Raw genomic sequence first — 115,343 nt, forward strand, 5'->3', positions numbered from 1 at the left:
GCCGCCCGAAGGGGTAAGGCGAGAAACGAAGCACTCGCCGCCCGAAGGGGTAAGGCGAGAAACGAAGCACTCGCCGCCCGAAGGGGTAAGGCGAGAAACGAAGCACTCGCCGCCCGAAGGGGTAAGGCGAGAAAGTTTACTGGAGCCGACCCGAAGAGGGGTAAGGCGAGAAAGTTTACTGGAGCCGACCCGAAGAGGGGTAAGGCGAGAAAATCTACCAGGTTGGGGGTGCTGTTTGAAGCTATTTGCTGACGGTCAGTACATCACATTGAGCGTGGTTCAATACGCTGGTAGTGGTTGACCCAATCAGCTTTTCCAAGAAAGAATGTCCGTGACGCCCCATGACAATCAAGTCAACATTCAGTTCATCGGCACGTTCGGCGATATCAACTTTTGAGAAGCCGGAAAACACTTCGCAGCGTTCTTCGGCCACCCCATTTTCTTCCGCCAAAGCGTAAAGTCGGCTCTTGGCCGCATCAATCATCGCATCGGCTATTTCCGGTATCCAAATGCCGGAAGCCCCACTTAAACTGATGTCTTCAAATACCGGGTAAGTCGGTTCTTCAACCAAGTGCAACAACATGAGTTCGGCCTGGTAGATCTCGGCCAACTGTTTGCCGCGGGCAATCGCCTTTTCGCTGTCTGGCGAGAAGTCGACCGCGACGAGAATGGTTTGGTAGTTGTGCATGCGTACCTCCTTATTGAGAGCTTTGCACGAGGTGGATGCACACATAAAAAAGGTTAAAATTGTGCTGTTCTGTGTTAAAAACCTTGCGAATAGCTAGCTATTCACTGCGCTTTCTGCCTTGAACAGCAAAATTTTTCCACTTTTTTCTAATGCGTCCCACTCATGCAAAGCTCTCTTTATTTTGCGCGAATGGAAAAAGTATCGGTTGCTTTCAATTTGATTGGAGTTGGGTTCGGGGTGTTGTTGTCGATCAGCCAAGCCAATTCGCTTTCCTGCTGACTGGCATCAATGACTTTTTGCCAGACACGTTCGGAAACATTCCAGCGATAACCTCGAGAGCGTAAATCGTCTTTCAAATCAAACGGCGCGCCAGTGGCTTTCATCATGACCTTTTGCTGACGAACAACATTCAATAAAAAGTGGAATGCAGGGCGTTGCTGCTCGGAAATCTGACGAGTCAAAAGGTGCGTCAGCGCCTGAACATCATCCAACGCGCGGTGGGCGTGGTAGAAAAACTGACCAACTTTCCAGCAGAGGAATTCCTGGCTTCGTGAACTGACTTTGGCAAGATTGAACCAATCAATCTGCGAGGCGGAACAGCCCCAGACTTTGTCGATAAACACCTCGTTGTAGCGCTCGACGACAGGGCGGTCAAAGCCCGCATTGTGGGCGACAATAAGCTGGACTTCTTGCATGTCGGCAACCACTTCATCCCAAGGAATTTGATGACCTTTGACATCGTCAATCGTCAGCCCTGTAACTTGAGTGACTTCCGGGGTGATGACCCCTTTAGGTTCGTTGAGGAAATTTTTGGCACACAAGACTTCATAAAACTGACCGTGAGAATCGAAGCTGAGGATTTGATAACCCAGTTCGATGATTTCACAACGCTCGGTATCCAGCCCAGTGGTTTCGGTGTCGATAATGCAGACCTTGTGCAGTGTCTCGCCACGGTCAGGGTGGTAACAGGATACGGGTTGGAAACGTCGCAGTACCTGATAGTCTTCTGACTGATCCAGTTGTTGTGCGATAAGTTCCAAGTCTGAAGCGGCGTGATTTTGTTGCATAATTCGATAGGATATTTGATTCAATTAGCGACATTCTAGCATGCATTGTCTTGTATTGCTTAGAGGCGATGGATTGCTGAAATCAAAAACGCAGCAAGCTCAGCCAGTAGTCAAGGCGTAACTTCCATGGCAGTGCGTAATCCACTCGCAGTTGTAGTTTTAAGCGCTGATTGCGGTAGCGGATGTAATGAAGTGCCGGGTTTTGTATCAAGTCGTGTTCGAGCAGGTAGCCGATAAAACGGGCTTTACGGCGTGGCACATAACCAATCAGCCAGCAGGGAAAATGGTGCGTCCAGATTTGGACGGCATGTTTGTCTTGCAGGTTCTTTGGTTCTGGAGTCAAGGTAATAGGCGTTTCTGGGCGAAGCAGTCCAATATCATAGGCTTGCTGTGCCGAGTAGTAATAGTGCCCCTTTACCGGGAAGACAAGCGATTTGGTTTTCAAATGACCTCACTTTGATAGTAATGGTATTGAAAATAATTTTTGTTTTTAACAACTAAAATATCGATAATAGTTGCTTCATGTTAACTTACCAAGTTCATTGATTGAACAGAAAAACGGATTTTTTCCGTGTCGAAACAGGACGGCCTCCATGGAAAATCACACACCACACGCACACACTCACGACCACGATCATAGCCATCATGATCATCATCACGACCATGCACACGGTCATGCGCACGGGCATCATCACCATCATGGTGATTTGACCGGCTCGAAACTGTTGTGGACGGTCATCCTGAATGTGATTATCACCGTCTCGCAAATTATCGGAGGGTTGGTTTCCGGGAGTTTGGCGCTGTTGTCGGATGCCTTGCACAACTTCAGCGATGTGGTGGCCTTGGTGATTGCTTATGTTGCCAACCGTTTGGTGAAACAGCCTTCTACCCAGGAAAAGACTTTCGGCTACAAGCGCGCGGAGATGTTCGCGGCGTTGTTCAATGCCTCTGTGTTGATCGGTGTGGGGCTGTTGCTGTTTATCGAAGCCATTGAGCGTTTGATGAACCCTGAACCGATTGCCGGCGGTTGGGTGATTGGGCTGGCGCTACTGTCTGTGGTGTTGAATTGGGTCAGCGTGATGTTGATTGCCAAAGACTCCGAACATAATTCCAATATCCGTGCCGCCTATCTGCACTTGTTGACCGATACGCTGACGTCTGTTGGGGTGTTAATCAGTGGGGTGTTGGTGCTCTGGTTCAATATCTATTGGGTCGATGCGGTCATGACGATTTTGATTGCGTTGTACCTGATGACTTCCGCGTGGGGTTTGCTGAAACACACCACAGGCGTTTTGCTGTTGTTTGCCCCTAGTCATATCGATTTGGATGCATTGGTGAAGGCAATCGAGAGTGAAGCGAGCATCGACAATGTGCATCATCTGCATTTGTGGCAGTTGGACGACCACCGCGTGCACCTTGAAGCCCATCTGGATTTCAAAGAAGATGTGAGTTTAAGCGAAGCGACTCAAGTCACGCAGCGCATCGAGTCCCGTTTGGCGGAAGTTTTTGGCATCACCCATTGTAATTTCCAAGCGGAATTCAACCGAGACGATGATAAACACTTGATTGCTCAATGCTAAAGCATGCGGTTAAAGCGTGTGAAAATCGTTGAGTGTTTGGTTAAGGTCGGCTGGTAAAGTGAACTCATAGGGTTTGTCCTCAAACCCGAGATGCAGAAAAACCGCTGTCAGCATCATGTCCAGCGTTGGCAGGGTTGCGTTGAGTTTGGCATCGCCATGCAGTCGGTCGCCGACAATCGGGAAACCCGCGCCGGATAAATGACGGCGGATTTGGTGTTTTCTGCCGGTTTCGATATGCACTTCCAATAGCGAGATATTCTTTTCCGCGTTGTAATCCAAGCGTTTGGTGTGACTGATGGCAGCTCTGCCTTCAATCGGCTGGCTATAGGTTTGCTCAGTTTCAGGAAACGCTCCCCATACCCCAACCTGGTAGATTTTAGTGGTTTCTCTGCCCATGAAAGCTTCAGTCAGCAGCTTCGCTGCCTGATGGGTATGTGCCAGTAAGATCAAGCCATCGGTTGCGCGATCCAAACGGTGTACCACCAAAGCTTGACGTTGCTTGCCATTAAAAAGGTGGTGCATTTCCACCCAGCGGGCAATGGTACTGTGATCTCCCCATTTGGAACCTTGTGACAACAACCCTTTCGGTTTGTACCAAACACTGAAATTATGACAGTCATCGATTAGCTTCGGTTTCGGTATGCTGGCGTTGAGCACGGCTTCGTCATAGTAGATGGAGATTTCATCGCCAGGGGTGACTTCTTTTTTGACACGCCGCACCCGTGTGACTTTCTGGGTTTTACCCTTTGCTTTGAACCAAACACAGCCTTTGGCGAGCGCGCCTTTCAGTTGTTGCTTGGAAATCTCAGTTTGCTGAGCCAAAACATCGATTAAAGTCGAGGCGTGTTCGACTTCAAACTGAAGTTCAAAACGAGCCTTATCCACATGACTTTTTGAAATCGAATTTTGTTGTCGGTTAGTTGTGTCCATAAGGCGTATTCTAAGCTATTATGTTCTCCGCCTGAAAAGGAAAAAGAGATAAGAAAAAGACAAAGCAAAGACGTTAGAGATATGCACTTTACCCTCGGTAATCATGAATTAGAAATTATCAAAACCACACGTAGAGGCTCGATAGGCCTGAGAGTAGAACCCAACCGCATTGCACTCATGGTGCCGAAGCAATTGGCGGATGCTGCCATTACCGCCTTTGTGGAAAGTGAGCAGGGCTGGTTGTTACAGCAAATAGAAGCGCATCAGTCGCAAATGCCGAAACAGTTGGTGATGAAATCAGGTCATGAATTGTTGTTGTTCGGTGATAAGGTGATGTTCAAGGAAGATCACCATACACCGGTGAAAAAAATGCATCTGACGCACGACGATACCTGTATTACGGTGTTCTGCAAGCAATCGCGTGCATTGAAGAACGAACGTCACCATATCTATCGACACCTGGTTGATTTTTACCATCAACAACTTATTGATTATCTTACGCCGAAAGTTGCAGACTGGGAAAAGCGTATCGGTGTGAAAACGCAATCCGTACAAATCAAAAACTACCGTTCCCGTTGGGGAAGCTGTTATTCAGACGGTCGCGTGCAATTCAACTGGAAGTTGGTGATGGCTCCGAAAGCGGTCATCGATTATGTTGTGGTACATGAACTTTGTCATCTGGTGCATGCCAACCACTCAGCCGCATTCTGGAATTTGGTCGAACAGCATTGCCCGGATTTTGAATCCCATAAAGCCTGGTTGAAAGAAAACGGCACAGCGCTGATCTCGTTTCAGGCAGTATAATCTTCGGATTTCGTCTGGCGAAAGCCCCGTCTTTGGGATCGAAGAAGAATGTGTTTGAGTGCGGTTGTAGTGGTTTTAGACTTTGATTTGATGAGCGTATTTCAAATAGGATAAAACGGCAGTGTCTGGGTCTAACATATTGGTCGACATGGTTTTGATGCCGCTGTCGTGAAGTTTGGTATTCAGTCCATCTCCCAGGTTTCTACTGATGACACAACCGATGTCTGATAACGCATGGTCTTGCTGTTGGGAAAGGTTGCCTTTGATTTTGCCTAACAGTTCTTTTTCATCCAAGTGGATGAGCTTCTTTGAAAGGATTTTGGATTGATCTGTGTCGTAAACCCAAAAGTTGGGACACAAGGTCGCGGGACCAGAAACCTGCCTCTGGTTGGCGCAACTAACTGCAATTTTCACATTCACCTCTTTTTGAATATTTTTTATCTTATATTTAATGCTCGGTATTGAAACTTTTGGTCTCAATACCGAGCAGATTTATCACGTGGCATCAATCAGGTTGACACTACCGTAATTAAGCTGAGTAGATAAATCAGAGCCACTGAACCGAAGGTCAGAATGAAGCCCCATAAAATCGCTTTTAAACCAGTCATGATCTACTCCTTTCCAGCAGGATGAGAAGGGTGCTTAGGCATCAAGTTCGCATAGTATTCTGCCAAGCCTTGGATTTCGGCATCGGTCAGATCTTGTGTGAATTGCGCCATACCCTCATGGATATCATTGGTACGTTTACCATGCTTGTAAGCTTCCATCGTGCGGATGAAATAAGCCGGAACCTGTCCCGCCAATGCCGGTGTGATATCTCTACCTTCACCATGAACACCGTGGCAAGAGGCACAAGGGGTAATCATGCGTGACACATCACCCTTGGTGACCAATTTCTTGATATTCGCAGGCGGCGTGTAGTGACCCGTTGGTGCCGGTAGCTTTTGCGCTGCATAGTAAACCGCCAGATCCGCCATGTCTTGTTTCGACATAGGCGTGGTGGCTGCGTGCATGACGCTCGCTTTACCGTTACCTTCATTGCGTAGACCGGATTGATAATCCATCAATGCCTTGTAGGTGTACAGTGCGGTATTTCCTGCCAGGTTGGGGGCGTTGCGTGTAGGCGCAATACCTTGCTCACCATGGCAAGTGATACACAAACCATAACTCTCTAGTTTTTCACCACGGGCATAATCGCCTTTAGGCATATCTTTTGCGGTCTTATCCCACGTGATGTTACTCCAAGCGTCAGCGACAGGCATGCTGTGACCACTAGCCAAAGCGGCTGTGCTGGCGGTTGAAGTGATGGAAACAAGGCCAATTAATAGTAAGTTTTTCATTCTTTTTCTCCCTTGAATCCCTATCAACTAAAGATGTCTTTACGGAACGTACGCTGCCAGTTTTTAGCAACTTCAGCACGAATATGGCGGTAGTACGGGTTATCCGTTGGGTCTGACATGACGTAGCTTTCTTCATAAGGGTGGTGGTTGCCCGCGTAACGGAAAGTTTCCGCAACGGTCATCCCCCAGTCTTCTGCTGCCATGGCGACACAGTTGTTAGTGATAAAAGGCGTACCGATTTCCTTGCCGGTCAATTCGGCTTGAATCGCTTTAGTCACGACTTTTGCCTGATTACTGGCGATATAACCGGTTTTCGGCATAGGGTCCGCCGCCGCCGAATCCCCGATGATATAAACGTCTTTGTCACGTTTGGTCGAGAAGTCCTGCGAGTTGAACGGTGCCCAGTCACCTTCCGCTAGACCGTTCATGCGCACGAATGAACCTGCCATTTCAGGTGGGATGATGTTGATGACATCCCCTTTGTGAACCTGGCCGTTGGCAGTAGTCAAGGTGCGGTTTTTGGTGTCCAGCTTGGTGACGTGACCGCCAGCTTTTTTCGGAACCCATTCAATACGCGCATCAGGTGTTCCCAAGCCGTGCTCTTTTTTCCAGAAATCCAGATAGACGTCATGGAAAATGAAGTCGTCTTTTGAATCCAGAATAATGACCTTAGCTGTTGGGTTGGTGTCTTTCAATTTGTTGGCAATGAAAGAAGCACGCTCATAAGGTGCCGGTGGGCAGCGATATGGGTCGACCGGAGAAGAAATCAACACGGTACCGCCTTGAGGTAGTGCGTTGATTTGATCTCTTAATACCAGTGTTTGTGGGCCAGCATGCCAAGCGGCAGGGAAGTTGCCTTCCGCTAGTTGTTTACTGTAGCCTTCAACCGCACCATATTTGAAATCTGGGCCAGGAGAGACAATCAGTTTGTCGTAAGACAAAACATCGCCTTTCGCCAGCTTCAATTTCTTGGCAGCGTAATCGATTTCGGTAGCACGGTCTTGAATGATATTGACGGCATAGCGTGACTTCAAGGTATTGTAGTCAACCGTTAGCGTTTCTAGCGTGTCAAAACCGGCAACCACTTCATTACTGCCAGGGCAGAAAATGTATTTTGGCTCAGGCTCGACAATGGTGATGCGAACATCGGCATTCAGCAAACGCATATATTTTGCAGAAGCCGCGCCACCGACACCGCCACCAACGATAACGATGTGTGCGCTCTTGCTGGCAAACGCTAAGCTGGAAGCGCCCATCAGTCCAGTACCTAATGCACTTGCACCGAAAAGTTTGATCAGATCGCGACGTGTAATCTTATTCATGGCTGTTCTCCTTAGCATTCCCTTTGATTGAAGCGTTCCAATTAGGAAGCGTCCATTCTTCAGGTTTTTGTTTTGCAAAGAAATCCGCCATTGCCTCGATTTCCTCATCGGAAAAAACACGTGCAACATCGTACATCACGATGGATGGAAATTTATTAGCACGATAGATTTTCATTTGCTTAATGAACTTTTGTTTATCCATTCCTGCCAAAGGAGGCATAGCTTCGTTGAATTCCGCTCCTTTGGTGCCGTGGCATGCTGAGCAGTTGTCGCCCAGCATTGCGCCTGAAGGCATAGGATATTCGGAGCGAACTTTTGCTTCCTGTTCAAGAGTTAAACCTCCTGTAAGAGCAAAGCTGGCAGGTGCTTGCAATAGGCAAGTCAAACCTGTCATGGCACTTATCAATAGTAATTTTTTCATAATCCGTTCCTTTCCTATCTTGCCCAAACATAGAAGCCGACAACAAAGAACTGCACTACCCAAAGGACAACGATCCAGATAGATAGGGTTCCCAGTCTGTTGACGAACGCGCTTGGCGTGTAAACACCGACGGTCTGACCGGCTTTCCATGCGATTGTCAGGAAGTAGGACAATACAATCCCACCGACGATGGCAAACGTCAGGAAGAACAAGCCTGTGGAGTACCAATCGAACTCGATTTTGTAATCCCAGAAGTTGTAGTGGAAGAAGCCGTTCAGGATATCGTAGCGCAACATTTCACGAGAAATTGCGACAACCAAACCGATCACCAGCGCCATTGGCAATGCCATATAGCTACAGAACTTGGCTTCACCATTTAGGCGAATTTGTGCCCAAAGAGCATAGAACAACACCATAACTCCCCCTAGAATTCCCCAGAAAGAGGTCGCGAAGTTACCTGCCGTTTCCGGTAGTGTCATCATCCAGCCGACATAAAGTACGGTAGAAATGATAGAACCGACTTTGATCCATTTTTTACCAACTTCTGCCGCCCAGTTCAGGTAAGCATGGTCTGCATCGGAACGTACCGATTTGAAGCGACGGTAAGTCACCAACATGCCACCGGCAACCGGAATCGACAAGCTGATAAAGAATGCATAACGCCATAGGTTCCACTCATGCAGTTTGTCACCTGTGTAGTCCACCATGCCGTTTTTTTGCATGTACCAAGACTTCCACAACTCAGGGTGTAGGATTTGCGAGGTCAAGCTGTGCATGATGAAACCAACCAACAACATCAGTGCCAAGCTTAATAGCATTGACCAACGGGCTTTAGGCGTTGCTGATTTATCTTGGTTAGCGTTATTGACGAAGTAGTAGTAATACATCGCCCAATAGCCCAAAATCAAGAAGATGATAAAGCCGATAACCCAGTCTGCCGACAAGACATTGGAGGTATACCAATGCGGGTCATACACGACTTGTACGAACAGCAGCGGAGCAACCCCAATCACGATGGCGACGGATACCGATACTTTGGCGACTTCCAACATCGCAGCACCCAGTCTGCGCCAGTAGGTATTTTGGCTAAAAGCACCGATTAAGGTAATGACGGAGGTTCCCAACATCAGTTGCACGAATAGAATGTGCAAAGCAAAGGTCAGTACGCTCAGTCCAATGAAAATGATTGGATAGCTTGGTAGCCCGGCAGGGTTACGCAACGCATACATCATGTCTGTAATTTGAGAGACTTGTGAAGCATCCATTAGTTATTCTCCTGTGTCAAAGCGGCAATTTTATTTTTCGCTTTTTCAGCAAGCTTGGCTTGTTGACGTGCTTCAATTTCTTGACGAATGGCAGCATCAACCGCTTTTTCACCACCTTTTCTGTTCATAACTAAGAAGGTAGACAAAGCTTTTACTTCTGAATCCAGCATCGGCATTTTTGGCATATAAGCGATATTGCCTGTTGTCAAAACACCTTTGACGTATTTTTCCATACGCGCTTCGGTAATATTGTCAGGAATATAGCGATGCAATGGACGAATACCGGTTTTGCTAGGTGAGTGACAGTTAGAGCAATACACCATGGCAATGAACTTACCGGCCTGAACCACGTTGCCATCATTCACAGTTCGCAAATCTTTAGGGGTGAATGGGTGCGCTTTCAAAATCCCTTCTTTTTCCAGTAGTGGAATTTGAGACTTAATACCCATGCCAGGGACATCACGACCAATGACTTGGTTTGAGTAAACATACTGTCCTGCAACCCAAGGTTTACGCATGGATTCACGAGCGGTTTCTTCAGGCCACAAACCGGCAACTAGAATCACAACCGCCATGCCACCTGCAAACGCTTGTACCAGCACTTGAGGGCGAAGCATCGTCAAGATGAAGTAAGCCAAAGTCCCTGCCAACACTGCAATAATGCTTGGCTCGAAATAGCTTGGTAAACGGTTTTCCATGACCAAAAGTGCTTGATCTGGCACTGCTTTCAAATAAAGTTGGAACATAGCCGCACCGATAATGGTAGAGATAATCCCCAACCAACCGAGTTTGCGTGCCATTTCTTTTTTGAACGCTGGGTCTTTGATGCCGGCAACAACGATACCACCCACCACGGCTGTCATGGTGAACATGAATGCCATGCGCATTGCCAATTGGATAAAGGTGTTTTCACCGTAGAAACCATTTAGGTAACCACCCTGCTGGAACCAAGCTTCTTTCCCTGGCACCATCATGAAAGACAGGATACCAACGATAATCAACATGGTTGCCAAGGACGCAACCCCGAAAATCACCGAGATCTTCATATGAGTTCTCTTATCGACCTTGCCGACCAAGTAAACGATCATGTAGACCCCGACCACTTCGATCACGAAGAACACCCATTCGGTTGCCCACTTCCAAACGAAGGAGTGGATCAAAGCACCGATACCGTTCGGGCTGGCGACCGTTGTCGAATACCAGATACCCGGACCAGTGATAGACCCAGCAACATAGGTGAATACCAAAAGAAATAAGCCGTACTTCTTGATAAAGTCGAGCAAATCTTCACGGTCTTCGCGATAAGCCTTATGAGAGAGATAGGCGAAGAGGAGTGCAGCACCAACAGAGGTATGGGATGCAAGAACGTGGAAAGTTGCGATAAAGGCAACTACCCAGCCGGATCCCACTGTTGGTTCGTACCATGTAGGATACAAACTGATTAAGTCCATAATATAACTTCCTTCTTATATTAATACGTACTAATACGTTATATTGATCGGCATTTCTTATTATGCTTGCAACGGATTGTAGTGACTATTACTATTAGTTGGTATTCAAAAGATTTTATTTATTTAGGCATAAAATATTTTATGAGTACTTGGCGTTAGATGTCGGTTTTTGCGTATATTGTTGTTTTTGAATAATATTTCAGGTTTTTGATGACAGTGGTTTTTTGGGGGTTACGCTAAAATGCGCGCTATTAGCCATAAAATAAATGATGTATTTTGCAAATAAATGTTTGAGTTTGGCTCAAATCGGCAAAATTCTGGAGGTTGAACTCGCTTGTAATTAACAGAAATTGTCGCTAGTCTAGCGATTAATTTATAGCCTTCAATCGTTGGGTTTGAGGAGAGCATTTGAGTACCCAGAGAAAGACATCAACAGCCACTTTGCATCTCACCGTCAACAGTCGTTTGACACAGTTCCTGAAGTCAGAGTTTATGTTGCAACAAGCCAAGCAGCAAACCGCTCAAGTTATTGTGACGCCTCAGGTGATGACTTGGGGGCAGTGGTGGGAAAGTTGGCAACAGGCGCAATTGCTTCGCGGGGTGCTTCCGCTTGAAAGTCTGCCGGAAAAGATTCTCTCGGATTTCGAGGCGCAATCCATTTGGCAAGCACTGCTTGACGAAGCCTGTGAGGCAGATGATTTGCTGTTATTAAATCCTGCACAAACCGCAAAACAGCTCTACCAAGCTTGGCAGTATGACTGCGAATACTTGACTGGACAGTTTGGTGACGACATTTTACAAGGCCAGTATCTCACCGAAGAAACACAACTCTATCTACGCTTGAAATCACGCTATCAGCAGTTGATGGGCAAGGCGAACCTATGGGATGCCTCTTTGCTCATGCAACAACGCCTGCAATGGTTCAAAGACTTGGATGATGGTGTGTTGGCGGTGCAGCTGCATGGTTTTGACGACCTGACGCCTTATATGAAAAGCTGGATTCAAATGGTGAAAGTCAAAGGCGGGCAAGTTGCATTGGCGCAGCCAGAGACTTCAAGTGACTCTGTTCAGCAATGGTATGTTGCATCCGATGAATCGGATGAAGCCAAGCAAGCGGCATTCTGGGCATATCAATGCTATAAAACATTGTCGGCACAAACCAAGATTCCGCCACGAATTGCGATTGTAGCACCGGATATTGCCGAGGTTGAAGCGTCACTGATTTGGGCGCTGGACGAGCAGTTGTTTGTGCATGAGTCGCAACCGCTTAAACTGTTTCAAACTCAAGCAAAGCCGTCTCCTTTTTATAACGTGTCCCTAGGAAAACCTTTGGCGGAAGTGCCATTGGTTAAAAATGCTTTGTCAGTATTAGAGTTTGCCATCAGTCATGCCAATAAGGGCGGTGAGGCGGCTAAGTTTAGCTATAACCAAGTGTCAGAGTGGTTGGTTTCGCCTTATACCCCCGGTGATTTTATTCGACGGCAGGCGCTTGATTTCGGCTTGAGAAGTTGGCAGTGGGCAGAGTTGTCAATTGCCGGATTGTTAGCAGCGTTCAAAAGAGTCAGGGACGAGGTTGATGCAGAAAGCGGACTTAGATTATCAGCAAAACCACCGAGAGCCTTGATGGATAGCTTGTATGCTCTGACCCAACCTGGCAGATTTTTGAATGAAAAAGGCGGTAAAAGCTTAACGGTTCATGCCTTTTACCAAGCCGCATTGAATGTGTTGGATAGCAGTGGCTGGGCAAATTCTGGTGTTGGCGGATCTTTAAATAGTGTTGAGTTCCAGCAGAAGCAGGCGTTGTTAAAAGCCTTGCACCAATTTTCTCAGCAATGGCTTGTCACCGGTAGCGTTCAAGCAGGCCATGAAGCCTTGCAGATGAAGTCGCTCACGGCGGTGGAATGGTTGAGCAAGCTTCGTCAGTTTGTTGCCGAGCAATTGCATCAGCCGGAATCTGTCAGTGGTGCGCCGATTCAAATTATGGGGATGCTGGAAGCCGGAGGGCAAAGCTTTGATGCGCTTTGGGTGATGGGCATGACTGCCAGCGCTTGGCCAAGAGAAGCCAGACCGAATCCTTTTTTACCAATGGGGCTGCAGCGCGAGCACCAGCTGCCGCGTGCCGATGTCGGTCGAGAGTTGCACTATGCGCAAGCGCTGACTCAACGTTTATCCGGTTCCGCACGACAAGTGGTTTGGTCTTATGCAAAACAGACAAAAGGGCAATTGAACCTGATCAGTCCGTTGATTGATAAAAAAGCACAAGTCGCGGCAAACGTTTATGCTCCGCAACTCTATCAGACTTTGGCGGAAAGCCTGTTTAATCAAAAGCAATCGTTGGAGTGGGTTGAGGATGCCAAAGCACCGAAAGTGCCGCTGGGCGAAAAAGTGCCGGGTGGTTCCGCTATCCTCACTGCGCAGAGCAAATGCCCGTTGATGGCGTTTTTCGATTATCGCCTGGGTGCCAAATATCAACTGGAAACCGTCGAGCCGGGATTGCGCAGCAATCACCTCGGAACGCTGGTGCATTTGGTGTTGGAAAACTTCTGGCAAGAAGTGAAAACACAAAAACGTCTATTGGCGATGGATGAATCCGCGCTCCAGCAAAAAATAGACTTGCTGCTGGATGATGCCATGTCAGCGATGAGCCAACATTTCAATGCGCACTATCTGTCACTGGAGAAAAAGCGCATTGGTTTGTTGTTGCAAGATTGGTTGGCGCTTGAAAAGCAACGACCGGCATTTGAATTGTTAGCATCCGAGCAGGATATTGAGTTGGACTTGGCGGGCCTTAAACTATCCATCAAAATCGACCGAATTGATCGCATGGCGGATGACGAGCAGGCACTTATCGTACTCGACTATAAAACCGGTAAGGCCAGTTTGGGCGATTTGATGAAAATGCCGCTTAAGGCTCCGCAACTCGCAGTTTATCTGCATGCATTCGAGGGGAAAACGTCCACGGTGAAAGGCTTGGGTTACGGCATGATTCACAGCGATACCGGTATAGATTTTTCCGTGGTAGCGGAAAGCGAGGACTTTCTTCCCAATGCTTACAAAAACAAACAGGTCAACAACTTTGCCAAATTGTCCGCGAAAGAGGGAAGTGATTATGACGGGGCGAGTTGGAATGATTTTATCGACCATTTAAAACAGGCTGTTTGGCAGTTGGCAGAAGAAGTTCAGCAGGGTCGAGCCGATTTGCATTATGAAAAGGTTGATGACTTACAGTACGCCGCCAGTTTGCTAGCGTTGCGATTACCGGAAGCCAAACGTTTTCTGGTAGACACATCGGAAGAGTCTGAGGCGGTTTCTTAAGTGCCGCTGCCATCGCCTTTAAACGCTAGGTTTTTGAATAATCAGTAAAAATGGCAGTCATTTTTATCAATGATGACTATAATAAAACGCTAAGAGATGACTCCAATGTTTAAACGATGTGAGTCCTCAGTCTGGGTTTTAAACAAAAGAGAATGCTTTGAGTTCACAAAACGCCGCCCTTTACGAAGTGTATTACCAAGACTCACCGGACAGTCCGGTTGATAAGGATATTGTCTTTTCGATTGAAGAGGCGCAAGAGTCGGTATTGGGTTTCTATAATGACTGCATCCAAAAATACCTGGCGGATGACGTTGAGCCTCTTGAGTCTTATGATGAGGTCGCTTTGTTGCAAAACCAATATGCCAGACAGCTAAAAGGTAAGGCTTGGTTTGTTGCCGTGCAAGAAGACAAGATGCTGGAAATCGAGTCGGACGGCATGGATGATTTTTACGATGAAGCACTGGATTTCAGTGAAAAACTCCCTTCGGCCGATGAATTGGATACCCTCTTTGACACCGTCAGCGATCAATTCTTTACCAGATTGACGACGAACCTCAAGCGTAATTTGGAAAATCGGCGCGTCTTTTTGAAGGACAGTGAAATTCACCAGATTGTTTCCGATGCCTTGTGGCAGGAAGTGACGGATGCCTTCCTTATTTCTCGTCAGGATAAAGACATTCAGGCGGATGCGGGCGCGGTGCCGGAAGTGTTTTTGGTGATGGTCAAAAACAACGATGTCGCAGTCTATTTTGGTACGGAGTACATTGACGCTGCCGACCAGTCCAATGACGATGACTTACAAGTGATTGTTGATACCGCGCAAATGTTGGCGGAGAAGTATGAAACCACCATCCATACTCACCAGTTTGAAGCGATGGAAGACGGCTGGAACTGGACGAAGATCGAAAACATCTTGAAAGCTGCCGGTATCATGCCAGCAGAAAAGCCCAATCTACTCAGAGTGTTGCAGGATATCGAATCTTTACGTTTGTCCGTCAACGCACATGCGACAGTAAATGGTTTCGAGTATCATTTGGATGCGTTCAACGCTTATGTGTTCTGCGGGGACGATACGAAAGAAGTGTTGACCATTGATATCAATCATCAGTTCCAACAGGATCAGATTCATTTGACCGTGGAAGACGTAGTCAAAGCCATTGAAATCGAACCGAATCGTTGGGTTTGTGGGGATTTGTTATCGACAGAAGTAATCGTCAACCCCCGCAAGTATTTCAACACCTCCATTCAAAACTTGGTGCGTTAGTCGGTCACCAGAAGCTTTTTAGTTGGGGGTGTCTAGTCTAGCTTAGGTAGTAGTTAGGCAAGACTTTGACGCAGCTCGCTCATTTGCTCGTCGCTGAGCTCCAGCACCAGTTGTGTGCGCTCAATCATATCCTTCAGTTCCGGCGTCATGTAAACCTTAAATACTTGTTCACTTACCAGTCCATTGGCCAGTTGCACCAATGCCACCAGTTTTTTCAACTCCAGGTTGCGGATGGTTTCAAGGTTTGGCTCATGATGCAGAATCATGGTCTTTTTGAAAGGCGTATCCAGTTCCCACTCCTCAGCGACAAGAACCCCAACCAAACCATGTGAGGTGCGGTAGGTTTCCAACTCTGCACTGTTGCTTGAGAATGGCGAGGATAGGCTTTTGGCAAAAATGGTTTCGTAGTGGCTATCCAATTTCGTCATCATGATTGCGCCGATATTGTGGAACAAACCGAGCAAATAAGCCTCATCCCCCGTGGTGATGGTGGTTGCCTTAGCGATTTCCGCGCAGGCTTCAGCGACTCTAACACTGTGTTTGATCAGTTGAGGGTGGCCGAAGTTTTCCATACCGAGTTTTAATGAAATCGCCGTTACAAGGTTTCTTAGGCGGCGGATACCTAGGATATCGATAGCATCGTGAATGGTGTGGATGACGCGAAAATTATTGCCATGCATCGAAGGCAGGTTGGCAGCCTGTACGATTTCACCCGCTAAAATCGCATTTTGACCAATGATATTTGCCATTTCTTGTGGGTTTGGAAATTCTTGAGCGGCAAGCAGTTGTCTGAGCTTAAGGACTTCACGCGGAATAGAAATTTTCTCAGTCTTGTTCAAGAGTACGCGTGCTTGAGTCAGTTGGTCTTTTAATTCCATTGATTTCCTTTCCCTCTTCGGTCAAGTGGCTGATGTTTTTACTATCATGTTCTCGTGCCGAGTTTGTTATGATGTTTGTCGGTCATCGGTGCTCGAAATCTTACGGGCAAAATTTGCCAATTTGTCGGTCATTTAGCTTTGAAATGCTTGGGTTAATGAAAACGACACAGCAACCGATTATAGTCAAATTTGTTCAAAATGGGTATTTTTACGATAGAGATGGCGGTTTTCCAAGAGTTACAGCAAAGTTTGCAGGTTGATGCCAGTCTGGAAGACGGTCAGGCGCGTTTTGACGCCATTCATCCTCATCAATCTTTTATCGTTCAGGCGCCGGCGGGTTCCGGTAAAACCGCTTTGTTGACCCAACGCTTTCTTTCACTCTTGACGCAGGTCGAGTTCCCAGAACAGATCGTCGCCATGACCTTTACCAAGAAAGCGCAGTCTGAAATGCAGGAACGTATTTACCATGCGTTGACTTCGGCACTTACGCCTCTCAAACCTGATGCCGGCATTTACGAAACCAATACTTGGCTGCTGGCACAAGCCGCACTCGACAATAGTGGCAGGCAAGGCTGGCAGTTGCTTGACAACCCACAGCGCTTACGTATTCGGACGCTGGACTCTATGAATTCCTCGCTGGTGCAACAGATGCCATTGCTTTCACGGTTTGGCGCCAGTGCTTCGGTGATTGAAAATCCAGAACCTTTGTATCGTGAAGCGGTTCGTGAAGCGTTGAATAATCCTGATATCGCTTATAGTAGTGCGACCCTGTTGGAAAAGGTCAATGGCAATTTATCACGTGCCGAAAATCTACTGATTTCCATGTTGAGAAAGCGCGACCAGTGGATGCCACTGTTGAGCCGATTGTCGGGTGCTACGGATAAGGACGTGTTCGATAAAGGGTTGGAACAGTTGGTCAATGCCGAGTTTGCAACCTGTCATCAGCAATTAAAACCTGTCTTTCCATCTTTGGAAAAAGCCCGTTCAATTTTATTGTCGATCGCGCCAGAAAATCGTCCCGAAGGCTCGGATTGGTCATTGTTGCAAGCATTGAAAATCGATCAAAATCTACCAGGTTGGGGTGGTTATGCCGGTTGGAAACAGCTGGCAAATGCTCTGCTGACCCAAAAGGACGAAATTCGTTCCGGCAAAGGTCTGAATAAAAACAATGGATTTCCGTCGAGCAAAATTGCGGAAGAAAAACAGCTCAAAGACGATATGTCGGAAGTGCTGTCAGAGTTGTCGGCGCGTAATGGCAATGGCAGTATTTCTGCTGCACTGGGTTTGATTCGCAGCCTGCCGGATGCGCGTTATACCGATGAACAATGGTTGGGTGTTGTCAACCTGATGTCGTTGTTGAAAACCTGTGCTGCCTATCTGAAGCTAGCATTTGCCCGTGCCGGACAGACGGATTTTATCGAAGTCGCACAGGCGGCGTCCGATGCTTTGGGGGAGGAAGATCAACCGACCGACTTGGCGCAACGCTTGGATTACCAAATCAAACACCTGCTGATTGATGAGTTTCAGGATACCTCGGTCAGCCAATTCAGTTTATTGAAAAAACTGGTGGCGGGCTGGCAGCCTGATGAGGATCGAACGTTATTTATCGTGGGTGACCCGATGCAGTCCATCTACCGATTCCGGGAAGCGGAAGTCGGTAACTTTCTTGAGGTGTGGCAAGGCTCTTTGGGCGCGGTGACGCTGTCATGCAAAAATCTGACGGTCAACTTCCGCTCTGATGCAGCGGTTGTTGAATGGGTGAATGAAACTTTTCCGCAAGTGTTGCCGCCGCAAAATGAAATCGAACGCGGCGCGGTGACCTATAGCGCCTCTACCGCCAAGAAAGCGTCGGATGCCGATAGTCAGGTTCAGACGCATTGGGCACTTAACCGAACACCTGCCGAAGAAGTCGAGCAGATTGTTGCGTTGATTCAACAGCGTTTACCTCAAATGAAACCGGGCGAAACTATTGGTGTTTTGGGCCGTTCGCGTGGTCACTTGATGCCGATTGCCAATGCTTTGAAACAGCAAGCGATCGCTTTCAGAGCGGTAGAGTTGGAAGCGCTGAACGAGCGTCAGGAAATTCAGGATGCGCAAGCACTGACCCGTGCATTGCTACACTTGTCGGATCGCCCCGCCTGGCTAGCGTTGATGCGCACGGCAGCCATTGGGTTGAGTTTGGCGGATTTGTATGTCTTATTCGGTAATCCGAAAACCTTCAGAAAACCTGTCTTGCAACAGCTTGCAGAGGGCGTACCTAAGAACTTATCTCCCGAAGGAAAGGCTAGATTGGAAGCGGCATTGCCGGTTTTAAATCGAGCGGTTTCACAGATAGGGCATTTGCCTTGGTCGCGGTTGATTAAGGAAACCTGGCTGGCGTTGGGGTTGGCAGAGACGATTGAGTCTGCGGTGGCGCTGGAAAACCTTGAGGCCTACTGGCAAATGTTGGAAGGGTTGGTACAAGACAGAACCGATGTTTTGGACTTTGCCAAACTGGAAGAAACGATGGTGAAGCTGTTTGCGCTGCCGGATGCTTCGGTTGAAAGCCTGCAAATCGAATTGATGACCATGCATAAATCCAAAGGGCTGGAGTTCGATACCGTGATTTTGCCGGGGCTAGGTAAGAAACCGCGGGGGGATGATAAGCCGCTGCTAAGCTGGTTGAACTTCAAGAGTGAACGTGCTGATTATCTGGTAATGGCGCCGTTGGATCAGAAGGGACAGGGTTCGTCAGAGTTGGTGAGCTTTATCCAGAAATTTGAAGCGGAAAAACAGGAATATGAATCGGGTCGCTTGCTTTATGTGGCGACCACACGAGCCAAAAAGCAACTGCACCTGTTCGGTAGCGTGACCGTCACCGAAAAAAACTTGGATGCCATTGCCGAAGGCAAAAAAGCTTTGGAAGCGACCAAGAAATCGTTGCTGGAAACACTATGGAAGAGTGAAGCAAAGGCGTTTGAAACGCTCCTTAAAGATTATGAGTTCAATCCAGATGAAGAGGGCATTGAGCAGCCTGTGCCGCGGGTCAGCCGACTGTCGCTTGAGGCGGTTCAGCTTCAAAGGCATTGGTGGAATGCACGACTTGAGTCGGAAGTGTCACTCAAGCAGCTGGAGAAGGCGTCAGACATTAAAGCCGATAATCCATATGAAGCGATGTCTGAAGAAGATGCTTTGATGATTACCTTAATTGGTAATCTGGTGCATGGTGTATTGGAGCAGTGGGTGGAAACCGGTTTTTTGCAAGAAGATAATGCGGTGTCCAAACTGCAACAGCAAAGTGGTTATTTTCGCTATTGGTTGCGTCAGCAGGGTTTGAGTGGTTCCGGTTTAGATGCGGCATTGGGTCGAGTGATGCATTCGTTGGAAAATGCAGCAAGTAACCCGGAGTTACGGTGGGCGTTGAATAAGAATCTGACAGCGTCCGCTACTGAGTTGGCCTTAAGTTCATTTGGTATGCACTTCAACGATCCAGTGTCTGATGACTTGGTTCGAATGGAAAGTCATAGCATGACGCAACATCATATCGTTGACCGTACCTTTGTGGATGATGCCGGTGTGCGTTGGATTGTCGATTACAAAACCAGTTATTGGCATGAAGGTTCCGGTACAAGCAAGGCCACATTTGTGAGCAGCAAGGTGGAGGAATATCGTCCGCAATTGCAGAGATATGGCACGTTGTTTGCCCAGTTGGAACAACGTCCGCAAAAGTATGTTTTGTATTTCACTTATTTGGATGAATGGGTCGAGTTGAATTAGACCGACTAGACTTTTAAGGAGAGTTTTGCACGAGTGGGGCACGAGGTAAAAATGAGATAAAATTTCTCTGAATTAGGCGAAAAACGCAGCTAATAGCTGGCTATTGGCAAGTTTTTTAACAACATTCAGGGGGATTTGAGCCATTTTTAGCCATGCATCCATCTCGTGCAAAGCTCTCTTATAGATGGATAAACCGCACGATGAAAGATTTAGCGAAAACACAGGAACAAATTTTAAGACATCACGGTGGTGATGGCGCATTTGCGCGTGAGCGAATTACCGAAACCTACCAGCGTCGACATGACGAAACTTTCTGGCAATACTGGGACGAAAAAGTCGCCAAAAACTACCAGGTTGGGGATGGTGTACTGGATATGGGGGCAGGCATCGGCCAGTTTGTGGAAGATTGCGCCAAGCGTTATCCGGATTCTCCAGTTTACGGTATTGAAGCCGCGCCCTATATGTTGGAAAATCCGTTGCCTTTGCCAGCGAATGCCAAGATTCTGATGGATGACTTAAACAATCCTCAAGCCAATATTGCCGATAACTCCTTGGCAATGGTGATGGCGAATATGGTGGTGCATGAATTGACGCAGCCCATCAAAATGTTTCGTGCCGCATACCAATGGTTGAAGCCGGGCGGGCGCTTGTGCATTATCGATTTAGTGCGCCAACCGCTGGCGGATTATCTGCAGCGCCGTTATGAAGGTACGGCATTGTGGGCGGGGGACACCACGGTTGCGGATTTGGAAGATGCCTTTGAGCATTTTTTGGAGCACAACCGTTATCATGCGGATGATATAGAGTTCATGTTGACCGCCGGTGGTTTCAAGGTGGTGGAAAAGTCTTTGGAACGCAACGGGCGTTTTGCCTGGATAGTGGTTGAAAAGTAAGTTTGTCAAACTCAGGAACCCAACCTGGTAGATTTTATGCAATCAATTCGATTTAAAAGTGGAATGAGCTATGGCTGTTATCGGTAATTATTTTGAAGTGAAAAAATTCTTTAAGAACAACGACAAACTAGGCGTTGTGTTCGATTATTTGGAGGAAGCATTAGACCCTACCTCGCAAGTGCACCAGCGAATGTTCTCGAGCATTGAGCCTAGAGCGCAAAAAATTGATATTGGCGGTGGTTGTTTTGTGGTGGAGCAGGTTTACATGACAAAAGACCGCGCGGACTGCTTTTTTGAGTCACACAAGCAATATGTCGATTTCCAGTTGATTCTTTCCGGCAATGAGCAGATGGAAGTGATTGATATTCGTCACCTGACGTTTAAGCGTTTTGAGGAAGATAAGGATTTTATCGCCTACGAAGATACCGATAAGGCTTCAAAAATAGTGATGCAACCTGAAGATCTATCGGTGTACTTTACAAATGATGCACACCTTGGACTGGCGTCTTTTGAAAGCAAGCAGCTCGTTTATAAAGCGGTGGTTAAAGTGCCAGTCGAGTTTTTTGAATAGTCGTTATATAGAACGCTATTCATAATGCGTCCAAAGTCTTAAAATTTTGACTATTTTTTGATCTTCAATCACTTGATAAACAATGCGATGCTGGATGTTAATTCTTCTGGAAAATGCACCAGATAAATCCCCCACCAAGCGTTCATATCTCGGTGGGTTTTGAAAAGGATTTTCTTTGAGTAGGTCTAAAAGTTCTGCCGCTTTTGGTTTCAAACCGCTCACAGCGAGTTTTTTCGCGTCTTTTTGAGCTTGTTTGGTATAAATCAACTGCCAGGCCATTTACTGTTACCAGTTAAGTTCAGTTTCACAATTCTCAACAGGTTCTTTCATACCGGAAATAATCGACTCTCTCATGCCTTTTATATTTAGAAGATTTAAGGTTTCATTAATCGCATTCCAATCATCTTCGGAAATTAAAACAGCATTGCCTTTTTTTCCGGTAATGGTGATGTGCTCGTGTGAATCATTGACCTGTGCAATTAATCCATAAAAGTTTGAGCGCGCCTCTGTGGAATTAAGTGTTGTCATAATGATTTTTGTAACCTCTGAAAAAGAAATAGAGAAGATTATCGTACGTAATAGCGTACTTTTTGTCAAGTTTTATGGTCCGTTATCATAAGGTCCAGGCTTACCTGGCAGATTTTTGCCGGGTTATCTTTTCTTTATTCAAGCCAAAAAGCGTTTTGTATCCAATTAGGTGCGGACTGATCGCCTGTAAAGCTCAGCGAGTCAAAACGCATAGCGTGATGCTGATAGTTTGGATGCTTTTGTAAAAAGGTTTGTGCGCAAAGTATGATTTTGCGTTGTTTGGCGGCATTTATGGCTTCTTCTGGTTCGCCAAAGGTTGTTGATTGGCGATGTTTGACTTCGACAAAAACCAAGGTGGTTTCTTGTGGAGAAGTCTGCTCTAGGCAGATCAAATCAATCTCGCCGCCTTTGCAGCGGTAGTTTTTGTGCAGAACTTCTAAGCGTTGCGACTGAAGAAAGCTTGCGGCGTCGGCTTCTTTTTGTTGACCAATGAGCTTGCTGAAAAGTCCGATGCTATTAATTCCAAGAAAAGTGTTTAGGGTGTCGTTGAATCAGGGGTGGTTTCCCCGGGCAAGACTTTTGCAGGTTGAACTGCATCAGAAGGCGCTTGAGGAATATCTATGTAGTGGCTTTCATCGGCATTATTGGTTTCTGTCAGTGGAACCACTTCACCTCTGGCGTTGTATCTTGCCCATGACATTTTGTAATCAAACTCATTGTCTTGTTTGCTGAGCTTGCCGAGCATCCCCGTGTTTAAACAGATGTTTGGACCAAGGCGGTATTTTTGCGTTGCAAGCGTAAAGCTGTCCCAGCCATAAGCTTCAAGGGTGGAAGCGAGATTGGTTTTCTTTAATGCCGCTTTAAAGGTCGGGAAGATAACATTTGCCAAGTCTTTGTTTGGTTCGGTTTTATCCAGATTAATCGGCGTTAGCTTTGACGAACCATACACCGGGAGTTGTAGTTCAAAGAAAGCAAATTGCGGTTTAAATACCGCAACCTGTCTTGCATTGCCTAAAAGTACGATGGCGTCCAGATCCTTACGTGTGCGAGGGGTAAAGGATAGGTTTTCTTTAAATAGCCATTGCAGGTTGTTTTTGCGAGCTTGGCTGTAAGTTTCATTGATGACGCTTCCCAAAGCTTCCCGAAGTTTTGGGTGGGTTGCCGGGTAGCTTTTGAGTGTCAACTTGTGGTCTGGTACTTGCTGCCAGTAGTCTGCAATTTGCACCGCCAGGTTACTGTCAGCAGGCGTTGTACTCGTTAGAATGGCGATGTTTTTATAGTGTTTTTGGCAAAGCTTAGTGGCGATTTGCAGGGCTTCACTATTTGAGATGAAATTGAAGTGCTGAATGCCAAAGGCATCATTAAGTGTGATGACAGAATTATCGCCCCCTATTGCATTGAGTTTTTTGGTCAGGATATCAATATTTTCTTTTTGCAGAGGCCCTAAAATGACGTCTGCACCGTTTTGTTTTGCAGTCTGATAGGTAGACAAAATCTGGTTGGGTTCACTGGGGTTGAAATTGGTATTGTAAAAGGCCAATTTAACATTTGGCGCGTGCGCTAACTGGTTGCGGATAATGCCGTCACGAATTTGCATGGCGATGTTTTTGTAAGGGCCGGTTAGGGGTAGAAATACCGCAACTTGCTGCACTTTGTTGGTGTTCAAAAGCTGTTGGCTCAATGCTTGGTTGAGGTGTTGATTGAAAAGCGCAGATGGGTTGAAGCGCTTTAAGTCCGCCAAAGCTGGCTTCTGCCAAATAGGATGCAGTTCGGTCGCTTTGACAAAATCCAGCCAGGACATTAAATCAGGAGATGTGTCAGGGTCTGATGTGAGTTTGTCTTTTTCTGCTTGCGGCAGGTCTTTTAACGTTTGCCAGATTTGGTACTCAATTGCCAACTGGTTTTCAGGAGAGGCTTTAGACCAAAGTAATTGGGTCAACTCCAAGTAATTGTTCCAAGATTTTGCCTGTTGCGCTTCTCTGATCTCTTCCTGCAAGACTTGGTTGGAAGTTTTTTTTGTGATGGCTCCAGACGAAGGCATTCCAACAATTGGTTTTTGTTGTGAAACCGGTGTAGTACTACAAGATGTCAGAATGGCTGCCGTCATTCCAATCGCAGCTGCTAACGCGAGTGCTTTTCCGGACTGGGCAATAAAACGATTCTGCGGGGTAGGAAGTGATAAAATTCGCTGGAACATGTGGCGGTAGATGACCAATTAAAATTAATGAGATTTATTATACATAAATGCAAATCAGAAGTGCGACCAGAAGTGCAATAGGAATCCTTGCAAAATGAGCGGAAAATTATTTATTGTTGCAACGCCGATAGGGAATTTGAAAGACATTACCTTGAGAGCGTTGGAAATACTTGAGTCTGTTGACTGGATTGCCTGTGAAGATACGCGACACTCTAAGAAACTGTTGCAACATTTCGGTATTAGTAAGCCGTTAATCAGTTTGCATGATCATAATGAACAGGCCAAGAAAACCGAGTTATTGGCGAAGTTGCAAGCGGGTGAGAATGGTGCTTTGGTGTCGGATGCAGGTACCCCGTTGATTAGTGATCCAGGCTATCACTTGGTTTCTTATTTGCGTGAAAATGGTTTGAGTGTTGAACCTATTCCAGGGCCATCAGCCGTTATTACCGCCCTAAGCGCTGCAGGTATGCCGACAGATCGTTTTACTTTTGAAGGTTTTTTACCAGCCAAAGAACAGAAGCGTTTGACTGCTTTGGAAGTGTTGTCAGCTGAAACGCGAACAATGGTTTTTTACGAGTCGCCGCACAGACTAATGGAGTCTCTAAGATCAATGATGGTTGTTTTCGGAGAAGAGAGACAGATTGCTGTAGCCAAAGAAATCACCAAGCAGTTTGAAAGATTCGTTTTCGGAAGTATTCCTCAGGTGATCGAGCAGTTTGAATCGAATGAAGATTGGCAGAGAGGCGAATTTGTCATTATGGTTTCAGGTGTAGAAGAGAAAGATTCTCAACAAGAAGATTATGATGATTTGATTAAAGTATTGTTGACTCAATCACTGCACGTTAAACAAATATCTGAAATTGTTGGTGAATTTTACAACGTGCCGAAAAAGGCCGTGTATCAGCGCGTGTTGACGTTGAAATAATAGTGTCATTGAACTAAGGTATAGTTCGTCTTTTTAAATAATTGAGAGCCTGTTTGCTACTTAATATGCAAAAGGCGACACAAAGAAAAAGATAAATGGTTAAGCATTTGATAAAATGTGTAGTCAAAAAATAACAATAACATCTGTCGGGTTACTAGTTAAATGTGTGGAATTGTTGGCGGCGTCGCTGAGAGGAACGTTGTTCCGATCTTATTGGAAGGTTTAAGAAGGCTTGAATATCGAGGTTACGATTCATCAGGAATCGCGCTCCTAAATTCTGCAGAAAGTCCAGAAAGAGCAAGTTTTCAAATTCAGCGCCTACGCGCCGTAGGCAAAATCAAAGAGCTTGACTCGAAGATTCAGCAAAATTCTTTTTTTGATGGAAATATCGGGATTGCGCATACCCGTTGGGCGACGCATGGCGTTCCATCCGAAAATAACGCTCACCCGCATATCTGTAATAATGAAGTTGCCGTTGTTCATAATGGCATTATCGAAAATTATCATATCTTGAAAGAAGCTCAATTGGCAGAGGGGTATCGTTTTACTTCTGAAACCGATACCGAAGTGGTTGCGCACGCCGTTCATTATGAGCTTAAAACTTCGACTTCACTATTGTCCGCTGTTCAACAGGCAATTACGCATTTTGAAGGTGCTTATGCGCTGGGAGTGATTAGTCCAAAATTTCCGGATACACTTATTGCGGCAAGAAAAGGTAGTCCATTAGTGATTGGTGTGGGGATTGGCGAGTTTTTCATTGCTTCTGATGTATCTGCATTGCTACCTGTTACACAAAATTTCATTTTTTTGGAAGAAGGTGATGTCGCCGAGTTAACCCGCCAAGGTGTAACGATTTTTAATGGTGATGGTGAACAGGTAGAAAGAGAGGTAAAACAATCTTCTTTGAATATGCACTCGGTGGAGTTGGGGGATCATCGCCACTATATGCACAAAGAGATTTTTGAGCAGCCACAAGCCGTTATTGATACTTTGGAAGGTCGTATTTCGCAAGAGCATGTTTTACCATCCGCTTTTGGTTATCAAGCCGAATCCATTTTTAAAGCCGTTAAGCAGGTTCAGATTATTGCTTGCGGTACCAGTTACCATGCAGGTTTGGTTTCAAAGTACTGGTTTGAAGATATTATCGGCTTGCCATGTTCTGTTGAAGTGGCGAGTGAATATCGTTACCGAAATCCAGTGGTGCAAGACAATACGCTGTTTGTCACCATTAGCCAGTCTGGCGAAACAGCAGATACGCTAGCTGCCCTGCAACAAATCAAGCAAGTTGCTAATGAGAAGAATGTTTCAACGCTGACTATCTGTAACGTTCCTGAGTCTAGTTTGACAAGGGAGTCTGATCTTACTTTCCTAACGCATGCTGGGCCCGAAATCGGGGTGGCGTCAACCAAAGCCTTTACGACACAATTAGTTGCTTTGTCATTGTTGGTGACGGTGATTGGTAAATTGCAAAAGCGTATTTCAGAAAGAAGAGAAACGATTATTGTCAAAGGCTTGCAAAAACTTCCTGGTTTGATTCAAAGCGCGTTGGCTCATGAAGAAGTTGTGAAAGAAATCGCCAAAAACTTCTCCGATAAGGACAATGCTCTCTTCCTTGGTAGAGGTACCATGTATCCTATCGCAATGGAGGGAGCGCTTAAGCTAAAAGAAATTAGCTATATTCATGCTGAAGCCTATCCGGCGGGTGAACTTAAGCACGGTCCGCTGGCTCTCATAGATGAAAATATTCCAGTCATTGCAATTGCGCCTCATAACGACTTGTTGGAAAAGCTCAAGTCAAACCTCCAAGAGGTTAAGGCCAGAGGCGGACAAATGATTGTGTTTGAAGATGAACAGTCAAATGTCGGTTCCGAGGAGGGTATGAAGGTTGTTAAAACAACCACAAATGTAGGACGAATTACTGCACCAATCACTTTTAATATTCCGTTGCAGTTGTTGGCCTATCATGTTGCTTTGATTAAGGGAACAGATGTTGATCAGCCGAGAAATTTAGCAAAATCAGTAACAGTAGAGTAGGATGTAAATGAAGATATTAATCACGGGTACAGCAGGATTTATTGGTTTCCACTTGGCTAAGAAGCTTGTTGCTCGTGGCGATGATGTGGTGGGTTTAGACTCTATTAATGATTATTATGACCAGGGTGTAAAATATGGTCGATTAGAGTATGCAGGGATAGAGCGAAATCAAATTGAATACAATAAAATAGTTCAGTCTACAAAAAGTTTAAACTACCGTTTTATACAGCTACAGCTTGAAGATAAAAAGAATCTTGATAAGTTATTTGAAGCTGAAAACTTCGACGCAGTATGTAATTTAGCGGCCCAAGCAGGGGTGCGTTATTCAATTGAGAACCCGATAGCATATATTGATGCTAATATTGTTGGTTTTATTAATATCTTAGAAGCTTGTCGTCACTATCAAGTAGACAACCTTTCTTATGCATCTAGCTCTTCTGTATATGGTTTAAATGAGTCCTATCCATTTTCAACTTCAAGCAATGTTGATCACCCAATGAGTTTGTATGCAGCTTCTAAGAAATCTAATGAGCTGATGGCACACACTTACTCGCATTTGTATGGAATATCTACAACAGGGCTACGTTTTTTTACCGTTTATGGCCCTTGGGGTCGCCCGGATATGGCGTTGTTCTTATTCACTAAAGCAGCGTTGGAAGGCAGGTCGATAAAAGTATTTAATAATGGTGAAATGTTGCGTGACTTCACTTATGTGGATGATATTGTTGAGGGTATTACCCGTGTGATTGATAATCCTGCTCAACCTAATCTTGAATGGTCAGGGAAGTCGCCAGAACCATCTTCTTCTTCGGCACCTTATAAAGTGTATAACATTGGCAATAACAATCCAGTGAAGCTAATGGATTTTATTCAAGCGATTGAAAACACCTTAGGAAAAACCATTGAAAAAGAATTATTGCCTTTGCAAGCGGGGGATGTACCTGCTACCTATGCCAATGTAGATGATTTAGTTAGAGATATGAATTATCAACCTGCAACGCCAGTGCAACAAGGAATTGATAATTTTATCGCTTGGTATCGCGAATTTTTTAAAGTTTAAGTTTTGTAAGTTTATTGGAAGGGATGTTGAAAATGTCTGAATACAAAATTGCCGTGATTGGTTTGGGGTATGTAGGTTTGCCGTTAGCAGTGGAGTTTGCTCGGAAGTATCCGACTATTGGCTTTGATATTGCGCAATGGCGTGTAGATGAGTTGAATGCAGGGCATGATCGCACTTTAGAAGTGGAAGATGAATATTTAGCTCGCATGAATAAAGAATTTGGCTTTCGGTCAACGGCGAATTTAGATGATATTCGCGATTGTAATGTGTATGTGGTGACGGTTCCTACCCCGATTGATAAAAACAAACGCCCGGATTTAACGCCTTTGATTAAAGCGTCTGAGTCGGTTGGTAGGGTGTTAAAAAAAGGCGATATTGTGATTTATGAATCGACGGTTTATCCGGGGGCGACCGAAGAAGATTGTGTGCCTGTGTTGGAGAAGTTTTCTGGCTTGAAGTTTAATGCTGATTTCTTCTGTGGGTATTCGCCGGAGCGCATTAACCCGGGTGATAAAGTTCATACTGTGACTAAAATTAAAAAGGTTACTTCAGGATCAACACCTGAGATTGGTTTAAAAGTGGATGCATTGTATCGTGAGGTGATCACTGCTGGTACGCATTTGGCACCGACGATGAAAGTGGCAGAAGCAGCGAAAGTTATTGAGAACTCGCAGAGAGATTTAAATATCGCGTTTGTAAATGAGTTGGCAGTTATCTTTAATAAAATGGGTATCGACACAGCTGCTGTACTGGAGGCAGCGGCAACAAAATGGAATTTTTTGCCGTTCAAGCCAGGTTTAGTAGGGGGTCATTGCATTGGAGTTGATCCATATTACCTAACACATAAGGCGCAAGAAATTGGCTATAATCCAGAAATTATTTTGGCTGGACGTAGATTAAATGACAGTATGGGAGTTTATGTAGCAAATCAAGTTGTTAAGCTGATGATTAAAAAGGGGCAAAAAGTTGAAGGGGCCAAGGTCTTAGTTTTAGGTATTACTTTTAAAGAAGATTGTCCTGATATAAGAAATTCTAAGGTTATTGATGTAATTGTTGAGTTGGAGGATTTTGGCATTGAAGTTGATGTTTACGATCCTTGGGCTGATTCAGAGGAAGTAAGGTGTGAGTACGGAATAGAACTCTTGAATCAAGGAATGGATGTCAATTGTGAAGATTATCAGGCAGTTGTTCTTTCGGTAGCTCATGCCGCATTTAAAAATATTTCATTTGATAAAACTAATAACCAAGTAGTTTATGATGTTAAAGGGATTGTCGATAATCCTGATGCTCGTTTGTAATTGTTCTTTTTTATGATACAAGATATATATCAAATTTTCAGTGTACTGTCTGTAAAACAAAGGAAGACATTTTACATTCTCCAGTTCTTTGTGGTTATTATGGCTGTGTCGGAAATAGTAGGGGTTGCTTCCATAGCGCCCTTTATGGCATTGGTTTCTAATGCAAGCTTGATCAACGACAACAAAATTTTGTTTTCAATTTACACCTATATAGGTTTCTCTTCAACCAATGCGTTTATCATCTCTATGGGTGTGTTGGTTTTGCTCATTTTGTCAATTTCGACGCTTTTGTCAATCATAACCACATGGAAGCTTTCAATGTTCGCTACTCAAGTTGGTGCGGAGTTTTCGGAGAGGCTTTATGGTTACTATTTAAGGGAGTCATGGCAGTTTCATAAGCAGACAACTAGTGCCCAGCTGAGCAAGCAAATCGCGACAGAGGTTCAGCGCTTTACTAATTCAGTTTTGCTTCCTTTGATGAACGTAAATGCAAAATTTTTTGTTGCCTTGTTAATGTCTATGTTGCTTTTTGCGCTTAATCCATTAGTAGCGCTTACAGGGGTGATGGTTTTTGGGCTTTCATACTTTGCAATATACTCATTTATTAGATACAAGTTGATACTCAATGGGGAGTGTACATCAAGTTATGCTGGAAAGTATTATCGGCTGTTAGGTGAGGGGTTTAGAGGTATAAAAGATATTATTCTTTTAGGGAAACAATCAGAATTTGAAGCCAAATTTATTGAGGCTTCAAGAGAAATGGCGCGAAGTCATGGTGAGACGACAGCTCTCTCGCAAATTCCTAGGTACTTCTTAGAGCTGGTGGCATTTGGCGTTTTGATAGTTTTGGTTATTTATCTGGTGATATTTGAGAATAATAAGTTGGACGAGTTTCTTCCAATCCTGTCGTTATACGCATTTGCAGGCTTTAAGCTTTTGCCCGCTTTTCAACAAATTTATGCAGGTGTTGCTCAAATAAAAGGAAATATTTCAGCGTTCGATTCAATAAAAAATGACCTAGATAAAGCAATGAATATAGCGAAGGATGAGATTGCAGTCCACAAAAAAAACAAAGCATTAAAAATAACGCAGTCTGTTGCATTGTGTAACGTTGATTTCAGTTACCAAGATTCTGAAAGTGTGATCTTGAATAGGATTAATTTAAGTATTTCTGCAAATAAAATGGTTGGCCTTGTTGGACCTTCAGGGTCAGGCAAAAGTACCATAGTTGATATTCTCCTAGGATTGATAGCACCAAACTCAGGTTGTCTGGCTGTTGATGGTAAGAAGGTAGATGACTCAAATGTTCGTGATTGGCAGAATTTGATTGGATTTGTTCCTCAAAGTATATTTCTTACAGAGGGCTCAATTGTTGAAAACGTTGCTTTTGGCGTGGATCTAAACAGAATTGATTTAGTAAAAGTTAATAAAGTATTAGAACTGGCACACTTGTTAAGTTTTGTAAATAGTCTTCCGAAAGGTGTGTATACAAAAGTTGGTGAAGGAGGCGCTAAACTTTCAGGAGGTCAGAAGCAGCGTATAGCTATTGCCCGAGCCTTATATCATGATGCTGATGTACTGATTTTTGATGAGGCTACTAGTGCACTGGATTCACTTACTGAAAAGAATGTCATGGACGCAATTTTCGATTTTTACGGTAAAAAAACTATAGTGATTGTTGCACATCGCTTAGCGACATTAAAAAAATGTGATGAGATTTTTATGATCGAAGATGGAGCTGTAGTTGCTTCAGGGAATTTTAATGATCTCAATGAAAAAAATGAGGACTTCAAAAAAATGGTATTTCATAGCCATGTTTGATTTGGAAATAAAAAAAGGAGTGAAGGGGTGATTGTTACAAGAACACCATTTAGGATTTCATTTTTTGGTGGCGGGACAGATTATCCTGGATGGTTTGCCAATCATGGAGGAGCGGTGCTATCGACTACCATTGACAAGTATTGTTATATTTCTTGTCGGCGTTTACCTCCATTTTTTGAGCATAAGCATCGCTTGGTATATTCATCTATTGAAAATGTTGAATCAACAGATCAAATTAAACACCCTGCTGTAAAAGGGATTTTTAACTGGCTGAATGTGAAAGAAGGGCTAGAAGTGCATCATGATGGTGACTTGCCTGCTAGATCAGGGTTGGGCTCAAGTTCGGCATTTACGGTTGGTTTGATTAAGGCGTTGCAAGGGCTTGAGGGTAAGCTTATCAGCAAAGAGCAGTTGGCGAAAGATGCAATTTATGTAGAGCAATGTGTCATAAAAGAAAATGTTGGCTCACAAGATCAGGTTGCAGCAGCTTTTGGTGGGTTCAACAGAATTGACTTTAATCGGAATGGCTCATTTGATGTCCAGCCTATTCTTACTTCCCCTGATACCGTAAATTCACTTAACAATCACTTAATGTTGTTTTTTACTGGATTTTCTCGAATAGCATCTGAAATTGCGGATTCAAAGATTAAGAACTTAAAAAATCGTGAGCAGGAATTGATGAAGATGTATTCGATGGTTGACGAGTCAATCAATATTCTTCAAAAAGGAGTGGGTTCTATAGAAGATTTTGGGATGCTCCTTGACGAAAGTTGGCAATACAAAAAGAGTCTTTCCAGTAAGGTTTCAACTCCTGAAATAGATGAGATTTACGATATCGCCATGAAGGCTGGTGCGCTAGGCGGTAAAATTTTGGGTGCTGGTGGAGGGGGCTTTATTCTCTTTTTTGCAAAACCTGAAGTTCAGCCATATATAAAAAATAAATTAAGTCACTTAATTCACGTACCTTTTAAGTTCGAGGATGCGGGTAGTCGAGTGGTTTTGTATCAGCCAAATGGGTTTTAAGTGATGGAAGCAAGTTCAAAAATTTTTGTTGCAGGGCATAAGGGGTTGATTGGTTCTGCAATTGTTGAGAACCTTCGACTTAGAGGGTTCAATAACATTGTGACTGTGGATCGCAGTCAACTGGATTTAACCGATAAAAAAATGGTTGATCAGTTTTTTGATCAACAGAAGCCGGAATATGTGATATTAGCAGCTGGAAAAGTTGGGGGTATTGTTGAAAACAAAACTTATCCAGCTGATTTCATGAATGTCAATTTAGCGATTCAGTTAAATTGTTTGCAAGCGGCAAATCGAAATGATGTGAAAAAATTAATTTTCTTTGCGTCATCTTGCATGTACCCAAAAGTTTGCCCACAACCTATGTCTGAACAAGCGCTGTTTTCGGGTTACCCTGAGCCAACAAGCATGGCGTATGCTGTGTCTAAGATGGCAGGTATGCAAATGTGTTTGTCATATAATGTTCAATACAATTGTTCTAAGTTTATTCCCATAATTCCTAACAGTGTATATGGGCCTAATGATAACTTTAATCCTGAGTCTGGTCATGTAATGTCTGCGCTTATTAGGAGGTTTCATGAGGCTAAAGCAAAGAGAATTCCACATGTCGAGTTATGGGGTACAGGAACCCCTCGGCGAGAGTTTATACACTCTGATGATGTAGCTAAATTTTGCCTGCATGTTCTTGAAACAGAGGAGCTCGCAATTGATTTGCCAATCAATATAGGGACAGGAACGGATTACAGTATTGCTGAGTTAGCTAAAGAGATTGCCAGTGTAATTGGTTATTCTGGAGATATTAGGTGGGATGCGTCTAAACCCGATGGTGCGCCGAGAAAGTTACTTAATAGTTCTAGGGCATTTAGTATGGGATGGAGGCCTGAAATTACATTGGAAACAGGTTTGTATTCAACATATCAATGGTATTTGGAAAATATAGCGGATTGATTACTATGAAGAAAGAAATGCAGACCTCAGAAATGTTAAAAGACAAAGCAGAGTGGGTGTGGAAAGAAACTTTAGCAATTCACAGAAGAGCGCCAGAAACAAGGATTGCATCTTCTCTTTCGTGTGTGGAAATTTTTGTTGCCCTTTATTATGGAGGGATTCTTGAAATATTTCCTGAACAGCCGCTATCAGAAGGTCGTGACCGATGCATTATCAGTAAGGGGCATGGCTCTATATGTATGTATCCTATTCTTGCTGACTTGGGTTTTTTTGCGATGGATGAGCTTAATAAAGTATGTGAAAGTGGAGGGTTTCTCGGAGGAATTCCTGATCCGGTGATTCCAGGTTATGAAACTGTTAATGGTTCTCTAGGTCATGGTCTTGGCGTTGGAACTGGGGTGGCTCTAGGCTTAAAGAACAAGAATTCACCTAACCAAGTCTATGTTGTTACTGGTGATGGGGAACTGCATGAGGGATCCAACTGGGAGGCAATTATGTTCGCATCGCACCATAAGTTGGATAATTTACATCTGATTGTTGATAACAACAAAATAAGTATGCTTGACCACACGGATAACATTGTTTCTCATGATGCGTTAGCAAAAAGGCTTTCTGCCTTTGGCTGGCATTGTGAGGAAGTAGATGGTCATGATGTTGAGGCGGTTCAATTGGCATTACAAAAAATGTCAAAACTACATGAAGGGAAGCCAAAAGCAATTATTGCGAATACAGTAAAAGGCAAAGGTGTTCCAGGTTTAGCTAATGAATCACTAGCACATATTTTAAATCCAAAGCCAGAATTGATAGATCAAATACTTGGAGATAATCGTGGAAATTAAACCTAGAGCGATGAGGGATGCTTTTCTTGAGCAGATATGGATTGCTATGCAGAGTAATGAAAAAATTTTCTTTCTTTCTGCAGATTTTGGTTCTCCTGTGTTAGATAAAATTAGAAAAGATTTTCCTAACAGGTTTGCAAACGTTGGCATTGCGGAGCAAAACCTTATAAATGTTGCGGCTGGTTTGGCAACAGAAGGTTTTACAGTTTTTGCATATGCGATAGCACCTTTTATTACTATGCGTTGTTATGAGCAATCCCGTGTGAACTTGGCGTTATTGTCTGAAGTAAGAGATATGAATGTTAACTTAATAGGTGTTGGAGCAGGTTATAGCTATGTCGTTTCCGGGCCAACACATCAATGTTATGAAGATATTACTCTAATGCGTGCTATGCCTAATTTCAGAGTTCTTTCTCCTAGTGATCATGTGGTCGCAGAATCTTTGATTGATGAGTGTTTAAATAACACGGGGCCAAAATACTTAAGGTTTGATGCTCAAATTTTGCCGCCAATTTATGAGCAAGGAAGTGTTAATACAGAAGCTGGCTTTTCTGAAATAAGAGAAGGTGACAATGTTTGTTTGATTGCAACAGGGTATATGGTTCATACCGCAATGCAAGTTGCAGAAGAGTTAGAGAAAGAAGGTGTTAAAGTCGGGTTAATTGATCTTTTCGATTTGTCTGGTTTTGATTCTGCTTTATTGTCAGAAAAAATTAAAAATTACAAAGGTTTAGTGTCTTTAGAGGAAGCGTTTAAGGGTAGAGGGGGGCTTGATGCCCTCTTGTTTAATTTTATTCAAGAATTAGCTTCAAAGCCAAAGTTTTGCAATATAGGTGTTCATTCGCAATATGAGTTTGAGTTAGGGACTCGGCAAGAATTACACGAAAAGGCGGGGATTGGACCTGTTTCTGTGATGTCCACCGTAAAAGACTTTATGTCTTCCCATGATATTTGATTTTAGAAATTTCCACGGAGAGAAAATAGATGAAATTCCCGCTAATGCGCAACAATATTCAAAGAGAAGATCTTGATGCGGTGATTGAGCACCTTAAGCAAGATGATCCAATTCTAACAAACGGGGCAAATGTAAGAGCGTTTGAGGCAGAATGGTCAGATTGGCTGGGCGTGAAACATAGTGTTTTTGTCAACTCAGGTGCTTCTGCAAACCTTTTAACGATGGCGATTTTGAAACTTCGTTATCCTGAAGGTGGGGAAGTTATTGTTCCTCCTTTAACGTGGATATCCGATGTTTCCTCTGTACTTCAGCATGGGTTTACCCCGGTTTTTGTTGATATAGATCCTGAGTCATTAGCGATGGATGGTGACAAAATTATTGAAAGTCTTTCTGATAAGACCAGAGCAGTTTTTTTGACACATGTACAGGGCTTTGATGGATTAACAGATGAGTTGATTAGTGAACTAGAAAAAAGAAATGTTCTTTTAATTGAGGATGTGTGTGAGTCTCATGGTGCGACGCACGGCGGGAAAAAATTGGGAAGTATTGGTTGGATTTCAAACTTTTCTTTTTACTATGCTCACCACATGAGTACTATCGAGGGTGGGATGATTTGTACCAATGACCCAGAAGTATATCAGCAAGCTAGAATGCTTAGATCTCATGGTATGTTAAGGGAGTCAAATGACGAAGCTTTACGCCAAGATTATTTAGCTAAAAACCCCGAGTTAAACCCTGACTTCATTTTTGCTTTTACTGCCTACAATGTTCGCAATACCGAGATTGGCGGGATTATGGGACGTAAACAGCTAAAAAGGCTAGATTATAACGTCAAGCGTAGAACAGAAAACCTTCACCGTTTTTTGAATCAGCTTGATAGTAAGAAGTATAGAACTAACTTTAAGTTAGAAGGCTCAAGTAACTATGCATTTAACTTGGTGTTGAATGAGCCAAATGATGCGTTCGTTGAAAAGCTGATGAAAAAAATGAATGAGTCTGGTGTTGAGTACAGAAGAGGAAGTGCTGGTGGCGGGAACCAGTTGCGCCAGCCATATTTGCAAGGAATAGTTCCTGATGGCTACTATAAACAATTCCCAGAAACAGACCACATTCATTTTTACGGATTCTATATCGGAAACTTTCCAGATTTAAAAGATGAAGAAATTGATGAAATCTGCCAAATCCTAAATTCTGTGGAGTGAGACGTTGGTAAAGATAGCTATTATCTTAGCGGGTGGACAAGGAACAAGGCTTAGAAGTGTTGTTTCCGATGTTCCTAAACCGATGGCTCCAATTAATAATCGGCCGTTTCTTGAATACCAAATGGATTATTGGATTAACCAAGGTGTTGAGCAGTTTGTTATTTCCGTCGGATATAAAAAAGAAGTGATTATTGACTATTTCGGCGAAAACTACAAAACTGCAAAAATTCATTATGTTGTTGAAGATACCCCTCTGGGAACAGGTGGAGGCTTTCTATTGGCGATTAAAGACATAAATGAAAGTTGTTTGCTTCTGAATGGCGATACCTTTTTCGAAGTTGACCTGCCACACCTAGAAAAGTTTCATAATGAGCATGCATCAGACTGGACAATGTCATTATTTCGGACTAATGAGTCTGGTCGGTATATGGGGTTAGATGTTGATGATGATGATGGGAAAATTGTATCTTTAGAATCTGGTACGGACAAGGTAGGGCGTCTTGCCAATGGAGGGGTATACTTGTGCAACCCTTCATTTATAAAAGCAATAGGGCAAAAATTTGTCGGCAAAGTTTCGCTTGAAGATGATTTGATGCCAAAATTTATAGAGGAAAAAGGGCGATTGTTTGGTGAAGAGTTTTCAGGGTGTTTTATTGATATTGGCGTTCCTGATGACTACTACCGTGCAAGCTCAATTTTGTAGGAAAGAGTGAATGGTAAGAGCAATTAATGCCCTTGAGCAGAATCTAAATGCTTCAATTGACGCGAAAAAAACCTTTCTTCTTAACAAAGAACAGTTAGAAGTATTCAATCAAGCAGTTCAAGAGGCTATTAAGCGATATAAATCCGGAGGAAGACTGTATATTGCCGGTAACGGTGGCTCGGCAGCTGATGCGCAGCACCTAGCAGCAGAATTCGTAAGTAAACTTGCAAGAGATCGCGCACCACTTCCGGCAGAAGCACTTACTGTTGATGCATCAATTTTGACTGCAATTGGCAATGATTACGGTTTCGACCAGGTTTTTTCCCGACAGCTTCAGTGCAAAGCAGGTAAAAATGATATTTTTCTAGGGATTACTACTTCTGGTAATTCGGAGAATATTTTAAAAGCTGTTGAAGCCTGCAAAGAGTTATCAATTCCTAGCATTATTTTTACCGGTTGCTATGGTGGAAAAGTAGCAAGTAAGGCGGATTTTTGTATTGTTGCACCAGGAGCTGCAACGAGCACAATTCAAGAAATTCATATAGTTTTGGCTCACACTCTTTGTCAGTGTGTAGAGGCAGAAATTTTTAACTTTATAGATTAAACGGAGAAGTTTGATGTCATTTAATATATTAGTAACTGGTGGTGCGGGGTATTTAGGTTCAACAATGGTTCCTGACTTATTGGCAGCTGGGCATAATGTTACGGTTTTAGATAACTTTATGTTTAAGCAAGCTAGCCTAAATCATTGTTGTTATCACCCAAACTTTTCTGTTGTAAAGGGCGATATTCGCATTGAAAGTGTTATTAAGCCCTTACTAAAGGAAGCAGATATTATTATCCCTCTTGCAGCACTTGTTGGGGCGCCGATTTGTAGCCAAGATCCAATTGGAGCTAAGACGACGAACCATGATGCAGTTACATTAATGCTGAAAAACATCTCTAAAGAACAAAGAATTCTTATGCCAACAACAAATAGCGCATACGGAACAGGAGATGAAAATAACTACTGTACGGAAGAGTCTCCGTTGCGACCTATTTCACAATATGCAATAGATAAAGTTGAAGTGGAAAAAGAGCTAATGCAGCACGAAAATGCCATTAGTTTCAGGCTGGCTACTGTATTTGGTATGTCTCCAAGAATGAGACTTGATCTGCTTGTAAATGATTTTACATACCGTGCTGTATATGACAGATTTGTTGTGTTGTTTGAGAGTCAATTTAAGAGAAACTACGTTCATGTAAGAGATGTTTCAAGAGCGTTCCAACACGGGATCAATAACTTTGATTCGATGAAAGGTGAAATTTTCAATGTTGGTCTATCTGATGCGAATGTTTCTAAAAAAGAGCTTTGTGAAAGAATTCAACAGTTCGTTCCTGACTTCACATTTTTGGAAGCTCCTGTAGGTAAGGATCCAGATCAACGTAACTACATCGTGTCCAATGACAAAATCGAAGCGACAGGATTCTCTTCTGAGTTTTCCTTGGATCGTGGTCTTCAGGAGTTAATCAAAGGCTATACTATGATTAAAAACACTCGATACGGAAATGTATGAAAACTATCGAATGCGATGCTTTGATTGTTGGAGGAGGGGTTGTTGGACTTTCTGTGGCATATGAGCTGATTCAGGAAAAGCCTGATCTTAACATAATTATTTTAGAAAAGGAGATGGAGGTAGGGGTACATGCAAGTGGTAGGAATAGTGGTGTGCTCCATTCAGGTCTTTACTACGGACAAGACTCTTTGAGAGCGAAGGCTTGTTCTATAGGCTCAAGGAAAATGATGGAATTTTCCTTGAAGCATTCAATCAGGTTTGTAGATAGCGGTAAAGTGATTGTCCCTACAAGTGAAAAAGAAGATGAAGATCTAGATAAACTAATAGAAAAAGCGCATGCAAATAAAGTTGATGTTGATGTTCTAGATAGGGGGCAATTGAATGAAATTGAACCTTTTGCATTTGAGGCGAAAAGAGCTCTGTATTCACCAACAACAAAGACCATAGATTCTGTAGGTGTTTTGAAGGCGCTCGTTTCTGAATTGCAAGAAGGAGGGGTTCAAATATTGTTTGACTCAAAATTTATAGGTCCTTGTGGTCAGAATAGAGTCAAAACTAGTGTTGGAGAAATAGCTTTCGAGAGTTTAATAAATTGTGCGGGAATGTATGCTGACGATGTTGCGAAAAGCTTTGGAGTGGGAGAAGAATATTTTTGTTTACCTTTCAAAGGGGTTTATAGAAAATTAATTAAAGAGAGTTCTTATAAGGTTAATGGAAACATTTATCCTGTGCCTGACCCTAGAATGCCGTTTTTAGGGGTTCATTATACAAAGTCTATATTTGGCGATGTTTATGTAGGTCCAACAGCTATTCCCGCGTTGGGGCGAGAGAATTATTCCATACTATCTAATATTGAGTATAAGAGGCTTCTGGACTATATGAGCGTTATATTAAAACAGTATGTTGGAGATGAAGGTTTTAGGCTGAACGCCAATTCAGAAATATTGAAGTATTCGAAAACTTTTTTTTACAGGAGTGCAAAAAAGTTGATGCCATCGCTGAGCGATTATGAACTTGGAGGTGTTTCAAAGGTAGGTATCAGACCCCAGCTCTATGATAGAAAAAAAGATGAGCTGGTAATGGATTATTTAATCATAAATCAGGATGGAAATGTTCATTTGCTGAACGCCATTTCACCAGCGTTCACCAGTGCATTTGCAATTGCTGAGTTGATTGTAAAGGAACTGGACTTGTTGAAAAAGAAATGAAGTATTTGAATGATACTAGTAATGTACTAGTTTTAACCCACCTATTTGAAAACAACCAGGTTTTTGAAGATTACGTCGAAGGTATTAAAGAAAATGCAGATCATACAGTCGTTTTAGATTATGTTGAGTTTTTATATTTAAACTCTCTAAAACAGCTATATGTAAAAATTGATGATTTAATTGAAAGAAATCAAATAACAATGATTTTCTTTGTAATGCCTTCAGCAGATTTAACATTTGGGATTGATTACCTGTACAAACTAAAGAAAAAGCACTCCTTAAAATATGTGTTTAACTTTTTTGACACAGAGTATTTTTTTGAAGCAGTTGATAAGTACTATTCCCAGTTAGCCGACTTGGTGATTCTACCGGATTACTACTCTCAATATAAATTTAGGCTTCTCGGCATCAATGTCATAACAACATTTGCACTATATTCTGCTGAAAAAATAAAAAAAACATTGTCGGTAAAAGATCAGAATAAATATGAGTATGATGTTTCATTTGTAGGAAATATAAAACAATCCAATAGACAGGAAATAATTAATGCGTTGGCTTTAAAAGGTATAAAGGTAAATACATGGGGGGTTGGCTCAATTAACGGATTTGTGGATCGAGAAGACATGTTCAGGGTGTTTAATAGTTCTAAGATCAATTTAAATTTTACAGGGACTATGAATAGAGATAACTTTGTTGTTGATTTGTCTTCCGTTGATAAGAGGATTAGGCAAGTCAAGGGTAGGCCTGTAGAAATCGCGATGGCGCAAGGATTTATTTTATCTGAATACGCTCCTGGGATAGAGCAATTATTTATTCCAGGAGAAGAAATTGCAATATTCAGGAATGTAGAAGAATGTGTTAAAAAAATAGAGCACTATTTATCCAAAGAAGGGGAAAAAGAGAGGGAGTTGATGGCAGAAAGGGCAAGTGTCCGAGCCCTTAAAGAATACGATTCAAGGAAAGGCATTAGCAAAGTGTTCAAGCAAATTTCGTTGAATACTGATGTATATAATACATGTTGTACAGATGAAAAATTTAACAAGCAGCAATATTCCTATATTTACTATTATTATGGCGCTAAACTTTTGGATGGAAGCGTCAGGGAAGCTTTAGTAGGGGCATTAGTAAGTGTTTTTTCAAGAAATTTTTCATTCCATTATTCATATAGGTTTTTTATTAAGGGACTTGTATTTCGGCTTTTTCAAAATCCTCAGTTATACAAAAAAGTCAAACGGATAAAAGATGCTTTAGGATTAAGGGTTAGGTGGTAATGTTAGTATGCTTGTCAGTGTAATTTTACCTAGTTTAAGAAAACAAGAGGCGGAAGAAGTCGTTCATTTGATTGATAATGAACTTTCAGTCTGTTCTGATGAGTATGAAATTATTCTTGTTTCGCCTTTTCCTATCCATGGTGATCGAATAGTAAATGTAGTTGAAACTACGCCTAAAGGCGTGTTGAATGCAATGCAATTAGGATATTTAAAGTCAAAGGGCGACTATATTATTCCTTGGTCCGATGACGCAAAACCAGTTAAAGGTAGTTTTTTCCAAATGTTTGAATGCATTTCAAATGTTCATCAAGAAAATACAGTTTTCGCCTTTCGTCGATTTGACTCTAGCGGGAGAAGATTATACGAATGGCAGGTTTTTGGTGTGCATTATGCCGGATGGTTTTGCGCTAGTAGGAAGACTATAAACAATGCAGGAGGATTTTTTTCTGCCGATTTTGTAAACTTTTGGGCAGATCCCGATTTTTGTTTAAGGGTAAATGAAATTGGGGGGGGGGTTCATCTCTGCAAATCAGCTGTTATTCTTGTCGATCAGAAAGATGATGATGTAAAGAGCTCTAATCTCAGTTTGTCGTTTTTCGACGATTACAGAACTTTTTTGAGAAAGTGGCAAGGTTTAGCAAGCGCTTATGATGTTTCCGATTGGGAAAATATAAATACTGTAATTCCCGAGACTTTTAGTGAAAAGGTTCGATTCATTTTTTCTAGAATTAAACCTTTAAAAAAGTTGTGGAGGAGCATGTTCTGAAATTTTTTGTCAAAAAGGAGTTTTCACTATTATTTATAGTGACAATATTTTTTTCTCCATATTTTTTTTTAAGGCCGGGAGGGTTTGACTACCCTTCAGGGATTTCGTTTACCTTTGGAGACTTTTTATTATCGCTTCTTTTTCTAATGGTTGCCATAAATAGAGGGCAGATTAGGTATAACTTTTTGTTTCTCGTGCTGTTTTTCATGCTCATACTTTTTTTGTCATTTCTGAGCGAAGCTCTTTTTGGGTATATATATGAGGCGAAAAGCTTTTTTTCAGCATCGTTGCAGTACTTTTATATTTTGATAGTGATGTCTTTTATTGCGAACCATTTTATTAAGTTTGAAAACTTACATTCATTTTTTAAAATAGTTGGTATTGCTTATTTGATTCCTTTACTGATGTCGTTAAGCGCGTTAGCCTTTAATTTTCCTCATCACGATTTGTTTTTTTCGGCAAGCAGGGCAATAGGAACATTTGGAAATGCGAATTCTTTTGCTTACATAACCTTGCTTATGCTCCCAATCATTTTATTTTTGGTTTTGAAGTCAGGAGGATGCTATGCGCGAGTCGCATGGATAGTAGTTTTGACAGTATTGCTGTTCAACTTGCTTTTGACGATGTCTTTCAGTGCGTTCCTCATTCTTTTATTTTTAATTTTTGTTAACTCAGTTTTGTTTTATAAATACAGGAAAAGATTACCTAGGCATTTTTTAAAAAAATATTTAATGTGGATTGTTGGAATAGGATTTGTAATGGGAGCTAGTCTTTTTCTGATAACCCTTTTTAATAGCAGTTTTCATAACACCTTACTATTAAGGCTAAATATTGGTCATTCAGGATTGGGAAGTTCGGCAGATCGTATCTCCTTGATGGAAAATGCCTTGGAAATTTTATTGAAAACCCCGCAAAATTTTCTTTTAGGTATAGGTCTGCAACAAGCCAGTTTTTACGAGCTTTCGCCATCGGGTGTTGCTGAAACAGTTCATAATACATATATATTGATGTTGTTAGAGACCGGAGCTTTCGGTTTGCTAGCCTTTTTAATGATATGGTTTCAATTATACAAAAATATCAATAGTTTGAAGTATCTAGACTTAAGTGTTTATATTTTGTTACTTAACCTTTTTTTGATTTTTTTGTTAATTATGTTTTTTAACCCTCATACTTATTTAAGGTATTTTTTTATTCCTGTGATGCCAATTTTTGTATCAGGCTGGATAAGGGAGAGCACTCAAGACTGTTGTAAGTCCAATTCTATTTCTGGAGGGGTGGATGGAAGTCATTGACAACGCTTTCATGAGAAAAATTACAGTAGTGCATATTATATCTAGTTTGGAAATGGGAGGGGCTGAAACCACCTTGTTTCGCCTTTGTTCCAACGATACGACCATAAAGCACGTGGTAATTTCTTTAACTTCGGAGGGAGTTTATGGAAAAAAGTTTAGAAAGATGGGGGTGGATGTTTATTCTTTAAACCTTTCAAAAAGTGTTTTTGGGATTTTAAGGTGTTGGAATTTGTATGGGATACTTCGACAAATTGACCCTCAGATTGTGCAGACATGGATGTACCATGCGGACTTTTTAGGTGGAATAATGGCAAAAATAGCTAAAGTCAAGCATGTGGTCTGGGGGGTAAGAACAACTGAACTAAAAGAAAAGTCTTATTCTACGGCAGTTATAAGAAGGGTTTGTGCGTTACTGTCTCATGTACTCCCTAGTAAAATTGTTGTTGTGGCTGAAGCTTCAAGGGCGCGGCATCATCAGCTTGGTTATGATGCCGCAAAAATGATATTAATCCCGAATGGATTTTTAGTTGCAGATTTTAGTGTTGAAAACATGCAAAAGGAAGCTTTGAGAAAGGAGTTTTCGATAACGGGTGAAGACACTGTCGTTGGGTGCGTTGGCAGACTTTCTCAAGATAAGGGGCAGGATGTTCTAATTGAGGCATCAAGATTTGTACTGGATAAATACCCTTATGTTAAATTCTTGATGATAGGTAGAGGAATTGATAACTCTAATTTAGATTTACGCTCTAAAATTGAAAAAGAATCAAATTTACAGGCATTTATTCTTGCAGGAGAGCGTAATGATATACCAGTATGCATGAGTGTGATGTCTATTTTTTGCTTGCCGTCGAGAACGGAGGGGTTTCCCAATGTCCTGGTTGAGGCTATGATTTCAGAGGTTTGTTGTGTGTCAACAGATGTTGGTGATGCTAGGTTACTTGGAGGCGATGATGTTATTCTTGCCGAACCTAACAGTCCAGAAGATTTATCGAGAAAGATTTTACTTTTAGTTGAAAAGTCGAAGGATGAGCGGCGACAACTCGGAGAGAGGCTAAAAAACAGAGCTATAAGTGAGTTTTCAATAGAAAAAATGGTTCACAGGTATCAGATTTTGTATCAAGGTTTAATAAGAAGTTAACTACTAATGTGCGGTATAGCAGGTTTTATTGGTCAATATCCTCAGCCTATTGAGCAATTAAAAAATATGGCTGAAGCCATTCTGCATCGAGGTCCGGATGATCAAGGTGTATGGTTTGATAAAGAACATAAAGTAGGATTGTCGCATGCGCGGTTATCAATATTAGATTTAAGTTCAGCTGGCCATCAGCCAATGAGTTCAGCGTCAGAACGGTTTGTAATAGTATTTAATGGCGAAATTTATAATCATAATCAATTGCGTACTGAGCTTGACGTGCTAGAGACGCGTCAATGGAACGGTCATTCCGATACTGAAACGCTGTTGGCTGCCATTGAGCAATGGGGATTAGAAGCAACGCTCAAAAAGGCGACGGGGATGTTTGCAGTTGCATTGTGGGATAAACAAAAAAAAGTTTTGTCCATTGCTCGAGATCGAATGGGCGAGAAACCCCTCTATTATGGTTGGATAGATGGAAAGTTTGTATTTGCTTCGGAGCTAAAAGCTATTAAAAAAGTGCCGGGCTTTACTCATGCTGTTGACAGGAATTCTTTAGCCGTTTTCTTACGTTATAATTCAATACCAGCTCCGTATTCAATCTACAAAGACATTTATAAGCTAGAACCTGGCTGTATTGCATCTATATGTCATGGCGAAAGGAGTGTTGAAAAAAGCTATTACTGGTCCTTAAGTAATGTTGTTGAATCTGGGAAGAGCGCTATGTTTATGGGGTCTTCTAAAGAAGCCGTGGATCAATTAGAGCTTGTTTTGATGAATGCGGTGGCTTTGCAGATGGATGCAGATGTGCCTTTGGGTGCATTTTTGTCTGGAGGCGTTGATTCAAGTACTATTGTTGCTCTAATGCAGTCTCAATCTGAGACAAAGGTGAAAACTTTTTCTATTGGCTTTGACGTGGAGCTATTTAATGAGGCTGAATATGCTAAAGCAGTTGCAAAACACTTAGGTACGGAACACTATGAGATGTATGCATCCTCTCATGATGCTCTGAATGTCATACCTAGCTTGCCTGAGATTTATGATGAACCATTCGCGGATTCATCACAAATTCCTACGTACTTAGTATCTAAAATTGCTAAGGAGAAGGTAACGGTTTCTCTATCAGGCGATGCTGGTGACGAGCTTTTTGCCGGTTATAATCGGTATTCCTTCTCTAATGAACTTTGGAATAAGATTTCTTGGCTACCTATTCCTATGCGCAATTTGGCAAAGAAAGCAATTACTTCTGCTTCTCCAGAAGCCTGGTCTAAGGCAGCATCTTTTTTTATAAAAAGTAAGGGCGGGCACTGGGGTGATAAGCTTTATAAAGGTGCGTCAATTTTGGATTGTAAAAATTTAGATGAGCTTTATCTAAGGTTGGTCTCTCAAATAGACCACCCTGAGGAGTGGTTAGTTGAGGCAACTGAATACCCAACAGCGTTAACTCAAAATAAAAGTGCGTTTAATTATTTGTCTCCTATTGAAAGAATGATGGTTTATGACATGCTGGGCTATTTGCCTACAGATATTCTTACTAAGGTTGATCGAGCTGCAATGTCCGTATCATTAGAAACTAGGGTTCCTTTACTTGATCCAAATGTTATCCAGTATGCAGTTTCATTGCCCATGGATTTTAAAATACGTGAAGGTGTTAGTAAGTGGGTTTTGCGTGAAGTGCTTTATAAACATGTTCCCAAAGAACTGATTGAACGTCCTAAAATGGGGTTTGGCGTACCTTTAGCAGAATGGTTGCGTGGCCCGTTAAGAGATTGGGGAGAGTGTCTTTTGGATGAACAAAGGTTATCAAATGAAGGATATTTTAATGTGTCAATAGTTAGGGATAAATGGATGGAGCACTTGTCAGGTAGGAGAAATTGGCATCACCAACTATGGAATGTTCTGATGTTTCAGGCTTGGTTGGAACAAAATAAATGAAACAATCGGTAACGGTTTTATTTGTAGTTAACTGCCCAAAATTTTTTGTTTCCCATCGTTTGCCTGTTGCAAAAGCCATGTTGGATGCAGGGTGCGAAATTCATGTTGCATCTTCTGGCGGTTCGTTACCTGTTTTTCAGGAGCTTGGAATACATTTCCATCAAATAAACTTTTCGCGCAAGGGGGGGGACCCACTGAGTGAGCTGAAAGTTGTTTGGAAGTTGCTTAGTGTGTTTAAGGCATTGCAGCCGGACCTTGTGCACTTGGTCACAATAAAACCTTATTTGTATGGTGGTATTGCAGCTAAGCTGGCAAAAGTTCCCTCAGTAGTTTCTGCTGTTTCTGGTCTTGGAGCAGTTTTTATTTCTTCTAGAGCAAAAGCAAGGCTTTTAAGGTTGTTTCTGTGGCCACTATTTAAGCTGGCATTTAGTCATAAAAATCAATCTATTATTTTTCAAAATGAAGATGATGCAAGGCTGTTAGAGGCTTGGGGAGTGGTTTCTCCAGGAAAAATCAAGTTTATTCGTGGTTCTGGAGTTGATTTGAAAGATTATTCATATATTACAGAGCCAGAGGGTAAGATTGTTGTTACTTTTGCTGCAAGGCTGTTACTTGATAAGGGAATCAGGGAATTCGTGGAAGCAAGTAAGCTAATTTATGAAAAAGGAATCGAAGCTGAATTTTGGGTGGTTGGTAAAGTTGACCATGGAAACCCTGCTTCAATAAAGCAGTTAGAAGTCAATTCTTGGAGAGGGTTACCTAATATAAAGGTGCTAGGCTTTAGAAAAGATATAGTTCAATTATACCAACAATCCAACATAATATGCTTGCCGTCATATCGAGAGGGCTTGCCAAAATCATTGATTGAGGCAGCTGCATGTGGCCGAGCGGTGGTAACGACGGATGTTCCAGGTTGTCGAGATGCTATTATTCCGGGTTTGACGGGGGTTTTGGTTCCTGTAAATGATGCTAAGGCTTTAGATAATGCTATTTCTGATTTAATTCAACACCCTGAAAAAAGGAAAATGATGGGATATGCGGGTCGAAAATTCGCCGAGAGAGAGTTCACAATTGAAAAAGTTGTAGCGGCTCATATAGCGATTTATGATGAACTTTTGAAAGCGAGAAAATAACTTGAAAGTTTTTTTAACTGGAGCTACGGGGTTCGTTGGTTCAGCTTTATTGAACCGTTTTGTTGTTGATGGTGTTGAGATTACAGCTTTGGTGCGTAGAGAATCATTGTTTCCGGCTGGTGTAAAGCAGCTTGTTGGAGATATTTCTATTGTTATGGGTAAAGAGAACCTAAGCTTTTCACTCTCTAACCGTGATGAGTTTGAGAGTATTTTGCGTGGTATGGATTCGGTAGTACATGTCGCTGCACGGATACAAGGCTTGAACGATAAATCACTTAATTCTATGGCAGAGTACCGAAAGATAAATAGAGATGCGACTTTAGCGTTGGCAAGTTTAGCTTCAGATGCAGGGGTAAAGCGTTTTGTTTTTTTAAGCACTATTAAAGTGAATGGTGAGAGTAGTGGTGATTGCCCGTTTGAACCTGAAACTCACTTCATTCCAGACGACCCTTATGCACTTTCAAAATATGAAGCGGAACAAGGATTAATGCAAATAGCGGAAAAAACAGGCATGGAGGTTGTAATTATCCGCCCGCCACTCGTTTATGGTCCAGGTGTAAAAGGCAACTTTGCTTCAATGGTTGCTTGGGTCAAAAAAGGTATTCCATTGCCATTGGCGGCTGTAAATAATCGCAGATCTCTGATTGCTTTAGATAATTTGGTAGATTTTATCGCTTTATGTAGTGAACGTAAGCATTCCCCAATGGCTGCAAATGAAGTATTTTTGATATCTGATGATGAAGACGTCTCAACCGCTGAATTACTGAGTAAAATCGCTTTCGCTTACAAGAGGAAAAGTCGTTTATTTTCCATTCCTGTATGGCTAATGAAGTTAGTTGCAAAATTGCTAGGTAAAGAGTCTAAAGCTGAACGTGTGTTAGGCAATTTACAGGTAAACAGTTCCAAGGTTCAAGCTAAGCTAGGTTGGAAGCCAATAGTGACAATGGATGAACAGCTGATGAAGATGGCTTCTCTTGAAAAGGTTGAGTAGTTTTATGCTTCGATTTTTAGATATTTTGCTTTCATTATTCGGACTAATCGTGGGGTTCCCTGTATTCTTAGTTCTTTATATTACAGGGCTTTTTGACACTGGCTCCCCACTTTTTTTTCAGGAGAGAGTTGGTCGTAACCAAAAGCCATTTACTTTGGTGAAGTTTCGCACTATGAGTAAGGATACTGCTTCTGTAGCAACCCATTTAGCGTCTTCAGCGTCAGTCACGAAGTTTGGTTCTTTTTTGCGAAAAACTAAACTGGATGAATTACCTCAGCTTTGGAATGTGTTGAAGGGAGAAATGAGCTTGGTTGGACCTAGGCCAGGGCTTTTTAATCAAAGGGAGCTGGTACTAGCTCGCCAGCGTCTTGATGTTTTTATTGTTAGACCTGGAATTACAGGTTTGTCACAGGTTAACAATATTGATATGTCTACTCCTGAATTGTTGGCAGAGATCGACGCCCAAATGATTCAAAATATGAGTATACTGAATTATTTTAGATATATATTTTTAACGATTACTGGTAAAGGTTCAGGAGATGCGATAAACAAGGGTGGAAAAAGTGAAGTTTAAAGAGGCTTTGTTATCGCTTTCACGTTTCCAAAAGCGTTTAATTTTTTTTGTTGTTGATTTATTTGGTTTATATGCGGTGGCCATTGTCGCCACTTGGATTAGGTTGGGATATATTGATGCCTCAATAGAGCCATTTCTTCCCGCTATTGCAATACTTCCGTTTTTGGCAATACCTATTTTTGTCACTCAAGGTTTATATCGAGCAGTTATTCGTTACTTAGGTAGTAAGTTTGCTACGACGGTTTTCTATTCAGTTTCTTTTGCGTTTGTGTTATGGGCCACTGCAATTTTTATGTTGCAATGGCCTTACCCTCGTTCTGCCATTCTGATCGCATGGCTATTGACTTTGCTTTATATTTCTGCCACTAGACTCTTTGCACGCTGGTTGTTGCTGGAAGGGCTTCACAAGGACTTGTCTATTCTTAAGTCTGTTGTCATCTTTGGTGCTGGCACATCAGGAAAGCAATTGGCTAGTGCTATTGAAAAAATACCTAATATGCGAGTGATTGGGTTTATTGACGATGATGAAACTTTGTATAAGCATCAGATTGCATCTATTACTGTTTACAAGCGGGAAAACTTAGAGCGCTTAATTGAAAAACACAAGGTTTCGGAGGTTTTGATGGCATTGCCTTCTATTACGGCCAGTGAAAGAAAAAAGATTTTGGATTGGCTAGAGCCATTTGCTTTGAAAGTTTCTACTTTGCCAAGTATTGATGAAATTGTTTCAGGGAAAGTTTCTTTTTCGGATGTTCGTGAAGTCAATATTGAAGATTTATTGGGAAGAGATCCGGTTCCTCCGAGAGCTGAGCTATTGTCGAAATGTATTGAAGGGCAAGCGGTTCTTGTTACTGGTGCAGGAGGCTCAATTGGCTCTGAATTATGTAGGCAGGTAATTAAGCAAAATCCTAAGGTGCTGATTTTATATGAGTTAAGTGAGTTTGCTTTATATACGATTGAACATGATCTATTGAAGAGTGGAGCACTTTCAACAACAAAGATGATTCCTATTCTTGGAAGTGTTTTAGATGAGTTTAAATTAGGAAGAGTTATCCAAAAGTTTGAGGTCGATACGGTTTATCATGCTGCGGCTTATAAACATGTTCCTATTGTCGAGCACAATATTCAGGAAGGCATTGTTAACAATGCTTTTGGTACTCATGCAGCCGCTAAGCTTGCTGCTGAAAATGGTGTGAAGAATTTTGTTCTTATATCGACGGACAAAGCTGTGCGACCGACGAATGTAATGGGAGCAAGCAAGCGTTTAGCTGAAATGGTTTTGCAGGCTTTACAACAGGAGTTTACTACCACTCGTTTTGTTATGGTGCGTTTTGGTAATGTTTTGGGGTCGTCTGGTTCGGTGATTCCTTTGTTTAGAAAACAAATTATTGATGGCGGACCTGTGACGGTCACCCATCCTGAAATTACTCGTTATTTTATGACTATTCCAGAAGCGGCTTCTCTGGTTATTCAGGCAGGATCTATGGGTGGAGGAGGGGATGTTTTTGTCCTTGATATGGGAGAGCCTGTCAAAATTGATACGCTTGCACGTAAGATGATTAAATTGTCAGGCTTTGAGGTAGTGAATTATTCAGGAGAAGGAGACATTGAAATTCACTACACGGGACTTCGTCCAGGAGAAAAGCTTTACGAAGAGTTGTTAATCGGAGATTGTGTTGATGGTACAGACCATCCAAGAATTATGACTGCTCATGAAGATTATGTTCCTTATGGGCAGCTGCTGCAACTTTTGAAATTGATTGAAAATGATTTGAAATTGTACGATTATGAAATTGTTTTGGAGAGGTTGAAAACAGTTGTTTCGGGATTTGAGCATCCTTCAGGGATTGTGGATTATTTGGCTAAAAGTGGCATGTCAACTTAAGTTGTGTAGTAATTTATGAAAATTTTAGTCGTGGGTGGCGCTGGTTATATTGGCTCACATATGTGCAAGTCTCTTGAGATGGCTGGGCATGAGGTTGTGGTGCTGGATAACTTGACTACGGGGCATCATCAGTTGGTTAAATACGGTCTCTTAGTGGTTGGGGATTTGGCAGATGTGAATGTGCTAGAAAATCTTTTCATAGAGCATTCTTTTGATGGAGTGATGCACTTTGCTGCCAATAGTTTAGTGGGTGAGTCAGTGGCTAATCCAGCCAAGTATTATCGTAACAATGTGAGTAACACACTGAACTTGCTAGATGTAATGGTTCGGCATGATGTAAAAAAAATTATATTTTCCTCTTCAGCAGCAACATTTGGTGAACCGGAGTATGTGCCGATAGATGAGTTGCATCCACAGAAGCCGATTAATCCTTATGGCTCATCCAAGTTAATGATTGAACGCATTTTGCAGGATTATGCCGGTGCCTATGAATTGAATTCGGTGAGTTTGCGTTATTTTAATGCCTGTGGTGCAGACCCTGAAGGAGAGATTGGCGAATGTCATGACCCTGAAACCCATTTGATTCCGTTAATATTACAAGCGGTATCCGGCAGAAGAAAAAGTATTACTGTTTTTGGGCGTGATTATGCCACTGAGGATGGAACATGTATCCGCGATTACATTCACATTAATGATTTGTGTTCTGCGCATGTATTGGCATTGGAAGCGTTAGTGTCGGGAGAAAAGTCTGGTGCTTTGGCTTATAACTTGGGTAATGGTCAGGGTTTTTCTGTGCAGCAAGTGATTGATGTGGTGAAAAAAGTCGTGGCTGAAGACGGCTGTGAACTAGTTGTTGAAGATGGTGAGCGCCGTGCTGGTGATCCGGCTGTATTGGTTGCTGATGCTGCACTAGCCAAAAAAGAATTGAACTGGGAACCCCAATATGGCGACCTAGAAACCATAGTCCGTCATGCTTGGGCATGGGAGAAGCAACGGGCAAATCTATAGTTAATTAAGAATGGAAAAATCTGCCAGGTTTGGGTTGTAAATTACCCATGATTAATTATTTGTAAACATGCCGTTCAGTTCTTATATTTGAGGGTAGCTATAAACGTCTCAAACTTTTGGGATGAATGTTTTATACTTCTGTAAGTTTTTAATTTTGTGTGGAGTTATGTATGTCTGACACCCAACAACGTATCAAAGAGCAAGCTTATGCAGCTGCTTATCAGGATGATGAGATCGATTTGTTTGAACTGTGGAATGGATTGGTTGAGGAAAAGAAAACGATTTTTGTCTCATTTCTTTCTGGTTTGATTTTAGCCGTTGGTTATATTTTTATGAAAAGTGATGAGCCAATTTTGTATCAGGCGTCAGCTACTTTACAGGTTCAGCAGATACAGATGTCTACGATTAAAAATTTAACAAGTAGTTCTTCGGTTCCTTATATGCCAGTGGAGTCTTCTCAGGCCACTGTTCTGTTGTTATCTAATTTGATTCCAGCTGAAATGAAATCAGCTAGTAATTTCATTTCAATTTCTTCTACTGGCGAGGACAAGGTAAAGATTCAAAAAAATGTCGAGGAGTCCATTAAAATAATAGAAGATAGGTATCGAGAAATCTTCTCAAGACTAAAGCCTTTGGGATATGTTGAGATTTTACCAACGACAGTGATTGGTGGAATTAAGGTTTTAGCGCAACCTGTTAAGCCCAAAAAAACTTTGATTTTGGCAGTTGCAGGTGTTTTAGGGTTGATTCTTGGTGTGATGATTGCTCTGGTTCGCAAAGCTTATAGAAATAGACAGGAACAAATGGAAACTTCAGTGTCTTGATGGGTGTATTTGATATTTGTCTGAGAAAGAAGGGGTAACTCCTAATTAAAAGTAAGTCTGATTTTTTACTTTTTAGCAGTAGTTTGTTAATATCCAGTTTACGCTTAAGTACGTATATATAAAAAATATAAGGAGATGTTATGAAGACTTTTGCATTAGTTTTGGGGGTGTTGTTTTCCTCTTTAGCGTTTGCGTCACCAGTGAATATCAATAGTGCTTCAGCGGAGAAAATTGCTACAAGTTTAAATGGTATCGGGCAGAAAAAAGCAGAAGCAATTGTGGCGTATCGCAATGAGCACGGTAAATTCATGGCAGTGTCAGATTTGGCAAAAGTAAAAGGTATTGGCACTAAGACTTTGGCAAATAATGAGGCAGATATTCTTTTAGAAGACGCTAAATAAGAAATGCTTTTGCAACTACTAATATCGAACATAAGGAGGCTTTGCCTCCTTTTTGTTTTTGTAGGGATTGCTGTGCCCTCTGTGGCGCTATCGGAAGCAGTAAAACCTAAAGTTTTGCTCCTTAAGGTATATAAGCCTAATCAAAACATTGTCGGCTGGTTGATGAGTGAAAAACTGGATGGTGTTAGAGGTGTATGGGATGGTCATGTACTTCGTTTTAGAAGTGGAAGGGAAATCCATGCGCCAAAGTGGTTTTTAGAGCAGCTGCCACCATTCGCCGTGGATGGAGAGCTTTGGACTAAGCGAGATGATTTTGAAAATATTTCTTCCTTTGTTCGTCAGAAAACACCAGATTATCGTTGGCATCAAATTACCTATAATGTCTTTGACGTGCCTAACCAAGCGGGTGGTTTAGTAGAGCGTCTGTCTGTTTTGGCGCGTTATCTAAATCAACATCCTTCTAGCGTTGTGCGTATCATTCCACAGACACGAATTGAGTCCGAGCAGCAATTTAAGAATCATTTACAAAAAGTGCTAAGCCAGAAGGGTGAAGGTCTTGTTGTTCGTCGCGGAGATGTGCCTTATGAAGTTGGGCGCTCCAGTGATGCGTTAAAAGTGAAGCCGTTTAAGGATGACGAGTGTGAAGTAGCCGGGAACGGGAAAATATAAAGGTGAGTTAGGCGCAATTCAGTGTCGTCTAAAGAATGGTCGTGAGTTTTATATTGGTTCGGGTTTGAAAGATGCGGATAGAGTTTCTCCGCCCAAAATAGGTCAGCAAATCACCTTTAAATATCAGAAGCTCACGGTGCATGGTGTGCCTCGGCATCCGGTATTTTTAAGGGTGAGATCCTCAGAGTAAAAGTGGCGGAGATGAGCGGGCAGGACTGTGAAAATCTACCAGGTTGGGGGTGTATGGCTTAGATACCCCAACCTGGCAGATTTTAGGAAGTCTTTACTTGGAGAGAGCTTTGCACGAGATGGGCTCACGTATAAAAATGGTTAAAATCCGACTGATTTTCGTTGAAAAACTTGCTAATAGCTAACTATTAGCTGCGTTATCCGCCTCAACCAGACAAATTTTTCCTCATTTTTCTTACACATCCCTCTTGTGCAAAGCTCTTTTAGAAAGAAAAGACTTCTTTACCTTCTGCGTTGATCAGGCTTGGCATGACGGTTTCAAATAGGGTTTCTGTTTCCCATTCAGTGTCACTGACGCGTGTCATTACTTGGCATGTCATCACGGGTGCTGAGCCTGTGGTGACGACTAGACGTCCACCAAGGTTAAGTTTGTGCTGGTAGGCAACAGGGAGTTCAGATACGGCACCGGTCAATACAATGACGTCGTAGGTTTTTCCATCATCCCAGTTATGGCTGGCATCGCCAATGGCGAACTCAATATTGTCAAAACGCGTTAATCTGTTTTTAGCGATGTCTTGTAGGCTAGGGAAGATTTCTACGGTTGTTACGTTGGCGGCAGATTCGGCTATCAAAGCAGTCATGTAGCCAGAGCCTGTGCCGATTTCTAGAACAGTTTCGTCTTCTTCAATATCCACAGCCTGAAGCATGCGCCCTTCGACGCGAGGCGGAAGCATGGTTTGCCCTTCACCAATCGGAAGTTCCAGGTCGCAATAAGCTAAGGCTTGCTGTGACTCTGATACGAACTCATGGCGTGGGATCGCCATGAAGAGATCAAGCACTTTAGGATCCAAAACATCCCATGGACGAATTTGCTGTTCAACCATATTGAAGCGCGCTTGTTCTAAGTTCATAGTTGCATTCCTACCGTGAAATTATGTTAAGCCAACGGGGCTTTGTCGTTAATATTGAATTGTGTTGTTTTACAACGTTCTAACGTGGCTGATTAAGAATCGGCAAAGCATTATAACGGATTTTTATATGAAAGCCTAGAAGCTGGCGTTGAACTCCATTTCGACAGTAGGTGTTTTTTTACTTGAAATTGCTGAAAAAACGATATTTTGGCGCAAGGAAACTGTGCTAAAATTATCTGCTTTTACGAAAGGTCATGACGCTTGCGTTTGTGGTTTTTCAGTTTAATTTTTGATGTTTGATTTTAACGATAAAGAGTAAGAGTTTAGACATGCCAATTATTACCTTGCCAGATGGTTCAAAAAGAGAATTTTCCGAAGCTGTATCTGTGATGCAAATCGCCACGGATATTGGAACGGGACTGGCAAAAGCTACGGTAGCAGGGCGCGTGAATGGTGAGCTTAGAGATGCTAGCGACCTGATTACTGAAGATGCAGATGTTCAAATCATTACGCTTAAAGATGATGATGGTGTTCATATTATGCGCCATTCTTGCGCACATCTTTTAGGGCATGCCTTAAAACAACTTTATCCAGACGCTAGGATGGCAATCGGTCCAGTTGTTGAAAACGGCTTCTACTATGACGTAGACATGGAAGCGCGCATCTCCTCTGAAGATTTGGAAAAAATCGAGCTGCGCATGAAAGAGCTGGCTAAAACCAAGTATGAAGTTGTTAAAAAAATGACTTCTCGTGCTGAAGCATTAGAGATTTTCAAAAGCCGTGGCGAAGACTACAAAATTGAATTGATTGAAGATATGCCAAATGAAACTGAGTTTGGTTTTTACTATCATCAAGAATATATCGATATGTGTCGCGGTCCGCATGTGCCAAACATGGGTTTCATTAAAGCTTTCAAACTGACACATGTTGCCGGTGCTTATTGGCGTGGTGATTCGGATAATAAGATGCTTCAACGCATCTATGGTGTGGCTTTCCCAAGCAAAGAGGAGTTGAAAGATTACTTGGTAATGATGGAAGAGGCTGAAAAACGTGATCACCGTAAGCTTGGTAAGCAGTTGGATTTATTCCATGTCGATGAGTTGGCACCGGGTATGGCGTTCTGGCATCCAAAAGGCACAACGCTTTATAAAGTGGTCGAAGACTACATGCGTCAGCAGCTGAATGAAAGTGGTTATCAAGAAGTTCGTACGCCATTGATTATGGATCGCTCTCTTTGGGAGAAATCCGGTCACTGGGACAAATTCAAAGACAACATGTTTACCACCGAAACAGAAAACCGTGATTATGCGGTCAAGCCAATGAACTGCCCAGGGCATATTCAAGTGTTTAATCGTGATTTGAGCAGTTACCGCGATTTACCGATTCGCTTGGCGGAGTTCGGTTTGGTTCATCGTAATGAACCATCAGGAACATTGCATGGTTTGATGCGTGTGCGCTCGTTTACTCAGGACGATGCCCACATTTTCTGTACACCAGATCAAATCAAGCAAGAAGTGCAAGCCTGTATTGACTTGGTATTTAGCACTTATGCAGATTTCGGTTTTGACGACATTCAAGTGAAGTTCTCGACACGTCCTGAACAGCGTGTAGGTTCGGATGAAGTGTGGGATTTGGCCGAAGCTGCGCTGGAGCAAACGCTGAAAGACGCTAATCTGGAATATGCGCTACAGCCGGGTGAAGGCGCGTTTTATGGTCCAAAAATCGAGTTCCAGTTGAAGGATTGCATTGGTCGTGTTTGGCAGTGTGGAACCATTCAGCTTGATTTCTCAATGACTCAAGCAGAGCGTTTGAACGCGGTTTATGTTGGTGCTGATAATGAAAAGCATCACCCTGTAATGATTCACAGAGCAATTCTTGGTTCACTTGAGCGTTTTGTTGGAATTTTGGTTGAGCATTACGAAGGGAAGTTCCCAACTTGGTTGGCTCCGGTTCAATTGGTGCTTGCTTCAATTTCTGAAGTGCACAACGAATATGTGGCAGATTTTGCAAAAAAATTGAAAAAACATGGATTTAGAGTGCAAACGGACTTGAGAAATGAGAAGGTTGGGTTTAAAATTCGCGAGCACACTCTACAACGTGTTCCCTATATTTTGGTAGTAGGGGATCAAGAAAAAGCGGATGGCACCGTTAACGTACGTGCCCGAGGTGGAAATAACTTGGGTAGTTTTACATTTGAACAATTGCTTCAAATGTTATCGGACGACATCGCTAACCTAGGTAGGGTCGTGGAATAATTTTGGTATCAAGAGGATAAAACCATCGCAGTTAGAAGAGGACGTGGCAAGCCACAACAAGTAGAGGCGCCTAAAGATAGAATTAATGCAGCTATCACAGAGGCTGAAGTTCGTTTGATTGATGCAGACGGTGAACAGAAAGGTGTCGTCTCAATAGAAGATGCCCTTGCGGCTGCAAAAGAAGCAGAACTTGACCTAGTGGAGATTTCTGCAAAATCCTCACCGCCAGTGTGCAGAATTATGGATTATGGGAAGTATCAGTACCAGAAACAGAAAAAAGCACACGAAGCGAAGAAAAAACAAAAACAGGTACAGGTTAAAGAAGTTAAGTTTCGACCAGGTACCGATATTGGTGATTACCAAGTTAAACTGCGAAATGTTGTGAAATTCTTGGAAAACGGCGACCGAGTGAAAGTCACTATCTGGTTCCGTGGACGTGAAATTACACACAAAGAATTAGGAATGGCAATGCTTGAGCGTATTCGCGAAGACTTAAAAGAAATCGCGACGGTTGAGCAAATGCCGAAAATGGAAGGTCGATCACTGCAAATGATGATCGCGCCAAGCAAAAAGGTTTAATCCAATTTGCACAAAATTTGTTCTTGAGACTGAGTGCTTAAATTTAAGACTTAAGAATGGGTAGGCTGGTTTCGAGCCGCAACAATCGAAGCAAATACAATAACTGGGGTGAGGTCAAACTCATTACCGGTGCAGCTCATTCAGTGCTGTTGATTGTAAAAGGGCTTCCCGCAAGGGAGGCAAAATTTAGAAACTGATGAATACGACTTAAAGGTAACCTCTTTAAATCGCTATTCCTTTATGGAGTTTTAGCAATGCCTAAGATGAAATCAAATAAAAGTGCAACTAAGCGCTTTAAAAAAACCGGTTCTGGCGGTTTTAAATGCAAGCAATCGCATCTTCGTCATATCTTGACTAAGAAGTCTACCAAGCGTAAGCGTCAACTTCGTGCCGCAGGCATGATTCATGATCACGATGTGGCAATGGTTCGCCGCATGCTTCCATACGCGTAAGGAGATGACAGATGGCAAGAGTTAAAAGAGGCGTAATTGCACGCAGAAGACATAACAAAGTATTAAAAGCTGCTAAAGGTTACTATGGTGCTCGTCGCAAGGTTTTCCGCGTTGCGAAGCAAGCTGTAATCAAAGCTGGTCAATATGCTTACCGTGACCGTCGTCAGAAAAAACGTCAATTCCGTCGTTTGTGGATTGCGCGTATCAACGCTGCAACTCGTATGAACGGAATGACATACAGCCGTTTCATTTCTGGTTTGAACAAAGCTGGAATCGCGGTTGACCGTAAAGTATTGTCAGACATCGCTATTCATGACGCTGCTGCTTTCTCTGCAATTGTAGAAAAAGCCAAAGCTGCATTAGCGTAATTTCTGCAAAACGGAATGAAAGGGGGCTTTAAGTCCCCTTTTTTTCTCAAAAATTTTGACTAAACCCGCTGCGTATTACAAAACGTCTGATTGTTTCACTCAGGTTTATTCTAAATTTACCAACTTGATGTCCAGGATGGTATGGATAAAGGCTTTGCTCTTTGCTAACACAAAGTATTTATCCATAAACTCCTCTGTTACCAAAGTCATGCTTTGGTGCTAATCCAAATGTTTCTTTCATGCATAGTTTGAAAGGCAATATCGAAAAAGGAACTTTGCGTTCATGCAACAACAACTGCAAGACATTATTGCGAAGGCCGAAAATTCGGTCTCTTCTATAACGGAATTGTCGGCACTTGATGAAATCCGTGTTCAATACCTAGGTAAAAAAGGTGAGTTGACCGCCATGATGAAAATGCTGGGCGGTTTGTCGGCAGAAGAAAAGCCAAAAGCCGGTCAAATGATCAACGATGCCAAGCAAGCTGTGCAAAAGCTGTTATCTGAAAAGAAAACGGCTCTGGAAACAGCGGTATTGGCTGAGAAGCTAGCTTCGGAATCCATTGATGTGACTTTACCAGGTAGAAATATCGAGATTGGTGGCTTGCACCCAGTTACTCGTACATTGCGCCGTATTGAGAATATCTTTGCTAAAGCGGGCTTCGATATTGAGACGGGGCCTGAAATTGAAGACGACTGGCATAACTTCGAAGCATTGAATATTCCTGAAACGCACCCTGCTCGTGCAATGCATGATACTTTCTATTTTGATGCGCAAACGGTTTTGAGAACACATACTTCCGGTGTACAAATTCGCACGATGGAAAATAAGCCTGTCCCGATGAGAATTATTGCACCGGGTAGAGTTTACCGTTGCGATTCGGATCAAACGCATACTCCGATGTTCCATCAGGTAGAAGGGTTGCTGGTTGAAGAAAACGCCAGCTTTGCGCAGTTGCGTACTTTGATCATTGAATTCCTGAGACAGTTTTTTGAGGATGAGAACCTGAAGGTTCGCTTCCGCCCATCCTATTTCCCATTTACAGAGCCTTCGGCTGAAGTGGATATTGCCACCAATTTATTTGGTGATGGTCGTTGGATTGAAGTATTGGGCTGTGGCATGGTTCACCCGAAAGTGTTGGAAAACGTGAATGTAGATTCTGAAAAGTATTCTGGCTTTGCTTTTGGTCTAGGTGTTGAACGTCTGGCGATGCTTCGCTACGGTGTAACCGATTTACGCCAATTCTTTGAAAACGACATTCGTTTTCTTCAACAGTTTAAGTAATGGCCTAGCCTGAAATTCGAGATAAAAGATGAAAGTTAGTGAAAGTTGGTTGAGAGAATGGGTTAACCCTAAGTGGGATACTCAAATCCTAGCGGAAGAATTAAGTTTAGCAGGCCTTGAGGTCGACGAAGTTTGTTCAGTTGCCCCTGAGTTTTCCAATGTGGTTATTGGGCATGTTTTGTCGGTTGAAAAGCATCCTGATGCAGATAAGCTGAATGTGACCCAAGTAGATGTGGGTGACGGCGAACCTGTGCAGATTGTTTGTGGTGCAAAAAACGTTGTTGCAGGCATGAAAGCTTGTTGTGCAAAAGTCGGTGCGGTGTTGCCGGGTGAATTCAAAATCAAAAAGGCAAAGTTGCGTGGTGTTCCTTCACATGGGATGCTGTGTGGTGCAACCGAGATTGGCTTGCCGGATGATGGTGTTGACGGTTTGCATATGTTGCCGGAAGACGCGCCAATTGGTGTTGATGTCCGTGAATACTTAAGTTTGAACGATGTCATTATTGATGTTGATTTGACGCCGAACCGCGCGGATTGCTTGAGTGTTGAAGGTCTTGCAAGAGACATTGCCGCCATTAGTGGCGAGCCGATAAAGGTTCCATTTGAGCTGGAACCGATTGCGACAACTGGTGCTTGTCACCAGGAAATTAAGGTTGAAGAGAATACCGCATGTCCTAAGTACCTAGGGTGTCTGGTGACGGGCTACGATACGGGTGCTCAAACACCAGATTGGATGAAGGCAAGATTAGAGCGTTCAGGTATTTCTCCAAAAAGCCTAACGGTTGATATTACCAACTATGTCTTGCTTGAATTAGGGCAACCAATGCATGCCTTTGATGCCGATAAGCTTCAAGGTGTCGTCCAAGTTCGTATGGCTAAAGACGGTGAAAAACTGACCACCCTGGATGAAAAAGAGTTGGTATTGCAGAATAATACGTTGGTGATTGCTGATGATTCCGGTCCAATTGCATTGGCAGGGATCATGGGTGGCCTTTCATCTGCCGTTTCGGATGCAACCCAGGCGATTTTCTTTGAGTGTGCACATTTTGCACCGTTAGCGATTACCGGTCGTGCTAGACAATACGGTTTGCATACGGATTCATCGCATAGATTTGAGCGCGGTGTAGATGCCTTCTTGCCAGAAAGAGCCATGGCTCGTGCTTTGCAGCTGTTTACTGAAATTGCCGGTGGGCAAGTGTCAGATGTGAAAGCATTGGTCAACGAAGCTGCTTTACACCAACCTAAGGCGATACAGTTACGACCAGAACGTGTGGAAAAACTGCTTGGGGTGGTTCTGTCAAATGATGAAATCGAGAAAATTTTCCAACGCCTGAACTTCATCGTAGAAACAAACGATGAAGGCTGGTTGATGACCGCACCGAGTTATCGATTCGATATGGCGATTGAAGCTGACTTGATTGAAGAAATCGGGCGCGTGTATGGTTACAACAACCTGCCGGAAGTTGAAGTTAATGCGCCGATGCGATTGCCTAAGCTTGAAGAGCAAGAGCAGGAAATGCAATTGATTCGTCAAGTGTTGGTGAATAAAGGGTATCATGAAGCGGTGACCTATAGCTTTGTTGAAGAAAACACTCAACAAAAGCTTTTCCCAGAGCAAAAATCGATCTGCTTGCAGAACCCAATTTCAGACGATATGAGAGCCATGAGAGTGTCTCTATTACCTGGGCTATTGAGCACAGTCGCTTACAACCAAAACCGTCAACAAAGCCGTTTGCGTTTGTTTGAAACAGGACTGGTTTTCCTGAGTGAAGATGCCTCTATTGATAGATTGCAGCAAATTCCAATGATTGGCGGTGTAATAGTTGGTTCTGTTTCTGCAACAGGTTGGTCCGAAGAAGACCGTCCAGTTGATTTTTACGACATGAAGGGGCATGTTGAGAGTCTGCTGGCGCTTAGCCATGTTGCGGATAAAGTTCGCTTTGAAGCTAAAGTTTTGCCTATTTATCATCCCGGGCAGTCAGCAGTGATGGTGATGGATGGCGAAGAGATTGGCTCCATTGGTCAGTTGCACCCAGGGCATGTCAAAACTTTGGGGGTTTCCGGCAAAGTGTTTATGTTTGAGATGCGCCTGGATACGATTTCAACGACACGCATTCCAAGCGCGAAAGCAATCTCTAAATTCCCGATTGTACAACGTGATTTGGCATTCGTCGTTGAGCAATCCTTGCCGGTACAGGCGGTATTGGATGCGTTAGGTGAAGTCTCATCTGAGATCGTTCAATCTATAGAGTTGTTCGATTTGTATCAAGGCGCTGGTCTTGGTGAAAATCAAAAATCTGTTGCGTTGACAATTAAGCTGCAACATCAAGATAGAACACTTCAGGATGAAGAAGTTGATGCATTGATGCAACAAATGATTGAAGCAGCAAAACATAAAGTAAGTGCAGAATTAAGATAAATCTACAAGAGTAGTTTATTTACATAGAAAATAAATAAGAAGGTAAGGATTGTATGGCATTAACAAAAGCGGATCTTGCCCAAACACTAACTGATACGTTTGGTTTTAATAAACGCGAATCAAAAGAGCTGGTCGAGCAGTTTTATGCTGAAATGGCAACTGTGCTTGTGAAAGGTGAGCAAATTAAGCTTTCTGGATTTGGCAACTTTGAGCTAAGAGATAAGTCGGCTCGTCCTGGACGTAATCCTAGAACGGGTGAAGATGTTCCCATTTCAGCAAGAAGAGTGGTAACATTTAAACCAGGTCAGAAATTACGAGCTCGTATCGATAACTATGGTAAAGACTAAATCGGGTGAATCCCCAAAGCAGTTGGAAATCGAACTTCCAGATAAGAAGTACTTTACCATTGGTGAAGTCAGTGAGTTGTGCGATTTAAAACCTCATGTGCTTCGTTATTGGGAGCAAGTCTTTCCTCAACTTGAGCCTAGCAAGCGCCGCGGTAGACGTTATTATCAACGCCGCGAGCTTGAACTGGTTCTTGAAATTAAAACCCTGTTGCACGATCAAGGATTCACCATTCCTGGTGCTAAAGCGCGCTTAAGCCGTGCCGAGCCACCGTCAGATGTTCATTTCGATAAAGAAGCTGATGGACAAGCCTATCAAAACCTTTTGAACATGAAATCAGATCTTAGAGCCTTTCTCGAACATATTCGCGAAACTTACTAATAGTTTGCCAATTTCTCGCCTATAAAGCCGGTTCCAACAGCTTGTAAAGATTTTATCAGTCCATAACGGGATACCGTTATAATGTCCAAATACTCGTTTAATGGTAATAAAACTAGGAGAGTGGTTTGGATCCGGTTCTTGCTTATGTAGTAAAACTCTTGGTTGGGTTGTCAGGCTTGATGCGCCCTTATCTTTCAGAAATTGGTCTGTCCATGGTTGCGACTTTGTTGGTGATTTATGGCAATGACATCAGCCTGTTTGTTAAGCAGCAAATAGGTTCATTGAAATACTTTCTACGATTAACTTTATTTGTGCTGTTTTGTGCGATTGGCTTTGGAATTATCACGGCTTATTTAACGCCCTTATTTGTCAGTTGGTTGTCTCATATCAGTAACGTTTGGCTCGGTATTGCCGTTATTGTGACTTACTATATCATTGGTTTATTGGCACAGAAGAAGGGACTGATTTAGTTGAACTATATCACTGCCGAGGGATATCGCAGAGTCAGCGCTGAACTGGTGGCGTTATGGAAGGTCAAACGTCCTGAGATTGTTAGGGCAATATCTGCCGCAGCAGCTGAAGGAGATCGTTCTGAAAATGCGGAGTACATTTACCGCAAGAAAGAACTGAGGGAGACAGATCGAAAAATTCGCCACTTAGAGAAGCATCTCAAAGACATTAAAGTGGTGCAAGATAAGCCCAAAAATAGAAACAAAGTCTTCTTTGGCGCAAGGGTCTCTCTCTGTGGTGAGAGTTTACCGGATGGAGAATGTCAGTATCGTCTAGTCGGCATGATTGAGTCGCGACCAGAGGTGGGGGAAATTTCTATTCACTCTCCTGTCGCAAAGGCTTTGCTGGGTAAAGAACTTGGTGATGAAGTGGTGATTGTGCTGCCAACGGGCGAAAAAAGATTGGTTGAAATCGTCGAAATAGATTATTGAGAAATGCATAAAGGCGAATGCCTTTGCTGTGAATGGCTAAGGATTTGCTTGCCGGATAGCACAAAAGTTTTATTGTGCTATTTGGGTAAGGATATATGGAAAAGGAAAGGCAAATGGGTTGGATTATTAAAGATCACTATGAAGATGAGTACGATTTTGAAATGGATCGGATGAATTTGGAATCCATGGAAATTACGGCTTTTTCTTGTCCTAAACTACGCATCATAGAAGTACCTGTTGATGAAGATGATGTTGAAAAGATTGAACAGGTTTATGAGGTGCTATTTCCAGGGCTATTTGAAGATGTTCATCATATGATGGAGTCGGAAGCTAGAGACCCTTATAAAGTGAAGTGCTTTTATAAGTACCGTAAGTCAGATTCTCATGAGCTTTCTTAAAAGTAGCGTCATTTTCTGCCACGTCATTTGATAAAATTAGCTAAATAATAATACGTAAAATCTGGTGTTTTAATCAAGCAAAACACACAGGTATGTCTTAGGTAATACATATAGCTTGCGGAGACTAGTTAAGTATGAAAAGCACTGCTAAAGAGGTGAAGGGCAGAAGTTTAGTACAGAATATGATGATTTATTTTGTACTAATCATTTTGGTCATAGGAATTGGATTTGTTTTTTTAGACCGTTTGGAGAATAAATCCACAGCAAAATTTGAAGCCATTCAAGAACAATTTAATCAAAAAAATAAGTTATTTAACGAAATTCAATCACAGTTGGGTTATGGGCACTTAATCCATAACTTCAAAAATCTTGTGCTTCGCGGCGAACAAGACTACAGAACCCAAAGCTATAGTCAGAAGGTAGAAAAAAATACGGCTACCATCCTGAAAGATATTGCAGACTACCGCCAATTTCAAAATTTAGATCAAACGGAAACGACTGGTCTGAATGAGGCGGAAAATGTTGTCAAATCCTACCAATCTAAAGTTGATCTTGTGAAAAAAATGCAAGCGCAAGGCGTTGCAGCAAAAGAGATTGATGCTCAGGTCATTGTTGATGATAGGCCTGCTTTGGCTGCATTTGAACAGTGGTATGCTTTTTTAAACAAAGCCGAAGCACAAAAAATCAAAGAAATGAATGAGCAGCGTCTCTTTGAACAACGCCTGAATTTATTAGCAATCCTTGTAGCCTTGGTATTGTTAAGCCTTTTGGCATTTGAGGTGTTTGTCCGTCGCGAAGTCATTTCTCCATTTATGAAGTTGGAGAGCGAGGTTAAGAAAGTTTGTGCCGGGGGTGGTCAAATCGATTTCACGCGACAGCTTAATGTCGGTGGTGTGAGAGAACTTCAGTCACTTGGTATATATTTGCGCAGAATGTTGAATATGATTAGCGCGCAAATAGAAACAGCGGTGACTTTGAGATCTGTTGTAGATCAAAGTAGTGCAAGTATCATGGTTGCCAATGAAGATTTGGTCATTACCTATATGAACGACTCTATTATCAATACGCTATACAATGTTGAAAAAGATATTCAAAAGATGTTGCCACATTTTTCAACGGATAAGCTGGTAGGCGAAAATATTGATATTTTCCATGTTCACCCTGAGCACCAGAGAAAACTGTTGGCAAACTTAAAAGAAACTTATGTCGCGAAGTTGACACTTGGTGAGTTGCATCTTGAGATTGTTGTGAATCCTATTTTTGATGCAGAAGGTAACCGTAATGGTTTCGTTACTGAGTGGAAGGATGTTACCCAAACGGTGAAAATGGAAGCAATGCAGGAAGCTGTTGAAACCAACTTGAAAGTCATGGTCGAGAAAGCGGCAAAGGGGCATATCGGTGCGCAAATCGATGTTTCCCAGCTTGATGGCTTTATCCATGACCTGGGTGAGCAGATCAACTATATGTCTAAAGCACTTCATGATGCGAACATGAATATTTCGCAAGTCATCAATAAACTGTCTCAAGGTGATTTAACGCCACGAGTACAAGGTGAGTATGAAGCTGATTTGAGTCAAATGAAGGATGCCATCAACAAATCAATGGACAATCTTTCGAATATTATGGCTCAAGTAAATGCATCAACCACTGACATCGCTTCAGATGTACGCGATATGTCCAGCCAAAACGCCGAGTTGTCCGGTCGTATTCAGCAACAAGCGGCTTCGATTCAAGAAACCGCTGCAACCATGGAAGAAATGACTTCCGCTGTGCGTAATAACGCTGAAAATGCGAAGCAAGCTAACGAAATCACCATGAAGGCCAGTCAGAAGACAATTGAAGGTGCTGGCGTTATGAAGCAGACAATCCAAGCGATGAATAACATTAAAGAATCCAGTGGCCAAATTGAGCAAATCATTGGTTTGATTGATTCGATTGCCTTCCAAACAAACCTGCTTGCGTTAAACGCTGCGGTGGAAGCTGCAAGAGCAGGTGAACATGGAAGAGGGTTTGCCGTGGTTGCTGGTGAGGTCCGAAGCCTGGCAGGTAAATCAGCCGATGCAGCTAAAGAAATTAAACAGCTAATTGACCGCTCTGTTGCCCAAGTACAGGAAGGCACGCATTTGGCGCAACAATCAGGAGATGCATTAGGTGAAATCAGCAGTTCCATGAACCAAGTAACCGAAATGGTGGGAGAGATCGCCAGTTCGTCGGTTGAGCAATCTCAAGGAATTGAGCAGTTGAATCACGCTGTTGTCTCTCTGGATAAGAACACACAAGAGAACGCGCATCTTGTAGAGTTGTCTGCGGCCAGTGCCGAATCTATTGCGCAAAAAGCCAGTAGCCTGGTTGTTCAAATGCAGCAATTCAAAATTTCTCAGGACATTCAGCAACGGGTGAACTCAAATATGGCCTCTAAGGTTTCCGGCGATAAGTTGATTGCCAGTGCTCAACCGAAGAAGGTGGAAGCATCTAAACCCGTAGCGGTGAAGAAAACTGAACCGAGTAAGGCCATGCCTGCTAAACCTCAGGCGGAAGCGAAAGCATCGGTAGCCAGAAAACCGGAAGCACCTGCTGAGAAATCCGGCGGTGGCGATGAGTGGGAAGACTTTTAATTTAAGTTGCTCTTGGAGAGGAATAAAAAAGCCGTCACATGACGGCTTTTTTATTGCCAAAATCTGCCAGGTTGGGGGGGACTTGTATTTTAGTAGAGTTTCAGCTTTGGCTTGATACGCTTTTCAATAAGGCTTTCTATCATAATCCAAAGCGTTTTCCAGTAGCCATGCACGGCAAGCTGATGCTGCCTATAGAGACTCGCATAGGCCCAATGCGCCAGCTTACCTTCTATCATCCAATGCTTGTGCAGTAGCTGATCTAACAGGCTCCCCAGCGTCTGGAAACGGCTAAGGGAAACCAAAGCACCGTGGTCGCAGTACTTAAACTGCTTTAAGGATTTGCCTGTCATTTGTCGGGTGATATTTTGTGCGCAGTGCTTCGCCATCTGGTGAGCGGCTTGAGCGGTAGGGGGGACGGGACGAGTTGCTGCCTCGGGTTTCAGAAACGCGCAGTCTCCAATTGCATAAATACTATCTTCGCCTTTCACCAAGAGAGATTCGTCTATTTCGATTTGGTTGATACGATTCGCTGGTAAATCCAGGTGGGATAAAAATTCAGGCGCCTTAATGCCGGCCGCCCAAACCAAGAGGTCGGCATGAATATCACCTTCAGAAGTATGAAGCGTATAGGGTGTAACTTGGTTAACGTTCTTATTCAGTTGAATGCTAACGCCTAGTTCTTCTAAAGTTTTTTGAGCTTTACATGCCAGATTTTCTTCCAATGCCGGCAATATACGGGGAGCGGCTTCAATCAAAGTAACTTCCAAGCTCTGGTGATGAATGTTTTCAACACCAAACTGTTCGAGACGATCGACGGCATTATATAGTTCGGCAGATAGTTCTACGCCAGTTGCGCCTGCTCCGACGATGGCGATACTGACCGACTCGCCGGAATGTGCAGTTTCTGAAAATTGAAGAAAACGGTTGAGGAAAGAAAGGTGAAAATCTTCAGCTTCTTGCGCATTGTCCAGCTTGAAACAGTGTTCGTTGACGCCTTCGATACCGAAGTCATTTGAGTGTGCCCCTAATGCAATGACAAGAATATCGTAGTCAATATATCGTGGTTTGAGTATTTGTTTGCCATGATGATCAATCAGAGTCGCCAGACGGATTTGTTTTTTCTCTTTGTCTAATGCGTCCATCTTGCCTAGACGGAAGTAGTAATGGTTTTCCGCAGAATGAGCACGATAGCTGAGTGCTTCCATGCCAGTGTCCAGAGAGCCAGCGACCACTTCATGTAATAAGGGTTTCCACAGATGGATTCGGTTGGGGTCAATGAGCGTAATTTTGGCCTGATTGGTTTTACCGAGTTTTCGGCCTAAGCGGGTAGCGAGTTCTAAGCCGCCAGCGCCACCGCCAACAATGACAATTTTTGGAAGTGAAGCGGTTTCATGCATCTTTAGCCTCCAGAGAAGGGAGAGTTTTGGGCAAAGATCTGGGCCGAACCCTTGTTTCAAGTTCGGCGTGTCCGTTTCATACTATAACGAGGTTTTTCAACGAAATAAATGAAAGATCCAATTAATGTGATAAAACTCGGATGAGGACAAGGAAGGCATGACGTCCTTGCTGAAAATTAAATACCGGTCATGACCAGAGCGATGACATCATTTTCATAGCCATCTCCATTTTTATACTCACGATAGCCTTCGCTCACTTTGAACCCGACAAGATAAGGCACGCCGTCCCATAGCCAGTAAATGGTATCGTTTTGGCCGTTGTCAGCCTGAAGGATTTCACTCGGTAGATCCAATATTTCGCCAATGCCATGTTCTTTATGGGTGGTGGCAATAATCATGCCGCGTCTATCAACAAAGAAACTGAACGTGGTTTTGTTGATTTGTTGGTTCAGGTATTTAGGCTCGGTTTCTTTTAGCATGGCTTCAAACTGAGGTTTACTATCAAAGACCAATGCAATCCCACCAACATTGCGATGAGGGTTTTCCCAATCTTTCACGGCTGCATGGTAAATATAGGTAAATTCGTCACCATATAGGTTTGTTTTGTGGAATTCCGATACGACATAAGCCTGAGTATCTTCCAGAGAAAGACAGCGTGAGGTGTCATTCGGTCTTGGAATGATGGTATCAATCAAATGACCTTCTACCGGATTGGAGACCGCTAGAATGCGACCTCTTTGGTCATAAAGCATAATGTTGGTATAAACCGTGTACAGCTTGTTGATGTAGCCAAGAATATCCGTCAGTTTTCTGGTCTCGGTTTCAGAAATTTCCTGAGTTTGATTATAGCTGCTCAAAATTTGGCGGAAGGTACTGTTCAACGCCCACCATCGGCAGTCATTCGCACGTTCGTAGAGGTTTCTATCCATGACTTCAACGCCAAGGGTTGCGCTAAACGCCGCTTTACCCTGAATGGTTCTAACCAATACGTGATGGATGTGATGGATGAAACTGTTAAATATCTCCTGAATGTCGATACTGATATTTTGGAAACTGTCTAATACCGGCAAGAAGGCTTTTACATCGCGTTTAAGCGATAGAATTTTTCCGTTCAGGATAACGATCAGCAATAACGTACTGACCTTAAGGTTGGTTTCTTCCAAATCTCTAAGGTACAGCGGAGAATCCGGCGGGATGGTAACGTTAATGTCTCGATCATCTGTTTTGTCGGCAAACGTAACTTGATTCTGTACTTGAACAAAACCTAACCAGGGCAGTCCATAGTAACCTTGGTAGCCATGCGTTTTGGTGGCGAACTGCAGTTTATCGCCGGAGCGTTCCGGGCGAGTAAAGTGGTGTGGCTCGATTTGCTTCGTATTGCGCTTTGATTTGTCGCTACTGTTGCATGAAATCACTTTGCCATGATCGTCCAATAGCATGATTTCATAGCCCTGCTGACCTTGTCCAAGCGTTTTGTAGATACGCGTCATTTCATCTTGGAAGTTAAAGCTTAGGCAAAGTACGCCAACAACCTTTATTTCCCCTTGAATATTGGCTTCAATTTTTTTTGCATAAATGTGGCTGTCGGACTTGTTGGGGAACATATCCGATTTACGATAGATCTCTACATATTCTTCTTTGGTTGCCATCGCTTCATTGATGAGCGAATCACGGGTGAAGGTTGCCGGGTTGCTTGCGTCCAGCTTCGCTTTGATTTCGCCTTCCGGTGAAACCAATAAAACATCATCGTACACAGTATATTTGGCAACATATTCAATGATTCGTTGATGAATGAACTCTTGATCTTCTTCTGAAACATTTGATTTCGCCATGAATTCGACCAGGTCGTCATCAGTTGCCAGGAAACCGACATCCGCAGTACGCTCGAACAGGTTGCGGATGAGAATGTCTATGGTTGCCTGAGCCTTTAGCATGATTTCACTATTTGCCTGGTTCAGGTATCGTCCAATTAATTCCTGAATCATGGTGTCACGCAGGTTTTGAAATTCTTTTTGAGTTTCGACAATAGAAATCAGTAGTTGAGGGTCGATATTCTCGTTGTTGATTTTTCCGACCATGGCAACGGTTGTCCACCATAAGTCTTGGTGTTCGAGCTCATTCAAATAGCGCTTTACTTCCGGTAAGAACTGTGTGAATTGCTTGTGATCTTCAGCTTGTGTCGTCATAGTATTGGCATCAAATTGTTCAGTTGATTGTAGAGGTTTGTTAACTTTTCTAAGCAAAGCTGATTCCAGATTTTCTTTTATAGTGTAATTACAGCTATTTATTGGCGTGAATCGGTAAAAGTACGAATAGACATGAGCGGCAAGAAGTTGATACATTTCGGTGCAAAGTCGAACCAGATATGTCTCGCGTCCTTTAAGTTTATTAGAGTTTAATGAAGTTCTAACGCCAAAAGTTTTCTTTGCGGGTTATATCAAAAAATTGTATTGATGGTTCACAATGCAGGAGTAAAATGAAATTGAAATATAAAAAACGTACTTGGAAAGTACAACGTGGAGGTTGTGGTGATTAAGCGCTCATTGAAGGCAAAAGTAACGGCTATTTCGATTATTGTCGGATTAATTGTCGCAACCCTTGTCGGGGTAGCAATGTACTTCATTTTGGTTAAACCAGTGGAGTCAAGGGTTCAGGAAAACCTCATCAAGGATTCTGATATATTTATTGAGCATCAAATTGAACAGAAGTCTCAAGTGGGAGTTGCTGGGGCTACGGCATTTAGTCTTGCGCCCAATATCATCAACGCGTTGGGGGTTGAAGACAGGGATTCCCTTGTCCCCTTCTTTAAGGGTATTAAGGCTGGGTATGCCAAAAAGACCAATTACAAAAATATTGGTGTTCAGTTAATCACTTTTGATGGGCGTTCTCTGATTAAAACCTGGGACATGAACTCCTATGGTAAGAATGTTTCCAATAGTCCAATTATCAAAAAAGCCATGGAAGACAAGCAGGCATTCGGTATGCTGGCAGTCGGAGACCGAGGTGTTGGTATTATTTCTGTTGCGCCTATTTTTGATGGTGAAGACTTCAGCGGCTTAGTGACGTTTGTACAAGGTCTGGCTTCAGTCGCCAAAAATTACGTCAAAATGGAACACGGTATGTGGGTGATGTTGGTTGATCGACGTTATATCCAAAAACATTACGGAAGCATGCCAGTCATCGACAAAAATGAAGCGGTAGACAAGAATTATATCTTGGCAAGTAACCGCTGGTTCCCGAAAGATTCCGTTGATTTGCTGAAGAAGGTTTATGAGCCTATCGATGGTAAGCAAACGACTTTTTACATCAAAGACAACCACGTTATCATGGACTTGCCTGTGCTTGATGTTACAGGTGAAGTGATGGGGCGCCACATGTTCATGTTGCCGGCATCTTTCTATTATGGGCCTTTGGCTGAAGCGAAAAAAGCCGCTTGGTTGTCGCTAGCAGGTGTCATGATTGGCATTTTCATTTTGGCATTCGCGCTGGTTGTCGCAATCAACAAAATGGTGGTTAACCCTCTAGCGAGAATGCAAAAAACCACTGATGAGATTATGAAGTCAGGCGACTTCTCTATCCGAGTTGATGTGACCAGTGAGGATGAGGTCGGACGGACGGCATTGGCTGTCAATGACCTGTTGTCGCAAGTAGGTGACGCGCTGAAAAAAGCGAATGGTACGATTAGTGCCATTGCGGCAGGTGACTTCTCGAAACGCATTGAGGGTGATTACCACGGTGATCTAAATGCCTTGAAAAACGGTATGAACCAGAGTATTGACAACATCGCCGATGTCATCAAGCAAATTGCGACAGTGATGGATGAAATGAAACGCGGGCACTTTGACGTTCAGTTGCAAAACACCGCTTCTGGAGAATACTACCGTATCATTGACAGTGCACAACAAACCATGACGGTCACCAATAGCGTTATCTACAATGTCAACCAAGTTATGGAAAGTATGCATCAAGGGAACTTTGGCGCACGCGTTGATGTTGAAGCACATGGAGAACTAAGACGTTTGAAAGACAGCATCAACTCGTCGTTGGATTCTCTGAATAAAGCCATGAGTGATATTACTCGCATTGTGGTCGCACAAAGTGAAGGGGATTTAACGCAATTAATCAGCACAGACTATCCTGGTGAGTTAGGACGTTTAAGAGATGCGGTGAACCAGTCTGTTGAAAAGCTGTCAGCTATTGTTGGACAGGTTATTGAAGCATCTGATGTTGTGAACACTGCTTCCCAGGAAGTGGCACAAGGTGCGTTGGATTTAAGCTCTCGCGTACAACGACAAGCGGCTGCATTGGAGCAGACTTCCGCTTCTATGGAAGAGATGAACGCCGCAGTGCAGAACAACTCATCAAATTCCGTTCAAGTGTCGGGTGTTGTGCAAAAAGTTCAATCGGACTCGTCGCAGGCAAATGACGTTATGCATCAAACCATTGATGCAATGAATGCCATTCAGGAATCGAGCCATAAGATTTCTGATATCGTTACCCTGATTGACGGGATTGCCTTCCAGACTAACTTGCTGGCATTGAATGCGGCAGTAGAGGCGGCTCGTGCCGGTGAGCATGGTCGAGGTTTTGCGGTGGTAGCCGGTGAAGTTCGAAGCTTGGCTCAGAAGTCTGCGGAAGCGGCGAAAAACATCACATCGCTGATTAACGAAAGTGTCGATAGAATCAACCAAGGAACGAAGTTGGCAACTGAATCAGGTCAGGTTCTGGAAGGAATCACCGAACAGGTTGAAAGTGTTGCGAGCATGATTCGACAAATCGCGCAGGCTTCGGAAGAGCAGGCAAAAGGCGTTGAGCAAGTTCACCAAGCCATGAATGACTTGGATTCGGCAACGCAACAAAATGCTGCTTTGGTAGAGCAAACGTCAGCGGCTGCTGAAAGCATGAGCGAGCAAGCGGTTAGCTTGAGTCATAACATTGCGTTCTTTAAAACCAATAAGACGCATTTGACAAAGGCCGAGACGCCAAAACTGGAAGCCAAGCCTAAGTCTGAACCAGCCAAAAGAATTGAGGCTAAAAAAGAGCAGGTGCAGGCAAAGCCGAAAGCACAAGAGGCAAAACCGGCTGCGAAACCGGAAGCTAAGCCTGCGGCTCCAAAAGAATCAGAGGCGATTGTTTCACCTTTGCATGGTAAGCCAGCAAAAGCTGATGATGAGTGGGAAGACTTCTAAGTCGTAACCTTTGTTGTTAGCATAAAAAACGGCAAGTATTTACTTGCCGTTTTTATTTGTGTTTATTAATCAATTTGATTAATAACTATTTTTTCTCGGGCTCATCAGGCACAAACTTTAAAACATTTCCATTGATGCAATAACGTTTGTGTGTTGGCGGTGGACCGTCGTTAAACACATGACCTAGGTGGATACCCGAACTGGCGCTGATGACTTCAGTACGCTGCATGCCATGTGAATCATCTGGGCGTTCCAAGACAGCGCCTTTAACTGGGTTGAAAAAGCTGGGCCAACCTGTGCCACTGTTGAATTTGGTATCGCTGCGGAACAAAGCTACTCCGGTGATTGGATCAACATAGGTTCCCGCACGGTGTTCATCCAAGTGAGAACCCGTGAATGCCCACTCCGTTCCTTTATTGAACGCAATTTTGCGTTGCTCCGGTGTAAGTAGTCTGAATCCTAACCACTTCCAAAAACGATCTTTGTCACCACTATAGCCAGTGTATCGAGAGACTTCCTTTCCGTGCTCGAAGAAAACAATTGTTGGCGTGGCAAACAAAGGTTTTTCAAGTGTCCAACCTTTTGGAGGGTTTGGATTCAGGGTTGTGACAACAGAGACATCCGCTTTCCAACCGCTAAGGATTTCCTTGGTAAAGAGTTTGCAGTAAGGGCAGTCTTCCGCTTCGAAAACAATCAATTGTTTATCTTGATTCAGCTTGGTGGCATCAAGAATAGGGTGCCCAGATACGGCGTTATTCGAGCCCGGATAAGCAACCCCTGTACCGCCCAAACCACAATAACCGTTAGGATTTTTTTTCAGATAATCCTGGTGATACTCTTCTGCTTTGATGTAATTGTGAAGCGGGGCGATTTCTGTGGTGATTTTGCCATAGCCCGCTTTAGTTAACGCTTTTTGATATGCCGCTTCAGTTTCTTCCGCAACGGCTTTTTGACTAGGTTCGGTATAGTATATGACGCTGCGGTAGTTCGTGCCGATATCGTTACCCTGACGGTTCCCTTGCGTGGGGTTGTGATTTTCCCAGAACTTGATCAAGACAGTTTTTAAGCTGACGACTTGTGGGTTGAAGGTAACTTTGACCACTTCTGCGTGATTGCGCGCATGACTTTTTCCCTGTTCAATTTCTCGCTCAAGCCCTAGGACATCGTAATAGCCAGCATGTTTGGCATCCCCCCCAGCGTAGCCAACTTCAACATGCGTAACGCCAGGAATTTCGCCCATGCGCTTTTCGGCGCCCCAAAAGCAACCCATGCCAAGCACAATGGTCTCTGTTTTCATGGGGGTTTCCCTTGATGAGGCGACATCGTTTGTTGATTGAGTGTTGTTCATTTGATTCTCCTGCGCACAGCCTTGTACTGAAAAGAATAACATGCTCACCAATGCAAACCAAAGCGTTGGCAAGATTCGAGAATGATAGATTTGTGTTGTCATGATAAAAACCGTTTTTGAGTGATTCTTGTTCTAGTAGACCGCAATTTCACGAGTTTGTTTCGTTAAATGTTGTGGATTCATGGTTTTGTAAGCTTTGTTTTCTAAATGTTTGCATTGAACACAGTCTTTTACCGTAGAAAATTGCTTAATATTTTCGTCACCTTGCCGATAGATTTAGTTGTATGAGTGATCGTTAGAATCACCCGATAATCTATAAAAAAGATATTTCACTTTTAGACCAGAAAGCTAAGTGAATCCGCTATCAAGGGAAAGCGCAGCCCGATTTATGGGTGTGTAAATCAAAACGATAAGTGGAGCACAACAATGATTATTTCTTCTTCCCAGGTTGCTCTGGGGTACGCACAGTCCGACAGCGCTAAGCTGACACAAAGCACGCAAACTACTCTCACTCGAACAGCCTTGCCATCCATGAATGGTAGTTGGGCAATGGAAGTGGATGCGGAAACTTCTTATGAATATTCACAATACAGTCGAACCCTTCTTAATGCACAGAGCAAGGTTAGACAAGGCGAGCAAAGCCAACAGCATACTCTGAACTCGGTGACGGAAAACCTCGCCAAGGTCAGCTTGGGGGCAAGCGACGCACAGATAGCCATTCAAAAAGCTTTCCCGTCGGGGCCAGCAACAGACATGGTGCTAAGCGGCGAAGTTGCCTTCAATTTTAGCCATCAAATCCATTATCAACAAAACAGCAGTAGTTTGATGAGTGCGCAGGGCTCCGTGACTCTGGCAGATGGTCGTAGTGTTGACTTCAATTTGCTATTGTCACAACAGCAGGCCACTCAGGTGTCCGCAAAGACGCAAATTGAATTTGGCCTGGCAAAATTTCATGACCCGCTAGTCATCAACTTTGGTACCGATACCGTTCAATTACAAGACACGACTTTTGAGTTTGATATGCAGGCTAATGGCGATAAACAAACCTATGCGTCCCTAGGAAAGGGGAGTGGTTATCTGACCTTTGATGTGAACGGAGATGGTCAAGTGAATGACGGGAGCGAGCTTTTTGGCACGCAAACTGGTGACGCCTATGCTGAATTGGCGAAATACGATGATGACCATAACGGTTGGATTGATGAAAATGATGCCATTTTTCAGCGTTTGAAAATCTGGCAGGATCAGTCGGATACGACGGCAACCCTGACTTTGACTGAAGCCGGTGTTGGCGCAATTTATCTCGGCAATGTCGATTATGATCAGGAGTTGCGCGGCGCTCAAGGCGAAATGCTTGGTAAGACCAAACAGGCGGGTGTCGTGCTGATGGAAAATGGAGAGGTGAAAACATCTCAGGCCATTGATTTGGCGAAGATCCCCCAGGAAGTCGCGGCGGATAAAATTGAGAACAGCCGAGCCTTCAAAAACCTACAGGCTATTGCCGATGCTTTCAATCAGACGAAACGAGTGACGCAATCGCTTCAAGGAAGCTTTCAGGTGTCTGATGCATTCAATTCCCGCTTTGGTTGGTCTATCTCCAAGCGAGAAGATGAAAAAGAGGCGCCTAAAAGCCTGTTTCAACAGCTTCAGGAATATATAGAACAGCAACTAAAAGAGCGTAAAAAGATGCTGGAAGACTTAGAAGATCGCTACAACTTGAAAAAACACCGACATCATTCTTGATGTTTTTGATCTTAAAGCACATACATTGTCAGTGCGCTGATGATTGTAGTGCTTTAAGGTCTGCTAACACGATTCGAACATGTTCTTTCGGGTCAACATCTGTATAGATTTTTGCGATACGCCCTTGCGGGTTGATGATAAACGTATGGCGTTTCGCAAACTTCACCACCAATAAATCTAATAGCGAATCATACCGTTTTGCCACCAAGCCATCTTTGTCTGCCAGGAGATCGAAGGGGAGTTTGTGCTTCGACTGAAATGCCTGGTGGGAATCTGCAGAGTCTACAGACACGCCAATGATCGTTGCCTTTTGTGCAATGAGTTGATTGATATTGTCTCGAAAGCTACAGGCTTCGGTAGTGCAACCTGGCGTGTCATCTTTAGGGTAAAAATAAAGTACTACCCAATGCCCTTTGTACTGAGAAAGGCTTACCGATTTTCCATTTTGGTTTTTGAGTGAAAAGTCAGGAGCGATATCACCGACCTTTAGACTGGCTGCTTGCGTGGTTTGACTATAGAGTCCCAAGAATAGAGTGGACAGTAAAATGGCAAAAAGAAAATGTGACTTCGATACCGACATGGCGTTATCCTTTAAGAAAATGTCAATTTATACTAATTCAAATCCGTTGAGAAAAACACCTAAGAAAACAGAGGTTATTGCTTGCTCATGAATAGTAAGGTAGGAGAGAAAATGGCTTTTCCTAGATTAAAAGTTGCAGTGTCAGATTGCCTGAGAGGGACAGAGTGCCGCTATAACGGCGGGCATGCGCAAAATGATTTCGTCAACCATCACTTAGCAAAGTATGCGGATTTTTATCCTTTTTGCCCCGAAGCCGCCGTGATTGGCACGCCGAGAGAGACGATTCGATTAGTGGGGATCGGCACCGAAGTTCATGTTATGGGGTCGCGCTCTGAAAAAGATTTCACTGAGGGGCTGACGGCCTATGGTGAAAAAATCGTTCCTAAACTTCTTGATAAGCAGATTGATGCAGCGGTGGTGAAATCCCGTTCCCCCAGTTGTGGGCTGGAACGAATTAAGGTCTATCAGCCTAACGGCGAATGGCATGGTTCAAAGGACCCGATGACATCCGGATTGTTTACCGGGCAATTACAGGCGGCAGCGCCTCACTTGGCGGTTGAAGAAGAGAGTCGGCTACAAGATGCTTGGTTGAGAGAAAATTTTATGCTGCACGCTTTCACCTCGGCAAGGTGGCGAGAGCTGTTGGCGAGTACCCCCAACCTGGCAGATTTTCAAGCGTTTCACCGTGACCATAAATATCTGTTGCTATCAAAAAATGAAACCCTGTATCGCGAAATGGGACCCCTGGTTGCCAATACCCGTGCGGAGAATCTGGCAGAAGGGATGGCAGCCTATCAAGAAAAGCTTTTTGCACTCTTGGCGCATCGTTCCACTAAAGGACAGGTCAGAAATGTTTTGGATCATGTCTATGGCTATTTCAAAGACCAATTGAGTGCGGAAGAAAAGGCGCATTATCAGGACACGGTAACTGAGTTTGTAGAGGGTATTGTTCCATTGATTGCCGTGGTGAAAATTCTCGAACAGTTTTTAAATCACTATGGTTCCGACTATCTTGCTACTCAGGTGTTCTTCCACCCTTATCCGCCGGATTTGGCTTTGCGCTCCGAAGTATCGGCTTACAAGTAAAAAGGCGCCCGATCACTATTGTTTTGGGTTTTCAAAATAAAATTATTGTGTTCTGCAGAGTAAGCTGATGAAATGGGTTTAATGCTGGAATTCTGAAATTGAGTTTATATGAGTAGTTTGACGCCAACGAATGACATAACCTTTAGTGAAGAGTTAAAAGTCATTTACGATTATCTCCATAAAAAATATCCCGAAATCGAACGAATGGCAGTTGCTTTATACGACGAAGAAACAGACATTCTGACGACCTTCGCTTACACGGGCGAGCGAGCAACGCCCTTATCCATGTATGATTTCAAGTTTTCCACCTCACAGTCGTTGACAGAGCTTAGAGAGTCAAAACAACCTCGTGTGGTTGACGACCTCGACGCGTATGAACCCAACCATCGTATTCATACTGAAGAAATTCATAAAGCTGGATTCAAATCAAGTTACACCTATCCAATGTTCAACGGATCTCAATTTTTGGGAATGTTGTTCTTCAATGCCAAAAAGAAAGCCGCGTTTGTCGATGACATGATTTACGATCTGGATCTGGTTTCGCCCTTGCTCACAGTGATGGTTGCCAATGAAAAGCGAATAGAGAATCTTCTGCTGGCAACGGTGCATTCGACTTTGGAAATGAGCAAGGAGCGTGATCCCGAAACGCGTGAACATATGAGCCGTGTTGCCCATTATGCCAGATTGATTGCACAGGAAGTTGCCCCGAAATACCAATTGAATGATGAATTTGTGGAACATGTTTTCATGTTTGCGCCTTTGCATGACATCGGCAAGATTTCCATTCCTGACGCTATTTTGAGAAAGAATGGCAAGCTGACAGATGAGGAATTTACGGTGATGCAGACCCACACGGTTAAGGGCGCAGATTTAGTGAACTTATTGCTGCGCAACTATGACCTGCAAAATGTGAAGTTCGCAACCATGATTAAGAATATTGTGCGTTACCATCACGAGAAAATGGATGGCACAGGTTACCCAGACGGTTTGAAGGGGGCAGATATTCCTTTAGAAGCCCGCATTGTCGCGGTTGCCGATATTTTTGATGCATTGACGTCTGTTAGACCCTATAAGCTTAGTTGGAGTAACGGCGAAGCCTATGCTGAATTACAAAAGATGGCCGATGAGAACAAGCTTGATGCGGATTGTGTCGCGGCCTTTTTGTCCTTGCCCGACAAGATTGAAAACATCCAGATATTATTGGCGGATGTCGTCGAAAACTAATGTTTTGGTATGCGATTTAGTCATATAAGGCCTTCCATACGGAAGGCCCGATTCAAAGGTAATTATTCTTTACCGATAAACTCAACCATTTTGGTGACGGCATCTTCTCCTGCGAAGTCGCGGTAGAAGTGTGTGGCGCCATCAATAACATCCAAGTGAATATTGGCGTGTTTTTTCAGGACAGGTTCGATTTTTTCCGGCAAGTCTGTAACGATGTCATCTTCCGTACCGGCGAACACCAAGACAGGTTTTTTGATTTTAGGTAGCAAGTGGATGGTATCCAGATTCGGATTGAAATCATAATAACTCGCAAAACTCGCGGCCGTTACTTTCGTATCTTTACAGTAGAGCAGGTCTGTGTGCGGCATGACTTCACCCCCTTTGCCTGCTTTAACCAGCTTGTCGGCATGAGCGACTAACTTTGCTAGGTCTTTGTGGTAACGCTTTTTGTACTCCGCGATTTCACCTTTCTTCGACCATAGTTGAGGGGCAAACAGCACGATATGTTTGATATTGGCATCGCTGTTGTGTTCGGATGCATACCAAGCCGTCTGATTACCACCACGAGAGTGACCTGCCAAGGTGATATTGTGTACACCTTGTGATTCTAACCACTTGACCCATGCCCCGATTTCCTTGATGGCATCGGTATGTTTATGGGTATGGATACGGTCACATGAAAGGATGGATTCATCATGGCGGTCATTGACGTTGAAGCTTAAGTTGATTGCCAACAGGTTTACACCGGAATCCGGCAGTAGGTTTTTAAGGGTGTTGGCTGTGCTGTAGTTGTTGTTCATCCAGGTTCCGTGAGTGAACAGAACAACACCATCTTTTAAGGTTTTGCCATCGGCAAGTAAAAGCTCACCGTTCAAAGTCAGGCCGTTGTACTGAATCTTCACCTCTTTTGCATAGGCAGATTGGAATAGAGTGGCAGCGGCCAAAAGCGCATAAATCAGAAATTTCATCTTACACCTCGTATGGTATGGCGAAAGGGAAACGAAATGCTTTCCCGAAAGCCAATCATAAAGCTAAATGATGTTCGATTAAACCTTAAATTTCAAAATTGAAGAGGCCAATAAAGAAGCTTCTTGTTTGAGTTTCAAAGCCGTTTCAGATGTGACTTCAACCACGGTGGCATTTTGCTGCGTGTCTTGATCCAAGCTGCTGACCGCTATGTTGATTTGGTTAACCCCTTCGGCTTGTTCTTTGGCGGAGGCGTTAACTTCTTGGATAGTTCGACTCAATTCCTGAACACCGTGGCTGATTTGTTGTAGTTCTTCCACCGATGATTTCATCAAGCGCTCACCCTTATCGACTTCTTCCGTTGTGTGACCGATTAGAGAAGATATTTCCTTGGCGGCTTCGGCAGATTTTTGCGCGAGGCTACGCACTTCGCCCGCTACCACAGCAAAACCTCGTCCGTGGTCGCCCGCTCTTGCGGCTTCAACCGCAGCATTCAATGCCAACAAGTTGGTTTGGAATGCAATGGAGTCAATCAAAGCGACAATATTGGTGATGCTGTGAGACATGTTGTTGATTTCAGCCATGGCTTTGGCGGTATCATTGATAACCGCTTCCCCTTGGTCAGCTTGCTTTTGTGTCTGCAAGGTGTTGCTGTAAGCCTGATTGGTTAAATCCGTCGCGTTTTGCACGGTTGCGGTGATTTGCTCCAGCGCGGCGGCGGTTTCTTCCAGAGAGGCGGCTTGTTGCTGAACCCTTTCTGACAATTGTGTGCTGGAGTTGCTTAGAGATTGTGCATTCTCATCAACCGATAGGGAAACCTGTTGGATTTGACGAATGATTTGCGCCATCTCCTCAATACTCTTATTGATGGAGTTTTTCAGCGTTTCATAAGAACCGTGGTAGTCACCGGAAACGCGCTGCGTTAAATCCCCTTCGGTTTGTGCCAACATGACCTGATTGATTTCATCAAAAGTTGCCTGAATTTCGGACATGGAGGAGTTGATGTTGTCGATCAGGCGGCGAGTAGTTCCTTTTGCAGAAGGGCAGTCGATATACTGTGAGAAGTCACCTTGCACTAAGCCGTCAATCGCTTTCATAGTCTGTGTGAATGATTGATCCAGCGTTTCCATTGCCATATCGACTTTTTCTCTAAAGCTTTTTGGTACTTCCTGGCTCAAGCGGACATTGAACTCCCCTTGCGTGATAGCGGTCATTACCTTATCCAGCTCTTGTGTCATCATCGATACTGAGCGGGTTGCGGTGTTGGTACCATGTTGTAGCGACAATAAGTTTCCTTTAGTGTTTTCTTCAATAGAACGGTTGAAGTCACCATTACTGACGGCTGACAAAACATCATTGACTTCTTTGATGGTAGTTTCAAGGCTTGAAAGTAGGTGGTTGTAGGTTTTGGCCAACATGGCGAATTCATCTGACCCTTCCAATTGGGCGCGTACCGAGAAGTCACCATTTTTATCGACAGATGTCATGGCATCCGTCAGGGCTTTAACCGAACGTTGGACACTCACAATAATCAGGTACATGACAATCAGCACCAACAGCAAGCTGATGACGATAGCCGAAGATGCCAACCATACCGAGCCAAGAGCAGAGTCATAAAGCTCGTCGGTCATATTGGTTCCCTGATTTAGAAGTGAGGTTTGGAAGTTGTCCATTTGCTGTAGCACATTTCTGACGATGCCCTGCCATTCTTCGGGATTGACGTTGATGTTTTCGGCAGTCAAATTGTCTAGCGCCAGAGATTCAAACTTAGTCATTTGTTGAAGTACGTCACTTTTCATCATTGCATTCAGTTTGGTTTGTTCAGCAGGGTTTGCATATTGTCTGAAACCATTCAGATAAGCCGATTTCTTGAAATATGCCTGATTGAACTTGAAAGCGAGCAGTTTGGTGAAGTGTGAGCGAGAGAATACGTTGTTCAGTACCGCGCCTTCGACACCGATGGTTTGCTTGGCGAACACAAAGTAATACATGCCATTGAGTGCGGAAGACATGTCATGATTTGAGGTGTTGCTGGCGTAAATGGCAATCAGTTTTAACAGAACGGTATCCAGTTTAGAGAAAAATTGACCGCCTTTTTTGGTTTGCAGTGCATCTATTTGAGGGTAGAGCGCAGTCAGATTTTTATATGCCGCGGCGATGGCGTTTTTCTGGCTGACAATTTTTTGCTGAAGTGCTTCATTTTTTATGCGGGTTGCGGTCATGTCCAAAGAAGTCATGAAATGGTCAAATGAGGTTTTCGTGACTTTTCGTTGGGCAACCAAATCATCTTGATGCTTTTGTCCTTTTGAACCGATATAGCCTGCGGTATAAGTTCGTTCAAGCTGGAGACTCTTGATAAGTTTGTTGAGTTCGATCGTATTGTTGAATAGAACTTGGCTTTCCTTTGCTTCAGTTAACTGTTTCAGGTTTTCTGACAAGTATTGAGAAGAAAATAAGACACTGGTAACCAAGGGAATAAAAGCTAACAGTAGCAGCTTTGATTTGATTGTCAGTTTATTTAGCACACCGCACTCCTTTGTAACGAACTTATTCTTTTTATTATTTTAGTTTTCCTATAAATCATAAAGAATATTAACACTGCTTGTAGGGGAATTTAGGGTTTTGATTATCGTATTATTTAATGACCGCGCTATAAAATTCGATAGAGAAAAATGGAATATTTTTGCGGTAAAAACGTTATGAATATGGAAGGTAGTAGTATTTCGTACAGCTTTGGGTGATAGCTTTAAAAGTTATCCGGCTGTGCGGTTTTTTTTATCAATTTGAACCCTTTCCATGTGTGCCTTCCGACTCTCATCCAAGTTTACAATCGGGTGTGGGTAAGTTTTGCCAAGAAAAATACCTTTTTCCACACATTCACTTTCATATTTCCAAGGCTGGTGTATCGCTTTTTTCGACAGTGTTGAGAGTTCCGGCAACCAATGTTTTAGGTAATTGCCATCGGCATCGAATTTTTCACTTTGCACAACCGGATTGAACAAGCGGTAATAGGGCGCTGCATCCACGCCACATCCTGCTACCCATTGCCAGCCCATAACGTTGTTGGCTGGGTCGGCATCCAGTAAGGTTTCTTCAAACCAATGTTGTCCGATTAGCCAATGGAAGTTCAGATTTTTGGTGAGAAAAGAAGCCACGAGCATGCGCACACGATTGTGCATGATGCCGGTTGCCCAAAGTTCCCTCATGCCGGCATCGATAATGGGAATGCCCGTCAAGCCACTCTGCCATTTTTCAATGAGAATTTTACTGTCGTGATCAGTTTCATCACGCCACCGCATTTGCAGGTACTTTTCTTGGAAAGGGGCTGTCTGTGTTTGCGGAAACCAATACAGCAAATGTCTGGCAAACTCTCGCCAAGCGAGTTGGCGTAGCCAAGCCCGCGCAGCCGGTGCGATATTGGCATCCGACTGTATCAGTGCTTGTAATTCAAAGTAAAGTTGCCTTGTCGGAATGTGGCCGAAATGAAGAGCCGTCGAAAGGTTTGAGGTGGCATGGTATGCGGGGAAGTCTCTATCGTTAGAGTAGTCCTGCAATTTTTCCGTGATGAAATCCGACAAAATCTGCCAGGTTGGGGTCTCACCGACTTGTCTGGCTGCCATGATTTTTTGCGCCCAGGGTTGTTGTTTAAGTTGGCGCAAGTCATCAGGTAAGGTCTGGTAGTGCGCAGGACAGGCTTTTGACGCGGTTTGCGTCAGCGTTGCTTTCGCTAGCCTTGCCAAAGGCTGGATATGATTTTGTTGTTTTAGCAGTCCGTTGTAAAAGGGGGTAAAAACCAGATAGGGACGGTTTTGTTGATTTGAGAAATCTGTCGGTTTTAGCCAGAATTCGGAAAAAAAAGGTTTCAAACGTATATGCAATGTTTTACAGGCCTCCAGTGCCTGTTGCTGCATATTGGCGAAAGGTTCTCCAACCTGAAAGGTGTAGTAGACTTGATTAATAGATTCGTCTTTCAGTAGTTTTGGAAAGGTATCTGCAAAGTGACCGGAAACCATCCAGAGCTTACCATTTCGTTTGGCGGCATCGGTTGCAAGGGTTTCCAAGGCATGTGCCAGCCACACACGGTTGGCCGCACCAATACTTTTTTCAGGGTCATGAAAATAAGCGAGAATGATATCGTCATTGTTATTCAGCGCTTCATTCAACGCGGGGAAATAGTCTAATCTGAATTCTCGTTGTAGCCAGACCAAAGTCGTCATGTTATGCCCGGAATGTTGGAAATTATTTTGAAAGCGGTTGTCTTATTTTAGCTGTCTAATGGTAAACACCATCAACTATATCTGCTTATGGTGATGATGGCTTCAACCCCAATTTGACTTTATGATAATATTCATAAAAAGAGTAGGGTTAAACAACACATATGTTTGCCTATTACGGTCTGGATTAAGGATAAACGAGGTCGGAATGATTCGCAAATGGATATTGTTATGGGTTGTTTTACTGCTAGCTTCCTGTTCCAGCCCGCAAGATAAGCTGAAAATATCGGCAACGACTTGGGTGGGCTACTCTCCGCTTTTTTATGCTAAGGCCAAAGGCTGGCTTGATCCTCTTAAGATTCAACTGCTCCATGTTGTATCGCTCAGCGAAAACATGTATCTCTATCAAGCGGGCAATGCAGATGCCTATGTCGGCACGCAGTATGAATATAATGTCATGTCTTCTCACAAGCCGACATTAAAACCCGTCATGATGTTTGATCGTTCCAATGGCGGCGACCTGATTCTCAGTAATGTTTCCATTGATGAGCTAAAGAACACCAAGCAAATAATTGATGTTTATCTTGAAATGGATTCGGTTAACCGAGTTTTGCTACATGATTTCATGGAAAAATATCAAATCAGTAGGGACAGAGTTCATCTTATTAATCATGATCAGGCAATTATTTCATCATTAAACATGCAGAAGGTGAAAGGGCCGACGATTATTGTCACCTACACGCCCTACAATGTAGGTCTGGAAGAAAAAGGTTTTCATGAAGTGGCCTCTACTCGAGATGGGTTGGATTTGTTGGTGGTGGATGCCTTATTTACTACTCAAGATGTTTTACAGGCTCACAAAGAGCAGCTTGTGGCTTTAAAGGGGCTGGTTGCCAAGGCGGTTGCTGCGCTTAAGGCGAACCCTGAAGAGTTTTATCAAACTGTGAAGCCTTATATGCTGGGAGTGAGTTATCAAGACTTTTTAAATTCTTTGCACGACATTGTTTGGATTAATGACGCTTTACCCGAAAAGTTGCGCCAACGTTTAACGCAAAGCAAGTTTGATACGAGGTTTTTGCTGTAATGCAGTTCAATATCAAGCAATTTGTCGTTTTTATTGTTCTGTTTCTGTTGACGGTTCTATACGTCATCTTTTCTGACTATTATGCAGACCAAAGAGAGCAAACTGCTTCAGCGATACTGAGTAATCTGCGGGAAGATATGTCTGAGATCGGGTATATCCTTTCCAAGAACCTACACAAGCAAGAAGATATTAAAGCACACCGTGCGATTTTGGATCGTACGGCCGCCAACAACGATTTTATCTCGGCAATCATGGTGTTGGATGGCTCCCGATTACTGCTTACAACCGATCCCGCGTTTCTTCAGGTGCCTAAAGAGAATCAATTTTTTCGTGCCCATGAGCAAACACCTTATGAAGTGATGAGACAAGCTGGGAGTTTTGAAGGCGTGATTCGCTATTATCGAAATGGGGAGCTTCACCGTTTGAGATTGGTCTTTGTAGTGGATAAGGGGGAAGTTAAAACCTATTTAAATTACAACAAAGCTAATTTCCTGGTTTACTTGGTGTTTCTGCCATCGATATTGGTTTTCCTGGTGTGGGGGCTGTTCAGCGTTTATGTGTCTCAGCCGTTGGAAAAGCTTAAAAACTACTTGCTGACAGGGGAGGGCGCTCCCAAACCGTTCAAGTTAAAAGAGCTGGATACGATTCGTGGCATTATGGAACAGACGTTTGCCCGGTTGGCACAGGAGCAAAAGCATTTATATAAACTTGCCCGCAAAGATTCGTTAACGGGGCTTGCAAACCGCAATGCGTTGCATGAAAGACTAGAGAAAATTATTGAAGAATCCAAAACAAAGGAGCGCCAATTTGCGTTTTTATTCCTGGATTTGGATTTGTTTAAATCTGTTAATGATTCTTTGGGTCATCATATTGGTGATGAGTTGCTCAAGCAGGTCGGTAAGTTGTTGAAGAGAACCGTTCATCGGAACGAGTTTGTTGCTCGAGTTGGGGGCGACGAGTTTATTTTGTTATTGCACCGCTATAGCAATGTCTCGGAAATTATTGCCACTATTGAAACCATTCAACGTGATTTGAGCGAACCGTTTCATATCCACAATCATCCTATCAGTATTTCGAGTAGTGTTGGAGTGGCTTTTTATCCGCAAGATGGCAAAGATTTCGTCGGCTTGATGCAGTGCTCTGATATTGCCATGTATGAGGCCAAGAAAAACGGGCGTTCACAGTACTTTTTCTATACGGAGCAGCTTAATCAACAGGTGCAGAAAACCATCAAGCTGGAAAAGGAAATGCAGCTTGCATTGGATAATGACGAGTACCAGTTGTTCTATCAACCTAAAGTCGATTTGATTTCCAAAGAGATCATTGGTGCGGAAGCCTTGATTCGTTGGATCAAGCCAGACGGAACTCTCGTGCCACCAAGCGATTTTATTTCGCTAGCGGAAGAAAACGGTTTCATTATGGATTTAGGGAAGTGGATACTAGAAGCGGCATTAAACCAGTTGCATGAGTGGCAACAAAAAGGTATTAAAATCAGGATGTCCATCAATGTTGCCGCTAGACAGTTTTTATCTGGTGATTTCGACGCGGATTTTAAAGCTCTTTTGGCAAAAATTCCGGTAGACCCTAAATTTATCGATTTGGAAATAACGGAATACCTGTTTTTCGAGCAAAACAAGAGCAACTTACATATCCTGCAAAGCATGCGCGATTTGGGCGTTACAATCTCATTGGATGATTTTGGAACGGGCTTCTCGTCGTTATCTTACCTAAAGAAATTCCCTATAGATTTTCTTAAAATCGATAAGAGTTTTGTCGATGACTATGATACAGAGCAGGGAGCCGTTTTTCTTGAAACCATTGTAAGAATGGCGAAAAGTTTGAAGATGGGCGTGGTTGCCGAGGGGGTCGAAACCGAAACCCAAGTGAAGTACTTGGAAGCGATTGGTTGCGATACTTTTCAAGGGTACATTTGTTCTCGACCACTACCTGTAGAAGACTTTTATCGCTTCTTAGGTGTCAATCATCAAAATAGCTGTACTACGCAGAAGCTTGATAAATTTTAAATACCTTGTTATTGCTAGGTTTTTTCTTTATTTTTTTGTGCTGCTATGTTTCGAGTTTTATTGCGTAGAATTATAAAAAAAACAAAATGGCGCGTGGTTATCGAAGCTCTACCCAGAAAAAAGTGTTTTGGCTTTTTTCTCTCCTGTTTTTGGTTATTTTAATCGGCTTCGGCACCGCTAGTTTAAGATTCCTCCATCAATTTGTCATTAATGACTTCTACAACGAATCTTTTTTCGTTTCCCGGTTGTTTATTAAAAATTTTGACGTCACACTCAATCAAGGCAAAGACCTAGTTGATTCTGTAGAGTTGTCTCCGGTTGTGCAGCATTTTTTCAAGGCGCCCGACAAAACAGATCGTACTTTTCTTGAAAAGGCGCTACTGTCAAAAATCATTTCATTCAAAAATGCCTCTCAGCTTCGGTTACTTTCTCCAAATGGAATGGAGTTGGTTCGTATTGATCGCAAATTCACAACCGGCAAGTTAGTGATTGTGCCTCGAAAGGCCTTGCAGGATAAGTCGCAGCGCTATTACCATCAGGCAGTTTTAAAGCTCAAGGGCAAGGCCTTTTATTTCTCCAACTTTGACCTCAATATTGAGCACAACAAAGTGGTTGAGCCTTATGAGCCGACCATTCGTATTGGGCAAAAAATATATCTGGATAAACGTTTTGTCGGTTACGTAATGTTAAACATCAACCTGGCTCACTTTATTGAGTCTTTACGTAATGCAGGGGAAATGGACTTTTTTGTCACAGATCAGCGTGGACATATACTGATAGGCAAAACGCCACAAGAAAGCTGGCATGAAAATTTGGGGTTACCCGCTAATGTTTTGCCGGTTTTGCAGCATGATGGCAAAACCGTTGACTTGACAAAGAACTTCTATGGCAACGACTTTAGAGCCGAACCGCTTTATGTCACGCCAGATCAAAAGCTTTATCTCATCTCTTCAAAGCTGCCATCGCTTTTAAACCAAGTGCCTAGTACGGTGGCAATGGAGTTGCTCACCAGCTTTTTTATGCTGTTGGTACTAGTCGCTATTTTTATTTGGGCTTTGGCGTTACGTGTTTCTAAGTGGATATCAGAGTATGAGCTGCGTTCTAAAATACTAGATAAGGTTTCTGATAGTGTCTATGTTTATGATGCAAAGGGTCAGTTTATCTATGCAAATCAACAAGCCTGGAAAAAGCGTGGCTATGACGAGCAGGCTTTTAAACAATTGAATATTGTGCAGTTGAATACTCCAGAGTATAAGCGCAGTGTGAAGGATCTAATTGCCGATTTGAGGTATGTTCCCAACAAAGTTTTCCGTGCAGAACATATGATGAAAACAGGAAAACACTTGCCTGTAGAGGTTAGTGCTTCCTTGTTTGAGATGGAAGGCAGTGAAGTTGTGTTGAATGTTGCGCGAGACATTGGTGAGCAACTTAAGCATGAGAAACTACTGATCAATCTTGAGCAGCGTTATCGTCAATTAATGGATGAATCACCAGTCGGCATTTTTGAGATGTCCGATGACTATACATTTACCTACGCCAATAAAGTGTTTTTGGATTTATTTCACGTTGAAAGTATAGGGCAACTCAATAGTGACGAGTTACCGGGGCTAAGAAAAATGCTGGTGCCTTTTGTAGTCTTGGTTCATGAAAATCACATGGTTCAAGATTTCGAGTGCGATGTTACCTGTGAAAAACAAGCACTTTCAAAACGTTATTTTCGTATGAATGGTGTGATGCGTAACCAAAAGATGATCGCTACTTGCATGGATATTTCGCAACAACGTGAACAGGCGCTTATGAATCAATTGTGGACACAGTTGATTTCCCAAATAGAAGACTTGATTATGGTGACCGATTTGTCAGGTAAAATCACCTACGTCAACAAAGCCTTTACGCAAGTAACCGGATATGAAGAAAAAGATGTTTTGGGGCAAAGCCCGAAAATCCTTAGCTCAGGTCAACAATCGTTAGACTTCTACACCTGTTTGTGGAGAACGCTTCTATCTGGAAAAAGTTTCCGTGATATCTTTATCAATCAGCGTGCCGATGGTAGTGTTTATTATGAAGATAAAACCATTACCCCTGTGTGCGATGATGAAGGAGAAATTTCCGCATTCGTATCAAGTTCCAGGGTTGTCACAGAGCAGGTACTCAAGGAAAAAGCCTTAAAGCATCAAGCAGAGCATGACGCTCTGACTGGAGTCTATAATCGCTATACACTCAATATGCGTATGGCTCAACTTATGGAACAATTTAAAAAAGATGGCACCACTTTTTGCGTTATCTTTTTTGATATTGACCATTTCAAACAAGTCAACGACATCTACGGTCACGAAGTAGGGGATATTGTCTTGAAGCAGATTGCCGAAATCGTTGATTTACATTCCCGTCACTCCGATGTATTTGCACGCTGGGGGGGAGAAGAGTTTGTGTTGATCGTTTGTGATAGCGACCTTGAACAAGCCATGAAAGTTGCAGAAACCCTAAGAGCACGCATTGCTGAATTTCACTCCGACAGCAGACCAGATGTGACGGCCAGTTTTGGTGTCTCGCAAGTTAAAGAAGGAGACGATCTTGAGTCGCTGATTAAGCGAGCAGATTCTGCAATGTACCAAGCAAAACAGAATGGACGTAATCAGGTTTATAGCCTTACATAGTATTTTATAAATTCACTTTTAAGTTCTGTTACCAGCCCTGAATTTTTAGGACTTTTGCGAGTTTCACTAAATGTGATTTTTTTATTAAAAAGGGGTTGCAGAGAACGATATTTTCTCTATAATACGCTCCATCGAACGAATTACTCTTCCCGATTAGTTCAGTTGGTAGAACACCGGACTGTTAATCCGTATGTCGCTGGTTCGAGTCCAGCATCGGGAGCCACATTCTAAAGCCAGATATTTCAAACACTTACGAGTGAATGAAGTCTGGCTTTTTTATTGCCCTTAAAGAACCTATTATAGGCGATCCTTTTTGTCAGCGGGCGCATCAGCGACTCTATTTAACATAGATATAGCATGCTCTCTGCTACCACGTTCAGCTCTTTGTTTAAGATAGTCCTCAGTCTTAAGTGCAGAAATTTTTTCTGCAATGGCATTTACAATGAACTGATTGATAGACGTGTCACCTTTCAATGCTTCAATCTCTTGCTTGTAGTAGTCAGGAATTCTAAGTGCATAATTCATGAAATAACTCCTTGTAACTGTAAAAATTCTTTTGGTGTGCAGAGTTGAAAATTAAACTTATCGACTACGGGCTTAAAGTCTTTTGTGTTAAATGTAATCAAATAATCTGCCTGAGCGTTAACAACTAATTCAAGAACCATATCATCTTTTGGGTCTTTAATTTGTGGGCGCCAGAGAAAATGTATTTCCTGATGATTTGATATATGACAAATATCATCAATAAATCTTTTCAATTCTTCCGTTGAGAAGTGCGGCATTCGTGACAGGTTTTTTGGCCTCAAAAGCACATCTTCTAACTCCAAAATAAAAGGAATGGATGCGAAATGGATACCATGTTCTTGTTCAAATAGCCACCTAATCAATAGATGAGAAGCTCCTTGATTAGAGGTTAAGGCACTGAGCCAGACATTTGTATCACAGACAATTCGCATGAATGTTCCTTAATCTTAATAGTCATATTATATATGATATTGAATTTATGTCATCATTTTAAGATGCACTAGAGTGGAAGAGTAAAGTAGAGTTATGTTGTGAAGGATTGAGTAAAATGGGTAAAAGTGTCGTTAAGCTATTGATATTGTTAAAAATAATTGGCTGTTGATCCGTAGTCGCTGGTTCGAGTCCAGCATCGGGAGCCACATTCTAAAGCCAGATATTTCAAACACTTACGAGTGAATGAAGTCTGGCTTTTTTATTGCCTAAAATTTTTGGTTGCAGAGCAATCCTGTCGTTGAAATTTCAAAAATATATATTTCCACTCATGGTCGTTAAATACTGTTAGATGGTTCAAGACCTGCTTTTATTTTTTCTAGAACGCGAGTGATTTCCCCTTTATTTGTATGCCAGATAGCACCACTGCTCAGTACGAAAGTGATGACTAAAGTCAGTAGCATGAGGTTGCTTGAAAGGTATAGGAAAATCATCATCTCGATATTGCTCATGTTGGGATCGGAAGTCATGCTATTGGAGATGGTGTAACCGATTAAGAATATTGAGCCGCAAACCAAGTAAGCAATGAATACGATTCGGTTATGGCGAACTGCCAGTGACCAATTGGCAGCAACATACCAGTGAGAAGCTAGGTCGAATTTAAGTTTTGCCAGTAGAGATTTCCAGTAGAAGTACTGCAATAGCATGATGCTGAGTGATATGACGGGAATCACCCAAAACCAATGTATTAAATTCAATTCAAATAAAATGACTACTGCAAATAGATGGACGAGAATTACGTTTAAATTGAAAATGTTATGTGGCGTTCTGGCCTGTCTTTTTTGGTTATAATCCAATTCAGGTTGTGACATATTGCGACTCCTTATATAAAATGCGCATTAAATACATGTTATATGGAAATGAAAAAGAAGTCTATAAGGTATATATAAAATACATTTTATGCAGTTAACGAAATATACAGATTATGCTTTGCGGGTATTGATGTACTTGGCTATCCAAGAAGATCGAACGGAAAAAATTCAGATTCAAACCATTGCAGATAAGTTTGGTATTCCGAAAAACCATTTGATAAAGGTTGTTCACCGATTAGGTCAGGAAGAGTTTATCAGCACCGTAAAAGGAAAAGGGGGCGGTATCTTTTTGTGTCGCGCACCTTCTACAATTTCGGTAGGGCAGGTGGTTCGTCGTTTGGAGACGACATTGAATCCAGTTAATTGTGATGAACCGGTTTGTTGCATTAAAGAAGTCTGCATGCTTAAGCCGGCACTGCATGCAGCTATGGAAGCGTTTTTATCAACTTTGGATAATTACACACTAGCGGACATCACGCAAAATGAACAAAAATTGGGGAACCTGTTGCACACAGGCGGTACTGAGAATTTCTTTAAGTAGGTGTTTTGGGTTATTGAACCTCGCCAAGCGCTTGGCGAGGTTTGAGCTGTCTAAAAAGCGGGTCTTAATTGCCCATCATCATGCTTTCATAAGCATCTTTTAGCTCTTCTCTCTGTTCTTTTGTCAGCACTTTGCGCATTTCTTCCTGCATTTTTAAACGTTGCATAAAGGCTTCTTTTTTGACGGATGCCATTGCATCATATGCTTTACCGATAGCTTTATGGTCGCGTTTATCAGTACGCATTGCTTTCCATAGGGCAGCGCGGGCTTTCCACATTTTGCGCATAATGGGTTGCATGTCTTTCATGGCATTGGCTCGAACTTGTTGCATCTTCTTCATTTGCTCATCACTGAGCTGAATGATCCCCATGCCTTGACCGCGCATGCCCATTCCCATACCATAACCAGGCATCATGCCACCATAACCCATACCTTGGCCGCGCATGCCGCCCATACCTGAACCATAGCCACCCATCATGCCGTAGCCTTGTCCAGGCATCATGCCGGCAAAGTCTTCGTCATCATCAGCATGGGCTAAGGAAAATGATGTCATGAGCGCAAGTGAAAGAAGTAATGTTTTGAGTGTTGTTTTCATTTTAGTAATCTCTCTTTTATTGCTTTGAAATTGAATAAAGAATGACCTACCTCGCCGGCCGACCTCCTGTTGCCGCGGAGTTGAAAACATAAAGCGATTTGTTAGAAACGGTTGCTATATAAACTTCACCGTACTTCGAGTGCGGTAGCCGTCGTTTCTAAGTTTTTGATTGTCAAACTTTTTTAGAATCAAGTCAACGATGTGATATACGGTTTCATATATTATTCATTATAAAAATGAGGGGTATTAAAGATGTATTCATATTATATTAAAGCTGAAATGGTATTCTGCACCAGCGTACATGACTGATATACTAAAAAGATAATTTCTTACAGGATGAATAATCGCCAGGGATTTGGTAAAAGGATAAGAATGAACAATATTTCAAATAATCTTACTCCAACGAGTAGGTTTCTTGGACTGGCACCATTTTTACGTCTGAGTTTGGACGATCAAGACTTAATGCCTATTGCGCAAAGCATATTTCAGCAGCTGGAAGAAGATTCAGCGAACCCTGAGCTGTTGATGAATCTTTCGATGGTGATGCAAATTCTGGGTGATCCTAAAGTTGGGCTTGAACTGCAAAAGCAGGCTTTATTGTTAAAAAGAACCTATGTCGTACCCTCTGTAACCGGAAAGGCTAAATATCGACTTTTATTGCTGATGGCACCGGGCGATATAGCTGAGAACACACCGCTTGACTGCCTGATGGAAGGCGAAGAAGTCGAGTTGATTTTTTATTACCTGAACGATGAAGCGCCATGGTTTATTGATCCGATTCCTGAGCATGATATTGCGATGGTTGGCGTCTGCGAATCGGCACAGCATCAATCTATGTTGGAAGCGCTTTCCGAAACCTTGAAACACTGGCAAGTCCCCGTCATTAATGCGCCTGAGTATATCGGCGTTACCGACAGGACTTGCGCGAGCAGTCTGCTGAATCCTGTACCGGGCATTGAGGCCCCAATGACGTTTCTACTGAAAAGAAACGCATTGACTGAGTTGGTAACAGGAGAATCCGAGCTGTCCGCAAAGTATGAAGGTGTTCGTTTCCCAATTCTACTGAGACCGCGTGATTCTCATGCCGGACGTGACCTTGAAAAAATAGAGTCGCTACAGGCTTTGGCGCAATACCTAGATAAGGTTGAGAATGACGAGTATTTTCTTTGTAACTTTATTGATTACAGTGACGAACAGGGCGACTTCAAGAAATTCCGTATTGTGTTGGTCGAAGGTAACGCCTATATTTGTCACAAGGCAACTTCCAAGCACTGGATGATTCATTATGTGAATGCTGGTATGCTCGACGAAGAGGCAGAAATCAAGCGACAAGACGAAGCCTATAGCATGATGCACTTCGATGAGTTTATCGAACGTCACGGCGATGCCTTAAAATCGATTTACGAAAAAACCAAAATGGATTACTTAGGCATTGACTGTGCAGAAACCAAAGACGGTCAATTGCTGATTTTTGAAATCGACCACGTGATGGTGGTGCATGGTATGGATCCTGTCGATAAGTTTGCATACAAGTTGCAACCCATTCAGAAAATCAAAGATGCCTTCAATACAATGGTCGAGCATAAAATCAAAGCCTTTCCATCTGATGAAAATAATAGCTAACTCCGCCGAAACAGACGAATCAAAATGAAAAACTTAAACGAACTCAACTTTTCAGCAGGTCCTGGCGCATTGCCGGAGACCGTTCTCAATCAAGTTCAAGAATCCATTTTGGCATTGCCGGAAACCGGCATGTCGGTACTGGGTATGAGCCACCGATCAGATTGGTTCAGTTCGGTATTGGAAGAAGCCGAGACCAATATTCGTCAACTGCTTGGCATTGGTGAAGAGTTCCATGTGCTGTTCCTGCAAGGCGGTGCCACCCAACAGTTTTCGATGATTCCCATCACGCTACTCAGAAACACCGGCTTGGAGGCCGAGTATTTGCAAACAGGCTACTGGGGTAAAAAAGCGATTGTCGAGGCGGAAAAGGAAGGCAAGATCAAAACCCTATGGTCTGGGCAAGCGGATGGCTACAAACGATTGCCGGATGACAACGAGTTGTCGTTTTCGGAGCAAGCGGCCTATTTGCACTATGCCTCCAATGAAACGGTTGAGGGGTTACAGTTTCATCGTATATTGGGGCATGACTCGGTGCCTCGTGTATGTGATATGTCATCTGATTTTTTATCACGACCGATTGATGCCGACCGTTTCTCTATCATCTATGCGCACGCTCAGAAGAACATTGGCCCAGCAGGCGTGACAGTGGTATTAATCAAAAAATCACTGTTGGACAGCGCGCAAGAACAACCGAATTTACCGTCGTTTTTGGATTATCGTAATCATGTGGCGACTCACTCCAACTACAACACGCCGCCGGTTTTTGCCATTTACGTAACCCTGTTGGTCACGCGTTGGATTAAGGATGTTGTCGGTGGTTTAGAAAACATGGAAAACATCAACCGCCGAAAAGCAGAACTGCTTTATCAGGCGATTGATGACAGCCAAGGGTTTTATCAAGGCTGGTCTCGCCAAGAAGACCGCTCTTATATGAATGCGACCTTTAACCTGATGACCCCAGAACTGGAACAGCGCTTTTTACAAGAAGCTGCACAGGCTGGGTTCTCAGGGCTGGGTGGGCATCGTTCTTTGGGCGGTGTTCGAGCCTCCCTTTATAATGGTTTAACGGTAACCGCTGTTGAACAGCTCATTGAGTTTATGTTTACTTTTCGAACCAAACAGTAGTTAATACCGGCTTAATAAATCTTCTACCCAAAATCTTCTACCCACAACTTTCTAGTATTTTCAGTGTGATGGGTCGCAGATTTTTTTGTTTAAAGCTGCCTTTAAGGTTCGGTAGGCAAAAATCAACACCAGCACGAACAATACCGCCTGTATCGCAAAGCCGATATTCGCAAAGAAGATCTCATTCGTGTGTTTTGCCATGGTAAAAGAAGCAATAGAAATTGCGGCTAACGGAAAGGTATAAGCCCACCAGGAAATCGCAAAATCCAATTTTTTAAAATGCTTAAGCGTGCTCGCCAAAAACAAAGTAAAAAACAAGGCGAAGAAGTAGAGCACATAAGCGAATCCATCGATGCTACCAGAGAGTTTTACATAGGAAATAAAACCGACAGCGGGCGGGGCGATAAATATGAACAAGGTGGGAATCAATCTATCCATAATCGGTGGGTGAAAAATGATTCTATAAACCAGAATAGACTTCAGCACCGGCCAAAATACGATTCCAATAGAAAAGAAAAACCAACTAATCAATGGGTTGGCGTGCTCAACACCTGCAATGGGTACGATGATGTTACCGACGATAGGAATAAACCAAGCTGGGTTGGAATGGTGTATTTCAAAGTGGTTATGGAAAAACCAGTGGTTTAGTACCCATAGCGTCAGTAATAACTGAAGAAACGAGCCAATGGCCCATAAGTAGAAAGACACTTCTTTATAACCAAACTGCAAATAAGCAATGCTCAACAGTAAGAGGCCAATGCTGATGGTTGGGCCGAAATTCATCTTGATTGGGTGTTGCATTTCACTTAAGAATGCAGCTCTAAACCTTAAAGTCTTACATACATAAACAGCAAATAAGAAAGCAAATAAAGCCGTAACAAATATCAAGCCGCCTTGAGCCAAAATCAGGATTGGCTTAAAGAAGTGGGACGCCACAAAGAAGCTAATGACAAGCCCCGCCATGCCCATCACCATACCGAATATCGATGCTGGGAAGTATTCTAGGCGGTTGAAATTTTCTAAATGCAAATCTTGAGTGTTCATATTCCCTCCAAATGAGAATAAATCCATTTTATGCAGGATAAATATAACTTATTAGTTAAGGATTCTCTAAACAGAGTTTTTTATGAAGCTTAATCAAAGTTTTGAATTTCTTATTTTGGTTATTTGTTGTTCGTTATTGGTGCGTAATGCGTTTATACGAAGAGAGCTTGAGGGTGTGTTTTCTATATAAATAATTGATATTTATTGTCTTTTATTATTGGTATGTCGATTGCTTATTACGAAATTAATAAAACGTAATAAAAATATTAACGTAACCAAGAGAGAGCACTATGGCAATATTTCCAAAATCTTGGACGACTCCGCGAGTAGAACTGGATAAAGCATCAAAAATTTGGCTCACTATCGCCAGTTTTGCGATTCCACTTTTGCTTTGGAGTTTAGTCAGTTATGTTCCGTTTCTTTGGCATCCTGACATTAAAGTGACTGACCCGGGTAACGTGAGTTATTTCCGTGAAGGCACTCTGGTTAAAAAAGAGATTTTCGAGCGCGAAGTTGACAAGCGCTTAGCAATCAAAGGTGAAAATCCCGCCAATATTCCACAGGGCATTCCTGCCAACCCGGTTTACTTGCCAGCACCACATGAAGTTGCCTTGGCGATGTATACCGCATTTACCACACCACCGAAACGCTTCAATGAGCCTTGGTTACACCAAAGCCTTTGGCACTCTGTTCAAATTATCTTTTGGGGCTTTTTCTGGTCAATGGTCTTTGGCGTACCGCTCGGCATTCTAGCGGGTACCTACGACTCGGCATCTAGAATAATTGAACCCTTTACTGAGTTTTTCCGCTACTTACCCGCACCCGCATTTGGCGCATTGGCGGTTGCAATCCTAGGGATTTACGATGCGCCGAAAATCGCCATTATCTTTATCGGAACCTTTTTCCAAATGGTGCTGATTGTCGCCACCACTACCCGTAAGTTGAACATGGCTTTGGTAGAGGCAGCGTTGACACTGGGTTGTAAAGGCAAGTCCTTGATCCGCAGAGTGATTTTGCCAGGCGTTCTGCCAGACTTGTTCCGTGATATGCGTATTTTGTTGGGCTGGGCGTGGACCTATCTGATCGTTGCGGAACTGATTGGAACCAGCTCGGGGATTACTTGGTTTATTACCCAGCAAGCACGCTATAAAAACTTCGACAATGTATTCGCTGCGATTTTGATGATCGGGATTTTGGGAATCGTCACCGACATGATTCTGGCGAAACTGGGGAAACGTATGTTCCCTTGGCACAATGCAGGGTAAGCGGAGAGAAATATGACTGAAACGACTATGAATATTGAAAACGCACATCCACTGGACAAATGGGTTACACCGGAGATTGCAGCACGTAACGACCGCATTGAGATTCGCCCTGTTGCGCTGGAAATCAAGCAACTTCATAAATCCTTTGAACACAAAGGCAAGGTCAACAAAGTCTTGAACGGCATTGATTTCACCACTCACAAACGCGAGTTTATCTGCGTGGTGGGGCCTTCAGGTTGTGGTAAATCGACTTTGGCAAGACTGGTTGCCGGTTTGGAGCAGAAAGAAAGTGGCCACATTCTGGTAGAAGGCAAAGAGGTGACTGAACCTGGCCCGGATCGCGGTATGGTGTTTCAAAGCTATTCTTTGTTCCCTTGGATGTCGGTCAAACAAAACGTAATGTTTGGTCTGACCCAAGCCGGTATGGCGAGAAATACAGCCGAAGCGGAAGCGCTACAGTGGATTGACTTGGTTGGGCTTTCCAAATTCGTCGATGCTTACCCTCACCAGCTTTCAGGTGGGATGAAGCAACGTGTGGCGATTATCCGCGCCTTGGCGAATCAGCCGAAAATCCTGTTGATGGATGAGCCTTTTGCGGCACTTGACCCAAAAAACCGTTTGAAAATGCAACAGTACCTATTGGAAATCTGGCGCAATATCGACATCACGATTTTCTTTATCACCCATGATTTGGATGAGGCGATTTATCTGGCAGACCGCATTTTGGTGCTGGATGCCAATCCTGGTAGAGTAAAAGAAGTAGTCAAAGTACCACTGCCTAGACCAAGAGCGGATGACACGCTTTTGACTGAAGAGTTTTTGGCCACCAAGGCCTATTTAGAAAGCCTTGTGCACCCTCCGGAAACGGAAGAAGAGGAGTCTATGGAAGACAAGCTCAGTATGGTGCGCATGGTTCCCGTTAACGCAGAAGTACCGGATATTTATTAATATGGCACAACAACCCACTCATCTCGTAAGAACCAGTGCCTCGTTACCAGCGAAGGTGTTGGAAGATTTAGACAAACTGGTCGTCGATCGTGGTTTTAACAATCGTTCCGCTTTATTGGCGGAAATGATTCAAAAGGAAGTGGCTTCCTATCGCCAAAACTTCACCAATGAAGTTATGGCAGGCACCTTGACCTTGGTGTTCGACCATTCTATTCCCGGCTTGCAGCAGAAATTGAATCAACTTAAGCATCAGTATGTTGCGGAAATCATTTCCTCAACACAGGTTCAGTTGATGGATCAGCACACGCTAGAAGTGAACTTGATGCAAGGCCCTGCACAGGACTTGAAACGTATCAGCGATGAAATGCTATCGAATCGCGGCGTGAAAACCGGAAACCTTTATTTAACCCATTCAGCTTTGCCACCCATTTTTACAAGGGGGAAAGACGCAAAACAGGAGAAGTCGGATGACTGAAAACAACGCGAAAACCACACCAAAATCTGCCAGGTTGGGGGATTTGATCTGGCGTGAAAATCTACCTGGCGGCGCACACTGGTCGGGCGTGATTCGCCGTGGAACCGTTTTGAGAATCACCGATGTTCAAGGTGGTGCCAACGCCTCCATGTTGATCAACAATATTGAAGTGAAAAACGAACGCTACAACATGCCGGATACCCTGAAAGCGCAAAAGACCGCTTTCCTGACAACGCCGAATATGTGTTTCAGTGATATGGGGCGGGTGATGTGTTCCATTATTGGCGATACCTGCGGTTGGCATGACACCATCGGTGGTATTTCAAATGCTCGTATCGTTGAAAAAAAATACGGCGCGAAAAGTTACCAAAAGGCACATAACGACTACTACAAAAACGGTTTCGACAGCTTGATTAACGAGTTGGAAAAATGGGGCTTGGGTGTCAGCGATATCATGCCGAACATCAACTGGTTCAGCAAAGTGCGTGTTGAAGATTCGGGTGCCATGACCTTTGTTGAAGGCAACTCTAAAGCGGGCGATTGCGTTGATTTACGTTTTGAGATGGACTGTATCGTCAGCATTGCGACGGCGCAGCACCCGCTAGACCCTAACCCGAAATATGACCCGAAACCGATTGAATTAAGTGTGTTCAAAGCCATGCCTGTTGGACAAGATGACCCTTGCAGATTGCATAGAGCGGAAAACGAACGTGCTTACTACAACACCAAGATTTACTATGGAGAAAATCCAAATGGCTAAGATGCAAACAGAAACTTTTGACGATAACCGTATTGTTTACCGTGAAGTGGTGGAAGCAGGCAAGCCTTGGATGCATGAAGTCAAAGCTGGTCAATATTTCCGTATTGTCGACTTGGAAGGTAACCAAGCGGTCGATACTTTGTTCTACAACGCCAAAGACCACTCCGAACGTTATTCGGCGGCAGACACCATTCGTGAGCAGGGCAATATCTACCTGACCACAGGCAGTGTGTTGCAGTCCAATATGCTAAATCCGATGTTGACGATTGTTGACGACACTTGCGGGCGTCACGACACCATCGGCGGGGCTTGCTCGGCAGAGAGTAACACCGTGCGTTATGCGATAGAAAAACGTCATATGCACTCTTGCCGCGATTCGTTCCTGATGGCATTGAACACTTGTGATTGTCATGCCGACAAGCCAATGACAAAAGGGGATTTGGCGAGCAATATCAACTTCTTTATGAACGTTCCGGTTTCTCCAGATGGGCATTTGGATTTTGATGACGGTATTTCCGCACCGGGGCGTTATGTTGAGATGCAGGCGCACATGGATGTATTGGTGTTGGTGTCAAACTGTCCGCAATTGAACAACCCATGTAATGGGTATAACCCGACGCCGGTCGAGATGATTATCTGGGCTTAAAGGGGCATCAGCGACTCAATTGCGTTGTTGAGCGGTTTCAATATTGAACGAACTTGAAATTTGTAACGGAAAATCTAGGACGACCTAGTTGAAATAAAACCTTCAGAACGATCTGATAAAAGGAAAACCCATGTTTAAAAAAGTGCTGATTGCAAACCGCGGGGCCATTGCGACTCGCATCATCCGCACCTTGAAGAAAATGAATATCGCTTCCGTGGTGTTGGCATCCGATGCCGACCGCGCATCTTTGCACGTCAAAGAAGCCGATGAAGTCATTTTCCTCAAGGGTAATGCCGCAACAGAAACCTATTTGAATGTGCCTTTGATTCTTGAGCGAGCCAAGGCTTTGGGCGTGGAAGCTGTTCATCCGGGCTATGGCTTCTTGAGTGAGAATGCCAGCTTTGCCGAAGACTGTGAACATATGGGCATTCGTTTTATCGGGCCGTCTCCTCAACATATTCGTGATTTCGGACTGAAACACACCGCCCGTGAGTTGGCGATTGAAGCCAAAGTGCCATTATTACCCGGGTCGGGATTATTGGATTCGTTAGAAGAGGCTTTGGGTGAAGCTGAGCGTATCGGTTATCCGGTGATGTTGAAAAGTACTGCGGGTGGCGGTGGTATCGGTATGCAGAAATGTGATACGCCGCAGGTGTTGTCGGAAGCTTTTGAACAGGTCGCGCGTTTGAGTCAAAACTCTTTCGGGCAAGCTGGGATTTTCCTGGAAAAATTCGTCGTCAATGCACGTCATATCGAAATCCAGATTTTCGGTGACGGCAAAGGCAAGGTCGTTTCATTGGGTGAACGTGATTGTTCTTTGCAACGTCGTAACCAAAAGGTGGTGGAAGAAACGCCTGCAGTAGGTATCAGCCGTGATATGGTTGCCGAGATGGAAGCCCATGCAGTCCGTTTGGGAGAGTTGGTCAGCTACCGTTCTGCCGGAACGGTGGAATACGTTTATGACGCTGACGCACAGCAATATTATTTCTTGGAAGTCAACACGCGCTTACAGGTGGAACACGGTATCACCGAAGCGGTAAGAAATGTCGATTTGGTCGAGTGGATGGTGCAGGTTGCGTTTGACCAAAATCTACCAGGTCGGGGGGAAGTGAATCCTGCGACCGGGCATGCGATTGAAGTACGTGTCTATGCCGAAGACCCATTTAAAAACTTCCAACCAAGTTCCGGTAAGTTGACAGGCTGGCAAATGCCGACAGATTGTCGAGTGGACACTTGGTGTTCCAAAGGGCAGGAAGTCAGTTCTTTCTACGACCCGATGTTGGCAAAAATCATCGTCACCGGTAAAGACCGCGACGAAGCGGTTAAGAACCTGAACAAAGCACTGAAATCGACCAGTATTCACGGGTTTGAAACCAATGTGTTTTATCTGGAAGCTTTGAGTGAAGCGCCAGCGTTTATCAAAGCGGAAGGGTTGTATACGCAATTTTTGAACAGCTTTACCCATGAACCTTTTACTGCGGAAGTGACCAATCCGGGCACGCATTCCATGTTAGTGAGTTATCCGGGGCGTGTTGGTTTTTGGGATATAGGCGTGCCTCCTTCCGGGCCGATGGATGCGTTATCGCATCGTTTGGCAAACCGTTGTTTGAACAACCCTGAAGACGCCGCAACCATCGAGATGACAGTGTCCGGCATCAGTTTGAAGTTTGATCGCGATACCGTGATCTGTATCACCGGTGCCGATATTCAACCGACTTTGGACAAAGAGCCGATTCCTATGTGGAAGCCGGTGCCTGTCAAAGCGGGGCAGCAGCTTAAGTCTAAAGTCATCAAGGATGTCGGACAACGTGCTTATCTGGCGGTGCTGGGTGGTTTTGATGTGCCGGATTACATGGGCAGTAAAACGACTTTCTCGCTAGGCGGTTTTGGTGGACACGGTGGTCGACTGCTGCGTGCAGGGGATGTGTTACGTCTAACGCGTCAGAGTAGTCAAACTAGCCAAGGTATTAGCGATGCCGTGTTGAACGATTTGCCGGAAGGATTGATTCCAACACTTAATAATCGAGCCGAAATCGCGGTGATTTACGGCCCTCAAGGCGCGCCGGATTTCTTTACCGATGAAGATATCGAAACCTTTTTCTCAATGGATTGGGAAGTGCATTACAACTCCAGCCGCACCGGGATTCGTCTGATTGGGCCAAAACCAAAGTGGGCGCGTAAAGATGGGGGTGAGGCGGGCTTGCACCCATCAAACATCCATGACAACCCTTATGCTATTGGTGCCATCGACTTTACGGGTGATATGCCGGTTATATTGGCGCAAGACGGTCCAAGTTTGGGAGGCTTTGTTTGTCCGGCAACCATTATCGAAGCAGAGCAATGGAAAATGGGGCAATTGCGTCCGGGCGACAAGGTGCGTTTCAGACCCGTTTCCATTGAGACAGCAGAAGCAGAACTTAAAGCGCAAGAAGCCGCCTTGGTCGGTTTATCTGACTGGGTATTGCCGGATACCAAATTCCTTGCATCACCAACAGAACAATCCTGTTTGGCACTGGAAATTTCCTCGGACGAGCATGAGTTCGGTGTGAAGTATCGCCGCTCGGGTGATAGCCATTTGTTGATTGAGTACGGTGCGATGGAGTTGGATTTGGCATTGCGTTTCCGTATTCAGGTATTGGTCGAGAAGTTGAAAACTTTGAAAGACCAAAGTTCAGATGAAGACCCAACCTGGCAGTTTTTGCGTGATTTGACCCCGGGTATTCGCTCTTTGCAGGTGCACTACAACCCAAGACAAATTTCGCAGAATGAGTTGATTCAAAAACTGAAAGGGCTGGAAGACGAGATTTCCTCGGCAAAAGATTTGACGGTGAAAAGTCGTATCGTTCGCCTGCCTTTGTCTTGGGATGACCCCAGTACGCGTTTGGCCATCGAGAAATACATGACCACGGTGCGCCCGGATGCACCATGGTGTCCGAGCAATATCGAGTTCATCCGTCGTATCAACGGACTGGATTCCATTGAAGATGTGAAGCGTATTGTCTTTGACGCCAAGTATTTGGTCATGGGCTTGGGGGATGTTTACTTGGGGGCGCCAGTGGCGACACCGTTGGATCCGCGTCACCGCTTGGTGACCACTAAATACAACCCGGCTCGTACTTGGACGCCGGAGAACGCTGTCGGAATCGGTGGTGCTTACATGTGTGTTTACGGCATGGAAGGCCCGGGTGGTTATCAGTTTGTTGGGCGTACCATTCAAATGTGGAATGCTTATTTCAACACCCCATTCTTCCAACAAGGTAAGCCTTGGTTGTTGGACTTCTTTGACCAGATTCAGTTCTATCCGGTGAGTGAAGAGGAATTGGCGCAAGCGAGAAACGACTTCCCGCTTGGGCGTTACGATATCGACATCGAAGAGACCACGTTGTCTTTGAGTGCCTATCAGGCATTTTTGGCAGAAGAAGCTGATAGCATCCAAACTTTCCAAACGAAACAGCAGGCAGCATTTGAAGCCGAGCGTCAGCGTTGGGAAGAAACCGGACAGGCGAATTTTGAGTCTACTTCGGCACAGGAAGAAGTGCTGGGTGAAACGCCAATAGAAATCCCGGAAGGGTTTGAAGCGGCATTGTCACCGATTACCGGAAGTGCATGGAAGATTACTGTCAAACCGGGGGATAAGGTTGCAGAAGGTGATGTCATCGCCATTCTGGAAACTATGAAAATCGAAATTCCGGTCGAAGCGGAAAGTGACGGAATTGTCACCGAAATTTTGGTGAATGAAGGGGATTTGATTCAGAACGGGCAAGCCATCATGATTTTGGAGGTCGCAGACGCATGAGTACCAAACATAATTTCGATTTGAGAATTTCTTCCCTTCGTCAGGCTTATGCGGATGGAGAACTCTCTCCTAGAGAGTTGATGACTTTGTTGGTGGAAAAAGCGGAGTCTTATGAAGACCACAATATTTTCATCCATCTGTTATCCGATGAAGAGCTTGAACCTTATCTGGCTAAGCTTGAGGCATGTGACCCGAGTAGCCTGCCTTTGTGGGGGATTCCGTTCGTCATCAAGGACAACATTGACCTGGCGGGTGTTCCGACAACGGCGGCTTGTCCTGAATATGCTTATGTACCGGAAGCTTCTGCGACCGTTGTTCAACTTTTGGTGGATGCCGGTGCCATTCCGCTCGGTAAGGCAAATATGGACCAGTTCGCGACTGGATTGGTCGGCACGCGTTCCCCTTATGGTGTTTGTCATAACGCTTTCAACTTTGACATGATTTCCGGTGGTTCAAGTTCCGGTTCTGCGGTTTCTGTGGCATTGAATTTATGTAGTTTTTCACTGGGAACCGATACAGCAGGTTCAGGGCGAGTACCAGCGGCATTCAATAACCTCATCGGTTTGAAGCCATCCAAAGGGTTGCTGAGTACCAAAGGCGTTGTGCCTGCCGTGCGTTCGCAAGACGTGGTGAGTGTGTTCGCGTTGAACTCTCAGGATGCCTATGAGGTGTTTGAAGTGGCGGCACAAGCCGATGCGGAAGACGAGTTCAGCCGTAAGGAAATGGATTTGATGCCACCGGCTTGGGGGGCTCGTCCGGTGCTGGGGATTCCAAGCTCGGAAACCATCAGCTTTGCCGGAGACGAACAGGCAGAGAAGCATTTTTATGACTCGATTGCCGAGCTGAAAAAACAGGGCTATGAAGTCAAAGAGATCGACTTCCAACCATGGCTGGATACCGCCAAGCTTTTGTATGAAGGTGCTTGGGTTGCCGAGCGTTACGTTGCCATTGAAGCCTTTATGGAAACACACGAAAGTGTCATGGATCCGAGTGTGGGGGCGATTATCGCAGGTGCGAGAAAACTCAGCGCCGCGGATGCCTACAAGGGCAGTTATGCCTTGCAGAAAGCACAGGCAGTAACGGCATCGTTGTGGCAAGACATTGATTGTATGTTGACGCCCACCACGCCAACTATCTACTCAATCGAACAAATGCAAAACGACCCGATCAAGCTGAACTCGGTATTGGGAACCTATACCAACTTCATGAACCTATTGGATTATGCCGCGTTGGCAATGCCAACAGGTTTTAGAGAAGATGGCTTGCCAATCGGTTTGACGATGTTTGCACCTGCTGGAACAGACAGGTTGCTTATGAAGCTTGCTGATAAATTACACGGTCATTTTGTACCGACTTCGGGCGCGAAAGAAACGCCGGTAACGCCAACGCATTCAGAGTTTTTTGCGAATCCACATGCTATTCCGCTGGCTGTGGTTGGTGCGCATTTGACCGGCTTCCCTCTAAACGGGCAGTTGATTGAACGTGGGGCGAAATTGTTACAGACCACGAAAACCGCGCCAAAATATAATTTCTATGAGTTGTCCGAAAGACCGATATTGAAACCGGGTTTGGTCAAAAACGAAGCGGCTGGCGTTAGTATCGAAGTGGAAGTTTGGGCGATGCCGAAGCAACATTTGGGTTCTTTCCTTGCGCTGATACCATCGCCATTGGGATTGGGTAAAGTCGAACTAATCAATGGTACGCAGGTTGTTGGGTTTGTCTGTGAACCTTACGGTATTGAAGGCGCCAAGAGCATTAGTCAAACCGGCGGTTGGCGTAACTGGATGGCGGTTAGAAAAGATTAAAATCAACTTGGTTCAAATATGTTTCATCCACACTTTAGACTCCGGTTTTTCTCAAAAATTTAATGGAGAAAAACTGAAGTTTTCCTAAAAACCCCATTAAATTACCTTGTTTTCTTTGCTGTGTTTTGTACAATCAAAAGCAGTACTTTCATTTTTATTAAGTAATTCAAATTTAACAGTTTTTTCAGAAAAAGCTTTCTGAAACGAACCTGTTGTCTTTATTGCCTCTAGGGAGGTGATTGTCATGCGCCAATAGCTTTGTATGCGATTTAAGTGTATGCGCATGTCGAAAATATCAACCGCCAAAACCTTGAACAAAGGGAAGGATAGGTGTCGATGTCTACTACAAGGAAGTTATATATAGCACTCATCAGCGTTCATGGATTGATACGCGCCAAGAATCTTGAGCTGGGTCGCGATGCCGACACCGGCGGTCAGACCCTGTATGTGTTGGAGTTGGCGCAAGCTTTAGCCAAGCATCCTGCTGTAGGGCGGGTTGACCTGTTTACCCGTAAGGTGGTGGATAAAGAAGTTTCCAAAGATTATGCAGAGCCTTGTGAGCGGCCGGAAGATAATTTCCGCATCATAAGAGTGGAGGCAGGTCCTGAACGCTATTTGCCGAAGGAGCAGTTGTGGGATCACCTTGATGCCTTTACCGATAACATGATGGATTACTTTCGACAACAGAACGATTACCCCGATATCCTTCACAGTCATTATGCCGATGGTGGCTATGTCGCCGAGCATTTGGCAAACCAACTCGGTATTCCCTTGATTCACACCGGACACTCTCTGGGGCGTGTTAAGCGCAGGCGATTGTTGGCAAGCGGGCTGACTGCACAGGAAATAGAAACCCTCTATAACATGACGCGTCGGATAGATGCCGAAGAAAATGTACTGGCAGTAGCAGAGAGAGTGATTACCAGTACCCATCAGGAAATAGAAGAACAATACGAACTTTACGATTTTTACCAACCAGAAAAAATGCGGGTGTTACCGCCCGGAACCAATCTCAATAATTTCCAACCTCCTGATGGCGATGAGTTGGATACCCCTTTGTTTTACGAGTTGGTGAAACACCTCAAAGAGCCTTTCAGACCAATTATTTTGGCACTTTCCAGACCGGACAGACGTAAAAACATTGTCGCGCTGGTGGAAGCCTATGGGCAATCCTTGAAGTTACAGTCCATGGCGAATTTGGTTATCATCGCGGGGAATCGTGACGATATTGATGAATTGGATCAAGGTGCACAAATGGTATTCCATGAATTGTTGATAGCGATAGATCGTTATGATCTCTATGGAAAAGTGGCTTTGCCAAAGCACCATAAGCGCGATCAGGTCTCGTTGATTTATCGTATTGCCGCGGCCTCAAGGGGTATTTTCGTCAATCCTGCACTCACCGAACCCTTTGGTTTAACCTTGATCGAGGCGGCGGCTTCCGGTTTGCCGATTGTTGCTACCGAGGACGGTGGACCCCGTGATATTGTCGGCAACTGTGACAACGGTATTTTGGTGGATCCTTTGGAGACGCAAGCCATTAGTGATGCCTTGTTGAAGTTGTTGACCTTTCCTGACCTGTATAAACGCTATGTCGAAAACGGTTTGCGTGGCGTGCGGGAACATTATTCATGGCAAGCCCATGTTGAGCGTTATCTGGATGTGATTGACTCGGTGGCGGACAGCTCACAACGACTTCAGGCAAAACCCATGGTGCGTAGTCAGGAACTTTTCCCCGACAGAGCTTTTGTCACTAGTCTGGATCAGAATTTGATGGATGATGGTGAGGCATTGCAGCAGTTGGTTGGGCTGTTACGGCAAAACCGGAAAAACACCTTGTTTATCATCGCAACGGGTCGACGTTTGGATTCCGCTTTGAAGTTGATGAAACGACATGGCATGCCGGAGCCTGACATTCTCATCAGTAGTGGTGGTACGGAAATCAACTATGCACCCAAACTAACCATGGACACGGCATGGAGTCGCCATATTGATTATCAATGGACGAGATACAAGCTGAAAGAAGTCCTTAAAGACTATCCAGGATTGAAGCGCCAACCTAAGGAAGAACAAAGTTTCTTTAAACTCAGTTACTACATTGATCCTGAAATAGCGGATGTTGAAGAGATTAAACGCTTGCTTCATCAGGAGGATTTGTCGGTCAATGTGCAGATGTCATTTGGAAAGTTTTTGGATATTTTACCGATAAGGGCTTCAAAAGGCATGGCACTACGCTATGTCGTCGGGCAATGGCAAATCCCGCTTGAGCGGGTTTTCGTGGCTGGGGGCGCAGGTTCGGATGAAGATATGATGCGAGGCAACCCTCTGGCGGCAGTGGTGGCAAACCGTCATGCAGAAGAGCTGTCCCAACTGGTGGATGTGAGCAGAATTTATTTTGCGAAACAGCCTTATGAAAAAGGGATTTTAGAGGCGTTATCTTTTTACGATTTCTTTGGCGAGTGTCATGATCCTAGGGAGGGAAAAATCGCTAGTGAAGAAAAAATTCTGGAGCCGGAAGGTCTATGATGCATCATCCTTTATTGTTATGTACGGATTTGGATAGAACCATGATTCCCAATGGCATTCAGCCGGATTTCCCCGAATCACGGCAGTTTTTTTCGCAATGGTGTCGTTCTGAAGCGGTTTGCTTGGTTTATGTCACCGGTAGGCATAAGACCTTGGTTGAGGAAGCGATAGCAAGCTACCATTTGCCCATGCCAGATTATGCCATTACCGATGTGGGTACCAAAATTTATAAGATTACGGATGGTCATTGGCAAAATTGGTCTGATTGGGAAGATGAAATTTCCGGTGATTGGAACGGCTGGGATAATGCCGATATTCGTCGATTGTTAGCGCCTTTTTCCGCGCTTAAAGCACAGGAAGAGGCTAAACAGAACACCTACAAGGTTAGCTACTATGTTTCGCCCGATGAAAATGTCGATGAGCTGCTGGAGCAGGTAGGGGCCAACCTGGCAGAAAATGGCATCAAAGCAAGCTTGGTTTGGAGTGTGGATGAAACGCAAGATATCGGGTTATTGGATATTCTGCCATCGGAAGCAACCAAGTTGCATGGAATACGTTTTTTGCGGGAGCGGCTGGGGTTTCCGAAGCACAAGGTGTTTTTTGCGGGAGACAGCGGAAACGACTTACCGGTTTTGGCGAGTGATATTCTTTCAGTATTGGTTGCGAATGCCACTGAAGAAGTTAAGCAACAAGCGGTAAATTTAGCAAAACAAAATGGACATGCGTCGACACTCTATTTGGCAAAGAAGCAAGGGCGACGTAATGGGAATTATGTGGACGGAATATTGCAGGGATTGGAATATTTTGAATTCTGTAACAGCGTGAATGACGTTAAGGCAGATAGTAAGGATGGAGACTAGGTGATGGCTGCGGAAAAGACTTTGGTAGTGGTGTTTGGTGAGGTGTTGTTTGATTGCTTTCCGGATGGAGAGGAAGTATTGGGTGGCGCGCCTTTTAATGTGGCCTGGAACTTACAGGCGTTTGGCGATGAACCGGTGTTTGTCTCACGTATCGGCAATGACCCCAGGGGACAGAGGATCGTCTCGGAAATGCGTCAGTGGGAAATGAACCTGAGTCAGTTACAGGTTGACGCCACGCATCCGACCGGTCAGGTTGAAGTCGCTTTGCTGGGGGGTGAACCGCATTACACCATCACCACGGATTGTGCCTATGACTTTATTGACTATCACGAAATCAAACCTATGCCGGAAGAAAGGATTGTTTATCACGGTACGCTTGGCTTGCGTAACCGAGTGGCTCGCCATGCATTGGTTGAGTTGACGTCTTCTTTTGGAAATTCCATTTTTGTCGATGTGAATTTACGCGACCCCTGGTGGAAAGAGGAGGAAGTTTTTTACTGGTTGGATTCTGCTCGCTGGGTGAAACTCAATATCGATGAATTGAGAAGGTTGGGCTTTTTTAATGAAAACTTGGAGCAAGCCATGAAAGAGCTTCAAGATAGGTTCGATTTGGAACAAGTGATTTTGACTTGCGGTGCAGACGGCGCTATGGTGGTTGATGACGAGGGCAAACTTTATCAAGTACAGCCTGAACCGGTCTCTGATTTGGTCGATACTGTCGGTGCGGGAGATGCTTTTGCATCCGTTTATCTTCACGGCTTGGTGCAAGATTGGCCGATACAGAAAACCTTGGAAAGCGCGCACAAATTTGCTTCACAAGTCATCGGACTTCGCGGGGCAACGACAAATGATAAGGACTTTTACGGCACGATCCTAAATACCTCTAAAGAGTAGAAGGCATCTTATGTACGAACAAATTTCGCACACACTGTTAAATGACATTCTCAACCAAATCAAACCGGAAATCTCCAACGCGGATTTGCGCCACTTCTACACGCGCCTTGGCGCCAATTTCTATGCCATCCACTCCTTATTTGAAAAGCTGTATGGTGATCGTGACGACTTTCAGGAACATGCCCTGCGCTTGGTTGAAACCATGGCGCGCAAATATATCAACCGACCAGAAGAACTGAAAAACGCCGATGCAGAGCGTGAGCGCGACTACAACTGGTTCTTGAGTCAGAAGTGGGTTGGGATGGCGTTGTATGCCAATGGTTTCGGTGGCGATTTGAAAGGGGTTTGCAACCATTTGGGTTACTTCCAGGAGTTGGGGGTGAACATGGTGCATATCATGCCGATCATGAGGTGTCCCGAGGGAAAAAGTGATGGCGGTTATGCGGTCAGTAATTTTCGTGAGATAGATGAACGCGTTGGCTCCTTGGAAGATTTGACGAGTTTGGCGGATGAGATGCGCCAACGGGAATTGCTGCTGGTGATGGATGTGGTGCTTAACCATACCTCCGACGAACATGAGTGGGCGGAAAAAGCCAGAAAGGGTGATCCGAAATATCAGGATTACTACTACACGTTTGAGAATCGCACCGTGCCTGATATGTTTGAACAAAGCATGTTGGAAGTCTTTCCGCAAACCGCGCCAGGTAATTTCACCTGGGATGAAGAAATGCAACGTTGGGTAATGACGGTGTTCAACAACTATCAATGGGATTTGAACTACAACAATCCGGCGGTGTTGATAGAGATGCTCGACGTCATTTTGTTCTGGGCGAACCAAGGGGTGGATGTCCTGCGCTTAGACGCGGTAGCGTTTTTGTGGAAAAAAATCGGTAGTACCTGCCAGAACGAACGTGAAGCCCATCTGATTCTGCAATTGTTGAAAGATTGCTGTCAGGTGGTGGCTCCGGGGGTGTTGTTTATCGCCGAGGCGATTGTTTCCCCATCGGAAGTGATTAAATACTTCGGGGAAGATGCTGTCATTGCCAAAGAGTGTGAGATTGCCTATAACGCGACCTTCATGGCATTGATGTGGGATGCGGTCGCCACCAAAAATGCCAAATTGCTGAATCATGGTATCAAGAGTTTGCCGGTGAAATTGGATAGAGCCACTTGGCTGAACTATGTCCGTTGTCACGATGATATCGGGCTGGGGTTTGATGATCGTGATGTCATTTTGGCAGGATATGAGCCCGCTTCGCATAGACATTTCCTTGTGGATTACTTTTTAGGGAAATTCGATCACTCGCATGCACGAGGCTTGCCTTTTGGGCAGAACCTGAAAACGGGAGATACGCGTATTTCGGGTTCATTGGCTTCTTTGGTAGGGTTGCAATATGCGATAGAAACCGGTGATATTGAGGCGACAGATAACGCCATCAAAGTGATTTTGTTATTGCACAGTTTGATTTTCTCTTTTGGTGGTATTCCGTTGCTTTATTATGGCGATGAGATCGGCACACTGAATGATGACTCCTATTTAGCGAATCCTTACAAAATGGACGATACGCGTTGGGTGCATAGACCGACAATCAATTGGGAAAAGGCGGACTTAAGGAATGTACCCGGAACGGTCGAATATGCTATTTTCAGTGCGCTCAAGCGCATGATTGCCGTTAGAAAAGAAATTGAGGTATTTGCCGATTTCAACAACAGAGAGTTGATTGAGGTGGATAACCCAAATTTGTTTGTCTTCGAACGTTACAACCTACATAGACAAGGGGATCATGTGTTGGTGGTGGCTAATTTCCATTCCGAACCTCAGTATTTGAACTTGTCGGAAATAGGTGAGTGGAAACAACAACAGCATCAGGTTGTTGATCTCTATACTGGAAAGTCGGCGGATATTTACAAGGATACGCTGGTGATTCCACGCTTTGGTTTTTACTGGTTACACTTGGCGTAAATTGCTTGGTGAAAGAGATGTTTAGATAGATGGGTTGTTTAGAAGTGCCTGATGACACCTCTAAACGGCCATGACACTTTAGAACAGGTGACTATAACGTTTGATTTCCCATGCAGAAACCGTCTTGTGATATTCATCCCATTCCTGTTTTTTGTAACGAATGAATTCATTGCGAAGTTCTGAACCCAAGACTTCTTCAATAAATGGATCCGCAGCAAAAGCTTCAACGGCTTCGCCAAGGTTTTGAGGTAGGAACTCAATGCCTTTTGCTTGACGTTGCTCTTCAGTCAATTCATATAGGTTTTCTTCTTGCGCTTCGCCCGGATTCAGCTTTTCTTTAATGCCTTGTAGGCCAGCAGCCAGTACAAGCGCAGCAGCCAAATAGGGGTTGACCGCACCGTCGGCATTACGGGATTCAAAACGCCCGCCACCCATTGGCACACGCAAAGAGTTGGTACGATTGTTTGAGCCGAAAGAGTTGAACACCGGCGCCCAAGAGAAGGTTGCCATATCCCCCTGACGAATCAAACGCTTGTAGCTGTTGACGGTTGGTGAAAATACCGCGCACAGTGCAGGACCATGTTTCAAAACACCGGCAATGAACTGGTAACCGATTTCGGTTAGGCCGAGACCTCTAGGATCCTCTTTCGGATCACACTTAAAGACGTTTTCGCCAGTCTCCTTATCGAATAAAGACATATTGAAGTGTGCGCCGTTACCCGTTTTGTCCGCAAATGGCTTCGGCATAAAGGTCGCAAGCAGGCCTTCTTCCTTAGCATAATGTTTGGCCATATAACGGAAGAAGATAAAGCGATCACACATCGTCAGTGCGTCGCTGTACATGAAGTCGAACTCATATTGTCCGTTGGCATCTTCATGATCCAAGGAGTACAAATCCCACCCAAGATCGTTGATGGTGGTTGCCATCTTATCCAACCACTCAAAGCGGTTCATAAAGCTTTGTACGTCATAACAAGGTTTGGTTAGCTTGTCGTCTGGATCAGGAACCGACAGGCTTCCGTCTGCTTCTTCCTTCAATACAAACAACTCACACTCGATGCCCAAGTTGAAACCAAAGCCCATTTCTTCGGCTTGCTCCAAAACTTTTTTCAACGCGACACGCGTGTTGATTTCGTAGGGTTCGCCATGCAGTGTGTTGTCTGCAGCCATCCACATAACTTCAGGTTGCCATGGCAGTTGAATCGCGCTATTCAAGTCCGGTACAGAAGCGATTTCATCATCGTTAGGTCTTTGACCCAGACCATCCAACGCATAACCCGTGTAAAGTTCAGAGCCTTTAACCATATGCCCTAAATGATCAATCGGTACAAATTTTCCTTTTGGGATGCCGTGTATGTCGACATAGGCGCCAAGACAATATTTAACGCCTTTAGATTTCCAATCTGCTTGCAGTTGTTTAACATCAATTTCACTGTTCATTTGAATCTCCAAAATTCAAGTTGTTCAATTAGGTTATTTATCGCTGTTGATAGGTGAGTGATAAGAGTAGGGTAAGGGCGGTTGTTCCTTAATACCTTTGTTAATAACATCGCTTAGGTCGCTGACCATCCAGCTGAATAATTCTTGGCCTTTTTCAATTGAAGCTTCACTAGGCTTACCTGTAACCCCATTTAGACTGGTACGGTTCACGGGATGAGAAAAGACGCAGTTCTCTGTGCGGTCTGGATCGTCACTTTCTTTCAGCTTATCGGCTCTGACCATTTCCGGGGCAACAGCCATCATCAAAGAGGTTTCAGCTTCATTTGCGTGCCAATCGTCGGCATCCCAAAAATGACGTTCCCTAACTCTTTCGCTGATGGTTGCAGAGTTGATTAGGGCTACCATCAAGTCGTCATGTTCGGCACGTAGCATTTCCAAAGCGCAACGCAAAGGGGCGAAATTTGAAACGTGACTGTTGAGGATGAAGAGTCTTTTGAAGCCGCTGTATGCAACCCAATCACCGATTTCTTTAACTACGTCAATTAGGGTTTTAGGTTGGAGAGCGATAGTGCCCGGCCATTTTTTTGAGTGCCCGATAGAGCAGCCATAAGGCAGCGTCGGTAAAACGGCGATATCGGTTATTTCACCGATCGATTTCGACAGTTTCTCTGCTATTTCCGAATCCATGCCGCAGCCCAAGTGTGGGCCATGTTGTTCAGTTGCGCCGACAGGTAATAACGCCGCACAGGAACCGGCTGAATCGGCTTTGGTAAATTTCTCGACCTCTTGCCAGGTCATGTGATGCCATTGCATAATGACTCCAATAATTATTACGAATTCATAAAAA

98 protein-coding genes, 1 tRNA gene and 1 pseudogene are annotated in these 115,343 nt (G+C 43.6%); 70 read left to right on the plus strand and 30 right to left on the minus strand.

From position 1 onward, the window contains the following. Nucleotides 1-252: hypothetical protein (locus F8R13_RS11535; protein WP_216642564.1), on the plus strand; the 252-nt coding region annotated here is incomplete at its 5' end. Here F8R13_RS11535 and F8R13_RS00005 read toward each other — a convergent pair. The 3 genes from F8R13_RS00005 to F8R13_RS00015 form a co-directional block, all read right to left on the minus strand. Continuing rightward, on the minus strand, nt 242-688 hold the full coding sequence (locus F8R13_RS00005) for a universal stress protein (protein ID WP_172967653.1): 447 nt from the start codon (nt 686-688) through the stop codon (nt 242-244). The genes F8R13_RS11535 and F8R13_RS00005 overlap by 11 nt on opposite strands. A gap of 176 nt (nt 689-864) precedes the next feature. Continuing rightward, a complete protein-coding gene (locus tag F8R13_RS00010) occupies nt 865-1,755 on the minus strand; it encodes a 3'-5' exonuclease (protein WP_152831067.1) in 891 nt (296 codons plus the stop codon). An 82-nt stretch (nt 1,756-1,837) separates the two neighbouring features. Then, nucleotides 1,838-2,200 carry an HIRAN domain-containing protein gene (locus tag F8R13_RS00015; RefSeq protein ID WP_152831069.1) on the minus strand — a complete coding sequence of 121 codons (363 nt, stop codon included), beginning with the start codon at nt 2,198-2,200 and terminating at the stop codon, nt 1,838-1,840. A 148-nt stretch (nt 2,201-2,348) separates the two neighbouring features. Between F8R13_RS00015 and F8R13_RS00020 the strand changes: the two genes are divergently transcribed. Further along, nucleotides 2,349-3,335 carry a cation diffusion facilitator family transporter gene (locus F8R13_RS00020; RefSeq protein WP_152831071.1) on the plus strand — a complete coding sequence of 329 codons (987 nt, stop codon included), beginning with the start codon at nt 2,349-2,351 and terminating at the stop codon, nt 3,333-3,335. A gap of 9 nt (nt 3,336-3,344) precedes the next feature. Here the strand turns inward: F8R13_RS00020 and F8R13_RS00025 are convergent, their stop codons facing one another. Further along, on the minus strand, nt 3,345-4,265 hold the full coding sequence (locus F8R13_RS00025; protein ID WP_152831073.1) for an RluA family pseudouridine synthase: 921 nt from the start codon (nt 4,263-4,265) through the stop codon (nt 3,345-3,347). Nucleotides 4,266-4,346: 81 nt separating this feature from the next. Here F8R13_RS00025 and F8R13_RS00030 point away from each other — a divergent pair, with 81 nt between their 5' ends. Then, the gene (locus tag F8R13_RS00030) at nt 4,347-5,069 is read left to right on the plus strand and encodes a M48 family metallopeptidase (RefSeq protein ID WP_152831076.1); all 723 of its coding nucleotides are present in this window, start codon (nt 4,347-4,349) and stop codon (nt 5,067-5,069) included. Nucleotides 5,070-5,144: 75 nt separating this feature from the next. On the opposite strand, the gene F8R13_RS00035 is transcribed toward F8R13_RS00030, so the two are convergent. From F8R13_RS00035 to F8R13_RS00060, 6 genes are all read right to left on the minus strand, one after another. Then, nucleotides 5,145-5,483, minus strand: a complete 339-nt coding sequence (locus F8R13_RS00035) for a NifB/NifX family molybdenum-iron cluster-binding protein (RefSeq protein ID WP_172967654.1) — start codon at nt 5,481-5,483, stop codon at nt 5,145-5,147. Between the two features lie 197 nt (nt 5,484-5,680). Further along, nucleotides 5,681-6,409, minus strand: a complete 729-nt coding sequence (locus F8R13_RS00040; RefSeq protein WP_152831079.1) for a c-type cytochrome — start codon at nt 6,407-6,409, stop codon at nt 5,681-5,683. 23 nt (nt 6,410-6,432) lie between these two features. Beyond that, nucleotides 6,433-7,731 (minus strand): FAD-dependent oxidoreductase, encoded by a 1,299-nt coding sequence (locus tag F8R13_RS00045; RefSeq protein WP_172967655.1) that lies wholly within the window; start codon nt 7,729-7,731, stop codon nt 6,433-6,435. After that, entirely contained in the window at nt 7,724-8,152 is a 429-nt protein-coding gene (locus F8R13_RS00050; RefSeq protein WP_152831083.1) for a c-type cytochrome, read from the minus strand. Before F8R13_RS00050 ends, F8R13_RS00045 begins: the two co-directional genes overlap by 8 nt. A gap of 14 nt (nt 8,153-8,166) precedes the next feature. Continuing rightward, on the minus strand, nt 8,167-9,417 hold the full coding sequence (locus F8R13_RS00055) for a hypothetical protein (protein WP_152831085.1): 1,251 nt from the start codon (nt 9,415-9,417) through the stop codon (nt 8,167-8,169). Continuing rightward, on the minus strand, nt 9,417-10,868 hold the full coding sequence (locus tag F8R13_RS00060) for a cytochrome c (RefSeq protein WP_152831087.1): 1,452 nt from the start codon (nt 10,866-10,868) through the stop codon (nt 9,417-9,419). Before F8R13_RS00060 ends, F8R13_RS00055 begins: the two co-directional genes overlap by 1 nt. 408 nt (nt 10,869-11,276) lie before the next feature. Here F8R13_RS00060 and F8R13_RS00065 point away from each other — a divergent pair, with 408 nt between their 5' ends. Both F8R13_RS00065 and F8R13_RS00070 read left to right on the plus strand, forming a co-directional pair. Beyond that, nucleotides 11,277-14,183 (plus strand): PD-(D/E)XK nuclease family protein, encoded by a 2,907-nt coding sequence (locus tag F8R13_RS00065; RefSeq protein WP_152831089.1) that lies wholly within the window; start codon nt 11,277-11,279, stop codon nt 14,181-14,183. A 157-nt stretch (nt 14,184-14,340) separates the two neighbouring features. Next, complete coding sequence (locus tag F8R13_RS00070) at nt 14,341-15,447, plus strand: hypothetical protein (protein WP_152831091.1); 1,107 nt, start codon at nt 14,341-14,343, stop codon at nt 15,445-15,447. 53 nt (nt 15,448-15,500) lie between these two features. Here the strand turns inward: F8R13_RS00070 and F8R13_RS00075 are convergent, their stop codons facing one another. Next, nucleotides 15,501-16,325, minus strand: coding sequence for an HDOD domain-containing protein (locus F8R13_RS00075; RefSeq protein ID WP_152831093.1), 825 nt, complete (start codon nt 16,323-16,325; stop codon nt 15,501-15,503). Nucleotides 16,326-16,523: 198 nt separating this feature from the next. Between F8R13_RS00075 and F8R13_RS00080 the strand changes: the two genes are divergently transcribed. The 3 genes from F8R13_RS00080 (at nt 16,524) to F8R13_RS00090 (ending at nt 21,545) form a co-directional block, all read left to right on the plus strand. Beyond that, nucleotides 16,524-20,081 carry an exodeoxyribonuclease V subunit beta gene (locus F8R13_RS00080; RefSeq protein WP_152831095.1) on the plus strand — a complete coding sequence of 1,186 codons (3,558 nt, stop codon included), beginning with the start codon at nt 16,524-16,526 and terminating at the stop codon, nt 20,079-20,081. 200 nt (nt 20,082-20,281) lie between these two features. Continuing rightward, on the plus strand, nt 20,282-20,974 hold the full coding sequence (locus F8R13_RS00085; protein ID WP_152831097.1) for a trans-aconitate 2-methyltransferase: 693 nt from the start codon (nt 20,282-20,284) through the stop codon (nt 20,972-20,974). Between the two features lie 70 nt (nt 20,975-21,044). Next, complete coding sequence (locus tag F8R13_RS00090) at nt 21,045-21,545, plus strand: YhcH/YjgK/YiaL family protein (RefSeq protein WP_152831099.1); 501 nt, start codon at nt 21,045-21,047, stop codon at nt 21,543-21,545. 15 nt (nt 21,546-21,560) lie between these two features. Here F8R13_RS00090 and F8R13_RS00095 read toward each other — a convergent pair whose 3' ends face one another. The 4 genes from F8R13_RS00095 to F8R13_RS00110 all read right to left on the minus strand — a co-directional run bounded on the left by F8R13_RS00095 (nt 21,561) and on the right by F8R13_RS00110 (nt 24,270). Further along, on the minus strand, nt 21,561-21,824 hold the full coding sequence (locus F8R13_RS00095; protein WP_152831101.1) for a Txe/YoeB family addiction module toxin: 264 nt from the start codon (nt 21,822-21,824) through the stop codon (nt 21,561-21,563). A 6-nt stretch (nt 21,825-21,830) separates the two neighbouring features. Then, complete coding sequence (locus tag F8R13_RS00100; protein WP_152831103.1) at nt 21,831-22,073, minus strand: type II toxin-antitoxin system Phd/YefM family antitoxin; 243 nt, start codon at nt 22,071-22,073, stop codon at nt 21,831-21,833. Between the two features lie 134 nt (nt 22,074-22,207). Beyond that, complete coding sequence (locus tag F8R13_RS00105; protein ID WP_371414893.1) at nt 22,208-22,594, minus strand: YraN family protein; 387 nt, start codon at nt 22,592-22,594, stop codon at nt 22,208-22,210. Nucleotides 22,595-22,608: 14 nt separating this feature from the next. Further along, a complete protein-coding gene (locus tag F8R13_RS00110; RefSeq protein ID WP_152831105.1) occupies nt 22,609-24,270 on the minus strand; it encodes a penicillin-binding protein activator in 1,662 nt (553 codons plus the stop codon). A 94-nt stretch (nt 24,271-24,364) separates the two neighbouring features. On the opposite strand from F8R13_RS00110, the gene rsmI reads away from it, so the two are divergent. The 28 genes from rsmI to F8R13_RS11770 all read left to right on the plus strand — a co-directional run bounded on the left by rsmI (nt 24,365) and on the right by F8R13_RS11770 (nt 53,910). Continuing rightward, nucleotides 24,365-25,195 (plus strand): 16S rRNA (cytidine(1402)-2'-O)-methyltransferase, encoded by an 831-nt coding sequence (gene rsmI / locus F8R13_RS00115; protein ID WP_152831108.1) that lies wholly within the window; start codon nt 24,365-24,367, stop codon nt 25,193-25,195. A 162-nt stretch (nt 25,196-25,357) separates the two neighbouring features. After that, complete coding sequence (glmS, locus tag F8R13_RS00120) at nt 25,358-27,229, plus strand: glutamine--fructose-6-phosphate transaminase (isomerizing) (protein WP_152831111.1); 1,872 nt, start codon at nt 25,358-25,360, stop codon at nt 27,227-27,229. Between the two features lie 7 nt (nt 27,230-27,236). Then, the gene (locus tag F8R13_RS00125; protein WP_152831113.1) at nt 27,237-28,289 is read left to right on the plus strand and encodes an NAD-dependent epimerase; all 1,053 of its coding nucleotides are present in this window, start codon (nt 27,237-27,239) and stop codon (nt 28,287-28,289) included. Between the two features lie 23 nt (nt 28,290-28,312). Then, nucleotides 28,313-29,587, plus strand: coding sequence for a nucleotide sugar dehydrogenase (locus F8R13_RS00130; RefSeq protein ID WP_172967656.1), 1,275 nt, complete (start codon nt 28,313-28,315; stop codon nt 29,585-29,587). A gap of 99 nt (nt 29,588-29,686) precedes the next feature. Next, entirely contained in the window at nt 29,687-31,408 is a 1,722-nt protein-coding gene (locus tag F8R13_RS00135; RefSeq protein WP_216642565.1) for an ABC transporter ATP-binding protein, read from the plus strand. 27 nt (nt 31,409-31,435) lie between these two features. Further along, nucleotides 31,436-32,431 carry a hypothetical protein gene (locus F8R13_RS00140; RefSeq protein ID WP_216642566.1) on the plus strand — a complete coding sequence of 332 codons (996 nt, stop codon included), beginning with the start codon at nt 31,436-31,438 and terminating at the stop codon, nt 32,429-32,431. 3 nt (nt 32,432-32,434) lie between these two features. Continuing rightward, entirely contained in the window at nt 32,435-33,376 is a 942-nt protein-coding gene (locus F8R13_RS00145; RefSeq protein ID WP_152831120.1) for a GDP-L-fucose synthase, read from the plus strand. 5 nt (nt 33,377-33,381) lie between these two features. Then, nucleotides 33,382-34,215 (plus strand): transketolase, encoded by an 834-nt coding sequence (locus tag F8R13_RS00150; RefSeq protein WP_152831122.1) that lies wholly within the window; start codon nt 33,382-33,384, stop codon nt 34,213-34,215. Further along, a complete protein-coding gene (locus F8R13_RS00155) occupies nt 34,205-35,170 on the plus strand; it encodes a transketolase C-terminal domain-containing protein (protein ID WP_216642567.1) in 966 nt (321 codons plus the stop codon). Before F8R13_RS00150 ends, F8R13_RS00155 begins: the two co-directional genes overlap by 11 nt. A 29-nt stretch (nt 35,171-35,199) precedes the next feature. After that, complete coding sequence (locus tag F8R13_RS00160) at nt 35,200-36,372, plus strand: DegT/DnrJ/EryC1/StrS aminotransferase family protein (protein WP_216642568.1); 1,173 nt, start codon at nt 35,200-35,202, stop codon at nt 36,370-36,372. Nucleotides 36,373-36,376: 4 nt separating this feature from the next. After that, nucleotides 36,377-37,075 carry a nucleotidyltransferase family protein gene (locus tag F8R13_RS00165; RefSeq protein ID WP_152831124.1) on the plus strand — a complete coding sequence of 233 codons (699 nt, stop codon included), beginning with the start codon at nt 36,377-36,379 and terminating at the stop codon, nt 37,073-37,075. A gap of 10 nt (nt 37,076-37,085) precedes the next feature. Continuing rightward, nucleotides 37,086-37,679 (plus strand): SIS domain-containing protein, encoded by a 594-nt coding sequence (locus F8R13_RS00170; RefSeq protein ID WP_152831126.1) that lies wholly within the window; start codon nt 37,086-37,088, stop codon nt 37,677-37,679. A 13-nt stretch (nt 37,680-37,692) separates the two neighbouring features. After that, nucleotides 37,693-38,631, plus strand: a complete 939-nt coding sequence (locus tag F8R13_RS00175) for an NAD(P)-dependent oxidoreductase (RefSeq protein WP_152831128.1) — start codon at nt 37,693-37,695, stop codon at nt 38,629-38,631. Then, nucleotides 38,628-39,839: an L-2-hydroxyglutarate oxidase gene (gene lhgO / locus F8R13_RS00180; RefSeq protein ID WP_152831130.1), complete on the plus strand. Its 1,212-nt coding sequence runs from the start codon at nt 38,628-38,630 to the stop codon at nt 39,837-39,839. The genes F8R13_RS00175 and lhgO overlap by 4 nt, the downstream gene beginning before the upstream one ends. After that, the gene (locus tag F8R13_RS00185; protein ID WP_152831132.1) at nt 39,836-41,110 is read left to right on the plus strand and encodes a glycosyltransferase; all 1,275 of its coding nucleotides are present in this window, start codon (nt 39,836-39,838) and stop codon (nt 41,108-41,110) included. The genes lhgO and F8R13_RS00185 overlap by 4 nt, the downstream gene beginning before the upstream one ends. Before the next feature lie 7 nt (nt 41,111-41,117). After that, nucleotides 41,118-41,876, plus strand: a complete 759-nt coding sequence (locus tag F8R13_RS00190) for a glycosyltransferase (protein ID WP_152831134.1) — start codon at nt 41,118-41,120, stop codon at nt 41,874-41,876. A 314-nt stretch (nt 41,877-42,190) separates the two neighbouring features. Beyond that, the gene (locus F8R13_RS00195) at nt 42,191-43,168 is read left to right on the plus strand and encodes an O-antigen ligase (protein ID WP_172967658.1); all 978 of its coding nucleotides are present in this window, start codon (nt 42,191-42,193) and stop codon (nt 43,166-43,168) included. Beyond that, nucleotides 43,155-44,306, plus strand: coding sequence for a glycosyltransferase (locus F8R13_RS00200; protein WP_152831138.1), 1,152 nt, complete (start codon nt 43,155-43,157; stop codon nt 44,304-44,306). The genes F8R13_RS00195 and F8R13_RS00200 overlap by 14 nt, the downstream gene beginning before the upstream one ends. Nucleotides 44,307-44,312: 6 nt before the next feature. After that, nucleotides 44,313-46,235: an asparagine synthase (glutamine-hydrolyzing) gene (gene asnB / locus F8R13_RS00205; RefSeq protein WP_152831140.1), complete on the plus strand. Its 1,923-nt coding sequence runs from the start codon at nt 44,313-44,315 to the stop codon at nt 46,233-46,235. Next, nucleotides 46,232-47,368: a glycosyltransferase family 4 protein gene (locus F8R13_RS00210; protein ID WP_152831142.1), complete on the plus strand. Its 1,137-nt coding sequence runs from the start codon at nt 46,232-46,234 to the stop codon at nt 47,366-47,368. The genes asnB and F8R13_RS00210 overlap by 4 nt, the downstream gene beginning before the upstream one ends. 1 nt (nt 47,369) lies before the next feature. Further along, a complete protein-coding gene (locus F8R13_RS00215; protein ID WP_152831144.1) occupies nt 47,370-48,359 on the plus strand; it encodes an NAD-dependent epimerase/dehydratase family protein in 990 nt (329 codons plus the stop codon). 4 nt (nt 48,360-48,363) lie between these two features. Beyond that, on the plus strand, nt 48,364-48,933 hold the full coding sequence (locus F8R13_RS00220; protein WP_152831146.1) for a sugar transferase: 570 nt from the start codon (nt 48,364-48,366) through the stop codon (nt 48,931-48,933). Further along, the gene (locus tag F8R13_RS00225; RefSeq protein WP_152831148.1) at nt 48,923-50,818 is read left to right on the plus strand and encodes a nucleoside-diphosphate sugar epimerase/dehydratase; all 1,896 of its coding nucleotides are present in this window, start codon (nt 48,923-48,925) and stop codon (nt 50,816-50,818) included. The genes F8R13_RS00220 and F8R13_RS00225 overlap by 11 nt, the downstream gene beginning before the upstream one ends. 15 nt (nt 50,819-50,833) lie before the next feature. Next, entirely contained in the window at nt 50,834-51,826 is a 993-nt protein-coding gene (galE, locus tag F8R13_RS00230; RefSeq protein ID WP_152831150.1) for a UDP-glucose 4-epimerase GalE, read from the plus strand. Nucleotides 51,827-51,996: 170 nt separating this feature from the next. Beyond that, a complete protein-coding gene (locus F8R13_RS00235) occupies nt 51,997-52,650 on the plus strand; it encodes a Wzz/FepE/Etk N-terminal domain-containing protein (RefSeq protein WP_152831152.1) in 654 nt (217 codons plus the stop codon). Between the two features lie 140 nt (nt 52,651-52,790). Then, a complete protein-coding gene (locus F8R13_RS00240) occupies nt 52,791-53,051 on the plus strand; it encodes a ComEA family DNA-binding protein (RefSeq protein ID WP_152831154.1) in 261 nt (86 codons plus the stop codon). A 72-nt stretch (nt 53,052-53,123) separates the two neighbouring features. Further along, nucleotides 53,124-53,720 (plus strand): DNA ligase, encoded by a 597-nt coding sequence (locus F8R13_RS00245; protein WP_216642569.1) that lies wholly within the window; start codon nt 53,124-53,126, stop codon nt 53,718-53,720. Nucleotides 53,721-53,736: 16 nt separating this feature from the next. Beyond that, a complete protein-coding gene (locus F8R13_RS11770; protein WP_371414894.1) occupies nt 53,737-53,910 on the plus strand; it encodes a hypothetical protein in 174 nt (57 codons plus the stop codon). Nucleotides 53,911-54,172: 262 nt separating this feature from the next. Here the strand turns inward: F8R13_RS11770 and F8R13_RS00255 are convergent, their stop codons facing one another. Beyond that, the gene (locus F8R13_RS00255) at nt 54,173-54,820 is read right to left on the minus strand and encodes a protein-L-isoaspartate O-methyltransferase (RefSeq protein ID WP_152831158.1); all 648 of its coding nucleotides are present in this window, start codon (nt 54,818-54,820) and stop codon (nt 54,173-54,175) included. 329 nt (nt 54,821-55,149) lie between these two features. On the opposite strand from F8R13_RS00255, the gene thrS reads away from it, so the two are divergent. The 12 genes and pseudogenes from thrS to F8R13_RS00315 all read left to right on the plus strand — a co-directional run bounded on the left by thrS (nt 55,150) and on the right by F8R13_RS00315 (nt 66,855). Next, nucleotides 55,150-57,075, plus strand: a complete 1,926-nt coding sequence (gene thrS / locus F8R13_RS00260; protein WP_152831160.1) for a threonine--tRNA ligase — start codon at nt 55,150-55,152, stop codon at nt 57,073-57,075. 24 nt (nt 57,076-57,099) lie between these two features. Next, nucleotides 57,100-57,654, plus strand: a complete 555-nt coding sequence (infC, locus tag F8R13_RS00265; RefSeq protein WP_371414895.1) for a translation initiation factor IF-3 — start codon at nt 57,100-57,102, stop codon at nt 57,652-57,654. Between the two features lie 254 nt (nt 57,655-57,908). Beyond that, nucleotides 57,909-58,106 carry a 50S ribosomal protein L35 gene (gene rpmI / locus F8R13_RS00270; protein WP_029907777.1) on the plus strand — a complete coding sequence of 66 codons (198 nt, stop codon included), beginning with the start codon at nt 57,909-57,911 and terminating at the stop codon, nt 58,104-58,106. 11 nt (nt 58,107-58,117) lie between these two features. Then, entirely contained in the window at nt 58,118-58,474 is a 357-nt protein-coding gene (rplT, locus tag F8R13_RS00275) for a 50S ribosomal protein L20 (protein ID WP_029907779.1), read from the plus strand. A 283-nt stretch (nt 58,475-58,757) separates the two neighbouring features. Next, complete coding sequence (gene pheS / locus F8R13_RS00280) at nt 58,758-59,756, plus strand: phenylalanine--tRNA ligase subunit alpha (RefSeq protein WP_152831162.1); 999 nt, start codon at nt 58,758-58,760, stop codon at nt 59,754-59,756. 28 nt (nt 59,757-59,784) lie between these two features. Further along, the gene (gene pheT / locus F8R13_RS00285) at nt 59,785-62,175 is read left to right on the plus strand and encodes a phenylalanine--tRNA ligase subunit beta (RefSeq protein WP_152831164.1); all 2,391 of its coding nucleotides are present in this window, start codon (nt 59,785-59,787) and stop codon (nt 62,173-62,175) included. A gap of 53 nt (nt 62,176-62,228) precedes the next feature. Beyond that, complete coding sequence (locus tag F8R13_RS00290) at nt 62,229-62,522, plus strand: integration host factor subunit alpha (RefSeq protein ID WP_029907785.1); 294 nt, start codon at nt 62,229-62,231, stop codon at nt 62,520-62,522. After that, nucleotides 62,509-62,787 (plus strand): annotated as a pseudogene (locus tag F8R13_RS00295) (MerR family transcriptional regulator); the annotation flags it as partial. The gene F8R13_RS00290 and the pseudogene F8R13_RS00295, both read left to right, overlap by 14 nt. 239 nt (nt 62,788-63,026) lie before the next feature. Beyond that, nucleotides 63,027-63,371, plus strand: a complete 345-nt coding sequence (locus tag F8R13_RS00300; RefSeq protein ID WP_029907789.1) for a DUF3392 domain-containing protein — start codon at nt 63,027-63,029, stop codon at nt 63,369-63,371. Further along, entirely contained in the window at nt 63,372-63,842 is a 471-nt protein-coding gene (locus tag F8R13_RS00305; protein WP_152831168.1) for a GreA/GreB family elongation factor, read from the plus strand. A 113-nt stretch (nt 63,843-63,955) separates the two neighbouring features. Further along, on the plus strand, nt 63,956-64,240 hold the full coding sequence (locus F8R13_RS00310; protein WP_152831170.1) for a hypothetical protein: 285 nt from the start codon (nt 63,956-63,958) through the stop codon (nt 64,238-64,240). 134 nt (nt 64,241-64,374) lie between these two features. Further along, nucleotides 64,375-66,855, plus strand: a complete 2,481-nt coding sequence (locus F8R13_RS00315; protein ID WP_152831172.1) for a methyl-accepting chemotaxis protein — start codon at nt 64,375-64,377, stop codon at nt 66,853-66,855. Between the two features lie 89 nt (nt 66,856-66,944). Here the strand turns inward: F8R13_RS00315 and F8R13_RS00320 are convergent, their stop codons facing one another. Both F8R13_RS00320 and F8R13_RS00325 read right to left on the minus strand, forming a co-directional pair. Further along, entirely contained in the window at nt 66,945-68,252 is a 1,308-nt protein-coding gene (locus tag F8R13_RS00320; RefSeq protein ID WP_152831174.1) for an NAD(P)/FAD-dependent oxidoreductase, read from the minus strand. A gap of 176 nt (nt 68,253-68,428) precedes the next feature. After that, entirely contained in the window at nt 68,429-70,438 is a 2,010-nt protein-coding gene (locus F8R13_RS00325) for a cache domain-containing protein (protein ID WP_152831176.1), read from the minus strand. 342 nt (nt 70,439-70,780) lie between these two features. Between F8R13_RS00325 and F8R13_RS11775 the strand changes: the two genes are divergently transcribed. After that, nucleotides 70,781-73,441, plus strand: a complete 2,661-nt coding sequence (locus F8R13_RS11775; RefSeq protein ID WP_152831178.1) for a methyl-accepting chemotaxis protein — start codon at nt 70,781-70,783, stop codon at nt 73,439-73,441. Between the two features lie 85 nt (nt 73,442-73,526). Here F8R13_RS11775 and msrA read toward each other — a convergent pair whose 3' ends face one another. After that, nucleotides 73,527-74,891 (minus strand): peptide-methionine (S)-S-oxide reductase MsrA, encoded by a 1,365-nt coding sequence (msrA, locus tag F8R13_RS00335; protein ID WP_253806279.1) that lies wholly within the window; start codon nt 74,889-74,891, stop codon nt 73,527-73,529. Between the two features lie 324 nt (nt 74,892-75,215). Between msrA and F8R13_RS00340 the strand changes: the two genes are divergently transcribed. After that, nucleotides 75,216-76,529: a hypothetical protein gene (locus tag F8R13_RS00340; protein WP_152831180.1), complete on the plus strand. Its 1,314-nt coding sequence runs from the start codon at nt 75,216-75,218 to the stop codon at nt 76,527-76,529. Nucleotides 76,530-76,557: 28 nt separating this feature from the next. On the opposite strand, the gene F8R13_RS00345 is transcribed toward F8R13_RS00340, so the two are convergent. Further along, nucleotides 76,558-77,109: a peroxiredoxin gene (locus F8R13_RS00345; RefSeq protein WP_152831182.1), complete on the minus strand. Its 552-nt coding sequence runs from the start codon at nt 77,107-77,109 to the stop codon at nt 76,558-76,560. 111 nt (nt 77,110-77,220) lie between these two features. Between F8R13_RS00345 and F8R13_RS00350 the strand changes: the two genes are divergently transcribed. Together F8R13_RS00350 and F8R13_RS00355 are read left to right on the plus strand one after the other, a co-directional pair. Continuing rightward, entirely contained in the window at nt 77,221-78,195 is a 975-nt protein-coding gene (locus tag F8R13_RS00350; protein WP_152831184.1) for a DUF523 and DUF1722 domain-containing protein, read from the plus strand. A gap of 108 nt (nt 78,196-78,303) precedes the next feature. Then, nucleotides 78,304-79,419: an HD-GYP domain-containing protein gene (locus tag F8R13_RS00355; RefSeq protein WP_152831186.1), complete on the plus strand. Its 1,116-nt coding sequence runs from the start codon at nt 78,304-78,306 to the stop codon at nt 79,417-79,419. A gap of 62 nt (nt 79,420-79,481) precedes the next feature. Here the strand turns inward: F8R13_RS00355 and F8R13_RS00360 are convergent, their stop codons facing one another. The 3 genes from F8R13_RS00360 to F8R13_RS00370 all read right to left on the minus strand — a co-directional run bounded on the left by F8R13_RS00360 (nt 79,482) and on the right by F8R13_RS00370 (nt 84,602). Beyond that, on the minus strand, nt 79,482-80,387 hold the full coding sequence (locus F8R13_RS00360; RefSeq protein WP_152831189.1) for an alpha/beta hydrolase: 906 nt from the start codon (nt 80,385-80,387) through the stop codon (nt 79,482-79,484). Between the two features lie 78 nt (nt 80,388-80,465). Beyond that, nucleotides 80,466-82,910 carry a methyl-accepting chemotaxis protein gene (locus tag F8R13_RS00365; protein ID WP_152831192.1) on the minus strand — a complete coding sequence of 815 codons (2,445 nt, stop codon included), beginning with the start codon at nt 82,908-82,910 and terminating at the stop codon, nt 80,466-80,468. A gap of 228 nt (nt 82,911-83,138) precedes the next feature. Beyond that, on the minus strand, nt 83,139-84,602 hold the full coding sequence (locus tag F8R13_RS00370; protein WP_152831194.1) for a deoxyribodipyrimidine photo-lyase: 1,464 nt from the start codon (nt 84,600-84,602) through the stop codon (nt 83,139-83,141). Nucleotides 84,603-84,807: 205 nt separating this feature from the next. On the opposite strand from F8R13_RS00370, the gene F8R13_RS00375 reads away from it, so the two are divergent. The 4 genes from F8R13_RS00375 (at nt 84,808) to F8R13_RS00390 (ending at nt 90,587) form a co-directional block, all read left to right on the plus strand. Further along, nucleotides 84,808-85,683, plus strand: a complete 876-nt coding sequence (locus F8R13_RS00375) for a hypothetical protein (RefSeq protein WP_152831196.1) — start codon at nt 84,808-84,810, stop codon at nt 85,681-85,683. Further along, nucleotides 85,683-87,707 carry a bifunctional diguanylate cyclase/phosphodiesterase gene (locus tag F8R13_RS00380; RefSeq protein ID WP_152831198.1) on the plus strand — a complete coding sequence of 675 codons (2,025 nt, stop codon included), beginning with the start codon at nt 85,683-85,685 and terminating at the stop codon, nt 87,705-87,707. The genes F8R13_RS00375 and F8R13_RS00380 overlap by 1 nt, the downstream gene beginning before the upstream one ends. A 245-nt stretch (nt 87,708-87,952) precedes the next feature. Then, nucleotides 87,953-90,364, plus strand: a complete 2,412-nt coding sequence (locus tag F8R13_RS00385; RefSeq protein ID WP_172967660.1) for a GGDEF domain-containing protein — start codon at nt 87,953-87,955, stop codon at nt 90,362-90,364. A 147-nt stretch (nt 90,365-90,511) separates the two neighbouring features. Continuing rightward, nucleotides 90,512-90,587, plus strand: a tRNA-Asn gene (locus F8R13_RS00390). A 74-nt stretch (nt 90,588-90,661) separates the two neighbouring features. Here the strand turns inward: F8R13_RS00390 and F8R13_RS00395 are convergent. The 3 genes from F8R13_RS00395 to F8R13_RS00405 all read right to left on the minus strand — a co-directional run bounded on the left by F8R13_RS00395 (nt 90,662) and on the right by F8R13_RS00405 (nt 92,190). Beyond that, complete coding sequence (locus F8R13_RS00395; RefSeq protein ID WP_152831202.1) at nt 90,662-90,889, minus strand: CopG family transcriptional regulator; 228 nt, start codon at nt 90,887-90,889, stop codon at nt 90,662-90,664. Beyond that, nucleotides 90,886-91,320 (minus strand): putative toxin-antitoxin system toxin component, PIN family, encoded by a 435-nt coding sequence (locus tag F8R13_RS00400; protein WP_152831204.1) that lies wholly within the window; start codon nt 91,318-91,320, stop codon nt 90,886-90,888. The genes F8R13_RS00395 and F8R13_RS00400 overlap by 4 nt, the downstream gene beginning before the upstream one ends. Nucleotides 91,321-91,656: 336 nt before the next feature. Continuing rightward, entirely contained in the window at nt 91,657-92,190 is a 534-nt protein-coding gene (locus F8R13_RS00405) for a hypothetical protein (RefSeq protein ID WP_152831206.1), read from the minus strand. A gap of 88 nt (nt 92,191-92,278) precedes the next feature. On the opposite strand from F8R13_RS00405, the gene F8R13_RS00410 reads away from it, so the two are divergent. Beyond that, a complete protein-coding gene (locus tag F8R13_RS00410; protein WP_152831208.1) occupies nt 92,279-92,731 on the plus strand; it encodes an Rrf2 family transcriptional regulator in 453 nt (150 codons plus the stop codon). A 64-nt stretch (nt 92,732-92,795) separates the two neighbouring features. Here the strand turns inward: F8R13_RS00410 and F8R13_RS00415 are convergent, their stop codons facing one another. Then, nucleotides 92,796-93,326 (minus strand): periplasmic heavy metal sensor, encoded by a 531-nt coding sequence (locus F8R13_RS00415; RefSeq protein ID WP_172967661.1) that lies wholly within the window; start codon nt 93,324-93,326, stop codon nt 92,796-92,798. A gap of 372 nt (nt 93,327-93,698) precedes the next feature. Here F8R13_RS00415 and F8R13_RS00420 point away from each other — a divergent pair, with 372 nt between their 5' ends. Both F8R13_RS00420 and F8R13_RS00425 read left to right on the plus strand, forming a co-directional pair. Further along, entirely contained in the window at nt 93,699-94,949 is a 1,251-nt protein-coding gene (locus tag F8R13_RS00420; protein ID WP_152831212.1) for a RimK family alpha-L-glutamate ligase, read from the plus strand. A 24-nt stretch (nt 94,950-94,973) separates the two neighbouring features. Next, nucleotides 94,974-96,074 carry a phosphoserine transaminase gene (locus F8R13_RS00425; protein ID WP_152831214.1) on the plus strand — a complete coding sequence of 367 codons (1,101 nt, stop codon included), beginning with the start codon at nt 94,974-94,976 and terminating at the stop codon, nt 96,072-96,074. Nucleotides 96,075-96,134: 60 nt separating this feature from the next. Here the strand turns inward: F8R13_RS00425 and F8R13_RS00430 are convergent, their stop codons facing one another. After that, complete coding sequence (locus F8R13_RS00430; RefSeq protein ID WP_152831215.1) at nt 96,135-97,118, minus strand: SLAC1 anion channel family protein; 984 nt, start codon at nt 97,116-97,118, stop codon at nt 96,135-96,137. Between the two features lie 290 nt (nt 97,119-97,408). Here F8R13_RS00430 and F8R13_RS00435 point away from each other — a divergent pair, with 290 nt between their 5' ends. From F8R13_RS00435 to F8R13_RS00485, 11 genes are all read left to right on the plus strand, one after another. Beyond that, nucleotides 97,409-98,383: an ABC transporter permease gene (locus tag F8R13_RS00435; protein ID WP_152831218.1), complete on the plus strand. Its 975-nt coding sequence runs from the start codon at nt 97,409-97,411 to the stop codon at nt 98,381-98,383. Nucleotides 98,384-98,395: 12 nt separating this feature from the next. After that, entirely contained in the window at nt 98,396-99,331 is a 936-nt protein-coding gene (locus tag F8R13_RS00440) for an ABC transporter ATP-binding protein (protein ID WP_152831220.1), read from the plus strand. Nucleotide 99,332: 1 nt separating this feature from the next. Then, nucleotides 99,333-99,806 carry a CopG family ribbon-helix-helix protein gene (locus F8R13_RS00445; RefSeq protein ID WP_152831223.1) on the plus strand — a complete coding sequence of 158 codons (474 nt, stop codon included), beginning with the start codon at nt 99,333-99,335 and terminating at the stop codon, nt 99,804-99,806. Then, nucleotides 99,799-100,566, plus strand: coding sequence for an urea amidolyase associated protein UAAP1 (locus tag F8R13_RS00450; protein WP_152831224.1), 768 nt, complete (start codon nt 99,799-99,801; stop codon nt 100,564-100,566). Before F8R13_RS00445 ends, F8R13_RS00450 begins: the two co-directional genes overlap by 8 nt. Then, complete coding sequence (locus tag F8R13_RS00455; RefSeq protein ID WP_035629169.1) at nt 100,559-101,212, plus strand: urea amidolyase associated protein UAAP2; 654 nt, start codon at nt 100,559-100,561, stop codon at nt 101,210-101,212. Before F8R13_RS00450 ends, F8R13_RS00455 begins: the two co-directional genes overlap by 8 nt. A gap of 130 nt (nt 101,213-101,342) precedes the next feature. Further along, nucleotides 101,343-105,008 carry an urea carboxylase gene (uca, locus tag F8R13_RS00460; protein ID WP_152831226.1) on the plus strand — a complete coding sequence of 1,222 codons (3,666 nt, stop codon included), beginning with the start codon at nt 101,343-101,345 and terminating at the stop codon, nt 105,006-105,008. After that, nucleotides 105,005-106,813 carry an allophanate hydrolase gene (gene atzF / locus F8R13_RS00465; protein ID WP_152831228.1) on the plus strand — a complete coding sequence of 603 codons (1,809 nt, stop codon included), beginning with the start codon at nt 105,005-105,007 and terminating at the stop codon, nt 106,811-106,813. The genes uca and atzF overlap by 4 nt, the downstream gene beginning before the upstream one ends. 336 nt (nt 106,814-107,149) lie before the next feature. Then, entirely contained in the window at nt 107,150-109,339 is a 2,190-nt protein-coding gene (locus F8R13_RS00470; RefSeq protein ID WP_152831229.1) for an HAD family hydrolase, read from the plus strand. Then, nucleotides 109,336-110,199 (plus strand): HAD-IIB family hydrolase, encoded by an 864-nt coding sequence (locus F8R13_RS00475; protein ID WP_253806280.1) that lies wholly within the window; start codon nt 109,336-109,338, stop codon nt 110,197-110,199. The genes F8R13_RS00470 and F8R13_RS00475 overlap by 4 nt, the downstream gene beginning before the upstream one ends. Nucleotides 110,200-110,202: 3 nt before the next feature. Next, nucleotides 110,203-111,093: a carbohydrate kinase gene (locus F8R13_RS00480; protein ID WP_152831231.1), complete on the plus strand. Its 891-nt coding sequence runs from the start codon at nt 110,203-110,205 to the stop codon at nt 111,091-111,093. Nucleotides 111,094-111,103: 10 nt separating this feature from the next. Continuing rightward, a complete protein-coding gene (locus F8R13_RS00485; RefSeq protein WP_152831233.1) occupies nt 111,104-113,056 on the plus strand; it encodes an alpha-amylase family glycosyl hydrolase in 1,953 nt (650 codons plus the stop codon). A 78-nt stretch (nt 113,057-113,134) separates the two neighbouring features. On the opposite strand, the gene glnT is transcribed toward F8R13_RS00485, so the two are convergent. Continuing rightward, the gene (gene glnT / locus F8R13_RS00490) at nt 113,135-114,496 is read right to left on the minus strand and encodes a type III glutamate--ammonia ligase (protein WP_152831235.1); all 1,362 of its coding nucleotides are present in this window, start codon (nt 114,494-114,496) and stop codon (nt 113,135-113,137) included. Between the two features lie 33 nt (nt 114,497-114,529). Beyond that, nucleotides 114,530-115,309 (minus strand): creatininase family protein, encoded by a 780-nt coding sequence (locus F8R13_RS00495; protein ID WP_216642571.1) that lies wholly within the window; start codon nt 115,307-115,309, stop codon nt 114,530-114,532. Nucleotides 115,310-115,343 lie beyond the last annotated feature (34 nt).

This window comes from Hydrogenovibrio sp. JE_KL2 (assembly GCF_009296185.1).
Lineage (GTDB): Bacteria > Pseudomonadota > Gammaproteobacteria > Thiomicrospirales > Thiomicrospiraceae > Hydrogenovibrio.

Excerpts from the sequence above, each read along its gene's own strand:
- lhgO (WP_152831130.1), top strand. The coding sequence starts at position 38,628 with ATGAAAACTATCGAATGCGATGCTTTGATTGTTGGAGGAGGGGTTGTT.
- atzF (WP_152831228.1), top strand. The coding sequence starts at position 105,005 with ATGAGTACCAAACATAATTTCGATTTGAGAATTTCTTCCCTTCGTCAG.
- F8R13_RS00240 (WP_152831154.1), top strand. The coding sequence starts at position 52,791 with ATGAAGACTTTTGCATTAGTTTTGGGGGTGTTGTTTTCCTCTTTAGCG.
- F8R13_RS00480 (WP_152831231.1), top strand. The coding sequence starts at position 110,203 with ATGGCTGCGGAAAAGACTTTGGTAGTGGTGTTTGGTGAGGTGTTGTTT.
- F8R13_RS00020 (WP_152831071.1), top strand. The coding sequence starts at position 2,349 with ATGGAAAATCACACACCACACGCACACACTCACGACCACGATCATAGC.
- F8R13_RS00175 (WP_152831128.1), top strand. The coding sequence starts at position 37,693 with ATGTCATTTAATATATTAGTAACTGGTGGTGCGGGGTATTTAGGTTCA.
- F8R13_RS00315 (WP_152831172.1), top strand. The coding sequence starts at position 64,375 with ATGAAAAGCACTGCTAAAGAGGTGAAGGGCAGAAGTTTAGTACAGAAT.
- F8R13_RS00455 (WP_035629169.1), top strand. The coding sequence starts at position 100,559 with ATGGCTAAGATGCAAACAGAAACTTTTGACGATAACCGTATTGTTTAC.
- F8R13_RS00030 (WP_152831076.1), top strand. The coding sequence starts at position 4,347 with ATGCACTTTACCCTCGGTAATCATGAATTAGAAATTATCAAAACCACA.
- F8R13_RS00340 (WP_152831180.1), top strand. The coding sequence starts at position 75,216 with ATGATTATTTCTTCTTCCCAGGTTGCTCTGGGGTACGCACAGTCCGAC.
- galE (WP_152831150.1), top strand. The coding sequence starts at position 50,834 with ATGAAAATTTTAGTCGTGGGTGGCGCTGGTTATATTGGCTCACATATG.
- F8R13_RS00450 (WP_152831224.1), top strand. The coding sequence starts at position 99,799 with ATGACTGAAAACAACGCGAAAACCACACCAAAATCTGCCAGGTTGGGG.
- F8R13_RS00375 (WP_152831196.1), top strand. The coding sequence starts at position 84,808 with ATGATTCGCAAATGGATATTGTTATGGGTTGTTTTACTGCTAGCTTCC.
- F8R13_RS00425 (WP_152831214.1), top strand. The coding sequence starts at position 94,974 with ATGAAAAACTTAAACGAACTCAACTTTTCAGCAGGTCCTGGCGCATTG.
- F8R13_RS00085 (WP_152831097.1), top strand. The coding sequence starts at position 20,282 with ATGAAAGATTTAGCGAAAACACAGGAACAAATTTTAAGACATCACGGT.
- pheT (WP_152831164.1), top strand. The coding sequence starts at position 59,785 with ATGAAAGTTAGTGAAAGTTGGTTGAGAGAATGGGTTAACCCTAAGTGG.
- F8R13_RS00060 (WP_152831087.1), bottom strand. The coding sequence starts at position 10,868 with ATGGACTTAATCAGTTTGTATCCTACATGGTACGAACCAACAGTGGGA.
- F8R13_RS00255 (WP_152831158.1), bottom strand. The coding sequence starts at position 54,820 with ATGAACTTAGAACAAGCGCGCTTCAATATGGTTGAACAGCAAATTCGT.
- F8R13_RS00075 (WP_152831093.1), bottom strand. The coding sequence starts at position 16,325 with ATGGAATTAAAAGACCAACTGACTCAAGCACGCGTACTCTTGAACAAG.
- rplT (WP_029907779.1), top strand. The coding sequence starts at position 58,118 with ATGGCAAGAGTTAAAAGAGGCGTAATTGCACGCAGAAGACATAACAAA.
- F8R13_RS00325 (WP_152831176.1), bottom strand. The coding sequence starts at position 70,438 with ATGACGACACAAGCTGAAGATCACAAGCAATTCACACAGTTCTTACCG.
- F8R13_RS00415 (WP_172967661.1), bottom strand. The coding sequence starts at position 93,326 with ATGAAAACAACACTCAAAACATTACTTCTTTCACTTGCGCTCATGACA.
- glnT (WP_152831235.1), bottom strand. The coding sequence starts at position 114,496 with ATGAACAGTGAAATTGATGTTAAACAACTGCAAGCAGATTGGAAATCT.
- F8R13_RS00290 (WP_029907785.1), top strand. The coding sequence starts at position 62,229 with ATGGCATTAACAAAAGCGGATCTTGCCCAAACACTAACTGATACGTTT.
- F8R13_RS00350 (WP_152831184.1), top strand. The coding sequence starts at position 77,221 with ATGGCTTTTCCTAGATTAAAAGTTGCAGTGTCAGATTGCCTGAGAGGG.
- F8R13_RS00435 (WP_152831218.1), top strand. The coding sequence starts at position 97,409 with ATGGCAATATTTCCAAAATCTTGGACGACTCCGCGAGTAGAACTGGAT.
- F8R13_RS00445 (WP_152831223.1), top strand. The coding sequence starts at position 99,333 with ATGGCACAACAACCCACTCATCTCGTAAGAACCAGTGCCTCGTTACCA.
- F8R13_RS00185 (WP_152831132.1), top strand. The coding sequence starts at position 39,836 with ATGAAGTATTTGAATGATACTAGTAATGTACTAGTTTTAACCCACCTA.
- F8R13_RS00420 (WP_152831212.1), top strand. The coding sequence starts at position 93,699 with ATGAACAATATTTCAAATAATCTTACTCCAACGAGTAGGTTTCTTGGA.
- F8R13_RS00475 (WP_253806280.1), top strand. The coding sequence starts at position 109,336 with ATGATGCATCATCCTTTATTGTTATGTACGGATTTGGATAGAACCATG.
- F8R13_RS00050 (WP_152831083.1), bottom strand. The coding sequence starts at position 8,152 with ATGAAAAAATTACTATTGATAAGTGCCATGACAGGTTTGACTTGCCTA.
- uca (WP_152831226.1), top strand. The coding sequence starts at position 101,343 with ATGTTTAAAAAAGTGCTGATTGCAAACCGCGGGGCCATTGCGACTCGC.
- F8R13_RS00045 (WP_172967655.1), bottom strand. The coding sequence starts at position 7,731 with ATGAATAAGATTACACGTCGCGATCTGATCAAACTTTTCGGTGCAAGT.
- F8R13_RS00210 (WP_152831142.1), top strand. The coding sequence starts at position 46,232 with ATGAAACAATCGGTAACGGTTTTATTTGTAGTTAACTGCCCAAAATTT.
- F8R13_RS00135 (WP_216642565.1), top strand. The coding sequence starts at position 29,687 with ATGGCTGTGTCGGAAATAGTAGGGGTTGCTTCCATAGCGCCCTTTATG.
- F8R13_RS00410 (WP_152831208.1), top strand. The coding sequence starts at position 92,279 with ATGCAGTTAACGAAATATACAGATTATGCTTTGCGGGTATTGATGTAC.
- F8R13_RS00170 (WP_152831126.1), top strand. The coding sequence starts at position 37,086 with ATGGTAAGAGCAATTAATGCCCTTGAGCAGAATCTAAATGCTTCAATT.
- F8R13_RS00040 (WP_152831079.1), bottom strand. The coding sequence starts at position 6,409 with ATGAAAAACTTACTATTAATTGGCCTTGTTTCCATCACTTCAACCGCC.
- F8R13_RS00235 (WP_152831152.1), top strand. The coding sequence starts at position 51,997 with ATGTCTGACACCCAACAACGTATCAAAGAGCAAGCTTATGCAGCTGCT.
- F8R13_RS00145 (WP_152831120.1), top strand. The coding sequence starts at position 32,435 with ATGGAAGCAAGTTCAAAAATTTTTGTTGCAGGGCATAAGGGGTTGATT.
- F8R13_RS00095 (WP_152831101.1), bottom strand. The coding sequence starts at position 21,824 with ATGGCCTGGCAGTTGATTTATACCAAACAAGCTCAAAAAGACGCGAAA.
- F8R13_RS00025 (WP_152831073.1), bottom strand. The coding sequence starts at position 4,265 with ATGGACACAACTAACCGACAACAAAATTCGATTTCAAAAAGTCATGTG.
- F8R13_RS00190 (WP_152831134.1), top strand. The coding sequence starts at position 41,118 with ATGCTTGTCAGTGTAATTTTACCTAGTTTAAGAAAACAAGAGGCGGAA.
- rsmI (WP_152831108.1), top strand. The coding sequence starts at position 24,365 with ATGAGCGGAAAATTATTTATTGTTGCAACGCCGATAGGGAATTTGAAA.
- F8R13_RS00345 (WP_152831182.1), bottom strand. The coding sequence starts at position 77,109 with ATGTCGGTATCGAAGTCACATTTTCTTTTTGCCATTTTACTGTCCACT.
- F8R13_RS00150 (WP_152831122.1), top strand. The coding sequence starts at position 33,382 with ATGAAGAAAGAAATGCAGACCTCAGAAATGTTAAAAGACAAAGCAGAG.
- F8R13_RS00130 (WP_172967656.1), top strand. The coding sequence starts at position 28,313 with ATGTTGAAAATGTCTGAATACAAAATTGCCGTGATTGGTTTGGGGTAT.
- F8R13_RS00200 (WP_152831138.1), top strand. The coding sequence starts at position 43,155 with ATGGAAGTCATTGACAACGCTTTCATGAGAAAAATTACAGTAGTGCAT.
- F8R13_RS00495 (WP_216642571.1), bottom strand. The coding sequence starts at position 115,309 with ATGCAATGGCATCACATGACCTGGCAAGAGGTCGAGAAATTTACCAAA.
- F8R13_RS00360 (WP_152831189.1), bottom strand. The coding sequence starts at position 80,387 with ATGAAATTTCTGATTTATGCGCTTTTGGCCGCTGCCACTCTATTCCAA.
- rpmI (WP_029907777.1), top strand. The coding sequence starts at position 57,909 with ATGCCTAAGATGAAATCAAATAAAAGTGCAACTAAGCGCTTTAAAAAA.
- F8R13_RS00055 (WP_152831085.1), bottom strand. The coding sequence starts at position 9,417 with ATGGATGCTTCACAAGTCTCTCAAATTACAGACATGATGTATGCGTTG.
- F8R13_RS00195 (WP_172967658.1), top strand. The coding sequence starts at position 42,191 with ATGTCTTTTATTGCGAACCATTTTATTAAGTTTGAAAACTTACATTCA.
- F8R13_RS00355 (WP_152831186.1), top strand. The coding sequence starts at position 78,304 with ATGAGTAGTTTGACGCCAACGAATGACATAACCTTTAGTGAAGAGTTA.
- F8R13_RS00110 (WP_152831105.1), bottom strand. The coding sequence starts at position 24,270 with ATGTTCCAGCGAATTTTATCACTTCCTACCCCGCAGAATCGTTTTATT.
- thrS (WP_152831160.1), top strand. The coding sequence starts at position 55,150 with ATGCCAATTATTACCTTGCCAGATGGTTCAAAAAGAGAATTTTCCGAA.
- F8R13_RS00470 (WP_152831229.1), top strand. The coding sequence starts at position 107,150 with ATGTCTACTACAAGGAAGTTATATATAGCACTCATCAGCGTTCATGGA.
- F8R13_RS00160 (WP_216642568.1), top strand. The coding sequence starts at position 35,200 with ATGAAATTCCCGCTAATGCGCAACAATATTCAAAGAGAAGATCTTGAT.
- msrA (WP_253806279.1), bottom strand. The coding sequence starts at position 74,891 with ATGACAACACAAATCTATCATTCTCGAATCTTGCCAACGCTTTGGTTT.
- F8R13_RS00485 (WP_152831233.1), top strand. The coding sequence starts at position 111,104 with ATGTACGAACAAATTTCGCACACACTGTTAAATGACATTCTCAACCAA.
- F8R13_RS00380 (WP_152831198.1), top strand. The coding sequence starts at position 85,683 with ATGCAGTTCAATATCAAGCAATTTGTCGTTTTTATTGTTCTGTTTCTG.
- F8R13_RS00100 (WP_152831103.1), bottom strand. The coding sequence starts at position 22,073 with ATGACAACACTTAATTCCACAGAGGCGCGCTCAAACTTTTATGGATTA.
- F8R13_RS00310 (WP_152831170.1), top strand. The coding sequence starts at position 63,956 with ATGGGTTGGATTATTAAAGATCACTATGAAGATGAGTACGATTTTGAA.
- F8R13_RS00220 (WP_152831146.1), top strand. The coding sequence starts at position 48,364 with ATGCTTCGATTTTTAGATATTTTGCTTTCATTATTCGGACTAATCGTG.
- glmS (WP_152831111.1), top strand. The coding sequence starts at position 25,358 with ATGTGTGGAATTGTTGGCGGCGTCGCTGAGAGGAACGTTGTTCCGATC.
- F8R13_RS00125 (WP_152831113.1), top strand. The coding sequence starts at position 27,237 with ATGAAGATATTAATCACGGGTACAGCAGGATTTATTGGTTTCCACTTG.
- F8R13_RS00370 (WP_152831194.1), bottom strand. The coding sequence starts at position 84,602 with ATGACGACTTTGGTCTGGCTACAACGAGAATTCAGATTAGACTATTTC.
- F8R13_RS00430 (WP_152831215.1), bottom strand. The coding sequence starts at position 97,118 with ATGAACACTCAAGATTTGCATTTAGAAAATTTCAACCGCCTAGAATAC.
- F8R13_RS00320 (WP_152831174.1), bottom strand. The coding sequence starts at position 68,252 with ATGCATGAAACCGCTTCACTTCCAAAAATTGTCATTGTTGGCGGTGGC.
- F8R13_RS00090 (WP_152831099.1), top strand. The coding sequence starts at position 21,045 with ATGGCTGTTATCGGTAATTATTTTGAAGTGAAAAAATTCTTTAAGAAC.
- asnB (WP_152831140.1), top strand. The coding sequence starts at position 44,313 with ATGTGCGGTATAGCAGGTTTTATTGGTCAATATCCTCAGCCTATTGAG.
- pheS (WP_152831162.1), top strand. The coding sequence starts at position 58,758 with ATGCAACAACAACTGCAAGACATTATTGCGAAGGCCGAAAATTCGGTC.
- F8R13_RS00405 (WP_152831206.1), bottom strand. The coding sequence starts at position 92,190 with ATGTCACAACCTGAATTGGATTATAACCAAAAAAGACAGGCCAGAACG.
- F8R13_RS00010 (WP_152831067.1), bottom strand. The coding sequence starts at position 1,755 with ATGCAACAAAATCACGCCGCTTCAGACTTGGAACTTATCGCACAACAA.
- F8R13_RS00080 (WP_152831095.1), top strand. The coding sequence starts at position 16,524 with ATGGGTATTTTTACGATAGAGATGGCGGTTTTCCAAGAGTTACAGCAA.
- F8R13_RS00400 (WP_152831204.1), bottom strand. The coding sequence starts at position 91,320 with ATGCGAATTGTCTGTGATACAAATGTCTGGCTCAGTGCCTTAACCTCT.
- F8R13_RS00005 (WP_172967653.1), bottom strand. The coding sequence starts at position 688 with ATGCACAACTACCAAACCATTCTCGTCGCGGTCGACTTCTCGCCAGAC.
- F8R13_RS00395 (WP_152831202.1), bottom strand. The coding sequence starts at position 90,889 with ATGAATTATGCACTTAGAATTCCTGACTACTACAAGCAAGAGATTGAA.
- F8R13_RS00440 (WP_152831220.1), top strand. The coding sequence starts at position 98,396 with ATGACTGAAACGACTATGAATATTGAAAACGCACATCCACTGGACAAA.